This is a genomic window from Pseudomonas sp. PVC-5-1 (assembly GCF_057444345.1).
Genome location: NZ_CM172024.1, coordinates 4,283,104 through 4,396,309 on the forward strand (window position 1 = coordinate 4,283,104; position 113,206 = coordinate 4,396,309).

The 113,206-nt window shown below is 63.3% G+C and carries 105 protein-coding genes, 4 tRNA genes and 2 pseudogenes (2 of these 111 running past the window's edge); 46 read left to right on the plus strand and 65 right to left on the minus strand.

The genetic code is table 11. The features are described 5' to 3' along the window. From AC2T3R_RS19580 to AC2T3R_RS19590, 3 genes are all read right to left on the minus strand, one after another. On the minus strand, positions 1-2,158 hold the 5' portion of the coding sequence (locus AC2T3R_RS19580) for an amino acid adenylation domain-containing protein (protein ID WP_486744139.1). The gene continues 4,307 nt to the left of window position 1, outside the view; only the first 2,158 of its 6,465 coding nucleotides appear in the window; it begins with the start codon at positions 2,156-2,158; the stop codon falls past the left edge of the window. Between the two features lie 349 nt (positions 2,159-2,507). Then, a complete protein-coding gene (locus tag AC2T3R_RS19585; protein ID WP_015271332.1) occupies positions 2,508-2,768 on the minus strand; it encodes a DUF3077 domain-containing protein in 261 nt (86 codons plus the stop codon). Positions 2,769-3,415: 647 nt separating this feature from the next. Then, a complete protein-coding gene (locus tag AC2T3R_RS19590; protein ID WP_486744140.1) occupies positions 3,416-4,399 on the minus strand; it encodes a TauD/TfdA family dioxygenase in 984 nt (327 codons plus the stop codon). Between the two features lie 181 nt (positions 4,400-4,580). Here AC2T3R_RS19590 and azu point away from each other — a divergent pair, with 181 nt between their 5' ends. The 3 genes from azu to AC2T3R_RS19605 all read left to right on the plus strand — a co-directional run bounded on the left by azu (position 4,581) and on the right by AC2T3R_RS19605 (position 8,030). Continuing rightward, entirely contained in the window at positions 4,581-5,030 is a 450-nt protein-coding gene (gene azu / locus AC2T3R_RS19595; RefSeq protein WP_486744142.1) for an azurin, read from the plus strand. A gap of 34 nt (positions 5,031-5,064) precedes the next feature. Next, positions 5,065-6,717 carry a cyclic peptide export ABC transporter gene (locus AC2T3R_RS19600; RefSeq protein WP_486744143.1) on the plus strand — a complete coding sequence of 551 codons (1,653 nt, stop codon included), beginning with the start codon at positions 5,065-5,067 and terminating at the stop codon, positions 6,715-6,717. Between the two features lie 155 nt (positions 6,718-6,872). Then, entirely contained in the window at positions 6,873-8,030 is a 1,158-nt protein-coding gene (locus AC2T3R_RS19605) for an ATP-binding protein (RefSeq protein WP_102083962.1), read from the plus strand. Positions 8,031-8,163: 133 nt separating this feature from the next. Here AC2T3R_RS19605 and AC2T3R_RS19610 read toward each other — a convergent pair whose 3' ends face one another. Further along, entirely contained in the window at positions 8,164-9,099 is a 936-nt protein-coding gene (locus AC2T3R_RS19610) for an aspartyl/asparaginyl beta-hydroxylase domain-containing protein (RefSeq protein ID WP_013973745.1), read from the minus strand. A gap of 173 nt (positions 9,100-9,272) precedes the next feature. Continuing rightward, entirely contained in the window at positions 9,273-10,247 is a 975-nt protein-coding gene (gene cysK / locus AC2T3R_RS19615) for a cysteine synthase A (RefSeq protein ID WP_013973746.1), read from the minus strand. A 134-nt stretch (positions 10,248-10,381) separates the two neighbouring features. Between cysK and AC2T3R_RS19620 the strand changes: the two genes are divergently transcribed. From AC2T3R_RS19620 to AC2T3R_RS19630, 3 genes are all read left to right on the plus strand, one after another. Next, positions 10,382-11,455 carry a DUF748 domain-containing protein gene (locus AC2T3R_RS19620; protein WP_013973747.1) on the plus strand — a complete coding sequence of 358 codons (1,074 nt, stop codon included), beginning with the start codon at positions 10,382-10,384 and terminating at the stop codon, positions 11,453-11,455. 228 nt (positions 11,456-11,683) lie between these two features. After that, positions 11,684-12,529, plus strand: coding sequence for an AAA family ATPase (locus AC2T3R_RS19625; protein ID WP_013973748.1), 846 nt, complete (start codon positions 11,684-11,686; stop codon positions 12,527-12,529). A gap of 13 nt (positions 12,530-12,542) precedes the next feature. Next, entirely contained in the window at positions 12,543-13,721 is a 1,179-nt protein-coding gene (locus AC2T3R_RS19630) for a vWA domain-containing protein (protein ID WP_013973749.1), read from the plus strand. A 114-nt stretch (positions 13,722-13,835) separates the two neighbouring features. Here AC2T3R_RS19630 and AC2T3R_RS19635 read toward each other — a convergent pair whose 3' ends face one another. From AC2T3R_RS19635 to AC2T3R_RS19650, 4 genes are read right to left on the minus strand one after another with little or no spacing between them, the layout of a single operon-like run. Next, positions 13,836-14,753: a 5-oxoprolinase subunit C family protein gene (locus AC2T3R_RS19635; protein ID WP_486744145.1), complete on the minus strand. Its 918-nt coding sequence runs from the start codon at positions 14,751-14,753 to the stop codon at positions 13,836-13,838. Next, a complete protein-coding gene (gene pxpB, locus AC2T3R_RS19640; protein ID WP_486744146.1) occupies positions 14,750-15,436 on the minus strand; it encodes a 5-oxoprolinase subunit PxpB in 687 nt (228 codons plus the stop codon). The genes AC2T3R_RS19635 and pxpB overlap by 4 nt, the downstream gene beginning before the upstream one ends. Next, positions 15,433-16,212 (minus strand): 5-oxoprolinase subunit PxpA, encoded by a 780-nt coding sequence (locus AC2T3R_RS19645; protein ID WP_423770898.1) that lies wholly within the window; start codon positions 16,210-16,212, stop codon positions 15,433-15,435. Before AC2T3R_RS19645 ends, pxpB begins: the two co-directional genes overlap by 4 nt. A 9-nt stretch (positions 16,213-16,221) precedes the next feature. Then, entirely contained in the window at positions 16,222-17,508 is a 1,287-nt protein-coding gene (locus tag AC2T3R_RS19650) for an MFS transporter (RefSeq protein WP_486744147.1), read from the minus strand. A 128-nt stretch (positions 17,509-17,636) separates the two neighbouring features. On the opposite strand from AC2T3R_RS19650, the gene AC2T3R_RS19655 reads away from it, so the two are divergent. Beyond that, positions 17,637-18,548, plus strand: a complete 912-nt coding sequence (locus AC2T3R_RS19655; RefSeq protein ID WP_054573767.1) for a LysR family transcriptional regulator — start codon at positions 17,637-17,639, stop codon at positions 18,546-18,548. Positions 18,549-18,682: 134 nt separating this feature from the next. On the opposite strand, the gene AC2T3R_RS19660 is transcribed toward AC2T3R_RS19655, so the two are convergent. The 3 genes from AC2T3R_RS19660 to AC2T3R_RS19670 are packed head-to-tail and all read right to left on the minus strand — an operon-like array spanning position 18,683 to position 20,508. Then, positions 18,683-19,204 carry a DUF2937 family protein gene (locus AC2T3R_RS19660; RefSeq protein ID WP_003259551.1) on the minus strand — a complete coding sequence of 174 codons (522 nt, stop codon included), beginning with the start codon at positions 19,202-19,204 and terminating at the stop codon, positions 18,683-18,685. A gap of 9 nt (positions 19,205-19,213) precedes the next feature. Continuing rightward, entirely contained in the window at positions 19,214-19,987 is a 774-nt protein-coding gene (locus AC2T3R_RS19665; protein WP_013973756.1) for a class II glutamine amidotransferase, read from the minus strand. Between the two features lie 14 nt (positions 19,988-20,001). Next, positions 20,002-20,508, minus strand: coding sequence for a hypothetical protein (locus tag AC2T3R_RS19670; protein ID WP_015271345.1), 507 nt, complete (start codon positions 20,506-20,508; stop codon positions 20,002-20,004). Positions 20,509-20,708: 200 nt separating this feature from the next. On the opposite strand from AC2T3R_RS19670, the gene AC2T3R_RS19675 reads away from it, so the two are divergent. Then, a complete protein-coding gene (locus AC2T3R_RS19675; RefSeq protein WP_486744149.1) occupies positions 20,709-22,751 on the plus strand; it encodes a S9 family peptidase in 2,043 nt (680 codons plus the stop codon). Between the two features lie 194 nt (positions 22,752-22,945). Here AC2T3R_RS19675 and AC2T3R_RS19680 read toward each other — a convergent pair whose 3' ends face one another. Next, on the minus strand, positions 22,946-23,224 hold the full coding sequence (locus tag AC2T3R_RS19680; RefSeq protein ID WP_015271347.1) for a hypothetical protein: 279 nt from the start codon (positions 23,222-23,224) through the stop codon (positions 22,946-22,948). Positions 23,225-23,355: 131 nt separating this feature from the next. Between AC2T3R_RS19680 and AC2T3R_RS19685 the strand changes: the two genes are divergently transcribed. The 3 genes from AC2T3R_RS19685 to AC2T3R_RS19695 all read left to right on the plus strand — a co-directional run bounded on the left by AC2T3R_RS19685 (position 23,356) and on the right by AC2T3R_RS19695 (position 24,675). Then, complete coding sequence (locus AC2T3R_RS19685) at positions 23,356-23,727, plus strand: YajD family HNH nuclease (protein ID WP_003259546.1); 372 nt, start codon at positions 23,356-23,358, stop codon at positions 23,725-23,727. A 73-nt stretch (positions 23,728-23,800) separates the two neighbouring features. After that, on the plus strand, positions 23,801-24,271 hold the full coding sequence (locus AC2T3R_RS19690) for an RNA methyltransferase (protein WP_015271348.1): 471 nt from the start codon (positions 23,801-23,803) through the stop codon (positions 24,269-24,271). A gap of 62 nt (positions 24,272-24,333) precedes the next feature. Further along, on the plus strand, positions 24,334-24,675 hold the full coding sequence (locus AC2T3R_RS19695) for a YgaP family membrane protein (RefSeq protein WP_410953502.1): 342 nt from the start codon (positions 24,334-24,336) through the stop codon (positions 24,673-24,675). A gap of 163 nt (positions 24,676-24,838) precedes the next feature. On the opposite strand, the gene AC2T3R_RS19700 is transcribed toward AC2T3R_RS19695, so the two are convergent. Both AC2T3R_RS19700 and AC2T3R_RS19705 read right to left on the minus strand, forming a co-directional pair. Then, positions 24,839-26,047, minus strand: a complete 1,209-nt coding sequence (locus AC2T3R_RS19700) for a hypothetical protein (RefSeq protein ID WP_410953501.1) — start codon at positions 26,045-26,047, stop codon at positions 24,839-24,841. A gap of 41 nt (positions 26,048-26,088) precedes the next feature. Then, positions 26,089-26,538, minus strand: coding sequence for a YcgN family cysteine cluster protein (locus AC2T3R_RS19705; protein ID WP_015271351.1), 450 nt, complete (start codon positions 26,536-26,538; stop codon positions 26,089-26,091). Positions 26,539-26,682: 144 nt separating this feature from the next. Between AC2T3R_RS19705 and AC2T3R_RS19710 the strand changes: the two genes are divergently transcribed. Then, complete coding sequence (locus tag AC2T3R_RS19710) at positions 26,683-27,276, plus strand: nitroreductase family protein (protein WP_039613991.1); 594 nt, start codon at positions 26,683-26,685, stop codon at positions 27,274-27,276. 131 nt (positions 27,277-27,407) lie between these two features. Here the strand turns inward: AC2T3R_RS19710 and AC2T3R_RS19715 are convergent, their stop codons facing one another. From AC2T3R_RS19715 to AC2T3R_RS19735, 5 genes are all read right to left on the minus strand, one after another. Continuing rightward, the gene (locus AC2T3R_RS19715) at positions 27,408-28,340 is read right to left on the minus strand and encodes a D-2-hydroxyacid dehydrogenase (protein WP_486744150.1); all 933 of its coding nucleotides are present in this window, start codon (positions 28,338-28,340) and stop codon (positions 27,408-27,410) included. A 2-nt stretch (positions 28,341-28,342) separates the two neighbouring features. Continuing rightward, positions 28,343-28,636 (minus strand): YcgL domain-containing protein, encoded by a 294-nt coding sequence (locus AC2T3R_RS19720; RefSeq protein WP_015271354.1) that lies wholly within the window; start codon positions 28,634-28,636, stop codon positions 28,343-28,345. After that, positions 28,633-29,766 (minus strand): ribonuclease D, encoded by a 1,134-nt coding sequence (gene rnd, locus AC2T3R_RS19725; protein WP_486744152.1) that lies wholly within the window; start codon positions 29,764-29,766, stop codon positions 28,633-28,635. The genes AC2T3R_RS19720 and rnd overlap by 4 nt, the downstream gene beginning before the upstream one ends. A 275-nt stretch (positions 29,767-30,041) precedes the next feature. Next, the gene (locus AC2T3R_RS19730; protein ID WP_486744153.1) at positions 30,042-31,679 is read right to left on the minus strand and encodes a phosphoethanolamine transferase; all 1,638 of its coding nucleotides are present in this window, start codon (positions 31,677-31,679) and stop codon (positions 30,042-30,044) included. A 165-nt stretch (positions 31,680-31,844) separates the two neighbouring features. Continuing rightward, on the minus strand, positions 31,845-32,210 hold the full coding sequence (locus tag AC2T3R_RS19735) for a 5-carboxymethyl-2-hydroxymuconate Delta-isomerase (RefSeq protein ID WP_085665276.1): 366 nt from the start codon (positions 32,208-32,210) through the stop codon (positions 31,845-31,847). A gap of 117 nt (positions 32,211-32,327) precedes the next feature. Between AC2T3R_RS19735 and AC2T3R_RS19740 the strand changes: the two genes are divergently transcribed. After that, positions 32,328-32,567: an HP1242/YdcH family protein gene (locus tag AC2T3R_RS19740; protein ID WP_054573758.1), complete on the plus strand. Its 240-nt coding sequence runs from the start codon at positions 32,328-32,330 to the stop codon at positions 32,565-32,567. Between the two features lie 146 nt (positions 32,568-32,713). Here the strand turns inward: AC2T3R_RS19740 and AC2T3R_RS19745 are convergent, their stop codons facing one another. Then, the gene (locus AC2T3R_RS19745) at positions 32,714-33,898 is read right to left on the minus strand and encodes a trans-sulfuration enzyme family protein (protein ID WP_486744154.1); all 1,185 of its coding nucleotides are present in this window, start codon (positions 33,896-33,898) and stop codon (positions 32,714-32,716) included. A 92-nt stretch (positions 33,899-33,990) separates the two neighbouring features. Here AC2T3R_RS19745 and AC2T3R_RS19750 point away from each other — a divergent pair, with 92 nt between their 5' ends. Next, positions 33,991-34,452, plus strand: coding sequence for an Lrp/AsnC family transcriptional regulator (locus AC2T3R_RS19750; protein ID WP_015271359.1), 462 nt, complete (start codon positions 33,991-33,993; stop codon positions 34,450-34,452). A gap of 117 nt (positions 34,453-34,569) precedes the next feature. Here AC2T3R_RS19750 and AC2T3R_RS19755 read toward each other — a convergent pair whose 3' ends face one another. Next, a complete protein-coding gene (locus AC2T3R_RS19755; protein ID WP_486744155.1) occupies positions 34,570-36,900 on the minus strand; it encodes an FdhF/YdeP family oxidoreductase in 2,331 nt (776 codons plus the stop codon). 349 nt (positions 36,901-37,249) lie between these two features. Between AC2T3R_RS19755 and moaA the strand changes: the two genes are divergently transcribed. Both moaA and AC2T3R_RS19765 read left to right on the plus strand, forming a co-directional pair. Further along, positions 37,250-38,254: a GTP 3',8-cyclase MoaA gene (gene moaA / locus AC2T3R_RS19760; RefSeq protein WP_039613983.1), complete on the plus strand. Its 1,005-nt coding sequence runs from the start codon at positions 37,250-37,252 to the stop codon at positions 38,252-38,254. A gap of 20 nt (positions 38,255-38,274) precedes the next feature. Beyond that, complete coding sequence (locus AC2T3R_RS19765) at positions 38,275-39,174, plus strand: bestrophin family protein (protein WP_015271362.1); 900 nt, start codon at positions 38,275-38,277, stop codon at positions 39,172-39,174. 130 nt (positions 39,175-39,304) lie between these two features. Here the strand turns inward: AC2T3R_RS19765 and moaB are convergent, their stop codons facing one another. Next, entirely contained in the window at positions 39,305-39,844 is a 540-nt protein-coding gene (moaB, locus tag AC2T3R_RS19770; RefSeq protein ID WP_003259533.1) for a molybdenum cofactor biosynthesis protein B, read from the minus strand. A 140-nt stretch (positions 39,845-39,984) separates the two neighbouring features. Here moaB and AC2T3R_RS19775 point away from each other — a divergent pair, with 140 nt between their 5' ends. Beyond that, entirely contained in the window at positions 39,985-40,872 is an 888-nt protein-coding gene (locus AC2T3R_RS19775) for a LysR family transcriptional regulator (protein ID WP_397461886.1), read from the plus strand. Here the strand turns inward: AC2T3R_RS19775 and AC2T3R_RS19780 are convergent. Then, positions 40,860-41,642, minus strand: coding sequence for a PAS domain-containing protein (locus AC2T3R_RS19780; protein WP_486744156.1), 783 nt, complete (start codon positions 41,640-41,642; stop codon positions 40,860-40,862). The genes AC2T3R_RS19775 and AC2T3R_RS19780 overlap by 13 nt on opposite strands. A 378-nt stretch (positions 41,643-42,020) precedes the next feature. Between AC2T3R_RS19780 and AC2T3R_RS19785 the strand changes: the two genes are divergently transcribed. The 5 genes from AC2T3R_RS19785 to AC2T3R_RS19805 all read left to right on the plus strand — a co-directional run bounded on the left by AC2T3R_RS19785 (position 42,021) and on the right by AC2T3R_RS19805 (position 48,685). Further along, positions 42,021-43,637: an APC family permease gene (locus AC2T3R_RS19785; protein ID WP_015271365.1), complete on the plus strand. Its 1,617-nt coding sequence runs from the start codon at positions 42,021-42,023 to the stop codon at positions 43,635-43,637. Positions 43,638-43,785: 148 nt separating this feature from the next. Further along, positions 43,786-44,712 carry a 4-hydroxyproline epimerase gene (locus AC2T3R_RS19790; RefSeq protein ID WP_486744157.1) on the plus strand — a complete coding sequence of 309 codons (927 nt, stop codon included), beginning with the start codon at positions 43,786-43,788 and terminating at the stop codon, positions 44,710-44,712. A gap of 45 nt (positions 44,713-44,757) precedes the next feature. Then, positions 44,758-45,705 (plus strand): dihydrodipicolinate synthase family protein, encoded by a 948-nt coding sequence (locus AC2T3R_RS19795; RefSeq protein WP_486744158.1) that lies wholly within the window; start codon positions 44,758-44,760, stop codon positions 45,703-45,705. A gap of 152 nt (positions 45,706-45,857) precedes the next feature. Continuing rightward, positions 45,858-47,435, plus strand: a complete 1,578-nt coding sequence (locus tag AC2T3R_RS19800; RefSeq protein ID WP_410953307.1) for an aldehyde dehydrogenase (NADP(+)) — start codon at positions 45,858-45,860, stop codon at positions 47,433-47,435. A gap of 2 nt (positions 47,436-47,437) precedes the next feature. After that, positions 47,438-48,685, plus strand: a complete 1,248-nt coding sequence (locus AC2T3R_RS19805; protein WP_486744159.1) for an NAD(P)/FAD-dependent oxidoreductase — start codon at positions 47,438-47,440, stop codon at positions 48,683-48,685. Positions 48,686-48,818: 133 nt separating this feature from the next. On the opposite strand, the gene xenA is transcribed toward AC2T3R_RS19805, so the two are convergent. After that, complete coding sequence (gene xenA, locus AC2T3R_RS19810) at positions 48,819-49,910, minus strand: xenobiotic reductase XenA (RefSeq protein WP_015271369.1); 1,092 nt, start codon at positions 49,908-49,910, stop codon at positions 48,819-48,821. Between the two features lie 50 nt (positions 49,911-49,960). On the opposite strand from xenA, the gene AC2T3R_RS19815 reads away from it, so the two are divergent. Further along, entirely contained in the window at positions 49,961-50,296 is a 336-nt protein-coding gene (locus tag AC2T3R_RS19815) for an ArsR/SmtB family transcription factor (protein WP_085590625.1), read from the plus strand. Between the two features lie 120 nt (positions 50,297-50,416). Here the strand turns inward: AC2T3R_RS19815 and AC2T3R_RS19820 are convergent, their stop codons facing one another. From AC2T3R_RS19820 to mqo, 3 genes are all read right to left on the minus strand, one after another. Next, a complete protein-coding gene (locus AC2T3R_RS19820; RefSeq protein WP_486744160.1) occupies positions 50,417-51,034 on the minus strand; it encodes a helix-turn-helix transcriptional regulator in 618 nt (205 codons plus the stop codon). Continuing rightward, positions 51,034-51,678, minus strand: a complete 645-nt coding sequence (locus tag AC2T3R_RS19825) for a hypothetical protein (RefSeq protein ID WP_410953304.1) — start codon at positions 51,676-51,678, stop codon at positions 51,034-51,036. Before AC2T3R_RS19825 ends, AC2T3R_RS19820 begins: the two co-directional genes overlap by 1 nt. A gap of 261 nt (positions 51,679-51,939) precedes the next feature. Then, positions 51,940-53,577, minus strand: coding sequence for a malate dehydrogenase (quinone) (mqo, locus tag AC2T3R_RS19830; RefSeq protein ID WP_486744161.1), 1,638 nt, complete (start codon positions 53,575-53,577; stop codon positions 51,940-51,942). A gap of 404 nt (positions 53,578-53,981) precedes the next feature. Between mqo and AC2T3R_RS19835 the strand changes: the two genes are divergently transcribed. Then, complete coding sequence (locus AC2T3R_RS19835) at positions 53,982-55,034, plus strand: proline racemase family protein (protein ID WP_410953303.1); 1,053 nt, start codon at positions 53,982-53,984, stop codon at positions 55,032-55,034. A gap of 152 nt (positions 55,035-55,186) precedes the next feature. On the opposite strand, the gene AC2T3R_RS19840 is transcribed toward AC2T3R_RS19835, so the two are convergent. Beyond that, positions 55,187-55,378: a YhfL family protein gene (locus tag AC2T3R_RS19840; RefSeq protein ID WP_003254720.1), complete on the minus strand. Its 192-nt coding sequence runs from the start codon at positions 55,376-55,378 to the stop codon at positions 55,187-55,189. A gap of 220 nt (positions 55,379-55,598) precedes the next feature. Here AC2T3R_RS19840 and AC2T3R_RS19845 point away from each other — a divergent pair. From AC2T3R_RS19845 to AC2T3R_RS19855, 3 genes and pseudogenes are all read left to right on the plus strand, one after another. Then, a pseudogene (locus AC2T3R_RS19845) lies at positions 55,599-57,053 on the plus strand (TrkH family potassium uptake protein). Positions 57,054-57,214: 161 nt separating this feature from the next. Then, positions 57,215-58,576: a Na+/H+ antiporter NhaA gene (gene nhaA, locus AC2T3R_RS19850; RefSeq protein ID WP_410953302.1), complete on the plus strand. Its 1,362-nt coding sequence runs from the start codon at positions 57,215-57,217 to the stop codon at positions 58,574-58,576. Between the two features lie 38 nt (positions 58,577-58,614). Continuing rightward, positions 58,615-58,695: pseudogene (locus AC2T3R_RS19855) on the plus strand (chloride channel protein); the annotation flags it as partial. Between the two features lie 167 nt (positions 58,696-58,862). Here the strand turns inward: AC2T3R_RS19855 and AC2T3R_RS19860 are convergent. From AC2T3R_RS19860 to dapA, 5 genes are all read right to left on the minus strand, one after another. Continuing rightward, a tRNA-Ser gene (locus tag AC2T3R_RS19860) sits at positions 58,863-58,952 on the minus strand. Positions 58,953-59,042: 90 nt separating this feature from the next. Beyond that, complete coding sequence (purC, locus tag AC2T3R_RS19865) at positions 59,043-59,753, minus strand: phosphoribosylaminoimidazolesuccinocarboxamide synthase (RefSeq protein ID WP_004375217.1); 711 nt, start codon at positions 59,751-59,753, stop codon at positions 59,043-59,045. A gap of 30 nt (positions 59,754-59,783) precedes the next feature. Continuing rightward, positions 59,784-60,542, minus strand: coding sequence for an MBL fold metallo-hydrolase (locus AC2T3R_RS19870; RefSeq protein ID WP_015271459.1), 759 nt, complete (start codon positions 60,540-60,542; stop codon positions 59,784-59,786). Continuing rightward, positions 60,543-61,664 carry an NlpB/DapX family lipoprotein gene (gene bamC / locus AC2T3R_RS19875; RefSeq protein WP_004375223.1) on the minus strand — a complete coding sequence of 374 codons (1,122 nt, stop codon included), beginning with the start codon at positions 61,662-61,664 and terminating at the stop codon, positions 60,543-60,545. 15 nt (positions 61,665-61,679) lie between these two features. After that, positions 61,680-62,567: a 4-hydroxy-tetrahydrodipicolinate synthase gene (gene dapA, locus AC2T3R_RS19880; protein ID WP_486744162.1), complete on the minus strand. Its 888-nt coding sequence runs from the start codon at positions 62,565-62,567 to the stop codon at positions 61,680-61,682. A gap of 259 nt (positions 62,568-62,826) precedes the next feature. Between dapA and AC2T3R_RS19885 the strand changes: the two genes are divergently transcribed. Further along, entirely contained in the window at positions 62,827-63,387 is a 561-nt protein-coding gene (locus AC2T3R_RS19885) for a glycine cleavage system transcriptional repressor (protein WP_013973793.1), read from the plus strand. 11 nt (positions 63,388-63,398) lie between these two features. Next, positions 63,399-63,872 (plus strand): peroxiredoxin, encoded by a 474-nt coding sequence (locus tag AC2T3R_RS19890; RefSeq protein WP_004375231.1) that lies wholly within the window; start codon positions 63,399-63,401, stop codon positions 63,870-63,872. Positions 63,873-63,986: 114 nt separating this feature from the next. Here AC2T3R_RS19890 and AC2T3R_RS19895 read toward each other — a convergent pair whose 3' ends face one another. Together AC2T3R_RS19895 and AC2T3R_RS19900 are read right to left on the minus strand one after the other, a co-directional pair. After that, positions 63,987-65,057, minus strand: a complete 1,071-nt coding sequence (locus tag AC2T3R_RS19895; RefSeq protein WP_015271461.1) for an AI-2E family transporter — start codon at positions 65,055-65,057, stop codon at positions 63,987-63,989. 19 nt (positions 65,058-65,076) lie between these two features. Then, positions 65,077-65,316, minus strand: a complete 240-nt coding sequence (locus tag AC2T3R_RS19900; RefSeq protein WP_004375233.1) for a sulfurtransferase TusA family protein — start codon at positions 65,314-65,316, stop codon at positions 65,077-65,079. A gap of 122 nt (positions 65,317-65,438) precedes the next feature. Between AC2T3R_RS19900 and AC2T3R_RS19905 the strand changes: the two genes are divergently transcribed. After that, positions 65,439-66,875, plus strand: a complete 1,437-nt coding sequence (locus AC2T3R_RS19905) for a M48 family metalloprotease (protein ID WP_013973796.1) — start codon at positions 65,439-65,441, stop codon at positions 66,873-66,875. 108 nt (positions 66,876-66,983) lie between these two features. Here the strand turns inward: AC2T3R_RS19905 and nadA are convergent, their stop codons facing one another. Next, positions 66,984-68,042, minus strand: a complete 1,059-nt coding sequence (nadA, locus tag AC2T3R_RS19910; protein WP_003254747.1) for a quinolinate synthase NadA — start codon at positions 68,040-68,042, stop codon at positions 66,984-66,986. Between the two features lie 297 nt (positions 68,043-68,339). Further along, complete coding sequence (locus AC2T3R_RS19915; protein ID WP_486744163.1) at positions 68,340-69,848, minus strand: YdgA family protein; 1,509 nt, start codon at positions 69,846-69,848, stop codon at positions 68,340-68,342. 444 nt (positions 69,849-70,292) lie between these two features. Here AC2T3R_RS19915 and AC2T3R_RS19920 point away from each other — a divergent pair, with 444 nt between their 5' ends. From AC2T3R_RS19920 to AC2T3R_RS19930, 3 genes are all read left to right on the plus strand, one after another. Beyond that, entirely contained in the window at positions 70,293-71,645 is a 1,353-nt protein-coding gene (locus tag AC2T3R_RS19920) for an APC family permease (protein WP_013973798.1), read from the plus strand. A 66-nt stretch (positions 71,646-71,711) separates the two neighbouring features. Further along, positions 71,712-73,775, plus strand: coding sequence for a methyl-accepting chemotaxis protein McpU (mcpU, locus tag AC2T3R_RS19925; RefSeq protein ID WP_486744164.1), 2,064 nt, complete (start codon positions 71,712-71,714; stop codon positions 73,773-73,775). A gap of 155 nt (positions 73,776-73,930) precedes the next feature. Then, positions 73,931-74,890, plus strand: coding sequence for a cation diffusion facilitator family transporter (locus AC2T3R_RS19930; protein ID WP_015271466.1), 960 nt, complete (start codon positions 73,931-73,933; stop codon positions 74,888-74,890). A 177-nt stretch (positions 74,891-75,067) separates the two neighbouring features. On the opposite strand, the gene AC2T3R_RS19935 is transcribed toward AC2T3R_RS19930, so the two are convergent. The 18 genes from AC2T3R_RS19935 to AC2T3R_RS20020 all read right to left on the minus strand — a co-directional run bounded on the left by AC2T3R_RS19935 (position 75,068) and on the right by AC2T3R_RS20020 (position 88,794). Further along, positions 75,068-75,143, minus strand: a tRNA-Lys gene (locus tag AC2T3R_RS19935). Between the two features lie 60 nt (positions 75,144-75,203). After that, positions 75,204-75,878, minus strand: a complete 675-nt coding sequence (gene queC, locus AC2T3R_RS19940) for a 7-cyano-7-deazaguanine synthase QueC (RefSeq protein ID WP_486744165.1) — start codon at positions 75,876-75,878, stop codon at positions 75,204-75,206. Positions 75,879-75,895: 17 nt separating this feature from the next. Beyond that, positions 75,896-76,543 carry a 7-carboxy-7-deazaguanine synthase QueE gene (gene queE / locus AC2T3R_RS19945; protein WP_015271468.1) on the minus strand — a complete coding sequence of 216 codons (648 nt, stop codon included), beginning with the start codon at positions 76,541-76,543 and terminating at the stop codon, positions 75,896-75,898. A 160-nt stretch (positions 76,544-76,703) separates the two neighbouring features. Further along, on the minus strand, positions 76,704-77,510 hold the full coding sequence (gene ybgF / locus AC2T3R_RS19950; RefSeq protein WP_023662947.1) for a tol-pal system protein YbgF: 807 nt from the start codon (positions 77,508-77,510) through the stop codon (positions 76,704-76,706). A gap of 6 nt (positions 77,511-77,516) precedes the next feature. Next, on the minus strand, positions 77,517-78,017 hold the full coding sequence (pal, locus tag AC2T3R_RS19955) for a peptidoglycan-associated lipoprotein Pal (protein ID WP_003254755.1): 501 nt from the start codon (positions 78,015-78,017) through the stop codon (positions 77,517-77,519). Positions 78,018-78,070: 53 nt separating this feature from the next. After that, the gene (tolB, locus tag AC2T3R_RS19960) at positions 78,071-79,342 is read right to left on the minus strand and encodes a Tol-Pal system beta propeller repeat protein TolB (protein WP_038408273.1); all 1,272 of its coding nucleotides are present in this window, start codon (positions 79,340-79,342) and stop codon (positions 78,071-78,073) included. Between the two features lie 26 nt (positions 79,343-79,368). Next, a complete protein-coding gene (tolA, locus tag AC2T3R_RS19965; protein ID WP_013973804.1) occupies positions 79,369-80,475 on the minus strand; it encodes a cell envelope integrity protein TolA in 1,107 nt (368 codons plus the stop codon). After that, positions 80,475-80,927 (minus strand): protein TolR, encoded by a 453-nt coding sequence (gene tolR / locus AC2T3R_RS19970; protein WP_003254760.1) that lies wholly within the window; start codon positions 80,925-80,927, stop codon positions 80,475-80,477. Before tolR ends, tolA begins: the two co-directional genes overlap by 1 nt. A gap of 14 nt (positions 80,928-80,941) precedes the next feature. Then, positions 80,942-81,637 (minus strand): protein TolQ, encoded by a 696-nt coding sequence (gene tolQ, locus AC2T3R_RS19975; RefSeq protein WP_015271471.1) that lies wholly within the window; start codon positions 81,635-81,637, stop codon positions 80,942-80,944. Positions 81,638-81,639: 2 nt separating this feature from the next. Further along, positions 81,640-82,092, minus strand: coding sequence for a tol-pal system-associated acyl-CoA thioesterase (ybgC, locus tag AC2T3R_RS19980; protein WP_023662944.1), 453 nt, complete (start codon positions 82,090-82,092; stop codon positions 81,640-81,642). 125 nt (positions 82,093-82,217) lie between these two features. Further along, the gene (gene ruvB, locus AC2T3R_RS19985; protein ID WP_004375289.1) at positions 82,218-83,264 is read right to left on the minus strand and encodes a Holliday junction branch migration DNA helicase RuvB; all 1,047 of its coding nucleotides are present in this window, start codon (positions 83,262-83,264) and stop codon (positions 82,218-82,220) included. Next, positions 83,261-83,878: a Holliday junction branch migration protein RuvA gene (gene ruvA, locus AC2T3R_RS19990; RefSeq protein WP_015271473.1), complete on the minus strand. Its 618-nt coding sequence runs from the start codon at positions 83,876-83,878 to the stop codon at positions 83,261-83,263. Before ruvA ends, ruvB begins: the two co-directional genes overlap by 4 nt. Before the next feature lie 109 nt (positions 83,879-83,987). Beyond that, positions 83,988-84,512 (minus strand): crossover junction endodeoxyribonuclease RuvC, encoded by a 525-nt coding sequence (ruvC, locus tag AC2T3R_RS19995; RefSeq protein WP_004375291.1) that lies wholly within the window; start codon positions 84,510-84,512, stop codon positions 83,988-83,990. Between the two features lie 193 nt (positions 84,513-84,705). Beyond that, positions 84,706-85,452: a YebC/PmpR family DNA-binding transcriptional regulator gene (locus AC2T3R_RS20000; RefSeq protein WP_013973810.1), complete on the minus strand. Its 747-nt coding sequence runs from the start codon at positions 85,450-85,452 to the stop codon at positions 84,706-84,708. A 114-nt stretch (positions 85,453-85,566) separates the two neighbouring features. Next, complete coding sequence (gene aspS / locus AC2T3R_RS20005) at positions 85,567-87,342, minus strand: aspartate--tRNA ligase (protein ID WP_023661313.1); 1,776 nt, start codon at positions 87,340-87,342, stop codon at positions 85,567-85,569. Positions 87,343-87,437: 95 nt separating this feature from the next. Then, positions 87,438-87,659 carry an FmdB family zinc ribbon protein gene (locus AC2T3R_RS20010; protein WP_003254776.1) on the minus strand — a complete coding sequence of 74 codons (222 nt, stop codon included), beginning with the start codon at positions 87,657-87,659 and terminating at the stop codon, positions 87,438-87,440. A gap of 92 nt (positions 87,660-87,751) precedes the next feature. After that, positions 87,752-88,081 (minus strand): ribbon-helix-helix domain-containing protein, encoded by a 330-nt coding sequence (locus tag AC2T3R_RS20015; protein ID WP_015271475.1) that lies wholly within the window; start codon positions 88,079-88,081, stop codon positions 87,752-87,754. 239 nt (positions 88,082-88,320) lie between these two features. Beyond that, entirely contained in the window at positions 88,321-88,794 is a 474-nt protein-coding gene (locus AC2T3R_RS20020; protein ID WP_013973814.1) for a Dps family protein, read from the minus strand. A gap of 280 nt (positions 88,795-89,074) precedes the next feature. On the opposite strand from AC2T3R_RS20020, the gene AC2T3R_RS20025 reads away from it, so the two are divergent. Further along, positions 89,075-89,668 carry a cold shock domain-containing protein membrane protein gene (locus AC2T3R_RS20025; protein WP_397461873.1) on the plus strand — a complete coding sequence of 198 codons (594 nt, stop codon included), beginning with the start codon at positions 89,075-89,077 and terminating at the stop codon, positions 89,666-89,668. Between the two features lie 94 nt (positions 89,669-89,762). On the opposite strand, the gene AC2T3R_RS20030 is transcribed toward AC2T3R_RS20025, so the two are convergent. Both AC2T3R_RS20030 and AC2T3R_RS20035 read right to left on the minus strand, forming a co-directional pair. Next, on the minus strand, positions 89,763-89,969 hold the full coding sequence (locus AC2T3R_RS20030) for a SlyX family protein (protein ID WP_015271477.1): 207 nt from the start codon (positions 89,967-89,969) through the stop codon (positions 89,763-89,765). A 1-nt stretch (position 89,970) separates the two neighbouring features. Continuing rightward, positions 89,971-90,390: an HIT family protein gene (locus tag AC2T3R_RS20035; RefSeq protein ID WP_410953299.1), complete on the minus strand. Its 420-nt coding sequence runs from the start codon at positions 90,388-90,390 to the stop codon at positions 89,971-89,973. A gap of 690 nt (positions 90,391-91,080) precedes the next feature. Here AC2T3R_RS20035 and AC2T3R_RS20040 point away from each other — a divergent pair. The 3 genes from AC2T3R_RS20040 to AC2T3R_RS20050 all read left to right on the plus strand — a co-directional run bounded on the left by AC2T3R_RS20040 (position 91,081) and on the right by AC2T3R_RS20050 (position 95,199). Beyond that, positions 91,081-92,349 (plus strand): OprD family porin, encoded by a 1,269-nt coding sequence (locus AC2T3R_RS20040; RefSeq protein WP_013973818.1) that lies wholly within the window; start codon positions 91,081-91,083, stop codon positions 92,347-92,349. 160 nt (positions 92,350-92,509) lie between these two features. Beyond that, a complete protein-coding gene (locus AC2T3R_RS20045) occupies positions 92,510-94,225 on the plus strand; it encodes a proline--tRNA ligase (RefSeq protein ID WP_013973819.1) in 1,716 nt (571 codons plus the stop codon). Positions 94,226-94,245: 20 nt separating this feature from the next. Continuing rightward, positions 94,246-95,199: a hypothetical protein gene (locus AC2T3R_RS20050; protein ID WP_023661807.1), complete on the plus strand. Its 954-nt coding sequence runs from the start codon at positions 94,246-94,248 to the stop codon at positions 95,197-95,199. 160 nt (positions 95,200-95,359) lie between these two features. Here the strand turns inward: AC2T3R_RS20050 and dinB are convergent, their stop codons facing one another. Beyond that, entirely contained in the window at positions 95,360-96,418 is a 1,059-nt protein-coding gene (gene dinB / locus AC2T3R_RS20055) for a DNA polymerase IV (RefSeq protein ID WP_161551482.1), read from the minus strand. Between the two features lie 219 nt (positions 96,419-96,637). On the opposite strand from dinB, the gene AC2T3R_RS20060 reads away from it, so the two are divergent. The 4 genes from AC2T3R_RS20060 to AC2T3R_RS20075 all read left to right on the plus strand — a co-directional run bounded on the left by AC2T3R_RS20060 (position 96,638) and on the right by AC2T3R_RS20075 (position 101,120). After that, positions 96,638-96,714 (plus strand) — tRNA-Met (locus AC2T3R_RS20060). Positions 96,715-96,848: 134 nt separating this feature from the next. Beyond that, a tRNA-Met gene (locus AC2T3R_RS20065) sits at positions 96,849-96,925 on the plus strand. Positions 96,926-97,185: 260 nt separating this feature from the next. Continuing rightward, positions 97,186-99,828 carry a bifunctional lysylphosphatidylglycerol flippase/synthetase MprF gene (mprF, locus tag AC2T3R_RS20070; RefSeq protein ID WP_024087592.1) on the plus strand — a complete coding sequence of 881 codons (2,643 nt, stop codon included), beginning with the start codon at positions 97,186-97,188 and terminating at the stop codon, positions 99,826-99,828. Next, positions 99,828-101,120: a virulence factor family protein gene (locus AC2T3R_RS20075; RefSeq protein WP_015271483.1), complete on the plus strand. Its 1,293-nt coding sequence runs from the start codon at positions 99,828-99,830 to the stop codon at positions 101,118-101,120. Before mprF ends, AC2T3R_RS20075 begins: the two co-directional genes overlap by 1 nt. 369 nt (positions 101,121-101,489) lie before the next feature. Here the strand turns inward: AC2T3R_RS20075 and AC2T3R_RS20080 are convergent, their stop codons facing one another. Then, positions 101,490-103,400, minus strand: coding sequence for a potassium transporter Kup (locus AC2T3R_RS20080; protein ID WP_236223220.1), 1,911 nt, complete (start codon positions 103,398-103,400; stop codon positions 101,490-101,492). A gap of 235 nt (positions 103,401-103,635) precedes the next feature. Between AC2T3R_RS20080 and rimO the strand changes: the two genes are divergently transcribed. Next, the gene (gene rimO, locus AC2T3R_RS20085; protein WP_013973825.1) at positions 103,636-104,967 is read left to right on the plus strand and encodes a 30S ribosomal protein S12 methylthiotransferase RimO; all 1,332 of its coding nucleotides are present in this window, start codon (positions 103,636-103,638) and stop codon (positions 104,965-104,967) included. A 71-nt stretch (positions 104,968-105,038) separates the two neighbouring features. On the opposite strand, the gene AC2T3R_RS20090 is transcribed toward rimO, so the two are convergent. From AC2T3R_RS20090 to AC2T3R_RS20105, 4 genes are all read right to left on the minus strand, one after another. Continuing rightward, positions 105,039-105,788 carry a hypothetical protein gene (locus AC2T3R_RS20090; RefSeq protein WP_247846448.1) on the minus strand — a complete coding sequence of 250 codons (750 nt, stop codon included), beginning with the start codon at positions 105,786-105,788 and terminating at the stop codon, positions 105,039-105,041. Positions 105,789-105,843: 55 nt separating this feature from the next. Next, positions 105,844-107,535 (minus strand): DUF5666 domain-containing protein, encoded by a 1,692-nt coding sequence (locus AC2T3R_RS20095; protein WP_486744166.1) that lies wholly within the window; start codon positions 107,533-107,535, stop codon positions 105,844-105,846. After that, a complete protein-coding gene (locus AC2T3R_RS20100) occupies positions 107,532-108,377 on the minus strand; it encodes a DUF6502 family protein (RefSeq protein ID WP_486744167.1) in 846 nt (281 codons plus the stop codon). The genes AC2T3R_RS20095 and AC2T3R_RS20100 overlap by 4 nt, the downstream gene beginning before the upstream one ends. Positions 108,378-108,574: 197 nt before the next feature. Then, the gene (locus AC2T3R_RS20105) at positions 108,575-109,303 is read right to left on the minus strand and encodes a hypothetical protein (RefSeq protein WP_486744168.1); all 729 of its coding nucleotides are present in this window, start codon (positions 109,301-109,303) and stop codon (positions 108,575-108,577) included. A 197-nt stretch (positions 109,304-109,500) separates the two neighbouring features. On the opposite strand from AC2T3R_RS20105, the gene AC2T3R_RS20110 reads away from it, so the two are divergent. From AC2T3R_RS20110 to tsaA, 4 genes are all read left to right on the plus strand, one after another. Beyond that, entirely contained in the window at positions 109,501-109,953 is a 453-nt protein-coding gene (locus AC2T3R_RS20110) for a GNAT family N-acetyltransferase (protein ID WP_039613957.1), read from the plus strand. A gap of 77 nt (positions 109,954-110,030) precedes the next feature. Further along, entirely contained in the window at positions 110,031-110,741 is a 711-nt protein-coding gene (locus tag AC2T3R_RS20115; protein ID WP_085721545.1) for an rRNA pseudouridine synthase, read from the plus strand. A gap of 48 nt (positions 110,742-110,789) precedes the next feature. After that, positions 110,790-111,251: a YehS family protein gene (locus tag AC2T3R_RS20120; RefSeq protein WP_013973832.1), complete on the plus strand. Its 462-nt coding sequence runs from the start codon at positions 110,790-110,792 to the stop codon at positions 111,249-111,251. A gap of 6 nt (positions 111,252-111,257) precedes the next feature. Continuing rightward, positions 111,258-111,950, plus strand: a complete 693-nt coding sequence (tsaA, locus tag AC2T3R_RS20125) for a tRNA (N6-threonylcarbamoyladenosine(37)-N6)-methyltransferase TrmO (protein ID WP_486744169.1) — start codon at positions 111,258-111,260, stop codon at positions 111,948-111,950. A gap of 179 nt (positions 111,951-112,129) precedes the next feature. Here the strand turns inward: tsaA and AC2T3R_RS20130 are convergent, their stop codons facing one another. Continuing rightward, positions 112,130-113,206, minus strand: the 3' portion of a protein-coding gene (locus AC2T3R_RS20130; RefSeq protein ID WP_013973834.1) for a dicarboxylate/amino acid:cation symporter. It continues 246 nt past the right edge of the window; only the last 1,077 of its 1,323 coding nucleotides appear in the window; its start codon lies off the right edge, out of view; it ends in the stop codon at positions 112,130-112,132.

Below are 113,206 nucleotides of genomic sequence, written 5' to 3' on the forward strand. Positions count from 1 at the left end.
CATCCAGCACCTGCTCGCGTAGCAGCAAATGCAGGGTATGGCCGCCGCACAAGGCACCGAACAGCATGGTGTGGCCGAGGTCGGCAGCCGGGGTCGAGACCTGGGCCATGCTGCGGATACGCTCGAGCGGCAGGCGCGCGGCGATGCCTTCGACGTAGTTGGCCAGGGCGCCGTGGCTGATCGCCACGCCCTTGGGCTGGCCGGTGGTGCCGGAGGTATAGATCACGTAGGCCAGGTTGGCCGGCGCCGGGGCGATGCGGGCGGCGCTGCCGTTGCCGGTTTGCGCCCAGTCCAGGCGCTGCACGCCCTCGGGCAGTTCGGCCTGCCAGTTACCGGGCGCCAGTACCAGGCGCGTGCCGCTGTCGGCAAGCATGTAGGCCAAGCGTTCGGCCGGCTGCTCGGGCTCCAGTGGCAGGTAGGCGCCACCGGCCTTGAGCACGCCGAGGATACTGGCGAGCATGCCGACACTGCGGTCGGCCAGCACGCCGACCAGTGTGTCCGGCCCTGCTCCGGCTTCCACCAGCCGGCCTGCAATGGCTTCGGCGCGGGCATCGAGTTCGGCGAAGCTGGCCTGCTCGCCCGCAGCCATCACCGCCGTGCGCTCGGGGTGGCGGCTGGCGGCGGCGGCAAAGCGCTGGTGAACCAGCAGCGTTGCGTCAGCCTGCGCAGGCGCGCCAATGGCAGGGGCCAGGCCTGGCAATTGCAACTCGCCAACTGCGCCAGCCGCTTCGTCGGCCAATGCCTGCACCAGGGCTAGCCACTGCTCGCCAAGGGCTTCGACGGTGGCCGTATCGAACACGTCGGTCGCATAGGTGAACGCTGCATGCAGCTGCCCCGCTCGCTCATGGGTATCCAGCGCCAGGTCGAAGCGGGCGCTGTGCTTTGCCAGCACGACTGGCGCCAGGCTCAGGCCGGAGCGGGTCTCGATGGCTTGCACATCCGCCACCTGCGCCTGGTGGTTGAACAGCACACGGAACAGCGGGCTCTCGCTGCTGCGCGGCAGGTCCAGGGCTTCGACCAGTTGCTCGAACGGCAGGTCCTGGTGGCTTTGAGCGCCTAGGGCGGTTTCGCGCACGCGCTGGAGCAGGCCGGTGATGTCCAGCAGTGGGTCGATTTCGGTGTGCAATACCTGGGTATTGATGAAGCAGCCGATCAGCCCTTGGCTTTCGGCGCGGTTGCGGTTGGCGATGGGCACGCCGACACGGATCGCCGACTGGCCGCTGTAGCGCTGCAGTAGCAGCTTGAAGGCGGCCAGCAGGACCATGAACAGGGTGACGTTATGCTTGCGTGCCAGACCGCGCAGCCGTTCGACGACATCTGCGGCGATGGGGAACTCGTGACGCGCGCCACGATAGCTGGGGCGGCCCTCGCGGCTGCGGTCCAATGGCAGCTCCAGCGGCGAATGGTCATCGCCCAGGCGCGCCTGCCAGTAGGCCAGCTGGCGCTCCTGCTCACCGGCCTGGAGCCAGCTGCGCTGCCACAGGGCGTAGTCGCGGTACTGGATCGGCAGCGGTTCCAGGTGGGCTTCGCTGCCGGCCACGGCGGCGTCGTACAGGTGCATGAATTCGTCGATCAGCACGTTCATCGACCAGCCGTCGGCGACGATGTGGTGCAGGGTAAGCAGCAGGATGTGCTCCTGTGCCGCCAGTTGCAGCAGGCGCACCCGCAACAGCGGGCCGCTGGCCAGGTCGAAGGGGGCCAAGGCTTCGGCTTCGGCGATGGTTTCGACGGCGGCCTGACGGGCGCACTCGTCCAGGCCGGCCAGGGCATCCTGGTGCAGCTGCAACGGGGCGGCGCTGGCCTCGACCTGCTGGCGCACGTCATCGCCGTCGGCGACGAAGCGGGTGCGCAGGGTTTCGTGGCGGGCCACCAGGGCATCGAAGGCGTGCTGCAGGGCGGCCAGGTTCAGCGAGCCATTCAGGCGCACGGCCATGGGCAGGTTGTACGCCGCGCCTTGCGGGTCGAGCTGCCAGAGGAACCACATGCGCCGCTGGGCGTACGACAGCTGGTCACGCTCGGCCACCTCCACCCCGGGCGCAATCGGCAGCACGGAAAAATCCATGCCCTCGCCCTGCAGCGCCTTGAGGAACAGGCGGCGCTTGTCGGGGCTGAGTTCGATGAAGCGGCGGGCGAGCTTGAGCGTTTGGTCGGCATTCATGTCGAGCGGTGTCCTGGCAGTCGAGCGGTAACTGTCAGACGAAGGTGTGGTGGGTTGATTTAGTGGAGGATTCCTGGGCTCGGGGAGTCGCCTTGTCGGACCTCTTCGCGGGTAAACCCGCTCCCACAGGGTCATCACCGACCTCAGTGTCAGTACAGTACCTGTGGGAGCGGGATTACCCGCGAAGCAGGCAGCGCGATGGATGGCACGGGCTGCGCCCGTGTTCGCGGGCACGCCCGCTCCCACAGGAGTTGTGCATACCCTGCGGCATTCTGCTTAACCTCAGGCATGCACAATCCCTGTAGGAGCGGCTTTAGCCGCGAAAGGGCCAGCCCAGCCAATACAAGGATCAGCGCAGCAAACCCAACTCGGCATCATCCAGCAGCGCCTTGGCCATGGCTGCAAAGTAATGCGAAGCCCAGAGCATCTGCTGATCGCCGTCCATCAAACCGGTCAGTGACAAGTCGCGTGCATAGCCCATCAACTCCGAGGCTTGCTCCCGGGCGCTGCGGCAGGGGATGCCCTCAGCGATACGGAACAGCGGATGGGTTTGGCCTTCGCCTTGGTAGAAGTAGGTGACACCGGGGGTGGTTTTGGTTTCGTCGGTCATTGTTTTTCCTGAATGCTCGGTGACCGCCTCTTCCGTTTCCACAGGAAGGGTGGCGGCTGTACACGGGGTGGAAACCCGAGTGCATTCAAGGAAAACTCGGTAGGCACGAGGCCTCCCGGGTACAGCCGCCATGAACGACATAACCTGAAATGCTTGCTGCAGGTTTCCACACCCGATCGCTGAACCGTCAGCGACGGGCAAAGCCTAGAGTGCGGGATTTGCAGGAACAATCAGACGCGTGTCGACAGAGGTTGTAGGGTATTTCGCAGGAGGTGGAGTTGCCAGTCCCGAGGCGTAGGAAGAGTCTGGGATTGTTGTAGGTTGCTGGGGGCATGTCTTGAGAATGCGTCAGGGCTGACAGGTGTTCGCCATGACAGGTTCAGCGCCTATGAGATCGAGCGCCGCCCGCGCGGCGCTTCGCAGCACAAGGCTGCTCCTACATCTGTTTCGGGCCAGTTATTCCTGCGATACAAGCACGCGGCCCCTTGGCGTTCACCTCGATATCGTGTCAGAAAAACAAGGCGGTCGCGTGCACTGGCACAGGCGTTACTGGCCCGAAACAGATGTAGGAGCAGCCTTGTGCTGCGAAGCGCCGCGCGGGCGGCGCTCGATCTCACAGGCGCTGCAAAACCCAAGGCATGCACCTGTCAGCCCAACACCTCGCTATACCCCTGCGCCATCGCCACCACCACCTTGCGCTTGCCGGTAAACGGCGACCGCGCATGCGCCGCAAGCATGTTGTCCAGCATCAGCACATCATTCTCCAGCCAAGGAAAGCTGATGGTGCATTCGTCCAGCACCCCGCGCACTTCATCGAGCAGCGAATCCTCGATGGTCGTACCGTCGCCGTAGTACACGTTACGCGGCAGGTCCTCTTCCTCGACGATGTCCATCAACGACTCGCGCACTTCTGGCTGCAGGTTCGACACATGGAACAGGTGCGCCTGGTTGAACCACACATCCTCCCCGGTCACCGGGTGGCGCGCCACCACCTGGCAGCGCTGGCGGGTGCGCAATTCGCCGTCATCCTTCCAGATGCACTCGATGGCATGCGCCCGGCAATAGGCCTCGACCTGGCGCGGATCTTCAGTGTTGAACACCTGCGACCATTCCACATCAAGGCCGTTGCCGTAGTTACGCACGTACATCAGCCCCTTCTCCACCAGCCGCTCACGAATGCGCGCCGGCATGCGCCGGTACACCTCGCGGCTGTCGGCAATCGGCGTCTCGCCACCGGTCTCGGCGGGGATCACGCTGTAGAACCAGATCTTCATCGGCCATTCCAGGGTATAGGCCTGCTCGTTGTGCAGGGGGATGCTCTGGTGCGCCGGGTATTCGGTGGAGGTGTACACGCCCTTGGTCACGTTGCTGCGCGGGGTGGAGCCAAACTCGTAGTTGAGCAGCGGGTGACCGAAAGAAGCAGCGAACTGGCGGAAAGCTTCGGCGCCCCCCACCTCGAAGCCGCGAAACAGGATGCCGCCAGCCTGCAGCAGGTGCCGGTCCACCAGCGGCTGCAACTCGGCAAAGGCTTCCAGCAGGTCGATGCCCGGCTCCGGCGCGTGCACCAGCAGCGGCAGGTTGCCGCGCGCGGCGTCCAGGGGTTCGATCGCAAAGCTCAGCAGTTCACTCATGTCCGGTCACCTCAGGCCAGGGCCGCATAGGCGGCGAAATCGGGATGTGCGCCATGTCGGCGCCTGACTGAATGAACGAGCGGGCGATGGGGAAATTCACCTGGGCCGCACACACAGGTAAAGCCGGCGCGCGCCGGTTCGTCTGAACGATGTGCACCCTTCTATCGCCCAGGAACCGTACATGACTCGCCAGCTTCTGCTCCTCGCCCTGCTCGCCGTGGCCCCTGCCGCCTGGTCGGCGCAGCCATGCGCCGTGGAAATTCATGGCACCGACCAGATGACCTTCGACAAGGCCGCCATCACCGTGCCCAAGGCCTGCGCCGTGTTCACCGTCACGCTCACCCACCCTGGCGACATGCCGAAGAACGTGATGGGCCACAACTGGGTGCTGAGTACCCAGGCCGACATGCAAGGCGTGCTCGACGACGGCCAGAAAGCCGGCGAGGCACTGGACTACGTGAAGCCCGGCGACACCCGGGTGATCGCCCACACCCGCCTGATCGGCGGCGGTGAAACAGACAGCGTCAGCCTCGACACCCGATCGCTGAAGGCAGGTACCGCGTACAGCTTCTACTGCTCGTTCCCGTTCCACAGCACCTTGATGAAAGGCTCCCTGACCCTCGGCAGCTGACCCGGCCCCCACCTCACCAGCGAGATCACGCTTCATGAAAACCTCCTCCCCCGGGGCCATCCGCGAATTGCTGGGCCTGCTGAAACCCTACCGCCCGGCGGTAATCGTCTCGGTGCTGCTGGGCATGCTCGGCGGCCTGGCCGTGACCGCCCTGCTGGCCACCGTCAACCAGGGCCTGCATGCCGCTGGCGGCATGAGCCAGGGCGTGATCCTGGCCTTCGCCGGCCTGTGCGTGCTGGCCCTGGTCAGCAGCGTGGCGGCCGACAGCGGCACCAACTACGTTGGGCAGAAAGTCATCGCCAGGCTGCGCAAGGACCTCGGCGCCAAGGTGCTGTCGGCGCCGATCGAGCAGATCGAGCGCTACCGCACCCACCGCCTGATCCCGGTGCTGACCCGCGACGTCGACACCATCAGCGACTTTGCCTTCGCCTTCGCCCCGCTGGCCATCTCGCTTACTACCGTGACTGGCTGCATGGCCTACCTGGCCTGGCTGTCGTGGCCGATCTTCCTCATCACCCTGGCGGCCATCGGCATTGGCAGTGGCATTCAATACGTGGCCAGGCAAAAAGGGGTGGCCGGCTTCAACGCCGCCCGCGATGCCGAAGACAACCTGCAGAAGCACTACTCGGCCATCGCCGAGGGCGCCAAGGAGCTGCGCATCGACCGCCGCCGCCGCCATGCCATGCTGACCCGCAACATCCAGGGCACCGCCGACTTCATCGCCAACACCCATATCCGCGCCATCAACATCTTCGTCGCGGCCAAGAGCCTGGGGTCGATGCTGTTCTTCGTGGTCATCGGCCTGACCCTGGCCCTGCAATCGCTATGGCCGAGCAACGACCCGGCGGTGATGAGCGGCTTCGTGCTGGTGCTGCTGTACATGAAAGGCCCGCTGGAAACCTTGATCGGCAACCTGCCTATCCTTGGCCGCGCCCAGGTGGCGTTCCGCCGCATTGCCGACCTGTCCGAGCGCTTCTCCTCGCCCGAGCCGCACCTGCTGCTGGAGCCGCCAGTCAAGCGCCCTGCCCCGGCCAGCGCGCATCTGGAGCTGCACAACGTCGAGTACGCCTACCCGCCAGTGGACGGCAACGAGCCGTTCCGCGTGGGGCCGGTGAACCTGAGCATCGAACCGGGCGAGATCCTGTTCATCGTCGGTGAGAACGGCTGCGGCAAGACTTCGCTGATCAAGCTGCTGCTCGGCCTATACACCCCGCAACGCGGCGAAGTGCGCCTGAACGGCAAGGCTGTCGGCCCGGAGGGGCTGGATGACTATCGCCAGCTGTTCACCACGGTGTTCGCCGACTACTACCTGTTCGACGACCTGCCCGAGCATGAACACAGCCTGTCCAGCGATGCCACGCGCTACCTGGAGCGGCTGGAGATCGCCCACAAGGTGAGCGTGCGCGATGGTGCCTTTACCACCACCGACCTGTCGACCGGCCAGCGCAAGCGCCTGGCACTGGTCAATGCCTGGCTGGACGGGCGACCGGTGCTGGTGTTCGACGAATGGGCGGCGGACCAGGACCCGACCTTCCGCCGGGTGTTCTACACCGAGCTGCTGCCGGACCTGAAGCGTTTGGGCAAGACCATCATCGTGATTTCGCATGATGACCGGTATTTCGATACGGCGGACAAGGTGGTGCACCTTAGCCGGGGGAAAGTGGTGAAGGCGTTGGAGCCGGCTTGAAGCAGCAAAGGGGGGCTGCGCGCCCCCTCATCAAACACGATCTATAATCGCTCTATAGTCTGTCTATAATTCCCTATAAACACCGCCCCTGTCAGATCTATAATGCCTCTATAATCAATCTATAATCGACTATAAATTGAAACGGAGGGGCCGAGATGCCTGAAACTGTCTATCACCGTCCGGCGCTTGCATCCCGCCTGTCGAAATTGATCCTGCAAGTCGCCGTGGGCAGCGCAGCAAGCTCTGGTGTGTTTCTCGCTGCGCCACGACGTACCGGGAAATCCACCTTTGCCCGCGAAGACCTGCGCCCGGCCCTCGAAACAGCCGGGGCCATTGTGCTGTATGCCGATCTGTGGAAAGACCTGACCAAAGATCCCGGGCAAGTCATCGTAGAAGCGGTGCGTGAGGCGGTCGGGCGTAACGAAGGCTTCATCACGCGGCTGGCAAAGTCATCTGGCATGGAGAAGGTCACTGTCGGCGGCCTGAATTTCAGCGTGGACAAGATCGGGCTGGGGCAAGATGTCGACCTTACCACCGCCCTGGCGGCGCTCTCCGATGAGTCCCGCAAGATCATCGTGCTGATCATCGACGAAGCACAGCATGCAATCACGACCGAGCAAGGAATAGCGGCGCTGTTCGCCCTCAAGGCAGCCAGAGACGAACTCAACAGTTCGAAGCACCATGGCTTGCGCATCGTCTGCACCGGTTCAAACCGGGACAAGCTGGCCATGCTGCGCAACAGCAAGGACCAGGCGTTCTTCGGCGCCTCCATGGTGCAGTTCCCGACCCTGGACCAGGACTTCATCGACTGGCTGTGCGCCAATATCGACCTGCCATGCGCACTCGATTCAACGGAGGTGTTTCAGCTCTTCAAGGAAAGCGGCTATCGCCCAGAGCTATTGGGTGCGGCCGCGGATGAAATCCGCTTCGACTTCGGCATTGAACCCGAGGCCATTCCGGCACGCTTCAGAGAGCTTGTTCAGGCACAAGCCAATGACTTGAACGCAAACCTGAAAAAGGTGATCCACAGCCTCACGCCTATCCAGGCTGCGGTTCTACGTGTCATGTGCGCAAAGGGGAACGACTACGCGCCGTTCGAGGCCCCGACCCTGGCACTTTACGCCAAAGCGATGGAACAGGCTGGCGTGGATGCGAGCGAAGTGAAGGCCGAGGTACCGGGGGTGCAGCAAGCGCTCATCGCCTTGCAGGACAAGAACCTGGTGTGGAAAGCATCGCGGGGGGTGTACGCGGTAGATGAACAGGTGATAGTCGATATCGTGCGAGCGGACGGTTTGCTGGAAGGTCTTGCCTGAGTGGTTTTCTGAGAGGATGCCGGGGGCGCTTTGCGCCCCTATCGCGACACAAGGCTTCTACAGGAGTACGCAATCACCTGTAGCAGCGGCCTTGTGTCGCGATGGGCTGCAAGGCAGCCCCAACAGGTAGAAATCAGAACAACCAGTGATACAACAGGTACACCACCACCGCCGCCAGCACCGGCCGCAGCACGCGGTAGGCCTTGGGGTTGGCGCGCTTGAACTGCTTGACCTGGCTACTGATCCGGTTGCTGAAGCGCTTGCTCCAGGCGTAGGCCTGGTTGATCCCGCCAACGCGCTCGTCATCAGTATTCTGCGGCGCGGTGGCACGGCCGAGGAAGGCGCTGACCTTGCGGTTGATGCGAGTCATCAGCGGGCTGCTCAGCGGGCGTTCGATGTCGCAGAACAGGATCACCCGGGTAACGTCGGTCTCGTTCTTGACCCAGTGCACGTAGGTTTCATCGAACATCACGTCCTCGCCGTCACGCCAGGCATATTCCTCGCCATCGACGTAGATGCGGCAAGCATCGGAGTTGGGGGTGGACAGGCCCAGGTGGTAGCGCAGGGAGCCGGCGAACGGGTCGCGGTGCGGGTTCAGGTGGCTGCCGCCGGGCAGCAGGGCGAACATCGCACCCTTGACGTTGGGGATGCTGCTGACCAGCTCGACGGTGCGCGGGCACAGGGTTTCGGCAGAAGGCAACGGTTTGTCGTACCACTTCAGGTAAAAGCGCTTCCAGCCTTTCTTGAAGAACGAACCGAAGCCGGCGTCGTTATCCTTCTCCGCGGCGCGGATGTAGCCCTCGTCGAACAGGCGCATGGCCTCTTCGCGGATTTCCTGCCAGTTGTCCTTCAGCACGTCCAGCTCGGGGAAGCGCTGGCGGTCCAGGTAGGGCTTGGACGGTACGCCGGAGAACAGGTACATCAGGCTGTTATAAGGGGCGAACAGCGCCGAATGGTTGACGAACTGGCGCAACACCGGCAAGCGAGCCTTGCCGCGCAGGTGCACGAACAGCACGCTGCCAAAAAACACCAGCAAGACACCCGCCTTGGCTGCAAAGGAAAAGGTCATGCTTTCACTCCTTGAGGAAGAAACAGGGCTGCGCGCCCTGCTCTCCGATAAATCATCCTGCCATCATAAACTGATGCCGCCAGGGTAAAAACAGCCCGGGCAGCAACTCAATCATGAAGATTTTGCAATAAACCAAGCCGCCGAACGTTGCGCGGGATCAGCGGCAAGGCCGATTACTGCTGGTTTTCCTGCTCGCTGAACATGTCGCTGAACAGCATGCTCGACAGGTAGCGCTCGCCGGAGTCCGGCAAAATTACGACGATGGTCTTACCCTGCATTTCCGGCTTTTCGGCCAGGCGCACGGCCGCCGCCATCGCCGCACCACAGGAAATGCCACAGAGGATGCCCTCTTCCTGCATCAGGCGGATGGCCATGGCCTTGGACTCTTCGTCAGTCACCGTTTCCACCTGGTCAACGATCGACAGGTCGAGGTTCTTCGGCACGAAGCCGGCGCCGATGCCCTGGATCTTGTGCGGGCTGGGCTTGAGCTCTTCGCCGGCCAGGGTCTGGCTGATCAGCGGCGAGGCCACTGGCTCCACCGCCACCGACAGGATCGCCTTGCCCTGCGTATGCTTGATGTAGCGCGAAACACCGGTGATGGTGCCGCCAGTGCCGACCCCTGCCACCAGCACGTCGACCGCGCCGTCGGTGTCGTTCCAGATTTCCGGGCCGGTGGTTTTTTCGTGGATCGCCGGGTTGGCCGGGTTTTCGAACTGGCCCGGCAGGAAGTACTGGGCCGGGTCGGAGGCGACGATTTCATTGGCCTTCTCGATGGCGCCCTTCATGCCCTTGGCCGGGTCGGTCAGCACCAGCTCGGCGCCCAGAGCCTTCAGCACCTTGCGGCGCTCCAGGCTCATGGATGCGGGCATGGTCAGCATCAGCTTGTAGCCACGGGCTGCGGCGACGAAGGCCAGGCCGATGCCGGTGTTGCCCGAGGTCGGTTCGACGATGGTCATGCCCGGCTTGAGCTTGCCGCTGCTTTCGGCGTCCCAGACCATGTTCGCGCCGATGCGGCATTTGACCGAATAGCCCGGGTTACGCCCTTCGATCTTGGCCAGGATGGTCACGCCGCGCGGGGCAATGCGGTTGATCTGCACCAGCGGCGTGTTACCGATGGAGTGGGCGTTGTCTGCAAAGATACGGCTCATGGCAGGGGTCCTTGGCATGAAAAAAAGCAGGGAAAGACCTCAAGGGTAAGCCCGGGCCGGTGGCCCGTAAAGCCTGTTCGAACTCACGCGGACTCGTTGCGGTCAACCGCATATCCTGCGTTGGAGACACTTCGATGAGAGCCCGTTATCGCTGGCCGCTGATCGGCCTGGCCAGCCTGATCGTGCTGTTGCTGGCGCTGCACCTGGCCCTGCCCTATCTGGTGCGCGACTACCTCAATGACAAACTGGCCGACATGGGCGACTACCGTGGCCAGGTGGCCGATGTGGACCTGGCCTGGTGGCGCGGCGCGTACCAGATCAACGGGCTGAAGATCGTCAAGACCACCGGCAAGGTGCCGGTACCGTTTCTCGATGCACCGCTGATCGACCTGTCGGTGAGCTGGCACGCCCTTTGGTACGACCGCGCAGTGGTTGCCGAAGTAATATTCGACCGGCCGGAACTCAACTTCGTCGATGGCGGCAACAAACAGAACTCGCAGACCGGTCAGGGCACCGACTGGCGCCAGCAACTGGAAAAACTGCTGCCGATCACCCTGAACGAGGTTCGCATCGACAACGGCGTGCTGACTTTCCGCAACTTCAACTCCAAACCACCAGTCAACCTCAAGGCCACTCAGCTCGATGCCAGTATTCGCAACCTCACCAACATTCGTGACGAAAAGGGCCGACGTGATGCCAGCTTCGATGGCACGGCGCTGATCGTAGGCGATGCCAAGGTGGAAAGTCGCGCCACCTTCGACCCGTTCAGCGATTTCGACGACTTCGAGTTCCGCCTGCGCGCCACGGGTATCGAGCTGCGCAAGCTCAATGACTTCGCCAGCGCCTACGGCAAGTTCGATTTCAATGCCGGGCACGGCGATGTGGTGATAGAGGCCGAGGCGACCAACGGGCGATTGAACGGGTATATCAAGCCACTGTTGCGGGATGTGGATGTGTTCGACTGGCAGCAGGATGTGCAGGAGAAGGACAAAGGCTTCTTCCGCTCGGTCTGGGAAGCGCTGGTAGGTGCAACCGAGACAGTATTGAAGAACCAGCCGAAGAACCAGTTCGCGACCCGGGTAGAGCTCAGCGGCAGCGTGCACAAACAGGATATCAGCGCCTTCGAGGCGTTTCTGCAAATACTGCGCAACGGGTTCATCGAGGCGTTCAATGCGCGGTATGAGCGTGATGCGCCGGATTCCGACTAGGATCGAGTGACGGGGCATTCAGGGACTGAATACCTGGTCTGCGTTTCCAGTCGGCGAACCCCGCGTTATAGTCGGTGACAAATCAAAATATGTGCTGCCTGTTCCGGCCCTATCGCCGGCAAGCCAGCTCCCACAGGATCCCCACAGTTCTCAAGACCTGTGCTGTACCTGTGGGAGCTGGCTTGCCGGCGATAGGGCCAGAGCAAGCTACCCTCAGAGGACAGACCCATGAAGTTCGAAGGCACCCGCGACTACGTCGCCACAGACGACCTGAAACTGGCGGTAAACGCGGCCATCACCCTCGAACGCCCCTTGCTGGTCAAGGGCGAACCCGGCACCGGCAAGACCATGCTTGCCGAGCAGTTGGCGGCCTCGTTCGGTGCGCGCCTGATCACCTGGCACATCAAGTCCACCACCAAGGCCCACCAGGGCCTCTACGAGTACGACGCGGTCAGCCGCCTGCGGGACTCGCAGCTGGGCGTGGACAAGGTCCACGATGTGCGCAATTACCTGAAAAAGGGCAAGTTGTGGGAGGCCTTCGAGGCCGAGGAACGGGTCATTCTGCTGATCGACGAAATCGACAAGGCCGACATCGAGTTCCCCAACGACCTGCTGCAAGAGCTCGACAAGATGGAGTTCTACGTCTACGAAATCGACGAGACCATCAAGGCCAGACAGCGCCCGATCATCATCATCACCTCCAACAACGAAAAGGAGCTGCCAGACGCCTTCCTGCGCCGCTGCTTCTTCCACTACATCGCCTTCCCCGACCGCACTACCCTGCAGCAGATCGTCGACGTGCACTACCCGAACATCAGCCAGTCGCTGGTCAGCGAGGCGCTGGACGTGTTCTTCGACGTGCGCAAGGTACCAGGCCTGAAGAAAAAGCCGTCCACCTCCGAACTGGTCGATTGGCTCAAGCTGCTGATGGCCGACAACATCGGTGAAGCGGTGCTGCGCGAACGCGACCCGACCAAGGCCATTCCACCGCTGGCCGGCGCGCTGGTGAAGAACGAGCAGGACGTACAACTGCTCGAGCGCCTGGCCTTCATGAGCCGGCGCGGCAACCGCTGACGGGAGCCGGGCCATGCTGCTCAACCTGTTCAATGAAATGCGCGCGGCCAAGGTGCCGGTGTCGGTACGCGAACTGCTCGACCTGCACCAGGCCCTGCAAAAGCGCGTGGTGTTCGCCGACATGGACGAGTTCTACTACCTCGCCCGCGCCATCCTGGTGAAGGACGAGCGCCACTTCGACAAGTTCGACCGCGCCTTCGCCGCCTACTTCAAGGGCCTGGAGAACCTGGACCGGCACATCGAAGCGTTGATCCCCGAAGACTGGCTGCGCAAGGAATTCGAGCGTTCGCTGACCGACGAGGAACGCGCGCAGATCCAGTCGCTGGGTGGCCTGGACAAGCTGATCGAGGAGTTCAAGAAGCGCCTCGAAGAGCAGAAGGAGCGTCACGCCGGCGGCAATAAGTGGATCGGCACCGGCGGCACCAGCCCGTTCGGCTCCGGTGGCTTCAACCCCGAGGGCATCCGCGTGGGCGAGGCCGGCAAGCGCCAGGGCAAGGCGGTGAAGGTGTGGGACCAGCGCGAATACAAGAACCTGGACGACCAGGTGGAGCTGGGCACGCGCAACATCAAGCTGGCCTTGCGCCGGCTGCGCAAGTTCGCCCGTGAAGGCGCCGCCGAAGAGCTGGACATCGACGGCACCATCGACCACACCGCGCGGGATGCCGGGCTGCTGAACATCCAGATGCGCCCCGAGCGGCGCAACACGGTGAAGCTGCTGTTGCTGTTCGACATCGGTGGCTCGATGGACGCCCACGTCAAGGTCTGCGAAGAACTGTTCTCGGCGTGCAAGACCGAGTTCAAGCACCTGGAGTACTACTACTTCCACAACTTCGTGTACGAGTCGGTGTGGAAAAACAACCTGCGCCGCACCTCGGAGCGCTATTCCACCTTCGACCTGCTGCACAAATACGGCGATGACTACAAGGTTGTGTTCGTTGGCGATGCGGCCATGGCGCCCTACGAGATTACCCAGCCGGGTGGCAGCGTGGAGCACTGGAACGAAGAAGCCGGTTATGTGTGGATGCAGCGTTTCATGGAGAAATTCAGGAAGATCATCTGGATCAACCCGTACCCGAAGCAGGCCTGGGACTACACCGCATCGACCCACCTGGTGCGGGACTTGATCGAAGACAAGATGTACCCGCTGACCTTGCAGGGGTTGGAGGAAGGGATGCGTTACCTGTCCAAGTGATTTTGCCAGTGCCGGCTCTTTCGCGGGTAAACCCGCTCCTACAGGTCCCGCACAGGCCTCCCGGCTTGCGCCGTACCTGTAGGAGCGGGTTTACCCGCGAAGAGGCCGGCAGCCTTATCGCCAACGGTCCAGGTAAGCCTGCTGCTCCCGCCACGCCTCATCCTGCACCACCGCCCGGAACCGCACCACCGCGCCCGGCATGCACTGCGCCAGTTGCGCCAGCGCCAGCGGCGTCAATGCCCCCAGCCGCGGATAACCGCCAATGGTCTGCCGGTCATTGAGCAACACGATCGGTTGCCCATCCGGCGGCACCTGCACCGCCCCCAGCGGAATCCCCTCGGAAATCATCGGCGCGCCCTGGTAGACCAGCTGCGGCCCCAGCAGGCGGATGCCCATGCGGTCGGCACGGCTGTCCAGCGTCCACTCGCGGTTGAACGCCTCGAACAGGCTGGTACCGCTGAAGTCACCGATCTGTGCGCCGATCACCAGGTCAAGCACAGGCTTTTGTGCGCACTGTGGCCGCAGCGCTGCCGGTACCTCACGCAAGGTCGCTGAAGCGCTGGAAAATGCCAGCAGCTGGCCTTTGCCTAGCGCAGAGCCCTGGCCATCGATACCGCCCAGTTCTTCCCGCACGACCGTGGCACGGCTGCCCAGCACATCCTCGCCCAGGAAGCCGCCAGGTGCTGCCAGGTACGCCCGCACGCCCTGCTTCGGTTGTTTCAGGGTCAACCGCTGCCCCTTGGCCAATGCAAAGCTGCGCCAGGGCGCCAGCGGCTGATCATCGACCCGCGCATCCAGGTCGGCACCGGCCAGGGCCAGCACACAATCCTGCTCTGCGACCACACAGAAACCACCTAGCGCCACCTCGACCACCGGCGCCGCCAACGGGTTGCCCAGCAGCCAGTTGGCCCAGTGCATCGCCACCCAGTCCAGCGCCCCGCCCTGGGTCACGCCCAGGTGGCGTACGCCGAAGCGCCCGGCATCCTGCAACTGGCACAGCGGCGTACTGGACTCGATCTTCAACTGCTTCATGCTTGTGCCTCCACATCACCGCCCAACGCCACGAACTCGCTGCGCGAAACCGGCACGAAGCGCACCCGGTCACCGGGTTGCAACAGGCTGTAGCCCTCGCGTTCACGGTCGAACAGGCGCACCGGGGTACGCCCGATCAGGTTCCAGCCACCCGGCGATACCGCTGGATAGGCCGCCGTCTGGCGCTCGGCAATGCCGACGCTGCCGGCCGCCACGCGCTTGCGCGGGGTGCTAAGGCGCGGGCTGGCCAGGCGTTCGTCCACCAGGCCCATGAAGCCGAAACCGGGGGCGAAACCCAGGGCGAACACCGGGTACTCGCGCTCGCTGTGCAAGCGGACCACCTCTGCTTCACTCAAGCCACTGCGGGCCGCCATCACCGGCAGCTCCGGGCCGACACTGGCGTCGTACCACACCGGGATCTCATGGCGGCGGCCACCGCTGCCCGTGTCTGGCTGCAAGCCCTCCAGCGCACGGATGATCAGTGCCCTCGCCTCACCCGGTGGCAGGTCGAACTGCACCATCAGCGTGGTGTAGGACGGCACCAGGTCCAGCAAGTGCTTGCCGAACGCCGCGTGCAAGCGCTGGCTGGCGGCAAGCATCCACGGCATGTTGCCCTCGTCGATACCATCGAACAGGCGCACCATCAGGCTGTCGATGGCCACGACTTCAATACGGGGTTTCATCGCGACTCCAGGGCATCGAGAGCCTGGCGAATCTGCCGCACAGCCGCCACCGAACTGTCGTTGTCACCGTGCACGCACAGGGTGCTGGCCGCCAGCCTCAACGCACTGCCATCGTCCGCCACCAGCGTGTCGCCACGGGCCAGGCGCACGGCCTGCTCCACCACCAGCGCCGGGTCGTGGTGCACCGCACCGGGCAGGCGCCGCGACACCAGGTGCCCGCTGGCGGTGTAGGCGCGGTCGGCAAATGCTTCGAACCACAGCGGCACGCCAATTTCATCGCCCAGGGCCTGGGCGGCGCGGTTGTCGGCAGTAGCCATCAGCATCAGCGGCAGGCCGCCGCCATAGGCCGCCACAGCCTCCAGTACGGTACGCAGCTTGAGCGGGTCGGCCATCATGTCGTTGTACAGCGCGCCATGGGGTTTCACGTAGGCCACACGGCCGCCCAACACTTTGCAGATGCCGTCCAGCGCACCGATCTGGTAATGCAGCAGGTCGCGGATTTCCTCCGGGCTGCAGGCCATGGAGCGGCGGCCGAAGCCGACCAGGTCCGGGTAGGCCGGGTGCGCGCCGATGGTCACCCCGTGCTCCAGTGCCAGGGCCACGGTCCGGCGCATGATGCCGGGGTCACCGGCGTGGTAACCGCAGGCAATGTTGGCGCAATCGATGTAGGGCATGACCTCGGCATCCAGGCCCATGCGCCAGCTGCCAAAGCTCTCGCCCATGTCGCAATTGAGTAGCAGGCGTTCCACTGCACGGCCTCCGTTGTCGTTGTTCATATGCCTACCTTAACGCGCCTGCAGCTGTTTGCCGCGGGTTTCCGGCAGGCTCAGCGCCGCCACGATCACCACCCCGTAGGACACGGCGGAGAACACGCCGATACCCAGGCCCAGCGGTACTTTCTGGCCGAGCACGCCGATCAGCAGCGGGAACAGTGCCGCGATGACCTTGCCGATGTTGTAGCAGAAGCCCTGCCCCGAACCACGGATACGCGTGGGGAACAGTTCGGTGAGGAACGCGCCCATGCCGCTGAAGATACCCGAGGCGAAGAAGCCCAGCGGGAAGCCCAGCCACAGCATCACGCCGTCGCTGACCTGCATTTGCGTGTACAGCAGCACGATGACGAACGAGCCCACGGCGAACAGGATGAAGTTCTTCTTGCGACCCAGCAGGTCGGACAGGTACGCACTGACCACATAGCCGACGTAGGAGCCGACGATCACCATGGCCAGGTAGCCACCGGTGCCCACCACGCTCAGGCCGCGCTCGTTCTTGAGGAAGGTCGGCAGCCACGAGGTAATGGCGTAGTAGCCGCCCAGCGCGCCGGTGGTCAGCAGGGACGCACGCACGGTGGTCCAGAGCATGCCCGGGGCAAAGATCTCGTAGAACTGCGCAGGTGCCTCGGCGTTTTCCACCGCCTTGGCCTCGCGGTATACCTCGGGGTCCTTGACCAGGCGGCGGACGAAGATCACGAAGATCGCCGGTACCAGGCCCAGCAGGAACAGCGCGCGCCAGGCCTGCTCGGCCGGCAGCCAGGAGAACAGCAGCGCGTAGAGGATGGCGGTGAGGCCCCAGCCAAGGGCCCAGCCGGACTGCACCATGCCCACCGCCTTGCCACGGTCCTGGGCGCGGATCACCTCGCCGATCAGCACCGCGCCGGCGGTCCACTCACCGCCAAAGCCGAAGCCCATCAGGGTACGGGCGATCAGCAGCTGTTCGTAGTTCTGGGCGAAGCCGCAGAGGAAGGTGAAGAAGGCAAACCACACCACCGTCAGTTGCAGGGTGCGCACGCGGCCAATGCGGTCGGAGAGAATGCCGGCCACCCAGCCACCCACGGCCGAGGCGATCAAGGTGCTGGTGTGGATCAACCCGGCTTCGGTGGTGGTGATGCCCCACAGCATGATCAGCGTGGGGATGACGAAGCTGAGCATCTGCGTGTCCATGCCGTCCAGGCCATAGCCGATCTTGCAGCTCCAGAACGTCCGGCGCTGCTGTGAGTCGATGTCGCGATACCAGGCGAAAGGCCCGGACGAAGATGGGGAACTGACCTGCTGCTGCACGCCGGTGGGGTTCATGCTTGCCTCGGCTTGTTGGTATTGTTTTATGGGCGACAATGAGTCGCGGCCTGGCTGCCATTGTTCAGAGGCCGCGCCATTTGCGTCCAACGAGAAAAACCGCCGGTCTGGAACAAGAAAAACTGATCATGAACCTTCGCTTCCTCGAAACCTTCGTCTGGGTCGCCCGGCTCAAGAGCTTCCGCCTGACCGCGGAAAAGCTGTTCACTACCCAGGCCTCGGTTTCCAGCCGCATCGCCGCGTTGGAGGCCGACCTGGGCGTGAAGCTGCTGCTGCGCGACTCACGTGGCGTCAGCCTGACCCCGGAAGGCGGCAAGGTGCTGGAATATGCCGAGCGCATGCTGGAAACCGCCAAGGCCATGAAGCAGTCGCTGGACAGCGACCGGGCCAAGGTCGGGCGCATCCGTATCGGGGTGATGGACACGGTGATCCACACCTGGATGAGCGCACTGGTAGCGGAGCTGACCGAGCGTTACCCGCAGGTGGAGATCGAACTGGTGGCCGACACTGCGCTGAACCTTCGCGAGCAATTGCAGAAGGGCTTTCTCGACGTGATCCTGCAGACCGACCTGCTGCGCGAGCAATCGATCCGCAGCCTGGACCTGGCGCGCTACCCCATGGGTTGGGTGGTGGCCGCCGGCTCGCACCAGCACCGCGACTATGCCTCGCTGGCCGAGCTTGGGCGGGAACGCATCATCACCTTCTCGAAGAACTCGCGGCCGCACCAGGAAGTGCTGAGCCTGCTGCAGGGCGCGGGGGCCGAAACGCCACGGCTGAACTGCGTGAACTCGGTGGCGGCGATTACCCGGCTGTTGCGTGACGGTTTTGGCATTGGTGCGTTGCCGCCGGCGCTGGTGGATGCCGAGTTGAGCCGGGGTGAGCTGGTATTGCTGCAAGGGCTGCAACCGCCGCCGAGCCTGGAGCTGGTAGTGGCCTGGCAGACCGGGGTGGCGTTGGTGGATGAAGTGGTCGGGGTTTGCCGGCAGGTGCTGGAGCGGTATGCGCGGGATGTGGGTGGGCAGCGGATTGTGTTGGTCTGACTGATTGGCTTTGTCTGTGCTGGCCTCTTCGCGGGCTTGCCCGCTCCCACAGGTACTGCATGGCTCTCAAGGCCTGTGATGATCATGTGGGAGCGGGCAAGCCCGCGAAAGGGCCGGCACAGGCACTGCAAAAATCAGCGCCAGCTCTCTTTCACCGCCCCACGCCGCCCGCCCAGGATCACCCAGCCAATCGCCAGCAGCAGGCTCTCGACCACGAAGGCCAGCACAAACCCTGCACCAAGCCCCCAGCCAACCGCCTCGGGCACCAGCAGGATCTGGTAGCTGTAGCCATTGAGGGTTTCTTCGCGCAACTGCGGGTCGGCCTGCACCAGCACGTGCCAGGTACGTTGCGCCCATGGCGCTTGCAGCGCCTGCCATTCGTTTTCCAGCAGTTCGTTGCGGATCATCAGGCTTTCGATGCTGTTGGCATCACTGTTGAACACTGGGTCGTCGCTGCTGCGGTAATGCCGCAGCAGCGCCTGCAGGTCGCCATTGAAGAAGCGTTCGGCGGTCTGCCGGAAGCCGTCGAGCGCCTCGCGTGATTCGAACAGGTGCGCCTCGACCCGCTGGCTGTAGTCCTTCACCAGCCCCGGGACCTGGATACCGGCCAGCAGGCCGAAGGTGAACAACAGCAACCGCAGGTAACTTCTGAACATGCCGCGTCCTTAGCTCTGGCCGTGCGCCACGCACTCGCCGTGCCGCCACAGGGCCCACTGACCCGGCTCGTAACGCTGCCAGGTCTCGTTCTCGGTCAAGGCCTCGGTGGCGATCACCGTGACCACGTCGTTAGGGGTGGTTTCGGTGTGAAAATCGACGATCAGGTCGACGTCCTTCAACCGCGCCGCACCAAAAGGTGCCCGGCGGGTAATGTGCACCAGCTTGGTCGAACAGAAGCAGAACAGCCAGTCGCCGTCGCTGAGCATGCAGTTGAACACGCCCTGGCCGCGGTAGCCGGCACAGGCTTCGACCAGCACCGGCAGCAGCTGTTCCACCGGAACGGGCTCGGGGAAGGCGCTGCGAATGCGGTTGAGCAGGTCGCAGAAGGCCGCCTCGCTGTCGGTATCGCCCACCGGCCGGTAGAAACTGGCCTGGCCCTTGAAGTCGCCCAGCTGGCCATTGTGCGCGAAGCACCAGTTGCGGCCCCACATCTCTCGCACGAACGGGTGGGTGTTGGACAGGCATACCTTGCCGACGTTGGCCTGGCGTATGTGGCCAATGACCACTTCGCTCTTGATCGGGTAACGCTGCACCAGGTTGGCCACTTCCGACTCGCTGCTGGCAGCCGGGTCCTGGAAAAGGCGCAGGCCACGGCCTTCGTAGAAGCCGATGCCCCAGCCGTCACGGTGCGGGCCGGTACGACCGCCGCGCTGCATCAGGCCGGTGAAGCTGAAGACGATATCGGTGGGGACGTTGGCACTCATGCCCAGCAGTTCGCACATAGGCGTGTCTCCGCTTACAGACGGGGCTCGACCCGGCCGCTGCCGCGGGAGACGGCTGGGGCGACAGGGGGTGGCGCATCACGGTAACGGTCGCGGCGCTCTGCTGCCAGCGGGGCCTGGGCGCCGAGCTGGTCATCTTCGGCAGCCTGGCGCTGGGCAGCAGCCTCGGCCTGCGCGCGGCGCTCGCGGGCGCGTTTCTCCAGCGGAAAGCGCAGCAGCACGAAGAGGAAATACAGGGAAAACGCGCCCATGCCGTACATGGCGAAGTCGGAAACCGCGCGCCAGGCGTTGTTGCCGACCTTGAAGGCGACGTCGAGGGCGGTGATGGCAATCGCCGGGGCGAAGCTGTCCTTGACCGGGTCGACGATGGTCGGGGTCAGCAGCAGCACCGCCAGCACCACCCGCAGCGGTTCGCGCAGCCAGCGCCACATCCAGCCGGTGAGCTTGAAGCCCACCATCAGGCAGCCCAGGGCGGCAACGGCGTAAAGGCCCCAGGCGAGGGTGTAGTCGTTCTCGGTCATGGTGTTCGTGCAAGCCAGGCAAAGAGATGCCTATGATAAACACTTTTCCGGGCGCAGACAGTGTTTGCCTGTGCCGGCCTCTTCGCGGGCTTGCCCGCACCCACAGGTTCACCACAGATCTTGAAAGCTGTGCGGTCCCTGTGAGAGCGGGCAAGCCCGCGAAGAGGCCGGCACAGGCAACCCCAATCAAGAGATCCTCAATGCCAACCAAGCCCCAACCCCCGATTGCCCGCCAGGCCCAGGCCACCGACCCGTATGCCTGGCTGCAACAGCGTGACACCCCCGAGGTGCTTGCCTACCTGCAGGCCGAAAACGCCTACCAGGAAGCCTGCCTGGCCGACCAGGCGCCGCTGCGCGAACAACTGTTCGAAGAGATCAAGGGCCGCATCCTGGAAACCGACCTGTCGCTGCCGGCGCCCTGGGGCCCCTACCTGTACTACACCCGTACCACCGCGGGCGACGAGTACCCGCGCCACTACCGCTGCCCGCGCCCGGCCGACGACTCCAACACGGTCGATGAAAGCCAGGAGCAACTGCTGCTCGACCCCAACGCCCTGGCCAATGGCGGTTTCCTGTCCCTCGGCGCGTTCAACGTCAGCCCCGACCACCGCCTGCTGGCCTACAGCCTGGACACCAGTGGCGACGAAATCTTCACCCTGTACGTGAAGGACCTGGCCAGTGGCAGCGTCACCTCCCTGCCCTTCGACGACTGCGACGGCAGCCTGACCTGGGCCAACGACAGCCAGACGCTGTTCTTCGCCGAACTGGACGAGACCCACCGCCCGTGGCGCCTGCGTCGCCACACCCTGGGCAACGACGGCGCGCAGACCGTGTTCGAGGAGCCCGACGGGCGCTTCTTCCTGCACTGCTACCGCACCAGCTCCGAACGCCAGCTGGTGCTGCTGCTCAACAGCAAGACCACCAGCGAAGCCTGGGTGCTGGATGCAGAGACACCGCAGGCTCCGTTCACCTGCCTGGCGCCACGCGTAGAGGGCCACGAGTACTTCCCCGACCACGGCCAGCTCGACGGCCAGTGGCGCTGGTTCATCCGCACCAACCAGGACGGCATCAACTTCGCCCTGTACCACGCCCCAGTCGCACCGGTGCCCAGCCGTGAGCAATGGCAGGTACTGGTAGCGCACCGCGACGCGATCATGCTCGAAGGCCTCAGCCTGAATGCCGGCGCGCTGACCCTGAGCCTGCGCGAAGGCGGCCTGCCGATCATCGAGGTACGCCCGCAGGGCCTGGCACCCTACCGCGTCGAACTGCCCGACGCGGCCTACAGCCTGTACGTGCAGGACAGCCTGGAATTCGCCAGCCCACGCTTGCGCCTGCGCTACGAAGCACTCAACCGCCCAGCCCAGGTACGCCAGCTGGAGCTGGCCAGCGGTGCCCAGGCGGTGCTCAAGCAAACCCCGGTGCTGGGGCCGTTCGATGCCGACGACTATGTCAGCGAGCGCCTGTGGGCTACCGCAGCGGACGGCACCCGGGTGCCGATCAGCCTGGTGCGCCGCCGCCAGGACCTGGGCCAGACCGTGCCGCTGTACCTGTATGGCTACGGCGCCTATGGCGAAAGCCTCGACCCGTGGTTCTCGCACGCGCGCCTGAGCCTGCTGGAGCGCGGCGTGGCCTTTGCCATCGCTCATGTGCGTGGTGGTGGCGAACTGGGCGAAGCCTGGTACCGCGCCGGCAAGCAGGAGCACAAGCACAACACCTTCAGCGATTTCATCGCCTGTGCCGAGCACCTGGTCGCCGAGGGTGTCACGGCTGCCGACCGCCTGGCCATCAGTGGCGGCAGCGCCGGTGGCCTGCTGATGGGCGCTGTGCTCAACCTGCGCCCCGAGCTGTTCCGCTGTGCGATTGCCGAAGTACCGTTCGTCGACGTGCTCAACACCATGCTCGACCCCGAGCTGCCGCTGACCGTGACCGAGTACGACGAATGGGGTAACCCTGAGGAGCCGGAGGTGTATGAGCGGATCAAGGCCTATGCACCGTACGAGAACGTGAAGGAACAGGCCTACCCGGCGATGCTGGTGGTGGCGGGCTACAACGACAGCCGCGTGCAGTACTGGGAAGCGGCCAAGTGGGTGGCGCGGCTGCGCACGCGAAAGACCGACGATAACCTGCTGCTGCTCAAGACCGAGATGGGGGCTGGGCATGGCGGGATGAGCGGGCGGTATCAGGGGCTCAAGGATGTGGCCTTGGAATATGCGTTCGTGTTTGGTGAGCTAGGTCTGGCTTGAGAGAGCCGGGGGCGCTTTGCGCCCCTTTCGCGACACAAGGCCGCTCCCACAGGGATCGCGCATGTCCTGAATCCTGCGCGATCCCTGTAGGAGCGGGTTTACCCGCGAACACGGGCGAAGCCCGTGCCATCCACCGCGGCGTCTGCTTCGCGGGTAAACCCGCTCCCACAGAAAACCGGGGCAGCCGGCTGAATTCAATCATCCTGCACCGCCGGCTTCGGCGGGTCCTGGCGCAACCCCGGCAATGGCTGGTCCTTCGGTGGCCCGGGCACCGGCATCGGCGGTAACAGTGGCGCCCCCGGCTGGCTGTCATAGGCCTTGGGCGGCGTACTCGGGGTAATCTGCGGATATGGCGTAGGCGTAGGCGTACCCGGTGCACCGGGCACCGGCGTGCTCAACCGGGGTGGCGTGCTGGCAGCTTCGGCCATGGGCAGGCCGGCCAACAACAGCACAACGAGGATCGCGCGAAACATCAGCAACCTCCTGTCGGGAACCTTCCTACAGGCTACGCCTAAATCAAAGCTTTCGCCTGTCCGCCTGCCCCGCAAGCGCGCTAGACTCAGCGCATAACCGTCATTTGCCTGATCAGAACAAAGGAAACACCATGAGCTCCACCTCTTCCGCCGCCGCCACCGCGCGCCTGGACCGCATCCTGGCCGATGCCAAGCGCGACAAGGAAATGGGCTACCGCGACAAGGCCCTGAAAATGTACCCGCACGTCTGCGGCCGCTGCGCCCGCGAGTTCTCCGGCAAGCGCCTGAGCGAGCTGACCGTGCACCACCGCGACCACAACCACGACAACAACCCGCAGGACGGCTCCAACTGGGAGCTGCTGTGCCTGTACTGCCACGACAACGAGCACTCGCGCTATACCGACCAGCAGTACTTCAGCGAAGGCTCCACCAGCACCCCGAGCATCGCCAAGGCCACCCACAACCCGTTCGCCGGGCTGGCGGGCATGCTGAAGAAAGACTGACCATCGATTCACCACCCCGTTGCTACCGGGCAGCCCGTATAATCGCGCTTTTTTTCGCGAAGGGCCCCGGTACGTGGCAAACAAACGATACAGCTGCATCGGCCTGTTCAACCCCAAGTCAGCAGAAAACGTCGGCTCGGTGATGCGCGCCGCGGGTTGCTACGGCGTCAATTCGGTGTTCTACACCGGCAAACGCTACGAGCGTGCGCGTGACTTCGTCACCGACACCAAGCGCGTGCACTACGACATCCCGCTGATCGGCATCGATGACCTGCAGCGCATCATCCCGCTGGGCTGCACGCCGGTGGCCGTGGAGTTGGTGGAGGGCGCGCGGCCATTGCCGGAATACACCCACCCGGACCGGGCCATCTACATCTTCGGGCCGGAAGACGGCAGCCTCAGTGCCGATGTGCGGGCATGGTGCGAAGAGACCATCTACATTCCGACCGAGGGCTGCATGAACCTCGCAGCGACGGTGAATGTGGTGCTGTATGACCGCATGGCCAAGGGGCTGAATACCCGTTCGGGGCCCAGGTTCAAATAGCCGACTGAACGATGGCGGCGGCCGACAGGTCACCTGCATACACTTCAGACGGAGACCTTGCCATGCTTGATATCCATTCGGCAGCGACATCGCAAGACAAGAACGTTCATGGCCTGGAGCGCGCCAGTTCGCTGGCTGGCGGCGCGTTGATGGTCAGCAAGGGGCTGCGCCACGGCGGCCTGGTCGGGTTGTTGCAGATCGCAGTTGGCGGCCTGGCACTGGCTCGGGGCTTCAGCGGGCATTGTGCGACCAAGGCCTGGTGGCAGCGGCACCGCCAGGAGTATCACCGCTTGCGTTCGGACATCGAGCGCAGTGCTGCGGAACTGAAGGCGTTGAAGGCCAGTGCCGAGGCGGCGACGCGCGGGGTGACGGTAACCGGGAAGGATCCGTTGGCTGGCAGTTGAGTTTTGCACTGCCTGTGCCGGCCCTTTCGCGGGCACGCCCGCTCCCACAGGGACCTCATGGCTGTCGGAACATCACTGGCCTGTGCCGACCTCTTCGAAACTTGCGCGGCACCTGTGGGAGCGGGCGTGCCCGCGAAAGGGTCAGCACTGGCAATAGAGAGGCCTAGCGCAACGCCTTGCTCTGCAACACCTCTGAGCGCCGCCCCAGCACGTTCTCGCTGATCTGCACGAAGTCTTCGGTGCTGACGCTGGGCAGGCGCATCAACCCGCGTGCCACATCGTCCAGCGAGCGTTTGGCCTGAGTGTGGATGCGGATTTCCTTGTCCAGCGCTTGCAACAGCATCACCCCGCGCGCCACCTGCGCCGGGGTGGCATGCTCGCCCTTGAGCCGGGTGACCTTGGCGCCCTGCTTACTCAGGCGCGCTTGCCAAGCCTCGTAACGGTCGTCACTCACCCCGCCCGAGCGGCGCAGCAACTCGCTGGCATAGTAGTCGTTCAGGCTTTCCACCAGCCAGTCACTGCCATCACGCCCATGGATCTGCGCAAACAGTTGCACCACTTCGCGCAGCAACGGGCTGCTGCCATTCTCGCTGACCATCGGCCGGGCACTGTGCAGGTACAACGAGCCCTGCGCGGCAGTCGCCCCACGCCACATGCCGTCGCGAGCGCCGACCAACAGTAGCTTCGGCGGGTTGCGCGGGAAAACCGCCTGCAATTGCGGCCAGACAAAGGTCAGCATGGTCAGGTTGTCCATGCGCCGCATACCCTGCCCCACCGGTGCGGCCACGGTGACCTCGGTTTCGCCCAGGCGGGCGCGGCGGCTGCCCAGGTCGCCGGCGAGCATCCAGCCTGTGGGGCGGTCGAACAGGCGCGAAACGTTGTCGATGCGGAACTTGTCCTTGCCGATGCGCGGCCAGGAGGTCTCAATGCTCTTCCAGCCATCCGGCAGGTCGAACGCCAGCCGCGCCACCAGTTCGGTGCCATCCTGCTGGTCGAGGCGCGCAGGCGGCACCAGCTGGTCGCCGAGGAACAGCGCCCAATGCGGGGTGATGCGCGATGAATAGGCGCCGCTGCCGCGTTTCTGGTCCAGCTGCACGCGGTAGCTGAGGCTGGTCTTGCCGGCCGCCGGTTGCCACACGCCGCGCTGGCCCTGCAACTGCCATTGGCCATCAGCCTGGAAGCCGCTGTAGGCCCCAGCCTTGCCCAGGTCGAAATTCAGACTGCGCACGGCACTGCCTTCGGCCAAGGTTAGGCGGACCTCCGCCTGGCCGCTGGCTGGCAACAGGCGCACCTGATAGTCGAGGTCGACCTTTTTCGCCCAGGCCGGCGAACTGGCCATCAGGCCCAACAGCAACAACAGCTGGCAACGCATACAGAAACTCCTTGTTTCCCCGTGGCAGCGGGCCGCGCCGGTCAGCTGGCGCGGAAGATCAGGTGGTCTTCCCAGTCGTCTTCGTGCACATCGTGTTCACTGAGCATGCGCCCCGACTGGGAAATGCGCTGTTCATGGACCTGCTGGCGATCACCGCAGACCAGGTGGTGCCAGGCCGGCAGGTCCTTGCCCTCACTGACCAGGCGGTAGCCGCAGGTACTCGGCAGCCACTTGAACTGGTCGGCCTTGCCCGGGGTGAGCTGTATGCAGTCAGGTACCTGGGCGAAGCGGTTGGGGTAATCGCTGCACTGACAGGTGTGAAGATCCAGCAGTTTGCAGGCGATGCGCGTGTAATAGACGCTGTTGTCGTCCTCGTCCTCGAGCTTTTGCAGGCAGCACAGGCCGCAACCATCACACAGCGACTCCCACTCTTGCGGGCTGAGTTGCTCGAGGGTCTTGCGCTGCCAGAACGGCGCGTTTTCAGCGATCATGACACGGGTTTCCTGCATTCATCTTGGGGCCACGGCGCGCGGCGGCGCCAGTCTAGAGCCTGGCCTTCGGCAAAGCCAGACCGCTTGTCAGTCGCGACGCGACGCAGTAGCGTGCGCGTTTACCGCCCTTTTGCAGGAGCCGCCATGAGCGCCACCCCCCGCATTGCCGATTACGCCATCAACGAGCAGTTCATCAACCGCTGGTCGCCACGTGCCTTCACCGCCGAGCCGATCAGCGAGGAAACCTTGCTGAGCTTCCTCGAAGCTGCACGCTGGGCGCCGTCGGCGAACAACTCGCAACCTTGGCGCTTCCTCTATGCCCGCCGTGACACGCCGAACTGGGAGCGTTACCTGAACCTGCTGGTGCCGGCCAACCGCAGCTGGGCGCAACAGGCATCGGCGTTGGTGCTGGTGATTTCCAAGACCACCTACGCCGCCCCGGGCGCCACGGAAGAAAAGCCGGCGCTGTGGCACACCTTCGACACCGGCTCCGCCTGGGGGCACCTGGCCCTGCAAGCCAGCATCAGCGGCTGGCATACCCATGGCATGGCCGGTTTCGACCAGGAGCTGGCGCGTCAGGAGTTGAAGGTTCCTGAAGGCTACGTGCTGCATGCCATGGTGGCAATCGGCAAGCTGGGCGATAAGGCCAGCCTGAACGAAGCGCTGCAGGCGCGTGAAGTCCCGAGCCCGCGCAAGCCACTGAGCGAGCTGGCTGCCGAGGGTGATTTCAGCCTGTAAGCCTTGCATTGGCTGTACTGGCCTTTTCGCGGGCTCGCCCGCTCCCACAGGTACAACACACCCTTCGAGGGCGGCGCAATACCTGTGGGAGCGGGCAAGCCCGCGAAGAGGCCGGTACAGGCATTACAAAATCAATAGCCCCGGGCGAAGTCCACTTCACCTCGCAACCCCTGCCCCGCCGCATACGCCCGCACATTCTCGACAAACAACCGCACCATCGCCGCCGGCGAGGTGGGTGCCGAGCTGTGCCCGGTCAGCAGCAAGCCCCACGCCGTCCAGAACGGGTGTTGCCTGGGCAACGGCTCCTGCCGGCAGACATCGATCACCGCCCCTGCCAGGTGCCCTTCCTTCAGTGCCTCGACCAGGTCAGCGTCGACCACCGCAGCGCCGCGCCCTGCATTGATGAACAGCGCCGTGGGCTGGAAGCGCTTGAACAGTGCCGCATCATACAGGTCGTGGGTTGCCGGGGTATCCGGCAGCAGGTTGAGTACGTAATCGACCTGACCCACCAGGCGCGGCAGGTCGGCCAGCGCCGCTACCTCGACGAACGGCGCCTGCTCGCGGGCGCTGCTGGCAACGCCATACAGCACCACGCCAAACGCCTGCAGGAACTCGGCCACCCGCTGGCCAATGTCGCCAGTGCCGACGATCAGCACCTTGCGCCCTTCCAGGGTCCGCCCCGGGCGGTCGTCCCAACGACGCTCGACCTGGCTGACCAGCCGCGACAGCACCTCGCGCTCATGGCCGAGCATGTAGGTGAGCATGTACTCGGCCATCACCTGGCCAAAGATGCCCACGGCGCGGGTCAGGCGATAGTCGCGCGGCAGGCCCTCGGCCAGCAGCGGGGTGATACCGGCCCAGGTGGACTGGATCCAGCCCGGCTTGTGGCCTTGGCGCAACAGGCTTGCCAGCAGGTCCGGCTGGCCCAGCCACACCGGGCACTGTGGCGCCTGGCGTGCCAGTTCGGCGGAGTCGCCGCTGGTCAGGACTTCCAGCTCAGGCGCGGCTGCGCGCAAAATCTCGGCGTATCGAGCATGATCATGCTCAGCAATCAGTACTCGCATGATCAGGCAGGGTCGTTACGGCGCAGCAACTCTTCGGGCAGGTGCTCGATGTAGTCGTCTTCCGGCGGCGGCATCTGCAGGTGATAACCCTGGTTGTCGAGGTTTTCCAGCACCTTGGCGATGTCCTCGCGGGCCAGCTTGCGCTCGGGAGTCAGCACCAGGTCGAAGGCGTGCACGGGGGTGCCGAAGAACGGCAGCAGGCCTTCGGGCACGCGCTCCAGGCCGTCGGCCTTGAGCACGTACAGGTACATTTCGTTCTTGCGGGGGCTCTTGTAGATAGAGCAAATGCGTTTCATCGGGTCTCTCCGGCGCCTGCGAGGCTGTCCAGCAGGGCCTGGCCCATACGCTCACGGCGCCAGCCGCGCAGCGAATCGGGCAATTGATAGGGGCCATTGGGGTAGCCACTCTTGAGCAGCGCTTCCAGGGCTTTCTTGCGCAGCATCAGCTCGGGGGCAATGCCCAGGCGCTCACCTTCGGCCTGGCCGATGGCACGCAGCTGCTTGAGGATGCCGCTGGCCTCGATCGGCAAAGGCTCGGGCAAGGCCTGTGGCCATTGCTCGGCTGGCAGGCTGGCGGCACGCTTGATCAGCTGGATGAGGAACTCACCGTCCTGACGAATGGTGCGCGGATGCATCTCGTCGATCTTGGCCAGCGCCGACAGGTTGCTCGGCTGGCTCTTGGCCATAGGCCACAGCGAGTGCTCCTTGAGGATGCGATTGCGCGGTACGTCGCGGTTGCGCGCTTCACGCTCGCGCCAGGCACACAGCTCACGCAGCACTGCCAGTTGCTGGGGGGCCAGCTTCCAGGCCAGCTTGACGTCGCGGTACAGGCTTTCGGGCTCGACTTCGCGGCGCAATGCGGCCACCAGCTCGGCGCCGTCCTCCAGCACCCAGGCGTACTTGTCGTCACTCAGGCGCGGGCGCAACACGGTGAACAGCTCGGCCAAGTGCACGGCATCCTCGGCGGCATAGCTGACCTGGGTTTCCGAGAGCGGGCGCTGCAGCCAGTCGGAGCGGGTTTCGCCCTTGGGCAAGTCAATACCCAGCACATCCTGCACCAGGCGCGAATAACCCATGGAGAACCCCAGGTTCAGATAACCGGCCGCCAGTTGGGTGTCGAACAGCGGCTGTGGCAGCTTGCCGGTCAGGCGCAGCAACACTTCGAGGTCTTCGCTGCAGGCGTGCAGCACCTTGACCACGCCACTGTCATCCAGCAGTTCGGCCAGGGGTTGCCAGTTGCCGATCAGCAACGGGTCGATCAGGAAGGCACGCTGGCCATCGCCGATCTGGATCAGCCCGGCTTTCGGGTAGAAGGTGTCGACCCGCATGAATTCGGTATCGACGGCGACAAAGGGCAGCTGGTGCCAGTCGCGGCAGTGTTCGGCCAGGCTCTGGTCGTCACGGATCCAGTGTATTTCGATGGCCACGAGGCTCTCCCACTAACATTGGCGCGCAGTATATACGGCGCGGGCACTGCTGGTGAAACCCGGGCCATCCTTGATATCGATCAGCGGTGCTGTTGTGCGTGTTCAGGCAGCAGCAACTCTCGTGCGCAAAATCCGCAAGCTTCGCGATCCCTGTGGGAGCGGGCATGCCCGCGAACACCGGCGAAGCCCGTGCCATCCACCGCGTCGCCTGCTTCGCGGGCATGCCCGCTCCCACAAAGACCGCGCAAGCTAGCGGTTTTTGAATGCGCTTTGCCTCACCGCTTGGCCGCCAGCCATGGCCGGCAGCTGGCGAACATGTCCAGCGATTGCTGGTAGACCTCGGTACGCACCTGCAACAGGCCGAGCATCGAGTGGAACAGGTTGTCCTGCGACAGCGGCGCATCGCTGAGCTTGGCCAGGCAGTCGGTGTCGACGCCGAAGTCCTCCTTGTAGCTGTCGGAGAACCAGGTCAGCAGCGGCACGTGCTTCTGCTGCTCGGGGGCGATAGCGTAAGGCGTGCCGTGCAGGAACAGGTTGTACTCACCCAGCGACTCGCCATGGTCGGACAGGTAGATCATCGCCGTGTCGACCTTGTCCTGCTTGCTGCGCAGGGTGTCGATCAGCGAGGCCAGCACCTTGTCGGTGTAGGCCAGGGTGTTGTCGTAGCCGTTGACGATTTCCTGCTCGCTGCACTGGTCCAGCGCGTTGCTCTGGCATACCGGGGCAAAACGCTGGTCGGCACCGGGGTAACGCTTGAAGTATTCAGGCCCGTGGCTGCCCATCTGGTGCAGCACCAGCACGGTGTCCTTGTCGAGGTTGTCGATCAGCTCACCCAGGCCCTGCAGCAGGATCTGGTCATGGCATTCACCATCAGCGCACAACTGCGGGTCCTGGAGTTTGCTGACATCGATGAACTGCACGCGGTCGCAGGTGCCCTTGCAGCCCGACTGGTTGTCACGCCACTGCACCGCCAGGCCGGTACGCTGGAGGATGTCCAGCAACCCTTCGCGGTTCTTCGCCACGCGGGCATCGTAGTCCTTGCGCTTCATGCCAGAGAACATGCACGGCACCGAAACGGCGGTTTCCGTGCCGCAGGAGTGCACATCGGAGAACGCCAGCAGGCCCTGTTCCCTGGCAAGGTTCGGTGTGGTATCGCGGTTGTAGCCAAGCACGCCGAAGTGGTCTGCCCGCGCACTTTCGCCCACCACCAGCACGGTCAGCGACTTGCGTTCGTGCTTTTGCCAGGCGGCATCACGCTTGGCATCTTCGCCATAATGCTGGAAGGGCCGCGATGCGGTACCGACGCGCTCGCTGACATAACCGATGGAGGCACCCACGATATTGCTGGGGGTGAGCATCAGGCGCAGTTCGTGGTGGTTGCGAAACAGCGACGACAGGCCCTGGTAGTTGACCAGTGCCACCGAGCCCAGGGCCACCACGCAGGCACCGCCAACCACCAGCTTGCCGAGCAGTTCACGGTGCCAGGCGCGATAGGCGATCGGCGCCTTCCACAACAGCACCGAAGGCACTACACCGAGGCCCAGGATATACAAGGCAAACTTCAACGAAAGCAGGTCACGCACTTCCGCCACGTTGGTTTCCGCGATATTGCGGAACATGCCCGCGTCAATAAGTACGCCGTACTGGTTCATGAAGTAAGCCACGCCCGCGCCGCTCATGAACAACACGACAAGTATTGGCTTCAATATATAACGGAAGGCGAACAACGTGAGGATCAGGTTGAACGCGAACAGCATCAGCACGGCAAACGCCAGGCTCAGCCAAAGCCCCGGCAAACCGGGCGGCACGACCTGTTCGAGATGCTGCCAGAGGAAGACATTGAAGCCTATCAGCAGGTAAAGACTGGCCAGCAGCGTGACCCATTCAGTCCGCAGGGATTTGAAGTTGAGCATCAGTGTTCGCAATCAAGAGTGATTATCAGCCCGAGGGCCTGCGCGGCACCGGGGAAACTTGGCTGAACTCTAGAAAGCGTGCCATCAATATTTTGTGAAAAAGACGCCAACAAATTCGTGAGCAGGCGCCTTTTCTACATTAAAAGAAGTTCATTCAGCGCTTGTTCAGCCTGGCAGGCGTGCCTTGGCATACGGCTCGCGGTCGATGTCCAGCACTTCCACGCACAGCTGGATATCAAGCCCGGGTTGCTCGGGGATGGCGTCACGCAACACGTCGAGCAGGCTGGTGGACAATTGCGTCTTGACCTCGGGCGAGCGCCCGCTGAGGATGGCCAGGCGCACATGGGCAAAGGCACGCTCGCCGGGCGCAGTGCCCACCCGATAGTGCTTGAAGGCTTCGGCGCGGCTTTTGATATCGGCCTCGTCGGCGAACTGGCCACTGCCGACCAGGGCATGGTTCAGGCGCAGCAGCAGGACGTCGACATTCAGCTCACGCAGGTTGTCGCTGTATTCGAGGTTCAGGTGAGGCATGGCGCAGGTTCCGGGTCACGGGGGAGATGCGACAGCCTACCCCAGTCCCCTACCTGCGCAAAGACGACTATCCTCAAAGGTCAGAACCATCCGCCAACCCCCGACAGAGGTGAAGAAATGCCAGTTCCGCATGATCTGCTCGCTGACCTGCACGTTACCGCTGATGCATTCCAGGCGCTCATGGACAAGGACCAGACGCTGCACTCACTGCACAAGGAATACAACGCAAAAGACAAAGAGGTGGTCGCTGCCGAAGGCAACGGCACCAACGACGAAACCGTCAACCGCCTGCGCAAGGAGCGCTTGCTGATCAAGGACAAGATCGAACGGATCATTCATCCGCCCAAATCCAGATAGATACCACAGGCCTGCACGGCCCCCTGTAGGAGCGGCCTTGTGTCGCGATGGGCTGCGCAGCAGCCCCGAAAATCTCGACAGAGACATAGATTCTGGGGCTGCTGCGCAGCCCATCGCGACACAAGGCCGCTCCTACAACCGCATCATCACGAGCCAGCAGCCGCAGCCTTCAACGCCCCATCCAGGTCCTCGACCAGGTCGCGGTAATCCTCGATCCCCACCGACAACCGCAGCAGGTTCTCGCTGATCCCCATCACGCCCTTCTGCTCCGGGCTCAGCGAGCAGTGCGACATGCTCCAGGAGTGGTTGATCATGCTTTCCACCCCGCCCAGCGAGTCGGCCAGCACGAAGATCTGCAGCGCCTCCACCAGGCGGTTTAGCGCAGCCCGGTCGCCCTTGACCTTCATCGCCACCACCGCCCCGCCACTGCGCATCTGCCGTTTGCACAACTCATGTTGCGAGTGGCTTTCCAGCCCTGGGTAATACACCTGCTCGATCTGCGCGTGGCTTTCGAGGAAGCGTGCCACCTGCAGGGCATTGGCACACTGGCGCTCCATGCGCACATCCAGGGTCTTCAGACCGCGCAGGGCCAGATAGCAGTCGAACGGCCCCTGCACCGCGCCAATCGCCATGCTGATGCGGCGCAGGCGCGCCAACAGCGCATCATTGGCAGCTACCACCACGCCACCGGTGAGGTCGGAGTGGCCGCCGATGTACTTGCTGGCCGAGTGCATCACCAGGTCCACGCCCAGGGTGATCGGGCGCTGGTTCCACGGCGAGCAGAAGGTGTTGTCGATACAGGTGAGGATGCCCCGCGCCTTGGCCAGGTCGCACACCGCCTTGATGTCGACCAGGTGCAGCAACGGGTTGGTCGGCGATTCGATCCAGATCAGCTGGGTTTCCGGCTTGATGGCGGCGGCCACCGCCTCGAGGTCGTTGAGGTCGACGTAGGTGGTGGTCAGGCCCGAGGTGCGGCTGCGGTAGTCTTCCATGATGCGGAAGGTACCGCCGTACACGCCGTTCATCACCACGACGTGGGCATCCTTGGGCAGCAGCTCCAGCACGGTGGCGGTGGCGTTCACGCCCGAGGCGCAGGCGACCGCGCCAACGCCCTCTTCCAGGGCGGCGACACAGGTCTCATAGGCATGCCGGGTGGGGTTGCCGACACGGCTGTAGGAGTATTCCGGTTTGTCGTCCAGGCTGCGCTTGGTGAACGAGCTGGCGGTGACGATCGCCGGGAAAATAGCGTTATCGGCGACGCTGAACTGCTCACCGGCGTGAATGGTACGGGTGGCGAAATTGCGCAGCTTGTCGGACATGGTCAGGCCCATTGGCAGAGTGAAAGCTGCAACTATCGCACAACCCAAATCTTCTGGCCTTGGGGTAATCTGTGAAATATTTTTCTCCACGGCCCACGCGCGATATGGACAGCTTCGACCAGCACATTCTCACCCTGCTTCAGCGCGACGCCTCGATCTCGCTCAAGGACCTGGCCGAGGCCGTCAACCTCTCCACCACGCCGTGCTGGAAGCGGGTCAAGCGCCTGGAGGAAGACGGCTACATTGTCGGCCGTGTCGCCCTGCTCGACCCGGAACGGCTGGGGTTGGGGCTGACGGTGTTCGTCCAGCTCAAGACCCAGCGCCACGACAGCGCCTGGCTGGAGCAGTTTGCCGCGACCGTGACCGGGTTCGAGGAAGTGATGGAGTTCTACCGCATGTCGGGGGACTGGGATTACATGCTGCGGGTGGTGGTGGGGGATATTGCGGCGTATGACCGGTTTTACAAAAAGCTGATCACCAGTACTGATGGGCTGTCGAACATCACTTCCAGTTTTGCCATGGAGCAGATGAAATACACCACGGCTTACCCGGTGAACCGTTCCTGATCGGTGCTGGATTCTTCGCGGGCTTGCCCGCTCCCACAGGAGTACCACAGGTGCTGAAAACTGTGGGGTCCCTGTGGGAGCGGGCAAGCCCGCGAAGAGGCCAGCACAGGCAACCGATCAATCCGCGGCAAGCACCGCCGCAATCCGGTTCCCCGCCTTGGCTTTCTCGACCTTGATCGCCACGAACTTCGAGGTCGGGGTATAGGTCCCCTCGCCATAGCTTTCCAGCGGCACCAGCGGGTTGGTCTCCGGGTAATAGGCCGCCGCCTGCCCTTCGGGCACGTCATACGCCACCAGGCGGAAGCCCGACACGCGCCGCTCCACGCCATCCTCCCACAGCGACACCAGGTCCACATGCTCGCCCGGCTCGAAGCCCATCCGACGGATGTCCACCTCGTTGACGAACACCACTTCACGCAGGCCGAACACCCCGCGATAACGGTCGTCCAGGCCATACAGGGTGGTGTTGTACTGATCATGCGAACGCAGGGTCTGCAGGATCAGGTCGGGCTTGTCACCGCGCGCCAGCACCTTGGCATTTACCAGTTGCTCCGGCAGCCGGTGCGGGCTGAAGCGCGCCTTGCCTGTGGCCGTGCGCCAGGTACGGTCGGCGGCATTGTTGCCCAGGTGGAAGCCGCCCGGGTGCTGCAGGCGCTCGTTGAAAGCGGCAAAGCCGGGGATCACATCGGCAATCATGCTGCGGATGCGGCCGTAGTCGGCAACAGCGTATTCCCAGTCGATCGGCTGCTTGCCCAGGGTCGCCTGGGCCATGCCGGCGATGATCCACGGCTCCGAGCGCAGGTGCGGCGAGCGCGGGCGCAGCTGGCCGTGGGAGATGTGCACCATGCTGAAGGTGTCCTCCACGGTCACGCCTTGCGGCCCGCTGGCCTGCATGTCGATTTCGGTACGGCCCAGGCACGGCAGGATCAACGCATCGCGGCCGGTGACCAGGTGCGAGCGGTTGAGCTTGGTGGAAATCTGCACGGTCAGCGCGCAGTTGCGCATGGCCGCATGGGTGCGCGGCGTATCCGGCGTGGCCTGGGCAAAGTTGCCGCCCAGGCCGATGAACACCTTGGCCCGCCCCTCTTCCATGGCCTTGATCGCCAGCACGGCGTTGTGCCCGTGGGCACGCGGCACGCGGAACCGGAAGCGTTTTTCGATGGCATCGAGCAGCGCCGACCCGGGCTTCTCGTCGATGCCCATGGTGCGGTCGCCCTGCACGTTGCTGTGGCCACGCACCGGTGACAGGCCGGCGCCGGGCTTGCCGACGTTGCCGCGCAGCAGCTGCAGGTTGACGATTTCCTGAACGGTCGGCACCGAGTGGCGATGCTGGGTGACGCCCATGGCCCAGCACATGATCACCCGTTCGGCCTTGCGGTACATGCGCGCGGCCAGTTCGATCTCGGCCTGGGTCAGGCCCGATTGCTCGACGATGTGCGCCCAGGGCGTGGCATCCACGGTTTCCAGGTATGCGTCGATGCCACTGGTGTGCTCGGCGATGAAGGCATGGTCGAACACCGCCGGTTCACCATTGGCCTGGGCTTCGCGTTCCCACTGCAGCAGGTACTTGGCAATGCCGCGCATCACTGCCATGTCGCCGCCCAGGGCCGGGCGGAAGTAGGCCGTGTTGGTTGGTTCGGAGCCATTGCTGAGCATCTCGAACGGGTGCTGCGGGTGCTGGAAGCGCTCCAGGCCGCGCTCCTTGAGCGGGTTGAAGCAGACCACCTGGGCACCACGCTTCACCGCTTCACGCAGCGGCTCGAGCATGCGCGGGTGGTTGGTGCCGGGGTTCTGGCCGATGACGAAGATAGCGTCGGCCAGCTCCAGGTCGTGGAACACCACGGTGCCCTTGCCCACGCCGAGGGTTTCCGACATGCCCACGCCGCTGGCTTCATGGCACATGTTCGAGCAGTCGGGGAAGTTGTTGGTGCCGTAGGCGCGGACGAACAGCTGGTAGAGGAACGCCGCCTCGTTGCTGGCCCGGCCCGAGGTGTAGAACTCGGCCTGGTCGGGCGATTCGAGTGCGCGCAAGTGTTGCGCAACCAGCGCAAAGGCTTCTTCCCAGCTGGTTTCGACATAGTGGTCGGTGGCCGCGTCGTAGCGCATCGGGTGAGTCAGGCGGCCCTGGTACTCCAGCCAGTAGTCGGTCTGCTCGGCCAGGGCGCTGACGCTGTACCTGGCGAAGAATGCCGGGTCCACCGAGCGGCCGGTGGCTTCCCAGTTGACTGCCTTGGCGCCGTTCTCGCAGAACTTGACCATGTCGTTTTCCGGCGACTCGCCCCAGGCGCAGCCGGGGCAGTCGAAGCCGCCGTTCTGGTTGGTCTTGAGCATGGCCCGCAGGTTCTTGAAGGCATTGTCGCTGCCCAGCCAGCTCTTGGTCACGCTCTTGAGCGCCCCCCAGCCGGCGGCGGCGCCTTTGTAGTCCCTGATATGTTGGTCCTGGCTCATGCGGTGAATCCTCACGCTTCGATGCTTTTTTTCAGCCTATGGAGCGTGGGGTAGAGCCGTCCAATCGAAAGATCTTACGGGGTGATAGGCGGTTTCGATCATGGGCCGGAAATGGTGTTAGCCCGTTCGCGGGCGCGCCCGCTCCCACAGGTTCAGTGCAGTTCCCGAGAGCAGCGATAACCCTGTGGGAGCGGGCATGCACGCGAACGGTGCGACGCGGTCAACATTTTGAAATGCGTGACCTGCAGCCATGATAGAGACCATCGATCAATCGGTCGGACAAAGCAATTTGACGGCCCTGCGCCCAAGTTATAGCTTGGATCGAGTCCCTACCCATTCGAGCGCGAACGTGGAACAGAACAGCCGGGCCCTGATCGACGGCTTCAACCGGAAAATCGACTACCTGCGGATGTCGGTCACCGACCGCTGCGACTTCCGTTGCGTGTACTGCATGGCCGAAGACATGCAGTTCCTGCCGCGCCAGCAAATCCTCAGCCTCGAGGAACTGCTCCAGGTGGCCGAGCGCTTCGTCGCCCTTGGTACCCGCAAGATCCGCCTGACCGGCGGCGAGCCGCTGGTGCGCCAGGGCATCGTCGACCTGTGCGGGCGGATCGCCGCCCTGCCCGGCCTGCGCGAGTTGTGCCTGACCAGCAACGGCTCGCAACTCGGGCGCCTGGCCCAGCCGCTGTTCGACGCAGGTGTCACGCGCCTGAACATCAGCCTCGACAGCCTGGACGCCGAGCGCTTCAAGCAACTGACCCGCACCGGCGACCTGCACCAGGTGATCGCCGGCATCGACGCCGCCCGCCAGGCCGGTTTCAAGCGCACCAAGCTCAACTGCGTAGTCCTCAAAGGCCGCAACGACCACGAACTGGTCGACCTGGTGCGCTTTGCCATCGACCGCGAACTGGACATCACCTTCATCGAAGAAATGCCCTTGGGCGTGATCAGCGAACATGAACGCGGCGAGTCGTTCTGCTCCAGTGACGAAGTACGTGCGCTGCTGGCCGAGCAGTTCACATTGGTCGAATCGACCGAGTCGTCCCAGGGCCCCGCCCGCTACTGGCGCCTGGCCGAAGCCGCCAACACTCGGGTCGGCTTCATTTCGCCACACAGCCACAACTTCTGCGCCACCTGCAACCGCGTGCGACTCACCGTCGAAGGCCGCCTGCTGCTGTGCCTGGGCAATGAACACTCGGTGGACCTGAAGCAGGTGCTGCGCGCCCACCCCGGCAACCCCGAACGCCTGGAAAAGGCCATTCGTGATTCCTTGCACCTCAAGCCCTACCGCCATCATTTCGAAGTCGGTGGCGACGTGCAGATCCTGCGTTTCATGAACATGACCGGCGGCTAGGCAGCCGTCTCTGGATTTACATGATCGTCCACCCCACCCCCGATGTGCTGCGTGTGCTGTTCACCCTCAAGGGTTCGATCGTCAAGCGCATCGCCCTGCGTTGCCTGACGATCACCCTGCTGGCCGCGCTGATCGTGTTGGTCGAGCGGCATTTCCCGGCGTTTTTCTACCCGGTCAGCGCCACCCCGTTCACCTTGCTGGGCCTGTCACTGTCGATTTTCATGAGTTTTCGCAACAACGCCTGCTATGACCGCTGGTGGGAGGGGCGCAAGGCCTGGGGCAAGCTGATCATCGAAACCCGTTCGTTCGTGCGCGAAAGCCTGGTGATTACCGACGAAACCCTGCGTGCCGAACTGTTGCGCAGCCTGTGCGGCTTTGCCCATGCACTGAATGCTCGGCTGCGCAGCGAGGACGAACTGGCCGCCGCCCGGCCCTGGCTGGCCCGGCCCGATGCAATCAGCCCGCACAACGTGTGCGACGCCATCCTGCGCGAAATCGGCGGGCACTGCTCGCGGCTGGCAACACAGCAGCAGATCAGTGACTGGCGCTACAGCCTGCTGGAGCAGCGGCTGGTGGGGCTGACCGAAGTGCAGGCTACCTGCGAGCGGATCAAGGGCACGCCGTTGCCGTTCCCCTACACGCTGTTGCTGCACCGCACCATCTACATCTTCTGCCTGTTGCTGCCGTTTGCCCTGGCCGAGCCGCTGGGCTGGCTGGCGCCGCTGTTCACCACCATCGTGGGGTACACGTTCTTCGGGCTGGATGCGATTGGCAACGAACTGGAAGACCCGTTTGGGCGCGATGAGAACGACCTGCCGACCGATGCCATGGTGCGGACAGTGGAGCGCGATGTGCTGGCGGGGTTGGGGGAACAACAGCTACCGCCGGTGTTGTTGCCGGTGGACCATGTATTGAGCTGAGCGATTGTTGTTGCCTGTCCTGGCCTCTTCGCGGGCTTGCCCGCTCCCACAGGGTCACCACTGCCCTCAAGACCTGTGGAGTACCTGTGGGAGCAGGCAAGCCCGCGAAGAGGCCAGGACAGACGAAAGATCAGCCCCGGCTTGCACAGGCCTCGATCGGCTTCAGGTGCTTGACGAAGTTGCACGGCCGGTGCCGCGCATCCAGCTGCTCCGCCAGGATGCCCTCCCACGCCGTACGGCAGGCCCCGGTGGAGCCCGGCAGGCAGCACACCAACGTGCGGTTGGACAGCCCGGCCAGCGCCCGGCTCTGCACGGTCGAGGTGCCGATATCGAGAATCGACAGGGCCCGGAACAGTTCGCCAAAGCCATCGATGCGCTTGTCCAGCAGGCACTCGACCGCTTCCGGCGTGCTGTCACGCCCGGTAAAACCGGTACCGCCGGTGATCAGCACCACCTGCACCTGTTCGTCGGCAATCCAGGTGGCGACCTGGGCGCGGATCTTGTAAAGGTCGTCCTTGAGCAACGCCCGCGCCACCAGGCGGTGGCCGATCTCAACCGAGCGGCTGGCCAGCAGCTCACCGGAAGTGTCGTTGTCGTAGGTACGGGTATCGCTGACTGTCAGCACGGCGATGTTGAGCGGTACGAAGACCGCATCGGGTTGGACGCGCACGGTGGGGCTCCTCGAGTGGCATTGCCGCCACGCTAGAGGCATGGCCCGGGGGCGTCCAATCGATATGGCGTACCGACTCATCAATGACATCTATCGCAGACGTGGGTTAAGGTCTGCATAACCCGATACCAGGCACCTCCATGGACATCAAGCAGCTCAAATTCCTCATCGCCCTCGACCAGACCCGCCACTTCGGCCAGGCGGCGGCGCTATGCCATATCACCCAGCCGACGCTGTCCATGCGCCTGCGCAACCTGGAGGACGAACTGGACCTGGTGTTGGTCAAACGCGGCCAGCGCTTCGAAGGCTTCACCGAAGCGGGCGAGCGAATCCTGGCCTGGGCCCGTACCCTGCTCGCCGCGCACGATGGCTTGCAGGCCGAAGCCGCCAGTTGCCGCGGCCAGGTGGTCGGCAGCCTGCGCCTGGGCACGGTGCCGCTGGCCAGCTTCAACCCCATGCACCTGCTGCTGCCGCTGCGTGAAAAATACCCCGAACTGCACTTCCAGATCAGCTCGCTAAGCTCGGAACAGGTCATCGACGGGCTCAGCCGCAACCAGCTCGACCTGGGCATCTGCTACCTGGACCAGGTCAACACCAGCTTCTTTGAAGTGATCGAACTTGGCACCACCACCATGGGCCTGCTGCACGATACCCGGCACTTCCAGTTCACCAGCGACACCCTGCGCTGGGACGAGCTGGGCGACATTCCGCTCGGCCTGCTGAGCAAGGGCATGCACTACCGCCAGTCGCTGGACCTGAGCTTCCGCAGCCGTGGCCTGGAGCCGAATGCGGTACTGGAAAGCGACTCGAGCTTCCAGCTGATCCAGGCCATCAACACCGGCATGTGCTGTGCGGTCATGCCACTGGACTGCGGGCTGGAAGACCTGAGCGAGCACCTGCGCATCCTGCCGGTGGCCGACGCCGCTATCCACAGCCCGGTCGGCCTGCTGCTGCGCCGCAGCGAACCGCGTTCGGCAATTGCCGAGCAGTGCTTCGATGAGGCGCGGGCGCTGTTTCAGGCCAACTGAGCGCTGGTTGCCTGGCGGTACTGCCGCGGGGTGAAGCCGGTCAGTTGCTTGAACTGGCGGCTGAAGGCGCTGTGGTCGGTATAGCCGCAGCACATCGCCACTTCAGTGATCGGCAGTTCCGAATGCAGCAAACGATGGGCGTGCTCCAGGCGTGCCTTGTGGATCATCTGCCGTGGCGTGAGGTGGAACACCCGCTTGCAGTAGCGCTCCAGCTGGGCCACGGAAATGCCGGCGATACGGGTCAGCTCGCCCATGCTGATCGGCTGGTGGAAATGCCGACGGATATGCTCGTCCACCGCCGCCAGGCGCTGGTAGGCGGGGTGGCTGTCGGCGGCTGACTGCAAGTCGACCGAGATGCCGACCAGGCCGATGATCTCGCCGGACTGGTTGTACAGCGGGCGCTTGTGGGTCAGGCACCAGCCAGGCTCGCGGCTGCCGTAAAGATGCAGCTCCAGCTGGTCTTCCAGCACCAAACCCTCCTTGAGAACGCGACGGTCCTGCTCGGTGTAGCCGGGGCCCAGCTGTGCCGGGAACACTTCGGCACTGGTCTTGCCCAGCAGCGGTTGCAGTCGCTTGAGGCCACAGCGCTGGACCAGGGTGTTGTTGGCCAGCACATAGCGGGCGGCCGGGTCCTTGATGAAGATCGCGGCGTTGGGGATGGCGTCGAGGATCGGCAGCAGCAGGGACACACCGGCGAGCAGGGCCTCGAGGTTGGCGGGGCGGTGCTGGTCGAGGGACTGGTACAGGGTTGCCAGGGGAGTGTCGGTCATCTGCTCTCTCTCGGTTTGCTGTGCCGGCCTCTTCGCGGGTGAACCCGCTCCTACAGGTACTGCGCAGCCCTCAAAGCTGCGGAGATACCTGTAGGAGCGGGTTCACCCGCGAAGAGGCCGGCACAGCAAGTAAATGTCTACAACCCTTATGCGTTAAGGCTTACAGCCTATCCCCCACCCTTCCCTCCTACCACTGCTTTTTCGAAACTGTGCCGATTTCGTCATCCCCCCTGCAGAAAACCATCAAGAACCGCCGCCCCGATCGGTCCACTCTATGCCCCACGCAAGCCGCCCCAAGTCCTACAAGAGCGCGGCCCAAAAAGCCGCATCTCGTGACATCAGACCTGCCTATCCAATAACCAACAAAAAGGCGAACCCATGTCAGGCAAATTCAAAAAACAGTTGTCATTGCTGGACCTCACCTTCATCGGCCTAGGCGCCATCTTCGGCTCCGGCTGGCTGTTCGCCGCCAGCCACGTCTCGGCCATCGCCGGCCCGGCCGGCATCCTGTCCTGGTTCCTTGGCGGCTTCGCCGTACTGTTGCTGGGCATCGTCTATTGCGAACTGGGCGCTGCCCTGCCGCGTGCCGGGGGCGTGGTGCGCTACCCGGTGTACTCCCACGGCCCGCTGCTGGGCTACTTGATGGGCTTTATCACCCTGATCGCCTTTTCCAGCCTGATCGCCATCGAAGTGGTCGCTTCGCGTCAATACGCCGCCGCCTGGTTCCCCGGGCTGACCAAGGCCGGCTCCAGCGACCCGACCGTGCTCGGCTGGCTGGTGCAGTTCGCCCTGCTGGGGCTGTTCTTCTTCCTCAACTACCGCAGCGTGAAAACCTTCGCCAAGGCCAACAACCTGGTCAGTGTGTTCAAGTTCATCGTGCCGCTGCTGGTGATCGGCGTGCTGTTCACCTTCTTCAAACCGGAAAACTTCGAGGTCCAGGGCTTTGCCCCGTTCGGCCTGTCCGGCGTTGAAATGGCGGTATCGGCCGGTGGCATCATCTTCGCCTACCTGGGCCTGACGCCGATCATTTCGGTGGCCAGCGAGGTGAAGAACCCGCAACGCACCATCCCCATCGCGCTGATCCTCTCGGTACTGCTGTCCACCGCGATCTACGCCCTGCTGCAACTGGCCTTCCTCGGCAGCGTGCCGACCGAAATGCTGAGCAACGGCTGGGCCGCGGTGACCAAGGAACTGGCCCTGCCCTACCGCGACATCGCCCTGGCTTTGGGTGTGGGCTGGCTGGCCTATCTGGTGGTGGCCGACGCGGTGATCTCGCCCAGCGGCTGCGGCAACATCTACATGAACGCCACCCCGCGCGTGGTCTATGGCTGGGCGCAGACCGGCACCTTCTTCAAGTACTTCACCCGTATCGACGCCGAGTCCGGCATCCCGCGCCCGGCGCTGTGGCTGACCTTTGGCCTGTCGGTGTTCTGGACCCTGCCGTTCCCGTCCTGGGAAGCGCTGATCAACGTGGTTTCCGCCGCCCTGGTACTGAGCTACGCCGTGGCCCCGGTCACTGTCGCCGCCCTGCGCCGCAACGCCCCCGACATGCCGCGCCCGTTCCGGGTCAAGGGCATGGGCGTGCTCGGCCCGCTGTCATTCATCATCGCCGCGCTGATCGTGTACTGGTCGGGCTGGAAGACCGTGTCGTGGCTGCTGGCCCTGCAGATCGTGATGTTCGTGCTTTACCTGCTGTGCGGCCGCTTCGTGCCGACCCAGCACCTGTCGCTGGCCCAGCAAGTGCGCTCGTCGGCATGGCTGATCGGCTTCTACGCGGTGACCATCCTGCTGTCGTGGCTGGGCAGCTTCGGCGGCCTGGGGGTGCTCGGCCACCCGTTCGACACCGTGGTCGTGGCCGCTTGTGCGCTGGGCATCTACTACTGGGGCGCGGCCACCGGCGTGCCTGCCCACCTGGTGCGCCTGGAAGGTGAGGACGAAAGCGAAGCCAGCCATGAACCTCTGGTAGGCCAGCGCCCGGCTGCACTGGCTCCGTAACGGCTACTGGCCCTATCGCCGGCAAGCCGGCTCCCACAGGGGCCGCGCTGCCCAAGAGGCCGATGCAATACCTGTGGGAGCTGGCTTGCCGGCGATGAGGCCCGCACAAACAGCACAAGACTTGGCTGATCAAAGAATGGACAAGCTCATGAAACAGATTCACGTCATCGACTCGCACACCGGCGGGGAACCGACCCGCCTGGTGATGAAAGGCTTCCCGCAACTGCATGGCCGCAACATGGCCGAGCAGCGCGACGAGCTGCGCGAGCTGCACGACCAGTGGCGCCGCGCCTGCCTGCTGGAGCCTCGCGGCAACGATGTGCTGGTCGGTGCACTGTACTGCCCACCGGTATCGGCCGACGCCACGTGCGGGGTGATCTTCTTCAACAATGCTGGCTACCTGAACATGTGCGGGCACGGCACCATCGGCCTGGTCGCCTCGCTGCAGCACCTGGGTCTGATCGCACCGGGCGTACACAAGATCGATACCCCGGTCGGCCAGGTCAGCGCCACCCTGCATGAAGACGGCGCCATAACCGTCGGCAACGTGCCGTCCTACCGCTACCGCCAGCAGGTGCTGGTGGACATGCCCGGCCATGGTCCGGTGCGCGGCGACATCGCCTGGGGTGGCAACTGGTTTTTCCTCGTCTCCGAACACGGCCAGCGCATCGAGCTGGGCAACCGCGAGGCGCTGACCGAATACACCTGGGCGATGCTCAAGGCCCTCGAAGCCCAGGGCATCACCGGTGAAAACGGTGCCCCCATCGACCACGTCGAACTGTTCGCCGACGACGCCAACGCCGACAGCCGCAACTTCGTGATGTGTCCCGGCAAGGCCTACGACCGCTCGCCCTGCGGCACGGGCACCAGCGCCAAGCTGGCCTGCCTGGCCGCCGACGGCAAGCTCGACGAAGGCCAGACCTGGGTACAGGCCAGTATCACCGGCAGCCAGTTCCAGGGCCGCTACGAGCGCGACGGCGAACGCATTCGCCCGTTCATCACCGGCCGCGCCTACATGACCGCCGACAGCACCCTGCTGATCGACGAACAGGACCCGTTCGCCTGGGGCATCTGACCCCGGCTTTTTCCAAAAAAACGAATATCGCGAGGAGTGACAACAATGACCAACAACATCTTCACCGGCACCATGCCCGCCCTGATGACCCCCTGCACCGCCGAGCGCAAGCCGGACTTCAACGCCCTGGTGCGCAAGGGCCGCGAACTGATCGAGGCCGGTATGAGCGCCGTGGTGTACTGCGGCTCGATGGGCGACTGGCCGCTGCTGACCGAAGCAGAGCGCCAGGAAGGCGTGGCGCGCCTGGTGGCCGCCGGCATCCCGACCATCGTCGGCACCGGCGCGGTGAACACCCGTGAAGCAGTATCCCACGCCGCCCACGCGGCCAAGGTTGGTGCCGCCGGCCTGATGGTCATCCCCCGCGTGCTCAGCCGCGGCGCCTCGCTGATTGCCCAGAAGCACCACTTCTCGGCCATCCTGGCAGCCGCACCGAAGCTGCCGGCGGTGATCTACAACAGCCCCTACTATGGCTTCGCCACCCGCGCCGACCTGTTCTTCGAACTGCGCAGCGAGTTCCCCAACCTGATCGGCTTCAAGGAGTTCGGCGGTGGCGCCGACCTGCGCTACGCCGCCGAGCACATCACCTCCAAGGATGACGACGTGACCCTGATGGTCGGCGTCGACACCCAGGTGGTACATGGCTTCGTCAACTGCAACGCCACCGGCGCCATCACCGGCATCGGCAACGCCCTGCCGCGTGAGGTGCTGCACCTGGTGAGCCTGAGCAAGCAGGCGGCCAAGGGTGATGCCAAGGCCCGCCGCCTGGCGCGTGAACTGGAGGCGGCGCTGGCGGTGCTGTCGTCGTTCGATGAAGGCTGCGACCTGGTGCTCTACTACAAGCACCTGATGGTGCTGAACGGTGACAGCGAATACAGCCTGCACTTCAACGAGACCGACGTGCTGACCGACGCCCAGCGCAACTATGCCGAGCAGCAGTACGCGCTGTTCCGCAGCTGGTACGCCAGCTGGTCGGCTGAGCAGAACATCGCCTAAGCAGCCACTGCTTTCTCTGTGGGAGCGGGCATGCCCGCGAAGCAGGCGACTCGGTGCCTGGCACCGGCTTTGCCGGTGTTCGCGGGCTCGCCCGCTCCCACAGGGTAAGTAGTACACCCTTGCAACTGCATGTAATTTCCAAAGGAGGCTCCATGACCCTCACAGGCAACCTGCTGATCGGCCAGACGCCGGTAACCGGCAGCCGCGAAGCCATCCGTGGCATCGACCCGGCCACCGGCCAGACACTGGAACCGGCCTACCTCGGCGGCACCGGCGAACACGTGGCCCAGGCCTGCGCCCTGGCCTGGGCGGCGTTCGATGCCTACCGCGAAACCTCGCTCGAGCAACGGGCACAATTCCTCGAAACCATCGCCACGCAGATCGAAGCGCTGGGTGATGCCCTGATCGATCGCGCCGTGGCCGAAAGCGGCCTGCCAAAGGCGCGCATCCAGGGCGAACGTGGCCGCACCTGCACCCAGTTGCGCACCTTCGCCCGTGTGGTGCGGGCTGGCGAATGGCTGGACGTGCGGGTCGACAATGCCCTGCCTGAGCGCCAGCCCCTGCCGCGTGCCGACCTGCGCCAGCGCCAGGTGGCCCTGGGGCCAGTGGCGGTATTCGGCGCCAGCAATTTCCCTTTGGCCTTCTCGGTGGCCGGTGGCGACACCGCCTCGGCCCTGGCCGCCGGTTGCCCGGTGGTGGTCAAGGCCCACGGCGCCCACCCGGGCACCAGCGAACTGGTCGGCCAGGCAGTGGCAAAGGCCGTGAAGCAGTGCGGCTTGCCGGCCGGTGTGTTTTCGCTGTTGTACGGCTCCGGTCGTGAAGTGGGCATTGCGCTGGTCAGCGACCCGCACATCAAGGCCGTTGGCTTTACCGGCTCGCGCAGCGGTGGCATTGCGCTGTGCCAGGCGGCCCAGGCCCGCCGCGAGCCAATCCCCGTGTACGCCGAAATGAGCTCGATCAACCCGGTGTTCCTGTTCGACACCGCCCTGCAGACCCGCGCCGAGGCACTGGCACAAGGCTTCGTCGCCTCGCTGACCCAGGGTGCCGGCCAGTTCTGCACCAACCCCGGCCTGGTGATTGCCCGTCAAGGGCCGGCGTTGCAGCGTTTCATCGACGCCGCCAGCGAACACGTGCGCAAGGCTGCGGCGCAGACCATGCTCACCCCGGGCATCTTTAGTGCCTACCAGGCCGGTGTCGGCGCCCTGGCCGCAAACGCCAATGCCCAAGCCGCCGCCAGTGGCCAGGCCGGGCAAGGCCCCAACCAGTGCCAGGCGCAGCTGTTCGTGACCCAGGCCGAAGCGTTCCTCGCCGACCCGGCGTTGCAGGCCGAAGTCTTCGGCGCGGCGTCGCTGGTGGTGGCCTGCGCCAACGATGAGCAAGTGCGCCAGGTGGCCGAGCATCTGGAAGGCCAACTGACCGCCACCCTGCAACTGGACGATGCCGACATCGACAGCGCCCGCGCCCTGCTGCCGACCCTTGAGCGCAAGGCTGGCCGCATCCTGGTCAATGGCTGGCCGACCGGTGTAGAGGTATGCGACGCGATGGTCCACGGCGGGCCGTTCCCGGCCACCTCCGATGCCCGCACCACTTCGGTGGGCACGGCGGCGATCCTGCGCTTCCTGCGCCCGGTGTGCTACCAGGACTTCCCCGATGCCCTGCTGCCGCAGGCACTGAAACACGGCAACCCGCTGCAACTGCGGCGCCTGCTCGACGGTAAACGGGAAGGCTGAGCATGGTCGAAACCGCTGAAACCGATATCGCCGTGGTCGGCGCCGGCATTGTCGGCGTCGCCTGTGCCCTGCAACTAGCCCGCCAGGGCCGCCGGGTAACCCTGGTGGACCGCCAGGCACCCGGCCAGGGCGCGTCCTACGGCAACGCCGGGCACCTGGCCACCGAGCAGGTATTCCCGATTGCCGACCTGTCGATTCTCAAACGCCTGCCGCGCATGCTGCTGGACCCGATGGGCCCGCTGCGCCTGGACTGGAAGTACCTGCCCAAGGCCATGCCGTGGTTCACCCGCCTGCTGCTCAACCTGCGCCCGGGCCCGTTTCAGCGCAGCGTGGCCGGCATCCGCACGTTGAACGAAGGCAGCCTGGGTGCCTGGCAGCGGCTGCTGGGTTCGATCGGGCGCAGCGAGCTGTTCCAGGAAGATGGCTCGTTGCTGGTGTTCGAGCGGCCGGAGTCGCGCCAGGCCCTGGAGGCCTTGCGCGCACGCATGCAACAGCAGGCGGTGGCGGTGGACTTCTGGTCGGGCGACACCGTGCGCGAGGCGGCGCCGCAACTGAGCCCGTCGTTGCAGGGTGGGCTGTTCTTCCCGCGTACCGGGCACTTCATCGACCCCTACCGGGTGGTGTGCGAACTGTTCGAAGCGGCCAAGGCCAATGGCGTGCGTTTTGTCCAGGCACAAGTCGATGGCGGGCGGCTGCACAGCGGCGGGGTCAGCCTGGCCAGCGATCAGGGCACGCTCGATGCCCGCCAGGTGCTGATCAGTTGTGGTGCGCATTCCGCGCGGTTGACCGCCACACTGACCGGCAAGCAGGTGCCGCTGGACACCGAGCGCGGCTACCACCTGATGTTGCCTGGCGAGCATCAGCGTTTGCCGTTTGCAGTCACATCGCTGGAGCGCAAGTTCATCATGACGCCCATGGCCGAGGGCCTGCGCCTGGCCGGCACGGTGGAGTTCGCCGGGCTGGACGCGCCGCCGAGCATGCAGCGGGCTTGGCAGTTGCACCGGCTGAGCAAAGGGTTGTTCAGGAGGGACCTGAGTGTTGAGGGAGCGACGCCTTGGATGGGCTTCCGGCCTTCGTTGCCAGATTCGTTACCGGTGATCGACCGGGTGTGTGATGGACGGGTTTTGTTGGCATTCGGGCATCAGCACCTGGGTTTGACCCAGGCGGCGGTGACAGCGGAATGGGTGGGGCGGTTGGCCGAGCGGGCCGGTGGACCGGAGATGGGGGCTTACCGGTTGGATCGGTTCTAGATTCGGGGGCCGCCTTGCGGCCCATTCGCCGGCAAGCCAGCTCCCACCTCGATCGCATAGACCTCAAGCCCTGTGCGGTACCTGTGGGAGCTGGCTTGCCGGCGATTGGGCTGCAAAGCAGCCCCTTCATGCCTCAGCGATAACGCTCGAGCCAGTGCGCATACGGTGCAGGCAAGGTCCAGGAGGCTTTCTCCACCCCCAACTCCTTGGCCGCAAAGTAAGCCCAGTGCGGGTCTGCCAGGTGCGCACGCCCTACCGATACCAGGTCCAGCTGATTGGCTTGCAGCGCTGCTTCCGCCAGTTGCGGCGTACCAAAACCCCACGCCGAGGTCACCGGCAGCTTCGCCTCACGGCGCACGCGCTCGGCAATCGGCCCCATGAACGCCGGGCCCCACGGGATATTGGTGTCGGGAATGGTGAAGCCGACACTCACGCTCAGCAGGTCGAGGCCGCCAGCCTTGAAACGGCGCGCCAGTTCGATCGACTCTTCCAGCGTCTGCTCATCCCGGCCGTCGTACTCCAGCACACCAAAACGCGCGGTCAGGGGCAGGTTCTCTGGCCATACCTCACGTACCGCTGCCAAAGTTTCCAGCAGGAAGCGGCTGCGGTTGTCGAAGCTGCCACCGTAGGCGTCGGTACGCTTGTTGGAGTGTTCGGAGAAGAAGCTCTGGCCCAGGTAGCCATGGGCAAAGTGCAGTTCGATCCACTCGAAACCGGCATCGCGCGCACGGCGGGCGGCATCGACGAAGTCCTGTTTGACCCGGGCAATGTCGTCCAGGGTCATCTCGCGCGGCACTTGTGGCAGGTGCGCGCCGAAGGCGATGGCGGACGGGGCAATGGTTTCCCAGCCGCGGGCGTCGTCGGCGGCAATGTGGTCGTCACCTTCCCACGGGCGGTTGGCGCTGGCCTTGCGCCCAGCGTGGGCAATCTGGATACCTGGCACGGAACCGGCGGCCTTGATTGCCTGCACCACCGGCACGAAAGCCTGGGCGTGGGCATCGCTCCAGATGCCGGCGCAACCGGGGGTGATGCGCCCTTCCGGTGCCACGGCAGTGGCCTCCACCACCAGCAAGCCGGCACCGCCACGGGCCAGGCCGGCCAGGTGCACGTGGTGCCAGTCGTTGATCATGCCGTCCTCGGCCATGTATTGGCACATCGGTGGAATGGCAATGCGGTTGCGCAGGGTGACGTCCTTGAGGGTATACGGTTCGAACAAAGCGGACATGGGCAAGCTCCCGGGCTATCTGATTACGATAGTTCGATCATAATCGAACTATGGCAATTAATGATAGCCCCGTTATCATGACGACCATGCGAGCCTATCAACATCCCAATTCTGAAGACCTCACCCTGGAACGCCTGCTCTATGCCCTGAGCGACCCGGTGCGTCTGGGTATCGTGCGCCACCTGGCGGGCGTGGCCGAAGCCAGCTGTGGCGAGCTGGACGGCGGCCGGCCGAAGTCGAGCATGTCCCACCATTTTCGCGTGCTGCGTGATGCGGGGTTGGTGCATACCCGCAATGTGGGGACTACCCATATGAATTCGTTGCGTAGCGAGATGCTGGGGGAGCGGTTTCCCGGGCTGCTGGACTGCATTCTGCGGCAGAGCTGATTTTTCCTGCCCCGGCCCTATCGCCGGCAAGCCAGCTCCCACAGGTACTCCACAGGTCTCAGGAACTGTGGAGTACCTGTGGGAGCTGGCTTGCCGGCGATAGGGCTAGAACAGGCAACATCAGTTCTCTTTCTTGCCCAGGGCAAACCGGCATACCTGCCCTCCCCTGAGCATGCACTCCTCATGGCTCACCTCGGCCCCACCCAAGGCCCCGATCAGCGCCAGGTCCAGCTCACACACCACCGGGTGCGCCTTGGCCAGGTGATGGAACACGCAATTGTGCGCAACGATCTGCGGCTCGCCCCCCGAGCGGAAGAACACCTGTGCCTCGTACCCGGCATTGTTCATGTGCTCGACGATGCGTGCCTCATCCACCACTTGGTGCTCCAGGTCCGCCGCCAGCTTGCGCCCCAGCTGGCGCATCAGCGCCAGCAACGCCTCCTGCCCCAGCAAGCCGGCCACTTCCGCAATCAGCAGGTTGGCCAGCAACGGGTACTGCCGCGGGAACAGTTCGCGGGCCTGTTCGGTCAGCTCGTGCAGCTGCTCCGGGCGGCGCCCGGTGGGCCGGGTAGCGCCACGCTTGACCAGGCCGTCGCGCTCCAGTGCTGCCAGGTGCTGGCGCACCGCCGTGCGGGTGATTTCCAGGGCCTGCGCCAGGTCGTCGATGCTCATGCCGGCCGGCTGGAGCAGCAACGCATGGAGCAGGTCCTGTTGGGTACGGCCCAGGCCTTCGAGCATCAGAATTTGTCCGGGAACTGTTTGACCAACGCCGCAGCCAGAGCATCGGACAGGGTCAGAATATGCTCGCGCATCATCGCCCAGGTGCGCGCCTCGCCTACATAGTCAGCGGCCGCCAACTGGTCGATCTGGGCCACGTGGTGCCCGCCGTGGGCGCTGAGCAGCGTCAGCAGGGTCGGCTCGGGCAGGTTCGGGTTGGCCTTGGCCAGAAACGCGGCGATGGCCTTGGCATTGCTGGTCAGCTCGTTGACCGCGGCTTGCTGGCCTTTTTTGTCCTTGGCCACGGTGGCGTCGCTGTAGTGCTTGATGGCGCCCCAGTGGCCGGCCAGCAGCTTCAGCAACTGATCGGCGGCAGGCTGGCCGTACAGCGGGGCAAAACTGTTGGCGATCCTGGTGGCGTCGGTGACCACTTCCTTGGCAGCGACTTCGGCCTCCTTGGCATTGCCGGCTTGATTGGCCACGGCATAGTTGCGCACCCAGAAGATGTGCTCGACCCACAGGTCGCGCAGGGCCATGCGTGTGGTCATAGCAGCAGATTCGGCAGGTTTGGCGGCAGGGGTTTCGCTGGAGTAGGAGTAGCTTTGGCTCCATGCCGGCTGGGCGCACAGGGCGAGCAGCAGTAAGGCGGCAATCTTGATGTTCATGACGGCACCCTCCTGGAGGGGGATCGACTGACAAGATTAATTTAAGCATCAAAATATGTTTTTATTAGGTTCAGCCCAGATTTCAGATCAGTGGTTCTCCTGTACCGGCCTCTTCGCGGGCTTGCCCGCTCCCACAGGTACACCACAGCTTTCGAGAACTGTGATGTACCTGTGGGAGCGGGCAAGCCCGCGAAAGGGCCGGTACAGGCAACAAAAAAGCCACGAGGTCTCCCCCGTGGCTTCTGTCACAACAATGGCCGATTACAGTGCCATGTCATTCTCAGGCTTGCTTTCAACCGGCTGGCTAGGTGCAACCGTAGTGCCGACGCTCTCGTCGATTACCGGTGGTTTCTCCAGCTGCAGCACTTCAGCGGTGTAGTTCCACTCTTTCTGGGTGGCCGCCGCCGAGTCGTTCAGCTTGGTGCCGTAGCTTGGCACGATCTGCTTGATCTTGGCCTGCCACTCTGGGGTAGCGACCTTCTCCTTGAACACGGTTTCCAGCACGTTCAGCATGATCGGTGCAGCAGTCGAAGCACCTGGCGATGCACCCAGCAGGCCGGCAATGGTGCGGTCTTGCGAAGCGACCACCTCGGTGCCCAGCTTCAGCACGCCACCCTTCTCGGCATCACGCTTGATGATCTGCACGCGCTGACCGGCCTGCCACAGGCGCCAGTCTTCCTTCTTGGCGTTCGGGAAGTAGGTACGCAGGGCTTCGAAGCGGTCGTCGTCAGACAGCATCAGCTGGCCAGCGAGGTATTCCACCAGCGGGTACTGCTCGATGCCGACCTTGGTCATCGGCCACACGTTGTGGGTGGTGGTGCTGCTCAGCAGGTCCAGGTACGAGCCGTTCTTCAGGAACTTGGTCGAGAAGGTGGCGAATGGGCCGAACAGGATCACGCGCTTGCCATCCAGCACGCGGGTGTCCAGGTGCGGAACCGACATGGGTGGCGCGCCGGTCGAGGCGATGCCGTAGGCCTTGGCCATGTGCTGCATGGCAACAGTCGGGTTCTCGGTCACCAGGAACGAGCCACCCACCGGGAAGCCTGCGTATTCCTTGGCTTCAGGAATGCCCGACTTCTGCAGCAGCTTCAGCGCGCCGCCACCGGCACCGATGAACAGGAACTTGGCGTCGGTAGCCGATTCGCTACCGTCCTTCAGGTTCTTGTACTCAACGTGCCACGAGCCGTCCTTGTTGCGGGTGATGTCCTGCACTTCGCTGGACAGCTTCAGGTCGAAGTTTTCCTGGGTTTTCAGGTGGCCGACGAACTGGCGGGTGATCTCGCCGAAGTTGACGTCGGTGCCGATTGGCGTCCAGGTCACGGCCAGCTTCTGGTTCGGGTCGCGGCCTTCCATCATCAGCGGGACCCACTTGGCGATCTGCGCGTGGTCCTCGGAGTACTGCATCGGGCGGAACAGCGGGCTGGCCTGCAGCGCGTCATAACGCTTTTTCAGGAACTTGATGTTGTCATCGCCCCACACGAAGCTCATGTGCGGCGTGGTGTTGATGAACGAGTGCGGGTTCTTCAGCACGCCCTGGCGGACCTGCCACGACCAGAACTGGCGGGAGATCTGGAAGGCCTCGTTGATTTCGATGGCCTTGGCGATGTTGACGTTGCCGTCCTTGTCTTCCGGGGTGTAGTTCAGCTCGGCCAGCGCGGAGTGGCCGGTACCGGCGTTGTTCCAGCCGTTGGAGCTTTCTTCGGCCACGCCATCCAGTCGTTCGACCATTTCCATCGACCAGCTTGGCTCCAGCTCGTGCAGCCACACGGCCAGGGTCGAGCTCATGATGCCGCCGCCGACCAGCAGCACATCTACTTTCTTGGTTTCTGCGGCGTGCGCTTGCATGACGCTTGCAGCGACAGCCAGACCCAGCAAGGTCTTGCCAGCTTTCTTGAACATTGATCGATTCCAGTCAGGAGAACAGAGGGCGGGCCTGTGGCTGGCCCAGGTAAAGCATGTTCTGCAGCGCAGGCTTGTTGTTGATCATTGTTCAGCAGCCAGAGAACCAGAAAACGACTCGGCCTTTTGTCGAATTGACCGACAAGACTGAATCGTTTTTCCGATTGTAACTTAAATGCCAGCACAAACAAATTGCCGGCCCGGGAGTCAAGGTGGCGGGTTGTCTCAGGCCTGTGCGCCCGTGTGGGAGCGGGCTTGCCCGCGAAAGGGCCGGCACAGGCCTGCGCAAATGCCATTCAAAAAACCGGTCACCCGATCGGATTTATTCGACTTACAGCCCCGCCCCACCGCTTTATCCTGCGCCCCAGACCCCGCCTCAATCCGATCAGAACAGGGCCGCCCATATGTCATTCAAACGCACCATCCACGCCGTCGACACCCACGCCGGCATCCCCATGCGCGTCATCACAGGCGGCGTACCGCACATCCCCGGTGACAGCGTACACGCCAAGATGAAATGGCTCGAAACCAACGACGATCAGTTGCGCAAGCTGATGCTGCGTGAACCGCGCGGCTATCCGGCGCACTGCTGCAACATCATCGTCCCGCCAAGCCACCCCGAGGCCGACGCCGGCTACATCATCATGGAGCAGATCGAGTACCCGGTGATGTCCGGCAGCAATACCATCTCGGTGGCCACCGTGCTTTTGGAGATGGGCATGCTGCCGATGCAGGAGCCGCTCACCGAGCTGGTGCTGGAGGCCCCGGCCGGGCTGATCGGTATCAAGGCCCGATGCGAGGGCGGCAAGGTCAAGGCCGTCACCTTCCAGAACGTACCGGCGTTCGCCGCACACTTGGATGCCGAAATCGACGTACCGCACTTGGGCAAGGTGCGCGTGGACGTGGGCTGGGGCGGCATGTTCTATGTGATCGCCGACGTGCGCCAGTTCAAAGGCCTGCAACTGATCCCGCAGCACGGCGCCGAAATCGCCCGGGTATCGTCGATGATCCGCCAGGCGGCTATCGAGCAACTGCCGGTGGCACACCCCGACTACCCGGGCATCGGCATTACCATCTCGCAGCTGTCCGGCCCCAGCGAAGACCCCAACGCCGACTGGAAGAACGCGGTGACCATGACCTGCGGCGAGTTCTCGTGGGACGACCCGGCCACCTGGACCGGGGCGCTGGACCGCTCCCCGTGCGGTACCGGCACCTCGGCGAAGATGGCCACCCTGCACGCCAAGGGCGAGCTGCCATTGCACCAGGACTTCCGCCATCAGGGCCTGCTCGGCAACATCTACACCGGCCGCCTGATCGATGAAACCAGCATCGGCGGCAACGAGGCCGTGGTACCAACCATCACCGGCAAAAGCTGGATCTACGGCCTGAACACCTTCGTGCTCGACCACGACGACCCGTTCCCCGAAGGGTTTACCATCGGTGATATCTGGGCCTGAGCCCAGGCAGCGTTCAATGCACTGGTATCCGCGAGCCGGGCCTTCTGGCAAGAACTGCATCTGAAGTGGCCACAAACAAAAACCCCCGGCCATGTACATGACCGGGGGCCTTGGATCACGCCGCAAGCGTCGCGATCAGGGTACCGCCAAGATTACTGCTGCTGAGGCAGTTTATCGATCGGGCCGCAGCCACCGATGATCTTGGAGATGGAAACCGAAGGGTGGAACAGGTAGTCGTAGGTGCAGTTTTTTGGCTGGTTGTAAACCTGGCCAGTGCAACCCGACAGCAGGGCAACACCCGAAACGACAGCAACGGCTACAGTAGCCTTGAACAGCTTTTTCATACTAAGTCCTTTAAATGAATCATCTTCGGCCATCGTCTGATGGCGGCGGGATGATACAGAACCCTGGCATTGGATCCAAGCCGCAAGGTGCACTGGCTAGTTGCACCTGTGCAACAATCGAGTGGCTCTGTATGAACTGTCCTAAGACATTACGGCTTTTTTACTCGACATTGCTGTACGGCAGGCAATACTGCCGGCATTGTCCGCACGAGCTCAACTAATGCCGCTTCCAGCGTTGCGCTTCATAGCCTTCATTATTGGTGTATTCCTGATCACCTTGGCCGTCAGCATGGTAATCCCGATGCTGACACTGCTGCTGTACGACCGCAGCGATGATCTCGGCGCTTTCGTCTAGTCAAGCCTTATCGTGCTCTGCGCAGGCCTGGTCATGGTGGCCCGAGGCGCTCCCGGCGCACCGCAACTGCGCGCCAGGGACATGTACCTGCTTACAACGGCAAGCTGGGTCATCGTTTGCGCATTTGCGGCCTTGCCGATGGTGTTCATCCGGCACATCAGTTACACGGACGCGTTCTTCGAAACCATGTCAGGGATCACTACCACCGGCTCGACGGTACTGACCGGGCTGGACAATGCATCGCCTGGGTTGCTGATATGGCGGTCTTTGCTGCACTGGCTGGGAGGCATCGGCTTTATCGGCATGGCTGTCGCGATCCTGCCCCTGCTGCGCGTAGGTGGCATGCGCCTGTTCCAGACCGAATCTTCGGATTGGTCAGACAAAGTGACACCCCGCTCGCATGTTGCGGCCAAGATGATCCTGATCATCTATGTGGGCCTGACAGTCTTGGGAACATGGGCGTTGTGGGCTGCCGGCATGACCCCGTTCGAAGCCATCAATCATTCGATGGCACTGATTTCAACCGGTGGTTTCTCTACCTCCGATGCCTCGCTGGGCCACTGGGTGCAGCCTGCGGTGCATTGGGTAGCCGTTGTCATCATGATCCTCGGCAGCCTCCCTTTCACCCTGTATGTGGCCACGCTGCGTGGCCATCGGCGCATCCTGCTCGATGACCATCAAGTCCGCGGTTTCATTGGCTTTCTCGTCTTCATCTGACTCACGGTCGGAACCTGGCTCTGCTTGCACAGCGATCTGTCATGGTGGGATGCGTTCCGTATCGTGGCGGTCAACGTCACCTCCGTGGTGACCACCACGGGCATTGCCGTGGGCGACTACACGCTCTGGGGCAGCTTCGCCATCATGCTGTTCTTTTACCTGACGTTCGTCGGTGGCTGCTCGGGGTCTACCGCTGGAGGCCTGAAGATATTCCGTTTCCAGGTGGCCGCGGCCTTGCTTGTCAGCAGCCTGAAACAGTTGATCCATCCAAGGGCAACAATCTCGAAGAAATACAATGGGCACCCGATCGATGAAGAGATCGTGCGCTCACTGCTGACGTTTTCGTTCTTCTTCTCAGTCACCATCGCGGTCATCGCCCTTGGCCTCTCGCTGCTAGGGCTCGACTGGACAACGGCATTGAGCGGGGCCGCTACCGCCGTGTGCAACGTCGGCCCGGGGCTGGGAACGCTTATCGGTCCTGCAGGTAATTTCGCCTCGTTATCGGACGCTGCCAAATGGCTGCTGACTGTCGGCATGCTGCTTGGACGGCTCGAAATCCTGACCGTACTGGTACTCGTCTCTCCAGCTTTCTGGCGATTCTAGGCCAGAGGTTACCCGCCCATCTTCGCGCTCATTCACGGTCACGTCATAGCTTTGAGTAGCGGTTGTTCGGTAGACTACCGAACGGGTGCCAGCTGCACGGTGCAGTGGGGCAGGTTAAAGAACAGCGCAGGTCGGGCCGCCATGCGGGAGTACTTGCGCCTATGCAAAAAAAGGAATTGTCTCGCGCCCAGGAATTGGCCGAGCGTGCCTTCGCCAACCTTGAACGCTTTCTGCACATTGAAGCGGTCAGCGGCATCGTTCTACTGGTTGCAGCTATTGCTGCGCTTATCTGGGCCAACTCCCCGGCCGCCGAAAGCTACGACGCCCTTTGGCACACACCGTTGACGATCGGCGTGGGTTCGCTGATCTATTCACAGTCGCTGCATTTCTGGATCAATGATGGCTTGATGACCATCTTCTTCCTTGTCGTGGGCATGGAGATCCGTCGCGAGATCCACGAGGGCGCACTGTCCAGCCTTCGGCAGGCCATGCTGCCCATGGCAGCCGCCATTGGCGGTGTAGCCGTACCCGCGCTCTTCTACCTGGGTTTTGGTCACGCTGCGGCGGAACAACAAGGCTGGGCCGTACCGACGGCTACGGATATCGCCTTTGCGGTAGGTGTACTGGCGCTGCTCGGCAAGTCGATCCCGTCCAACGTCCGCGTGTTTCTGCTGGCCCTGGCCATCATCGATGACATCATCGCAGTACTGATCATCGCGTTCTTCTACTCGGGCGGCCTCGATTACAGCGGTTTCGGCGTTGCGCTGATCGGCCTGCTGATGGTGATCGGGCTGCAGAAGATCGGAGTGGGTTCGGCCTACGCGTACATCATTCCCGGCTTTGTCACCTGGCTGGGCATCCTGTTGACCGGAGCCCACCCCACCCTCGCAGGCGTTGTGCTGGGCCTGATGACGCCAGTGGTCGCAATGCCGATGCGCGAGCGACCACTGGATGCAATCAGCCGATTCACCGGAGAGCTGCTGGGGCGCGCCAGGGCGCCCGAGCGCGATGTCAGCGACCTCATGAACCCGTTGAAGCACCTGCGCCTGGCCCAGCGCGAACTGGTGCCGCCAGTGGTGCGCATGCAAGGCACCCTGCACCCTTGGGTAGCCTTCGGCATCATGCCGGTGTTTGCCTTGGCCAATGCCGGGGTAAATCTTTCGGGTGTCGATTTGTCAGCCGAGGCCCCGCAGTGGGTGATGATCGCCGTCGCTGTCGCTCTGGTAGTTGGCAAACCCTTGGGCATCGTCAGCGTCAGTTGGCTGATGGTCCGCTTGGGCTGGTGCGCGCTTCCCGCCGAGGTGAGCTGGCGCAGCATCACCTTGGTCGGGCTGCTGGCCGGCATCGGTTTCACCATGTCGATCTTCATTGCCAATCTCGCCTTCGTCGATCCTGGCGCGCTGGGGGCGGCGAAACTTGGCGTGCTTTCGGCATCGGTGATTGCAGCATTGCTTGGCCTGGCCTGGGGTGCATACAGCATCCGTAAAGCATCTGCCATGACCAAAGCAAGTTCGATGACCTAGAAAATCTGACTGGCGACCCACTTCTATCACGCAAGTGGGGTTCGATACTTGCCGGGGGCGCAGCGGGCATTGCGGCGGCCTTAAACGCGCCTCTGGCCGGTATGGTGTTTGCCATTGAGTAACCAAGCCGCACGTTCGAGCAACGCCGGTGCTCTTTGCCGAAAGCTGTGCCGGACACGGCCTCGCATGTTAAATTTCTGCCCTGAATTTGCCCTAACCCAATGGCCAGAAACGACAAAGCCCCCGAAAACTTTAACGTTTTCGGGGGCTTCGCTTACTTCGCGTATGGCGGAGAGATAGGGATTTGAACCCTAGGTACTGTTGCCAGTACAACGGATTTCGAATCCGTCCCGTTCGACCACTCCGGCATCTCTCCAATGCCGCGCATCATACCAGCGTTCTTTTAAAACGCAAACCTTTTTTTAAAAAAATCGCGTGGTATCAGGCGCTTGCGTGAACGCACCGCTTACAGCGGCACGCCCAGGCGCTTGGCAACTTCTTCGTAGGCTTCGATAACGTCGCCCAGGCCCTGACGGAAGCGGTCCTTGTCCATCTTCTTGCGGGTCTCTTTGTCCCACAGGCGGCAGCCGTCCGGGCTGAACTCGTCGCCCAGCACGATCTGGCCATGGAATACGCCGAATTCCAGCTTGAAGTCGACCAGCAGCAGGCCGGCGTCATCAAACAGCTTGCTCAGCACTTCGTTGACTTTCAGCGACAGCTTTTTCATTTCGGCCAGCTGCTCGGCAGTGCCCCAGCCAAACGCGACAACGTGGGATTCGTTGATGAAGGGGTCGCCCTTCTCGTCGTTCTTCAGGAACAGTTCGAAGGTGGACGGCTCCAGCTTGATGCCCTCCTCCACGCCCAGGCGCTTGACCAGGCTGCCGGCGGCGTAGTTGCGCACCACGCACTCGACCGGGATCATGTCCAGCTTCTTCACCAGGCACTCGTTGTCGCCCAGCAGCTTGTCGAACTGGGTCGGCACACCGGCTTCTTCCAGTTTCTGCATGATGAAGGCGTTGAACTTGTTGTTCACCATGCCTTTGCGGTCGAGCTGTTCGATGCGCTTGCCGTCGAACGCCGAAGTGTCGTTACGGAACAGCAGGATCAAGCGGTCGGCGTCGTCGGTCTTGTAAACCGATTTGGCCTTGCCGCGGTAGAGTTCGTCGCGTTTTTCCATGATTGGGCTCCGCTTGCTTGAGGTGTTGGGCTAGGCGATTTCACGCCAGTCGAGCCCGTGTTCCTGATTCGCCACCTGGAGCCAGTCCGGGTCGCACCCAAGGGTGTCGACGAAGCACTGGCGAGCCAAGTGTGGCAGGTTGTTCTTGCTGCTGAGGTGGGCCAGCACCAGGTGTTGCAGGTTGCTCCAGCCCAACTCGTGTACCAGGCGCGCGGCCTGGTGATTGTTCAAATGTCCTTGCATGCCACCCACCCGCTGCTTCAGGAAGGCCGGGTAGTGACCGCGTGCCAGCAGGTCGCGGCAGTGGTTGGCCTCGATCAGCAGCGCATCCAGGCCCTGGTAACGCTCCAGCAGCAGCGCGTCGTACGAGCCCAGGTCGGTCAGCATGCCGAAGCGCCGCTGGCCGTCGCTGACCACGTACTGCAGCGGCTCGTAGGCGTCGTGCTCGACCCGCGCCGCGGTCACTTCCAGGCTGCCGATACGCAGGCTTTGGCCACAAGCGAGAAAACCGGCCACCTCCACCGGCTTGCGCATGCCGCGCAAGGTCCCCTGGCTGAGGTAGACCGGTACATTGTAGCGCCGTGACAGCAAGCCGACCCCATGCACGTGGTCGGCATGTTCGTGGGTGACCAGTACCGCACTGAGCTGTGCCGCCGACACGCCGAGCAGCGCCAGGCGCCGCTCGGTCTCGCGCAGGGAGAACCCGCAATCGACCAGGATGAACGTGTCACCACTGGCGATCAGCGTGCCGTTTCCCTGGCTGCCGCTTCCGAGTACCGCGAAGCGCACTTAGCCCAGGTGGTCCTGAATGGCGCTCAGCACGCGGCGGGCGACATCGGCCGGGGCCACAGTGTTGATGTTCTTCTCGACCGTGACCTGCACGCTCTCACCCACCTTGCTCAGGCGAACCTGGTAGCGCTCGGCACGGGCTTCACGCTCTTCCTTGGTCGGTTCGCTGCCGAACATGCGGCCGAAGAAGCCAGGCTGGTTCTGCTTGTCTTCAGGCTTTTCAGACAGGTTGATGTAGTACAGGCCAAGGCTGCGGTTGATGTCCTCGACACGCCACTCGCCCCCCTGCTCCAGGGCACGACCCACGCTGGACCACGCGCGGTCCAGGTCGGCGCCCAGGTACAGCACCGGGTTGCCGCTGCCGTCTTCGCTCAGGCTGACGCGGCTTGGCGCATCGAAATCGCGCGCGGCCAGCAGCGATACCGAACCGCCCTTCTCGGCGCTGCGGTTCATGCTGGCAAGCATTTCGTCGACCAGCAGGGCATCGGCACCGGTGTTGCTGGAGGTGGACGGGAAATCGGGCTCGGCAGTGCTGCCGGCCGGGCGCTCGACGCTGACCACATACACCTCGGAGGTGTTGCGCTGCACGCCAGGCTCCATGCGCACACGCACGCGCACTTCACTGTCAGCGCTGCTGGCAGTGCTGGCCAGGCGCTGGCCGAGCGATGCCGACAGTTCGTCGAAACGCTGCCAGGTGGTGTTGAATTCGCCGGTCTGCGGACGCTCTTCGGCGATGCGGAAGCCGTTGTCCTCGAAGAACTGGCGAGCCACCGGCCATACTTCGGCCGGCGAATGCTGGGCCAGCACCCAACGGCTGCTGCCGCTGCGCTGCAGGCTGTAGTCGGTAACCTGGGCGGCGCCACCGGTCATCGGTTGCGGGCGAGGCACCTCGAATTCGCCGGTGGCGCTGTCGTCGGCGACGTTGCGTGGGATCGGCAGCAGCGGGTCAAGGCGCTTGACGTTGCTGGCGTCCGGCGGCAGCTGCATCGGCGCAGTCGGGCGCGCTTGCAGGTAATCGCTGCCGCGGTCGCGGAAATAGCCATCCTCGCCCCACAGCCAGCCACACCCACTGGTGCTGGAAATGATCAGGGCAAGGGCGGAAAGACCAGCCAGTCGCTTCATGCGGTGTACTTCCTCTTAAACCAGTACGCCGGACTGGCGCAAGGCAGTACGGACTTTTTCGTGGCAGCCTTCGCTCAGCCAGGTCAGCGGCAGGCGAATGCCTTTGTGCATCAGGCCCATTTCGACGAGCGCCCATTTCACCGGGATCGGATTGGACTCGCAGAACAGGTCCTTGTGCAGCGGCATGAGTTTTTCGTTGATTGCGCGGGCCTTCTCGGCATTGCCCGCAAGGGCGGCCTCGCACAGGTCGGCCATTTCGCGCGGGGCGACGTTGGCGGTGACGGAGATGTTGCCTTTGCCGCCCATCAGGATCAGCTCGACGGCGGTCGGGTCGTCGCCGGACATGACGATGAAGTCTTTGTCGACGCCATCGAGGATGGCCTTGGCGCGTACCAGGTCGCCGGTGGCTTCCTTGATGCCGATGATGTTCTTGACCTTCGACAGGCGGATCACGGTATCGGCCTGCATGTCGCAGGAGGTGCGGCCGGGTACGTTGTAGAGAATCTGCGGGATGTCGACGGCTTCGGCGATGTGCTTGAAGTGCTGGTACAGGCCTTCTTGCGTCGGCTTGTTGTAATACGGTACCACCAGCAGGCAGGCGTCGGCGCCGGCATTCTTGGCGTTCTGGGTCAGGTGCACGGCTTCGGCAGTGGAGTTGGCACCGGTGCCGGCGATGACCGGGATGCGGCGGCTGCTGCGCTTGACGCGCTCAACCACGTGCTTGATGACCAGGATGTGTTCTTCGACATCCAGCGTGGCGGACTCACCGGTGGTGCCGACAGCGACGATCGCATGGGTGCCGTTTTCCAGGTGGAAGTCTACAAGTTTGTCGAGGCTGTCCCAGTCAAGACGCCCTTGTGCATCCATGGGAGTGACCAATGCCACCATACTGCCCGCAATCATGTAACTGCTCCTGCCGGAAAAAGAGAGCGGTAATGGTACTGGGGGCATCGGCCTTGCACAAGCGAAGCAGGCGGGCGGAGCATTCCCCTCGGCGCCTTATTTCGCTACCCTTGATGCTTTGATCGGTGCAGCGCGGCCCGCCGGGCCGTCGACCTTGCTCCCCGCCAGCGTCCACGACCTCGCATGCGAGCCCCGGGCCCTGCCGACAGGAGGCTTTCGCCCGTCCTGTGCCGACCGCTCATCGCTTTAGGAATGCTGCATGTCCACCCCCACCGTCCGCGAACAATTCCTTGTCATCAGTGCCCTGGGCCCGAACCCCATGGAACTGGCCAACGTCCTCAGCCGCGCTGCGTTCGAGAACCGCTGCGCGGTGGTCACCTCGCGCCTGAGCCGCCACGGCGAGACCAGCGCCCTGGTACTGCAGGTAGGTGGCAGCTGGGACGCCCTGGCACGCCTCGAAGCCATGCTGCCGGGCCTGGGCAAGAAGCACGGCCTGACCCTGGACGTGGTGCGCAGCGCCGACCAGGAAGTGCGCCCGCAGGCCCTGCCCTACGTCGCCTACGTCAGCGCCGCCTACCGGCCGGACATCATCAACGAGCTGTGCCAGTTCTTCCTCGACCACCGCGTCGAGCTGGAAGCCATGACCTGCGATACCTACCTGGCACCGCAGACCGGCAGCAGCATGCTCAACGCCCAGTTCACCGTGATTCTGCCTGCCGGCACCCAGATCAGCTGGCTGCGTGACCAGTTCCTGGACTTTGCCGATGCCCTGAACCTCGATGCGCTGATCGAGCCATGGCGTCCACAGAACCCAATGTAAGGAAACCAACCATGGCCGTAGCACTCGACCAACCCGTTGCCGACTTCCAGGCCCAGGCCACCAGCGGGCAAACCGTCAGCCTGGCCGAGCTCAAGGGCCGGCAGGTGGTGGTGTACTTCTACCCGAAGGACAGTACCCCGGGCTGCACCACCGAGGGCCAGGGTTTTCGTGACCAGCACGATGCCTTTGCCGCAGCCAACACCGTGGTGTTCGGCGTGTCGCGCGATGGCATCAAGTCGCACGAGAACTTCAAGGCCAAGCAAGGCTTCCCGTTCGAGCTGATCAGCGACAAGGACGAAGCCCTGTGCCAGCTGTTCGATGTGATCAAGCTGAAGAAGCTGTATGGCAAGGAATATATGGGCGTTGACCGCAGCACCTTCCTGATCGACAAGGACGGTGTGCTGCGCCACGAATGGCGCGGGGTGAAGGTGCCAGGGCATGTGGATGCAGTACTGGCTGCTGCCCAGGCCCTGAACAAGGCTTGAGATCGTTGGGGGCGCTTTGCGCCCCTTTCGCGACACAAGGCCGCTCCTACAGGAAATCGCGTATCCCTGTAGGAGCGGCCTTGTGTCGCGATGGGCTGCAAAGCAGCCCCAAAATTACAGCATCGGTGACACACTAGGCTCCTGCCGCGGCCAGGCATCCAGCACGGCCTTGATCAAGGTCGCCAGCGGGATGGCAAAGAAGATCCCCCAGAACCCCCACAACCCGCCAAACAGCAACACCGCGCAAATGATCGCCACCGGGTGCAGGCTCACCGCCTCGGAGAACAGCAGCGGCACCAGCACGTTGCCGTCCAGCGCCTGGATGATCGCGTACACCGTCATCAGGTAGATGAACTGGTCACCCCAGCCCCACTGGAACAGTGCGATCAACGTCACCGGCACGGTCACCACAACCGCGCCCACGTAAGGCACCACCACCGACAGCCCCACCAGCAGCGCCAGCAACGCGGCGTAGTTGAGCCCCAGGCTGATGAAGGCGATGTAGGTGGCAATGCCGCAGATCAGGATCTCGATGCCCTTGCCGCGGATGTAGTTTGCGATCTGCCGGTTCATCTCGCTGCCCACCCGGTTCAGCAGGCTGCGCTGACGTGGCAGGTAGCCGCTGACCCAACGGCCGATCAGTTCGCGGTCCTTGAGAAAGAAAAACACCAGGATCGGCACAAGCACCAGATAGATCATGGCGTTGACCAGCAGCGGCAGGCTCGATAGCGAGAAGGTCAGCGCCCACTGGCCGAACTTGCCGATTTCCCCGCGCACCGACTCGATGGCATGCAGCACCTGCTCGTCCGACACCAGGTGCGGATAGCGCTCGGGCAACAGCAACAGCAGCGACTGCCACTTGCCGAGCATGCCCGGCAGCTCGTTGAACAGGGTGATCAACTGGTGCCAAAGCAGTGGCACCAGCACCAGCATGAACACCGCCAGCGCGCCCATGAACAGGGCGAACACCAGCATCACCGCCAACCGGGTGGGTACCCGCAAGCGCTCCAGGGCATTGACCAGCCCCTGCATCAGAAACGCCAGCACCATGCCCGCCAGCACCGGCGCAAGCATGCCACCCAGGGTGAGTACCGCAGTAAAAGCCAGGAACAACAGGACCGCCAGCACCACCGCTTCCTCATCGGAGAAGTAGCGCTGCATCCAGTCGCGAAGCACTTTGAACATTGACGATCCTTGGAAAGACTCAGGCCTTGCGTAGCCAGTAAGTGTAGGTACCGGCCTCGGCCGTTTCCCGCAGCAGGGTATGACCGGCCAACTGGGCGAAAGTGCGGAAGTCGCGCTGGGAGCCGGCGTCGGTGGCGATTACCTTGAGCACCGCGCCGCTGGCCAGGCGGTTGAGCTCCATCTTGGCCTTCAGCAGCGGCAAAGGGCAATTCAGCCCGCTGGCGTCCAGTTCGGCGTCACAGGTCAGGGTTTCACTCATTGCGGAACTCTCCAAAGGCATTACCAGGCTGTATCTGGATTTGGCCGGCTAGGATAGCGCCACTGGTCGCCAACGTGTGAGCCCGCTACAGTAGGTATCTTTGACCGACGCGAGCTTCATGCATGAATCTACTGCGCCCTACCCTGCTGACGCTGGCCTGCCTATTGGCCCTTCCCGGCCATGCTGACGACCTGCCATCACTGGGTGATGCCAGTTCCGCGATCGTCTCGCCGCAACAGGAGCACCAGCTCGGCCGTGCCTGGCTGAGCCTGCTGCGCGGCCAGGTCAACCAGCTCAACGACCCGCAGCTGAAGGACTACGTCGAGACCAGCGTGTACCGCCTGGCCGAAACCAGCCAGCTGCAGGACCGCCGCCTGGAATTCATCCTCATCGATAGCCGTGAGCTCAACGCCTTTGCCGCCCCGGGCGGCATCGTCGGGGTAAACGGCGGGCTGTTCCTCAACGCCCAGACGGAAGGCGAGTACGCCTCGGTACTGGCCCACGAACTGGCGCACTTGTCGCAGCGCCACTTCGCCCGCGGCGTCGAGGCCCAGCAGCGCATGCAACTGCCGATGATGGCGGCGCTGCTGGCCGGTATCGTGCTGGCGGCCGGTGGCGGCGGTGATGCCGGTATCGGTGTGATCGCCGGCACCCAGGCGGCGGCGATCCAGGAACAGCGGCGCTTCTCGCGGCAGAACGAACAGGAAGCCGACCGTATCGGCATCCAGAACCTGGAAAAGGCCGGCTACGACCCACGCAACATGCCGACCATGTTCGAGCGCCTGGCCCGGCAGTACCGCTACGACGCCAAGCCGCCGGAATTCCTGCTGACTCACCCGGTAACCGAGTCGCGTATCGCCGACACCCGCAACCGTGCCGAGCAGGCCCCCAAGGGCGGCGTCGAGGACAGCATGCGCTACCAGCTGATCCGTGCCCGGGTGGCGCTGACCTACGAAGGCACCCCGGGGCTGGCGGCCAAACGCTTCCGCGCCCAGCTGGACGAAGACCCCAAGCTGGACGCCGCGCGTTACGGCCTGGCCCTGGCGCAGATCAAGGGCGGCCAGCTGAACGAGGCGCGTGAACTGCTCAAGCCGCTGCTGGCCAAGGCGCCCAACGACATTACCTACAACCTGGCGCAGATCGACCTGGACATCACCAACAACCGCCTGGCCGACGCGCAGCAGCGTGCTGAACGCATGCAGGGGTTGTACCCGGGCAACTACCCGCTGAAGCAGGTGCGTGCCGATCTGCTGGTGAAACTGAACAAGCCCGCCGAGGCGGAAAAGGTGCTGAACGAACTGGTGAAGAGCCGGCCGGATGACCCGGACGTGTGGTACGACATGGCCGAAGTGCGGGGCCTTTCGGGCAATACCATTGGCTTGCACCGGGCGCGGGCCGAGTACTTCACCCTGGTGGGCGATTTCGACCAGGCCATCCAGCAGCTGGATTACGCCAAGCGCCGGTCGGGCGGGAACTTCCCGCTGGCAGCACAGATTGACCAGCGCCAGCGCGAGATCATGGAGCAGAAGCGCATGGTTCAGGAAATGATGGGGCGTTGAGGGCCATTCGCGGGCACGCCCGCTCCCACAGGTACTGCACCGCTTGTAAGGGCGGTGCAGTACCTGAGGGAGCGGGCGTGCCCGCGAAGAAAGCGACTCGGTCTGGCGTCAGGCGTTACCGGACAACTTCAGGCGCGCTGCCTGGGTAAAGTCCAGCATCCGGTTCAACGGCTTGATCGCCTTCGGCACCAGCGCCGGATCGACAAAGATCTCGTTCGTGCCATTACGCAGGCAATCCAGTACACGCTCCAGGGTGTTCATCGCCATCCACGGGCAGTGCGCGCAGCTGCGGCACGCCGCGCCGTTACCGGCGGTGGGGGCTTCGACGAACTCCTTGTCCGGGCACAGCTGCTGCATCTTGTAGAAGATGCCGCGGTCGGTGGCAACGATGAAGGTCTTGTTCGGCAGGGTCTGGGCAGCCTTGATCAGCTGGCTGGTGGAGCCCACCGCGTCGGCCAGCTCGATCACCGCTTCAGGCGACTCGGGGTGCACCAGAATCGCCGCATCCGGGTACAGCGCCTTCATGTCGGCCAACTGCCGTGACTTGAACTCTTCGTGAACGATGCAGGCACCGTCCCACAGCAGCATGTCGGCACCGGTTTGCTTCTGGATGTAACGCCCCAAGTGCTGGTCCGGGCCCCAGATGATGGTTTCGCCGTTGTCCATCAGGCTTTCGACGATTTCCAGCGCGCAGCTCGAGGTCACCACCCAGTCGGCACGGGCCTTCACGGCTGCGGAAGTGTTGGCGTAGACCACCACGGTGCGCTCGGGGTGCTGGTCACAGAAGGCCGAGAACTCTTCCACCGGGCAGCCCAGATCGAGCGAACAGGTGGCCTCCAGGGTGGGCATCAGCACGCGCTTTTCCGGGGTTAGGATTTTCGCCGTCTCGCCCATGAAGCGCACACCGGCAACGATCACGGTTTCGGCCGGGTGGTTCTTGCCGAAACGGGCCATTTCCAGCGAGTCGGACACGCAACCGCCGGTTTCTTCGGCCAGCGCCTGGATGACCGGGTCACAGTAATAGTGGGCGACCAGCACGGCGTTCTGGGCCTTGAGCTCGGCAGCGATGGCCGCACGGTATTCGGCCTCCTGCTCGGCTGTCAGCGGGTTTGGCTGCTTGGCGTCGAGGTGGGCCTGAACCAACAGGCGTTCGGAAATCTGGGTCATGATCGCTGGACCTGCAGGCGCGTGCGCGCGTCAAATCGAGTGTATCACCCGGCCCTGACAGATCGGCTAAGGGTGCCGGACGGCCCAAAGGCCGCCACGGCCCTCTGCGGGCGCGGATTATTATCGGAGGCCGAAGGCTACAGACAATCCAGCGAATTCTAAAGTGGTTTTTGTGTTGCCTGTGCTGGCCCTATCGCCGGCAAGCCAGCTCCCACAGGATCACTACTGCCAGCAACATTTGTGCAATCCCTGTGGGAGCCGGCTTGCCGGCGATAGGGCCGGTACAGGCTTAGCCGATCAGCCCTGCGGCGACAGGGCCGCCAGCTGCGCCGCCATGAGCATGGCGAACTCTTCCACGGTCATCTTCTTGCCGTTGAAGTCGACCATGCCGTCGGCATAGTGCAGGCTGCTCACCACATCATTGCCCTGCACAGTGGCCATGCCGCTCTGCAGCGCCATCATGCCGACCATTTCCCCGGCCTGGCTCGATTGCATGGCAATGACCTGGGCGTCGGTCTGGCCATCCAGCAGTGCCTGCAAGGTTGCCAGGTCACCGATCATCGGCTTGGACAACGACAGCTTGCTCTTCACCTCGGTGATAAGTTGCTTGCTCAACTGGTCAGGCGGCAGGTCGAAGCTGGCCGGGGCGGCGAAGCCCATCGACAGGTCGAAGCGGCTTTCACCATTGGCAGTCCTGAACGACAGGTTTTCCACCGCCACCCGGGGCTTGGCAGCCAGCAGTTTCTGCAGCTCGCCCTGGAACCTGGCCTTCTCCTCATCGTCCATCTGGATTTCCGGCACCGGCTGGCCAGCGGCAGCTGCGGCCTCGAATTCCGGCAGGTGCGCCTGGTACCACGTCGACAACGCCTGTAGCGCCGGCGCGTTGACCGACGTGATGCTCACCGCCATCTGCGCCTTGCCCACCGCACGGCCATCCCAGGTGATATCCCCGACCTTGTACTCCACGCGGCCACCCACGGTATCCGGGCCCTCAAGGGTTTGCAGGGCGTTCTGCTCCAGCCCCTTGACCACCAGCACCTGCTGTTTCGGCCCCAGGGTGACCTTGGTTTCGGCCAGTGCCAGGTCGACGTTGCCAACGTAGATGGCCTCGTGCGCGGTGGCCGCCAGTTGGCCGCCGACCTTCAGCCCATTGAGCTCGAAGGTGGCAGGCGGCTGGTCATCGCGTACCAGTTTCATCACGAACCGATCGGCCTGGCCGTGGAAGCTCGAGGCCTTGCCTTCCTGGTCACCACTGACTTGCAGTTGCATGCCCGAGAAGTCGAGGCTGTTGCCATCCGCTTCGTCGAGCTTGACCGGGGCCAGGTGCACCTGGCTGACCACATTGCCGTCGTAGCCCAGGCTGGTCTGTGCGCTGACCGGGGCCTGCTCGCCCGCTGCGGCGAACCACGGCGCGGTGGCGTCGTCCTTCTGCAGCGTGCTGTTGCTGACTGCCAGCACCGGCATCAGCTTCAGTGCCTTTACCCGCGACCAGGGGAACGGGCCGTGCTCGATCTGGTCGGTCACGCCAACGTCGAAATTCACCACTTCGCCTTCGCCCAGGTTGATATCGCGGGCCTTGAGCCGGTACTGGGCGGTACTGCTGAAGAAATGCTGCTCCAGCGACACCCGTTCGATGCTCATGCTGCCACCGGTGCTCACCAGGGCCTTCTTGAGTTCCGCGTTGCTGCGGACCAGGGCGTTGTCCAGCTCCGCAGGCAGCTGCTTGCCGGTGTACCAGGCGCCAGCGGTGGTTGCGACGGCGATGGCGATAGCCAGGCCGGAAAGGATGCCAACTGATTTCTTCATGAATAGAACCGATTGCTGTCCATATGGGCTTCGTAGGCGGCCAAGGGCCACACAGGACGCCAAGAGTACCACTGCCGCCCAGCCCTGGCGCTGGCCAGGCTCGAGAAATCCGGTTTTTGGGAAACGCCTGACAGACCTGCCAAGGGAGACCGGCATTCGTTAATTTTTGCGAACACCAAAATTGATCACAACCGCAAAAAAACGCGCAAAAACCGAACAAAACCCCACTTTAATCGATAAATATTTCAATCCAGCAACATCTTGTCATGTTTAACTTGACACCAAGCTACCCATCGTTTTTTATTTTCACCACTTTGCGCGCTCCCCGCGCCCCCGCTGCTCCAACAATAAAGGTGAACAACATGGAGCCCACCCGCTCGCCCTTGCCGCATGCGCAGTACACCGTGCCCGCCGTTTACGCCCAGCCGCAGGAGCCATGCCAGCATGCAGCCTGACCACAGCGCTTCCGGCAACGGCCAACTCCGTAAAACCCTGCGTCTCTGGCACGTGATCATCATCGGTCTGGCCTACCTGACCCCGATGACCGTGTTCGACACCTTCGGCATCGTTTCCGGTATAACTGCCGGCCACGTACCCAGCGCCTACATCCTGGCACTGGCCGGGATCCTGTTCACCGCCGTGAGCTACGGCACCCTGGTAAGGCGCTTCCCGCAGTCGGGCTCGGCCTATACCTACACCCAGCGCGCGATCAACCCGCACGTCGGCTTCCTGGTCGGCTGGTCGTCGTTGCTGGACTACCTGCTGCTGCCAATGGTCAATGCGTTGCTGGCCAAGCTGTACCTTTCGGCCATGTTCCCGGAAGTACCGGAGTGGATGTGGGTGGCCGGCTTCGTAACCCTGATCAGCCTGATCAACATGCGCAGCGTTAACCTGGTGGCGCACTTCAACCTGCTGTTCGTGGCCGTGCAGGTGGCGATCATCGCCGTGTTCATCTACCTGTGCGTGCGCGGCCTGGACCAGGGTGAAGGGCTAGGTACCGCCTGGAGCCTGCTGCCGTTCGCCGACAATCAGACCCAGCTCAGCGCCCTGGCCGCCGGTGCGACCATCCTGTGCTTCTCGTTCCTCGGCTTCGACGCGGTGACCTGCCTGTCCGAAGAAACCCGCGACCCGGGCAAGACCATCCCTCGCGCGATCTTCCTCACCGCCCTGATTGGCGGCCTGGTGTTCATCACCGTGTCGTACTTCATCCAGGCCTACTTCCCGACCATGTCCCGCTTCCACGACCAGGAAGCGGCACTGCCGGAAATCGCCCTGTACGTCGGCGGCAAGCTGTTCCAGTCGATCTTCATCGCCTGCACCGTGATCAACACCATCGCCTCGGGCCTGGCCTCGCAGACCAGCGTGTCGCGCCTGCTGTACGTGATGGGCCGCGACAATGTGATCCCGGCCAGCCTGTTCGCCCGCCTGCACTCGCGTTACAAGACGCCAGTGCTGAATATTGCGGTGGTGGGGCTGATTTCACTGTCGGCGATCTTCTTCGACCTGGTTACCGCCACCTCGATCATCAACTTCGGTGCGCTGGTCGCGTTCAGCTTCGTCAACCTGTCGGTGATCAACCACTGCTATCTGCGTGAAGGCAGGCGCCAGGGACTTGCCAACCAGCTGACGTACCTGGTGGCTCCGACCATCGGCTTCTGCATCATCGTCTCGCTGTGGCTGGACCTGAACGCACACTCGCTGCTGTTCGGTGGCGTCTGGGCACTGCTCGGCCTGCTGTACCTGGCCTGGCTGACCAAAGCCTTCAGGGACTCCCCACCCAACTACATCGCTGAATGACCCATGCTGCCGACAACGCCCGCGCCTGATCGCGGGCGTTGCATTTGATCGAAAAGGAAAGCCCTCATGCCGCTGCGTCGCCTCTCCATCCAGTGGAAGATCACCCTGCTCGCCGGCCTGTGCCTGCTGGCCATTGTCGCCCTGCTGGTAACCACATCGCTGGCCCAGGCGCGGCGCAGCGCGGCATTGGTCAACCAGGCCAATACCGAAATGCTCGACAGCAGCGCACGCCTGCGCCTGCAGGCCCATGCCGAAACCCAGGCCCTGCGCATCCAGCGCTATTTCATGGACGCCTACCAGTACGGCAATGGCTTTGCCCGCCTGGTGCAGGTGCTCAAGGCCCGTGGCGGCAACGACCTGCGCGCCGAACTGACGCGCCAGGCCCGCGCCAGCCTGGCCGGCAACCCGGATGTGATCGGCCTGTACCTGGTGTTCCAGCCCAACGCCCTGGACCCGGACAGCCAGTACCTCGGCCAGGATGCAATGGGCAGCAACGAGAGCGGGCGCTTCTCGCTGTACTGGTCACAACCCCGCCCCGGCACCCTGGAGCTTGAAGCCATGCCGGAATCGATGCTCGGTGACGCCAGCATCGGCAGCAACGGCGTGGCGAAGAACCGCTGGCTGACCTGCCCGCAGGATACCGCCAGAACCTGCATGCTCGAGCCATACCTCGACGAGGTGAATGGCCGCCAGGTACTGATGACCAGCATCGCACTGCCGCTGCTGGAGCACGGCAAGGTGGTCGGCGTGGTCGGTCTGGACATCGGCCTGGCCAACCTGCAGCAGTTGAGCGTGGACGGCCGCCGGGAGCTGTTCGACGGCCAGGGCCAGGTCAGTATCGCTAGCGCGGCCGGCCTGCTGGCCGGCAACAGCCGCGACGACAGCAAGCTCGGCGAGCCCATGGACAAGGTGGTAGCCGACGGCCTGCTGCGTGTTGCCCACCCGTTCACGCCAATCCCTGATGCCGCCCCCTGGCAGGTATTGCTGGAACTGCCGGAAAGCGTGCTGCAGGCGCCAGCCGTCGCCCTCAACCAGCGCCTGGATGCGCACAACCACAGCGCCAACCTCACCAGCCTGCTGGTTGGCCTGGGCGCTGCGGTAGTCGGTTTGCTGCTGGTGTGGCTGACCGCACGCGGGGTGACCCGGCCAATCCTGGCCGTGGCCGCGCGCCTGGAAGACATCGCCAGCGGCGAAGGCGACCTTACCCGCCGCCTGGAGTATGCCCGCCAGGACGAACTGGGCCAGCTTACCGGTTGGTTCAACCGCTTTCTCGACAAGCTGCAGCCAGTCATAGCCCAGGTCAAAGGCTCACTGCAGGAAGCCCGCGGCACCGCCGACCAGTCGGCAGCCATCGCCAGCCAGACCAGCACCGGCATGCAGCAACAGCACCGCGAAATCGAACAGGTGGCCACCGCCGCCAATGAAATGAGCGCCACCGCCCTGGATGTCGCCCATAACGCCTCGCAGGCGGCCCAGGCCGCACGCGCTGCCGACCAAGCCAGCCGCGAGGGCCTGCAGCTGATCGACAGCACCCGGCAGGGCATCGACCGCCTGGCCGCTGGCATGAACACCGCCATGGACGAGGCGCGCGCGCTGGAAGGCCGCAGCGGGCAGATCGGATCGGTGCTGGAAGTGATCCGCACCATTGCCGAGCAAACCAACCTGCTGGCGCTCAACGCCGCCATCGAAGCCGCCCGTGCAGGCGAAGCCGGGCGTGGTTTTGCCGTGGTGGCAGATGAAGTGCGTGGTCTGGCCCAGCGTACCCAGTTGTCGGTGGAGGAAATTCGCCAGGTCATCGAAGGCTTGCAGCAAGGCACCCAGGATGTGGTGGGCGCGATGCAGGAAGGCCAGCGCCAGGCCCAGGACAGCGCCGCGCGGATGGAACAGGCGCTGCCGGCGCTACAACGTATTGGCGAGGCAGTGGCAGTGATCAGCGACATGAACCTGCAGATTGCCTCGGCGGCTGAAGAGCAGAGCGCAGTAGCCGAAGAGGTGAACCGCAATGTGGCTGGCATTCGCGATGTGACCGAATCGCTGGCAGGCCAGGCCGATGAGTCAGCGCGGATCAGCCAGGCCCTGAACCGGCTGGCCAACCAGCAGCAGGCGCTGATGGAGCAGTTCCGCGTCTAACCTGTCAGGGCCAGTGCGCCTTCTTCGCGGGCATGCCCGCTCCCACAGGAAATGCCCAGCCCTTCGGGGTGGCGCCATACCCTGTGGGAGCGGGCGAGCCCGCGAAGAGGCCCCAACAGGCAATACAGCATTATTGATTTTATCGAGCACAACCTATGCAAAACCCAACTCGCCCCACCTTCTTCGACATCAGCAGCGAACAGGGCCTGTTACGCACCTCGATCGCCGTCACCCTGTTCATCGCCGTCATCGGCATCGCCTTCGGCCTGGCCTCCGGCTCGTTCTCCATCGTGTTCGACGGCGTCTATTCGCTGGTCGATGCCAGCATGAGCGGGCTGTCGCTGGTGGTGGTCAGGCTGATTACCGCCCATACCACCAGCGTGCAGATGTCACGCAAGTTGCGCGAGCGCTTCACCATGGGCTTCTGGCACCTGGAGCCGATGGTGCTGGCGCTCAACGGCATCCTGCTCAGCGGCGTGGCCATCTATGCGCTGATCAACGCCGTCAGCAGCCTGCTGCAAGGCGGGCGCCACCTGGAGTTCGGCATCGCCATGGTCTACGCGGTGCTGACCGTGATCGCCTGCGTGACCATCGCTGTTGTCGAGGCCCGCGCCAACCGCAAGCTGGGCTCGGACTTCGTGCGCATGGACGTCAAGGGCTGGGTGATGTCGGCCAGCATCACCGCCGCGCTGCTGATCGCCTTCTGCTTTGGCTATGCGGTGCAAGGCACATCGCTGGAGTGGGTATCGCCGTATATCGACCCGGCGGTGCTGGCGCTGGTCTGCCTGGTGATCGTGCCGTTGCCGATGTCGGTGGTGCGCCAGGCCCTTTCGGAAATTTTCCTGGTAACCCCTGGCGACCTCAAGCTGCACGTGGATGAAGTCGCCAAGGCCTTCGTCGCACGCCATGGGTTGCAGTCGTACCGCGCCTATGTGGCCAAGGTCGGGCGCTCGCGGGAGATCGAACTGTATTTCATCGTGCCGAAGGCCATGGCCGCGAAGACCATCGATGAATGGGATGCGTGGCGCAACGAGATCGGTGATGCCGTGGGTGGTGAAGGGCCGGACCGCTGGCTGACGGTGGTGTTTACCGGGGATCCGGAGTGGGCTGAGTAAGCTGGGGGCGCTTTGCGCCCCTTTCGCCGGCAAGCCAGCTCCCACCTCGACCGCATTAGCCCCAAGTCATGCGCAAGCCCTGTGGGAGCTGGCTTGCCTGCGATGAGGCCAGTACAAGCAGCCGAAAACGAAAAAGCCCGCCACCGTTACCGGTAGCGGGCTTTGACGTACTGCATATGGTGGGTCGTGTAGGATTCGAACCTACGACCAATTGGTTAAAAGCCAACTGCTCTACCAACTGAGCTAACGACCCGTCGGATGGCGCGTATAATACTGATTTCTAACGGGAAATCAACACCCCATCAAACTTTTTTCAAAAATACCGCGTCGGATCTTCGACTCCGGCGGCCTTGAAGCCGTCGGCACGCAGGCGGCAGCTGTCGCATTTACCGCAGGCACGGCCGTCATCATCGGCCTGGTAGCAGGAAACGGTCAGGCTGTAGTCCACGCCGCGAGCCATGCCGGCCTGCACGATCTGCGCCTTGCTCATGTTCTGCAGCGGCGCCTGGATGCGGAAGCCCTGCCCTTCGACGCCAGCCTTGGTCGCCAGGTTGGCCATGCGCTCGAAGGCTTCGACGAACTCGGGGCGGCAATCGGGGTAGCCGGAGTAATCCACGGCATTCACACCAATGAAGATGTCACGGGCTTCCAGCACCTCTGCCCAGCCCAGGGCCAAGGACAGGAACACAGTGTTGCGCGCCGGCACGTAGGTGACCGGGATGCCTTCACCCGGGGTTTCCGGTACGTCGATGCTGCTGTCGGTCAATGCCGAGCCACCGATGCCGTCAAGGTTCAGGCCAATCACCCTGTGCTCGACCACGCCCAAGTCACGGGCAACGCGGGCGGCGGCGTTCAGTTCGGCGCGGTGGCGCTGGCCGTAGTCGAAACTCATGGTGTAGCAGCTGTAGCCTTCGGCCTTGGCCATGGCGACCACGGTGGCCGAGTCCAGGCCGCCGGACAACAGGATTACTGCGCGTTTGTCGGTCATGTGTGCTTGCTCCTCAATCAACGTCCGGGTTCGTCGTTCCACAGCAGCTTGTGCAGCTGCAGCTGGAAGCGTACGGGCAGGTTGTCGGCGACGATCCAGTCCGCCAGCTCGCTGGCGTTCACCTGGTGGTGGCTGGGCGAGAACAACACCTCGCCGGCACGCTCGGCCAGGTTGTACTGGATCAGCTTGGAGACCGCCCAGTCATAGTCCTCACGGGAACAGATGACGAACTTGACCTGGTCGTTGCGGGTCAGCTGCTCGATGTTCTCGTAGCGGTTACGGTGCGACTCTTCGGAGCCTGGGGTCTTCAGGTCGACCACGCGGCTGACGCGGGTGTCGGTGCCGGCAATATCCAGCGCGCCGCTGGTTTCCAGCGACACCTCGTAACCGGCGTCACACAGGCGCTGCAACAGCGGCAAGGCGTTGGGCTGGGCCAATGGCTCGCCGCCGGTGACGCAAACGTAGCGCGGCTTGAAGCCGGCGACCTGCTCAAGGATCGAATCGAGGGTGCGAACGGTGCCGCCACTGAAGGCATAGGCACTGTCACAGTACTGGCAGCGCAGGGGGCAACCGGTGAGGCGCACGAATACCGTGGGCAACCCAGCCGTTCGCGTTTCACCCTGCAAAGAGTAAAAGACTTCGGTGATGCGTAATGTGTCTTGCATGCTCGCCACGGGCGTGACAGCTAAACAGGCTGCCCGCCTCCGTCAGGCACTGTCGCGGACTCGACATAGCGTTATCCGCAGCAGCGTGTTTACGAAAAAAGGGCATTGATTCTAACGAAAAAACCCGCGACAAGCGCGGGTTTCTTTCAAGCGGTACTGTTTAGAGCTTCTGCAGGTCACGCTGGGCCAGTTGCGCGGCCGAGGTGCCGGGGTACTGGGTGATGACCTGCTGCAGGATACCCTTGACCTTGTCGGTGTGGCCCATGCGGCGCTCGACGTCGGCCAGCTTGTACAGCGAATCCGGCACCTTGCTGTGCTTCGGATACTTCTGGCTGACCTGGGCGAAGGCCTGGCTGGCAGCCGGCAGGTCGCCCTTGGCCAGGTTCACTTCACCCAGCCAGTACTGGGCATTGCCGGCGTATTGGCTGTTGGGGTACTTGCGCAGGAAGGCGTTGAACGCCTGGCTGGCCTTGTTGAAGTCTTTCTGCTTGATCAGGTCGAAAGCGGCATCGTAGTAGAGCTTTTCTTTCGCCGGATCACCGGGCTCGCTACTGGCGGCCGGTTGTTGCGCAGCAGCACCTGCTGCTGCATCGGGGGCGGCATTGGATGCACCACCACCGGAGGAATTGTCAGGGGTCGCGGCAGGCGCGGCGCCACTGTTGATGCGACGGTCCAGGTCCTGGTAACGCTCCAGGTTTTCCTGCTTCATGCGCGACACATCGTTCTGCAGCTCTTCGATGATGCCTTGCTGGCGGGAAAGCTGATCCTGCATCTGTTGCAGCTGCATGAACAGCTGGCCCTGTGCAGAGGCAGGGGCCGAAGCCCCTGACCCGGCATAGGCGCCGCTCGTGCCATAACCCGCAGGCGGATAGCTGCCTGCGTTGTCATCAACTACAGGGACCTCAGCCCAGGCCGCAAGCGGCAGGCTGAGTGCGAGGACGGTTACTACACGGCGGCCCATACGCATAAGAACTTACTTACGCAGTTCTACGCGACGGTTCTGAGCCCAGGACTGCTCGTCGTTGCCAGTGGCAACCGGACGCTCTTCACCGTAGGAGACCAGTTCCAGCTGAGCAGGGGAAACGCCCTGCAGAACCAGGTAACGCTGAACGGCCTTGGCACGACGCTCACCCAGAGCCATGTTGTACTCGCGGGTGCCGCGCTCGTCGGTGTTGCCTTCCAGGACAACGCGGTTGCCGTTGGCTTTCAGGTCCTTGGCGTGAACGTCCAGGGCGCGCATGGCTTCTGGCTTCAGGTCCGAGCTGTCGTATTCGAAGTAGAAGGTGGTGATTGCGCGCAGGGCAGCTTCTTCGCTCAGGGAGCCGTCAACAGCGCCAGTGTTGGCACCGTAGCCAGCGTTCGGATCTACAGCAGCGCCTTCGCCTGCGTTGTCACCGCCCTTCGAGGAGCAACCTACAGCTACGGCCATGGCCAGAGCCAGCGCAGCAAATTTACCAAACTTCAGCATTTCCATCGTGAAACTCCTAATGAAACCCCAGTGTGTTAAGCAAAAGTATTACGCCGCAATCAGTTCAGGTAAGGGGACCAGGACGGTTCTCTGACTTCGCCTTGAGCGGTAGGAAGTGGGAGCCTCACGCGGCCATTAAGCGACACGAGCATCAAGACTCCCCGGCCCTGCTGGCGGGTGGCGTAGATTAGCATGGTGCCGTTTGGCGCAACAGTGGGAGACTCATCAAGACTCGTTTCAGAGAGAATCTTTACACTTCCGCGTTGCAAATCCTGGGCCGCAACTTTGAAGTTGGTGAAGCCCTGCTGGCGATGGATCATCACCAGGGTCTTTTCGTCCGCCGACAGTTTCGGGTTGGCGTTGTAGTTACCCACGAAAGTTACACGCTCGGCACCACCGCCACCGACCGACTGCTTGTAGATCTGCGGCTTGCCGCCACGGTCGGAGGTGAAGTACAGGGTGTTGCCATCCTTGCCCCAGAACGGCTCGGTGTTGATGCCCGGGCCAGCGGTGACACGGCTGATCTGGCGCGAAGCCACGTTCATCACGTAGATGTCCGGGTTGCCGTCCTTCGACAGCACGAACGCCAGGCGCGTGCCATCCGGCGACCAGGCTGGCGCACCGTTCAGGCCTTCGAAGTTGGTGACCTGCTCGCGGCGACCGGTATCGATGTGCTGGACGAAGATGCGCGGACGCTTCTGCTCGAACGAGACATAGGCGATGCGCTTGCCATCCGGTGCAAAGCGTGGCGACAGGATCGGCTCGCGCGATTGCAGCAGGGTGACCGCACGTGCACCGTCATAGTCCGAACGCTGCAGGGTATAGCGGGTGTTGTTGGTGGAGAAGCGCTCGGCCGTCACGTACAGCATGCGGGTGGAGAACGCACCCTTGATGCCGGTGAGCTTCTCGAACGACTGGTCGGCAATGTAGTGGGCCATGTCGCGCAGCTGGTCGACGCTGCCCGCCACGCTACCGGTCAGCACTTGCTGCTCGGTGGCGACGTTGAACAGCGCGTATTGCACCTGCAGGCGACCGCCCGACGGCACGATGCTGCCAACCATCACGTACTGCGCACCCAGCGCTTTCCAGTCACGGAAGATCACTTCGCTGGCCTGGGACGGCTGGCTGATCATGTTCTGCCGCGGAATCGGCGAGTAGTAGCCGGAGTTGCGCAGGTCGTTGCCGATGATGTCGGCCATGTCTTCCGGCAGCACGCTGCCGCCCTGCAGACCGAACGGCACTACCGCGATGGGCGTGGCCCGGTCGCTGCCGCTGGTGACCAGGATGTTCTTTTCCTCTGCCACGGCCATGCCTGCCACGCAGCACAGCATGACCAGCAGTCCTCTCAGACGTTTAATCACAACGCTAGATCCTCAGGTGTAAATGTCATCTTGAACGAACGATATTGGTTGAAATCGCTCGGCTTCATACCCTGCATCTCGGTCAGACGACCGATGTTCTTCACTGCTGCCACCGCCGAGCTGTCGTACGGGCCGTCACCACTGGACCGGGCCACGCTGACGCTGGTGATGGTACCGTCCGGCAACATGTTGATCTGCAGGACCACCGTCATGCCCTTGCGCGCGGAAGGCGGACGAGCCCAGCCCTCGGCCGCGCGCATGCGGATCAGGTCGTCGAAGTCGCCGGCCACCTGGTCACCCTGCTCGTCGGCCAGCGCCTGCTGCCGTTCGGTGGTGTCGGACAACAGCTCGGCCAGGGCCTGGGCTTTCTTGTCTTCCGCCGCCTTGCGGGCCGCTTCCTGTGCCTTTTTCTTCTGGGCATCTGCAGCGGCCTTTTTCTTGGCCTCTTCAGCTGCCTTCTTCTTCGCTTCCTCGGCTACCGCTTTCTTCTTGGCGTCCTCGGCTGCTTTCTTCTTGGCCTCTTCGGCCGCCTTTTTCTTGGCGTCCTCGGCGGCTTGTTTCTTCGCCTCTTCAGCGGCCTCTTTCTTGGCCTCTTCTTCGGCTTTTTTCTTTTCTTCCTCGGCCTTCTTCTTGGCGATGTCGGCCTGCTGCTTCTCGGCAGCCTTCTTCGCCTCTTCGGCCTTCTTGGCTTCGGCGGCTTTCTTGGCCTCGGCGGCCTTGGCGGCCTCGGCAGCTGCCTCGGCTTTCTTGGCTTCGGCGGCCTCGCGGGCCTCCTCGGCCTTTTGAGCAGCGTCGGCTTTCTTTTGTTCCGCGGCCTTCACGGCCTCCTGCTCGACCTTCTTCTGTTCCAGCTGCTCGACTTCGGTCTGGCGCGAAGCGGTTTTCTTCGCTTCCCCGGCAATCTTCTGATTGGTCTGGGTAGTCGCCTGGCTCTTGGACTTGAGCTGGTACAGGGTAGCCTGGACGATCGGCTTGGATGGCGGCAGCTCAGGCGTCATGGCAAAACTGACGAACAGCAGGGCGAACACCAGCACATGCAGGCCGATGGCCCAGATACTGGGCCAGAAGTAGCTTTCCGAGGCGGATGGCTCTCGCTGTTGCATCAGGGCGCCTCGGTAATCAGGCCAACGTTACCGACACCGGCCTTCTGCAACCCGCCCATGGCACCCATGACCGCGCCATAGTCGACAGCCTTGTCGCCACGAATGAACACCTGGGTCTGCTTGCCCTGGTCACGGCCGGCGGCAATGATCTTGGTCACCGCGTCGGTCATGGCTGGCAAGGTCATGGCCTTGTCCATCTGCTTGTCGGTATCGACTTCGCTGCCGAGGTTCCAGTAGTAGGTCTTGTCGGCCTTGATGGAGATGGTGAGGATCTGGACGTTGTTGTCCTGCGGCAAGGCTTCACTGGAAACCTTGGGCAGGTCTACCTTGACGCCCTGGTTGAGCATGGGCGCCGTCACCATGAAGATGACCAGCAGTACCAGCATCACGTCGATGTAGGGCACCACGTTCATCTCGGCGACGGGCTTGCGTTTGTGGCGAACTCGGGCCATGGGCTTCTACCTGATTACTCTTCGCTGGTGTGCACTTTGCGGTGCAGGATCGCCTGGAACTCGTCGGCGAAGGTGTAGTAACGGCCGATCAGCACTTCGCTGCGCGCCGAGAAGCGGTTGTAGGCGATGACCGCCGGAATTGCCGCGAACAGGCCGATGGCGGTGGCGATCAGCGCTTCGGCAATACCCGGGGCGACCGTGGCCAGGGTGGCCTGCTGGGCGCTGGCCAGGCCGCGGAAGGAGTTCATGATGCCCCATACGGTACCGAACAGGCCGATGTACGGGCTGGTCGAACCGACGGTGGCCAGGAACGGCAGGCTCTGCTCGAGTTTTTCTTCCTCGCGCGAGATGGCTACGCGCATGGCACGGGCAACGCCCTCCATGACCGCGTCCGGGTCAACGCCAGGCTGCTGGCGCAGGCGCGAGAATTCCTTGAAGCCGGCACGGAAGACCTGCTCGACACCGGAATCCGGGTCTGGGTTGCTGCCTGCCTGACGGTACAGCTTGGACAGGTCGATGCCCGACCAGAAGCGCTCCTCGAAGGCATCCAGCGCACGACGACCGGCGCGCAGCATGGTGCTGCGCTGGAAGATCATGACCCATGAGGTGACCGAGGCGGCCACCAGGGTCAGCATTACCAGCTGTACCAGCACACTGGCATTGCTGACCAGACTCCACATGGAGGTATGGTCGACGACGTTAGCTTCCACGCTTATTCTCCTGCATTCGATTGAGTACCCGAGCCGTCCGCCACAAAGGCGTCACGCAGCTCCGGGGGTATGGCTCGGGGTTTGAAAGTGTCGGCGCGCACGGCGGCCACCAGGAACTGCCCTTCGCAGAGCAGCGTTTCATCCTTTTCCCGCCAGACCTGCTGCACGAAGCGCAGGCTGGCGCGATTGAGTTCAAGTACTTGCGCGGTCACCCGAAGCTCGTCGTCCAGCCGCGCCGGCGCGTGATAGCGCGCTTCGCTGGAGTGGACCACGAACAGCAGGTTGTCTTTGGCCAGCTGCGCCTGGGAAAAGCCCAGGTGCCGCAGCCGCTCGGTACGCGCGCGCTCCATGAATTTCAGGTAATTGACGTAATACACCACGCCACCGGCATCGGTATCTTCGTAATAGACTCGACAACGGTGTGCGAACGGTTCCAGGCCATTTTGCGCGCGCATACTCTAGTGCTTACTCCTCAGCTTGCCAATCCGCTGTGGCAACTGTTTTTTCTTCATTAATGTCTTATTGCCAGCGCACCCTCGGCATGCCAGCGGTAGGACCACGAAAAGCCGTTTTCGATCTGTCACTCATCGCCCGTTTCGGAAAAATCCCCACCCTCCCCCAGGCGCCCGGGCACGTTCAGGCCGAAGTGCAGGTAGGCATGTCGGGTGACCACGCGGCCGCGCGGCGTGCGCATGATGTAGCCTTGCTGGATCAGGTACGGCTCGAGCACGTCCTCGATGGTATGGCGCTCTTCACTGATGGCTGCCGCCAGGTTGTCCACGCCGACCGGGCCACCGTCGAACTTCTCGATCATGGTCAGCAGCAGGCGGCGGTCGGAGTGGTCAAAACCACGCTCGTCGACGTCCAGCAGGTTGAGCGCCATGTCGGCCACGGCCTTGGTGATCTGGCCCTTGCCGCGCACTTCGGCGTAGTCGCGCACGCGGCGCAGCAGGCGGTTGGCGATACGTGGCGTGCCACGGGCCCGGCGGGCGATCTCGTAGGCACCCTGGTCTTCGATGGCCAGGCCAAGGATGCCGGCCGAACGGCTGACGATGGTGGCCAGGTCCTTGTCGCTGTAGAACTCCAGGCGCTGGACGATACCGAAGCGGTCCCGCAGCGGGTTGGTGAGCATGCCGGCACGGGTGGTGGCACCGACCAGGGTGAACGGCGGCAGGTCCAGCTTGATCGAACGGGCCGCAGGGCCTTCGCCGATCATGATGTCGAGCTGGAAGTCCTCCATCGCCGGGTACAGCACCTCTTCGACGACCGGTGACAACCGGTGGATCTCGTCGATGAACAGCACGTCGTGCGGTTCGAGGTTGGTCAGCATCGCCGCGAGGTCGCCCGGGCGCTCGAGAATGGGCCCCGAAGTGCTCTTGACCGACACACCCATTTCCTGGGCGATGATGTTGGCCAGGGTGGTCTTGCCCAGGCCGGGCGGACCGAAGATCAGCGTGTGGTCGAGCGACTCGCTACGGCCACGGGCGGCCTGGATGAACAGCGCCATCTGCTCGCGCACCACTGGCTGGCCGATGTACTCGTCCAGCCGCAGCGGGCGAATCGCACGGTCCTGGACTTCTTCACGGTCGCGGCCACTGGCGGCGATCAGGCGGTCGGCTTCGATCACTTGGTAATCATCCCTTTCAGGCTGCGACGAATCAGTTCCTCACTGCTCAGGCCGGCCTTGTCCTTGATCGCGGCGATTGCCTTGCTGGCTTCCTGCGGCTTGTAGCCCAGCGAAACCAGGGCGCTGACGGCATCGGCTTCTGCTGTGGATGCGCTGGCGACCGGCAGCGGCCCGTCGGAGACCAGGGTAAACATGGCCGGGGATGTTTCCCAAGCCTTGAAGCGGTCCTTGAGCTCGACCAGCAGGCGTTCGGCGGTCTTCTTGCCGACACCGGGCACGCGCACCAGGGCCGAAGTATCCTGGGCCTGCACGCAGCGCACCAGTTCGTCCACTTCCAGCCCGGACATGAGCGCCAGGGCCAGCTTCGGCCCTACGCCGTTCAGGCGGATGAGCTCGCGGAACAGCTCGCGCTCACGCTTTTCGGCAAAACCGTAGAGCAGGTGAGCATCCTCGCGCACCACCAGGTGGGTGTGCACGGTTACGGGTTCGCCCACCTTGGGCAGACGGTACAGCGTGGTCATGGGAACTTCCAGTTCGTAACCTACGCCGTTGACGTCGATAATCAGGTGCGGCGGCTGTTTTTCCGCCAGGGTGCCGCGCAAACGTCCAATCACGTTCCGATCCTTCCTCTCGGGGAGCCGGTCAAAGACCGCTCAACCCTATCAGCAAATGCAGCGGGTGAACGCATCACCCGAACAAAATGTGTATCAGCGCATGAAGCGCCTACAGACGCAAGCGCCCGCCGCGCCGCCGTGCCGTGGCCAGGCCATGCGGCACCAGGCTGGAACGGGTGTGGGCGTGGCACAGGGCGATAGCCAGGGCGTCGGAGGCGTCGATCTGCGGCTTCTGCGTCAGTTTCAGCAGGTGCATGACCATCATCATCACCTGCTCCTTGTTCGCCCCCCCGGTACCGGCTACCGCCTGCTTGACCTGGGTGGCGCTGTACTCGGCGATTTCCAGGCCGGCTTCGGCGGCTGCGACGATGGCCGCGCCACGGGCCTGGCCGAGCTTGAGCGCCGAGTCGGCGTTACGGGCCATGAACACCCGCTCGATGCCCATGGTTACCGGGCCGTGCTGGGCGATGATTTCACCCACGCCACGAAAAACGATCTGCAACCGTTCGTGCAGCTCGCCGCTGCCGGTGCGAATGCAGCCCGACGCCACGTACTCGCAACCACGGGCGGTCTGGCGTACCACGCCATAGCCGGTGATGCGCGAGCCGGGGTCGATACCAAGAATCAGAGTCATAGTGCCCGTCGTACAAAGCTCATGTTTTAACACCATTGGGGCCGCTGCGCGGCCCAACGCCGGCAAGCCAGCTCCCACAGGTACAGTGCAAGACTTGAGGGTGGCACTGTACCTGTGGGAGCTGGCTTGCCGGCGATGGGCTGCACAGCAGCCCCAATAAAGCTACCTGCCTGGCCCGAATGCTCAGGACACGTTAGCCGAGGTTTTCCATGATCTCATCGGAAATCTGGGCATTGGAGTAGACGTTCTGCACGTCATCCAGGTCTTCGAGCATGTCGATCAGCTTGAGTACTTTCTCGGCACCGTCCTGGTCGAGTTCGGCGCTGGTGGTCGGCTGCATGACGATTTCAGCGTCAGCGGCCTTGAAGCCAGCCTCTTCCAGGGCATTGCGCACGGCGTAGAAGCTGTTGAACGAGGTGAACACGTCGAACGAGCCATCGTCGTTGGCCACCACGTCGTCGGCATCGGCTTCCATCGCCGCTTCCATCAGCGCGTCTTCTTCCACGCCCGGAGCAAAGCTGATCTGCCCCTTGCGCTCGAACAGGTAGGCCACCGAACCGTCGGTGCCCAGGTTGCCACCACACTTGGTGAAGGCATGACGCACGGCGGCGGCAGTACGGTTGCGGTTGTCGGTCATGGCCTCGACCATGATCGCCACGCCCCCCGGACCGTAACCTTCGTAACTGAGCTCTTCGACGTTGTCGCTTTCGTTGGTGCCGGCACCACGGGCCACGGCACGATCGATGATGTCGCGGCTCATGTTGGCACCCAGGGCCTTGTCCAGCGCCAAACGCAGGCGCGGGTTGGATGCCGGGTCAGCACCACCCTGCTTGGCAGCGACCGTCAGTTCGCGGATCCACTTGGTGAAGATCTTGCCTCTCTTGGCATCCTGGCGCTCTTTGCGGTGCTTGATGTTCGCCCACTTGGAATGACCAGCCATAACGACTCCGAATCCTTTGAATCACAAACAGCCCCGCCCCTGTAGGGGGCGGGACGGGAAATTGCCTGCGCCGGAACGCAAAGGCGCATCCATGTGGATGCGCCCGGGGACTGCTTACTCGACCTTTGTCTGTTCGCGCAGTCGGATGTGCAGCTCGCGCAGGGCCTTGGCGTCGACCAGGCCAGGGGCCTGGGTCATGACGCACGCGGCGCTCTGGGTTTTCGGGAAGGCGATCACTTCACGAATCGACTGGGCACCGGTCATCAGCATGACCAGGCGATCCAGGCCGAAGGCCAGACCACCGTGAGGCGGTGCACCGAACTTCAGGGCGTCGAGCAGGAAGCCGAACTTCTCTTCCTGTTCTGCCGCTTCGATGCCCAGCAGGCGGAACACAGCCTGTTGCATCTCTTTACGGTGGATACGGATCGAACCGCCACCCAGCTCGGTACCGTTCAGGACCATGTCGTAGGCACGGGACAGGGCCACGGCCGGGTTGGCCTCGAGCTCTTCCGGGGTGCACTTCGGCGCGGTGAACGGGTGGTGCAGCGCGGTGAAGCTGCCGTCCTCGTTCTCTTCGAACATCGGGAAGTCGACCACCCACATCGGTGCCCACTCGCAAGTCAGCAGCTCGAAGTCGTGGCCCAGGCGGATACGCAGCGCGCCCAGGGCTTCGCTGACCACCTTGAACTTGTCGGCACCGAAGAACACGATGTCACCGTCAACGGCGCCAACGCGGTCGAGGATGGTGTTGAGGTTGGCCTCGGGGATGTTCTTGACAATCGGCGACTGCAGGCCTTCGACACCCTTGGCGCGCTCGTTGACCTTGATGTAGGCCAGGCCCTTGGCACCGTAGATACCGACGAACTTGGTGTACTCGTCGATCTTGCTGCGCGGCATGCTGGCGCCGCCAGGCAGACGCAGGGCGGTAACGCGGCACTTCGGATCGTTGGCCGGGCCGGCGAACACCTTGAAGTCGACATCCTTGAGCTGGTCGGCAACGTCGACCAGTTCCAGCGGGATACGCAGGTCCGGTTTGTCGGAGCCGTAGCGGCGCATGGCTTCTTCGAAGGTCATGTGCGGGAATTCGCCGAATTCCAGGTCCAGCACTTCCTTGAACAGCTTGCGGATCATGCTTTCGGTCAGGCCCATGATCTCGCTTTCATCGAGGAAGCTGGTCTCGATGTCGATCTGGGTGAATTCCGGCTGGCGGTCGGCACGCAGGTCTTCGTCACGGAAGCACTTGGCGATCTGGTAGTAGCGATCGAAGCCGGCAACCATCAGCAACTGCTTGAACAGCTGCGGCGACTGCGGCAGGGCAAAGAAGCTGCCGGCATGAGTACGGCTAGGCACCAGGTAGTCACGCGCGCCTTCCGGGGTGGCACGGGTCAGGATCGGCGTCTCGACGTCAAGGAAGCCGTTTTCGTCGAGGAAGCGACGGATGCTGCTGGTGATACGCGAACGCAGGCGCAGCTTGTCGGCCATTTCCGGGCGACGCAGGTCGATGAAACGGTAGCGCAGGCGGGTTTCTTCGCCGACGTCGGAGTATTCGTTCAGCGGGAACGGTGGGGTTTCCGCTTCGTTGAGCACGTTCAGCTGGTAGCCGAGGATCTCGATGGCGCCGGAAGCCATGTTGGCATTCACCGCACCTTCAGGGCGCTTGCGGACCTTGCCGGTGATCTGCACGACGTATTCGCTGCGCACGCGGTCGGCAGCGGCGAAGGTTTCGGCGCGATCCGGGTCGAACACGACCTGGGCCATGCCTTCGCGGTCACGGATGTCGAGGAAGATCACCCCGCCGTGGTCGCGGCGACGATGGACCCAGCCGCAAAGGGTGACTTCCTGGCCGTCCAGGCTCTCGTTCAGTTGGCCGCAATAATGGCTGCGCATCATGATGGTGGTTTCGCTTCTCGTGATTCGTGTATTCGGTGGAGGCCTTGGCCGCCCGGAGAGGGCTAATACTGCAAGACCCGGTCACAGCATTCAACTCAGTCGGCCTTGTCGCCGCCTGCCAGATTCTTTTTCGCCCCGGTCTTGAAGTCGGTTTCGTACCAACCGTTACCGCTCAGGCGGAAGCCTGGCACCGACAGCAGCTTCTTCAGCGCCGGCGCCTGGCAGGCCGGGCAATCGGTCAGCGGCGCGGCGCTGATCTTCTGCAGCACTTCCATGCGGTGCTCGCAGGATGCACATTGATAGTCATAAAGGGGCATGGGTGTCTCTCGTCAACCACAACGCTGGCTGCCGGGGCAGCAAAAAGCGGGATTATATATGGTTAACAAGCACTGCGCAGCCCGCCAGGCGATCAGCGCACACTTGGCGGGTCCAGCAGCCAGGCGACGCAGATCACCCGGATCAGCCCGCTGAAGTTGCGCACCCCGCCTTGTCGCAGGTGCACCTCACGATCCACATAGGACAGGACCGCACTGACCGAGCAGCGGTTGGCCGCTGCGATGCGCTCCAGGATACCCCAGTAGACGGCCTCCAGCCGCAGGCAGGTGGAAAAGCCGTTGAGCCGCACCGAGCGTGACACCGGCTGGGTCTGCAACATGTCGAAATCCGCCTTGAACGGATCGATGCACTGTTTACCCGGCCAACGCCCCTGGCCAGCCACACGCTTGCTTGCTTGCGTCATGCGCCACACTTCCTCGTCACAGGTACCAGGTGGCCTATGAAGCGCTGTTGGGCGAGCTTAAAGCAGCGGCAAAATCTTCCTGCACAAAATTGCGCAGGACCTGTAGGAGCGGCCTTGTGTCGCGATGGGCTGCGAAGCAGCCCCAGGGTTTGAGTGCAATTGCACAAATTGCTGGGGCTGCTTCGCAGCCCATCGCGACACAAGGCCGCTCCTACAAGGGCCGATACAGCGTTGGGTATCTACTTGCCGTCGAGCAGCACCCGCAGCATCCAGGCGGTCTTCTCGTGCACCTGCATGCGCTGGGTCAGCAGGTCGGCGGTCGGCTCGTCACTGACCTTGTCCACCACCGGGAAGATGCTGCGCGCGGTACGCACCACGGCTTCCTGGCCCTGCACCAGCTGGCGGATCATCTCGTCGGCATGCGGCACCCCTTCCTCCTCCTTGATCGAGGAGTGCCGCGCATAAAATGCATAGGACCCCGGTGCCGGGAAGCCCAGGGCGCGGATGCGCTCGGCAATCGAGTCGACCGCCAGCGCCAGTTCGTTGTACTGCTCTTCGAACATCAGGTGCAGGGTGCGGAACGACGGACCGGTGACGTTCCAGTGGAAGTTATGGGTTTTCAGATACAACACATAGGTATCCGACAACAGGCGGGACAGCCCATCGACGATGGACTTGCGATCTTCTTCACTGATACCGATATCAATTGCCATGAAGTTCCCCTTTCCATAAGGCGTGAGACCCAAGCGGGTGCCGACCACTGTAGCAACACTTGGTCTGCGCCGCATGTGACATGGCGCAACACATCGCCCCTCGGGGACAGCGGTTTGAGTAGCCTGCGGCTTTACTGTTAAATAGGCATGGTGCCACCCGTGCGGATTGCCATTTGCCGGGTGCATAGGCTGGCCTGCCGCGTGTTCGCGCTCTACACCTCATGCGCACCGTGCTGCCAGCTCTTCCTGTGATCGGCCTTATCAACTGTGAGCCAACCCCATGTTCAAGATCGTCCATCTGGTGACGGGCGTGGCAGCCTTGCTGCTATCGCTCATGCCCAGCCTGAAAACCGATGCGTTACCCTTCCTGCAACAACCCGACGCGGTCTATCTCGCCCTGCTCGGCCTGCTCAACCTGGTGCTGGCCCCGGTCGTGCCACTGTACTACCGCGGCGCGCGGCAGCAGTTGCAGCACCTGGCCTGTGCCCTGCTGGTGGTGGCCGTGGTGCTGCAGACCCTGACACTGCTGGCCCGCCCGGAAATGGGCAACCTGGCCGCACTGGTCTGCGCAGCGCTGGCCGTGGCCGTGCACCTGGCCGTGGGCTTTGCCCGCAGCCCCCGCAAGGCACGCACCAGCCAGCACGCGGCGCAGGATGGTGGCAGTCGTGATACCGGCACCGTGAAATGGTTCAACACGTCCAAAGGCTTCGGCTTCATCTCCCGCGACTCGGGCGATGATATCTTCGTGCACTTTCGCGCCATTCGTGGCGAAGGCCACCGCATCCTGGTGGAAGGCCAGCGCGTGGAGTTTTCCGTGATGCACCGCGACAAGGGCCTGCAGGCCGAGGATGTGGTTGCGGTAACCCGCCGCTGATCCCGTTTGCAGAAACCATCCCTTGTGGGAGCGAGCATGCCGCACCCACAAGGTTTGTGTGCATCCAGCGGAATATGTGTAGCAGGTTCAGGTATCAATAATGAGGCGGCGGTGCCTCGTCCCCTTCGCTGCCATACTGGCCAACCATCTCTTCGTAACGTTTGATCAGCTCGGCCATCTGCAACTGCAGCCGCTCGATCACCCGGCCCTGCTCGACCACCACGTCATTCAATGCCTGGATGGTGTCATCCTGAAACGCCAGGCGGGTTTCCAGTTCGACCACTCGTGATTCAAGCGGCATGTCAGGCCTCCTGGTAACCGGCGAGCTGCAGCCCGCGCAGGCGCTGGCGGATGGCTTGCACCTGGTCGTCGGTGTACGCCGTCGCCGGGCACTTGCCCCACACCGGTGCCGGCCAGGCCGCGTCGTCGCGCTGGCGCACGATCACGTGCATGTGCAACTGACTGACCACATTACCCAACGTAGCCACGTTCATCTTGTCGGCGCTGTAGCTGGCTTTCAGCGCTTCGGCCAGGCCGGTGGTTTCCTGCCACAACTGCTGCTGCTCCGCAGCATCGAGCTCGAACAGCTCGCTGATGCCGGCGCGCTTGGGCACCAGTATGAACCATGGATAGTTGGCATCCTTGCTCAGCAGCAACTGGCACAGCGCAAACTCCCCCAGCACCAGCGAATCCTGCTGCAAACGCGAATCGAGGACGAACACGGCAAATCTCCTTCAGGCAGAACCAACCCGCTTCACGCGGAAAACAGGCCTGCAAGGATACCCTGCACGTTCCCGGTAACACAGCGCTACTTTTCGCACCAAAATGAGGCCACCGATACCCCTCGCACCACACTTGTCACCCCGCGGGTGACGCTGCATGAACAAGTTGCGGTAACACATTGACTTTCATGACAGCTTTTCAAATTTTAACGATTCTTGACCGTGCTACCGCATCAGGCGCCTCCCGCCCCGTGTTTACGGCACTTTCCGACCCCCGGTAGCAGGTTTTGTGAAAATTTCATGAAGCGTTGTGAATTTTGAGCACGCTTGTTGCATTCCTTTCACGCCAAGTCGGCACGACATCTGCATCGGCGGGTGAACGCGACAAATAACAACAGCGACAGTGGTTACCAGGGAGTTTCCCAACCGGAATCGGTAGTTACAGATTCTTTACGGTGAAAGAAGCAGCGCTGGTGTTGACGGCCCTTAAACCGGGGCGTGATTTGCGACATGGAACTACCTAGAAGCGACATGGTGAAAAAGTTCCGAAAAGGATGCTTATACCCATATCGCCAAGAACAGTCAGCGTGCTATACATTTTCGCCGACATAACAAGAAAGAGCTGCCCCATATAACTAGAACACTTGGACGCAGCGGTACTCTTCCTAAAAACCAAAGGAGCAAATCACGATGCGCGTGATGAAGTGGAGCATGATCGCCCTGGCCGTTGCGGCAGGGACCTCGCAGTTGGCATTGGCCTCTTCCCAGGACGAGTCCAAAGGTTTCATCGAAGACAGCAAGCTGAACGTCAAGACCCGCATGCTGTACTTCAGCCGTGACTTCCGTAACAACCCAGCCGGCACCCAGAGCCGTCGTGAAGAAACCGGCCTGGGCTTCCTCGGCACCTTCGAGTCCGGCTTCACCCAGGGCACCGTTGGTGTGGGTGTCGATGCCATCGGCATGCTCGGCCTGAAACTGGACAGCGGCAAGGGCCGCGCCGGTACCGGCCTGTTCCCTACCGGCTCTGACGGCCGTTCGCAGGATGACTACTCCAAAGCCGGCGGCGCGGTTAAATTCCGCATCTCCGACACCGTGCTGAAAGTGGGTGACCAGTTCACCGCTCTGCCGGTCTTCGCCACCGACGACAGCCGCCTGCTGCCGGAAATTGCCCAAGGCACCCTGATCACCAGCAACGAGATCGAGGGCCTGACCCTGCACGCTGGTCATTTCACCAGCCTGACCGCCCAGGAGCAAACCAACCGCGACAGCTTCGGCCTGAAGGAAGCCAACGTGGTAGGTGGTACCTACGCCTTCACCGACAACCTCAGCACCAGCCTGTACTACTCGAAGGTTGAAGACTACTGGCGCAAATACTACGCCAACGTCAACTGGGCACTGCCGATCTCGGACAAACAAGGCCTGGTGTTCGACTTCAACATCTATGACACCAAGAGCGAAGGCTCGGCCGAGTACCGCGCATTCGATGGCGACAAGCTGGACAACCGCGCGTTCAGCCTGTCGGGCGCCTACAACATTGGCGCTCACACCTTCACCCTGGCCTACCAGAAAGTCACCGGTGACGGCGACTACGGCTATGGCATCGACGGTGGCGGCACCATCTTCCTGGCCAACTCCGTGGCCCGTTCCGACTTCAACGCCGAAGACGAGAAGTCCTGGCAGGCTCGCTACGACCTGAACTTCGCCGAATACGGCATCCCGGGCCTGACCTTCATGACCCGTTATGTACGCGGTACCGACGCCAACGTCGCCGGCACCAGCAACGGCAAGGAATGGGAACGCGACGTCGACATCAAGTACGTGCTGCAAAGCGGCCCGGCAAAAGACTTGAGCTTCCGCGTGCGTCAAGCCACCTATCGCTCTTCCGATGGCGTCTACTACGATTCCCCATCGATCGACGAACTGCGCCTGATCGTGGAGTACCCGCTGAGCATCCTGTAAGCCTGGCTTGCAGTGCCCCGCACTTGAAAAAGCCCGGCGATCACGCCGGGCTTTTTCTTGGCTGACAAGCGTCACGCCCTGGGGCATCCTGTACGCCTTCGTTTCGCCCCCGTACAATGCGGGGTCATTTCAATGTCTTAGGCAATCGACACGGCTCACCATGCGCACCAGTCAATATTTGCTCGCCACCCAGAAAGAAACCCCTGCCGACGCAGTGGTCATCAGCCATCAGCTCATGCTGCGTGCCGGCATGATCCGCAAACTGGCCTCTGGCCTGTACACCTGGCTGCCGATGGGCTTGCGGGTGATGCGCAAGGTCGAGGCCGTGGTGCGTGAGGAAATGAACGCCGCCGGCGCCCTGGAAGTGCTGATGCCCAGCATCCAGCCCGCCGAACTGTGGCAGGAATCCGGCCGCTGGGAACAGTATGGCCCCGAGCTGCTGCGCCTGAAGGATCGCCACCAGCGCGACTTCTGCGTCGGCCCGACCCACGAGGAAGTGATCACCGACCTGGCCCGCAACGAGCTGTCCAGCTATAAACAGCTGCCGCTCAACATGTACCAGATCCAGACCAAGTTCCGTGACGAGATCCGCCCGCGCTTCGGCCTGATGCGCGGTCGCGAGTTCATCATGAAGGACGCCTACTCGTTCCATGCCGACCAGGCTTCCCTGCAGGAAACCTACGACCGCATGCACCAGGCGTATAGCAACGTGTTCACCCGCCTGGGCCTGGACTTCCGCCCGGTTCAGGCCGACACCGGCTCCATCGGTGGCAGCTATTCGCACGAGTTCCACGTACTGGCCGAGTCCGGCGAAGACGACGTGATCTTCAGCGACAGCTCCGACTACGCCGCCAACATCGAGAAGGCAGAGGCCATCCCGCGTGAAACCGTGCGCCCCGCCCCTACCGAGGAGCTGCGCCTGGTCGACACGCCGAACGCCAAGACCATCGCCCAGCTGGTGGAAAACTTCGGCCTGCCGATCGAGAAAACCGTCAAGACCCTGATCGTGCGCGGCGCCGAAGAAGGCAAGCTGGTAGCACTGATCGTGCGTGGCGACCATGAGCTCAACGAAATCAAGGCGGCCAAGCTGGAACAGGTTGCCGACCCGCTGGTCATGGCCACCGACGCCGAACTGCGCGAGGCCATTGGTGCCGGCGCCGGCTCGCTCGGCCCGCTGAATCTGCCGCTGGAAATCGTCATTGACCGCTCGGTTGCCCTGATGAGCGACTTCGGCATTGGCGCCAACATCGACGACAAGCACTACTTCGGCGTGAACTGGGAGCGCGACCTGCCGGTTCCACAGGTCGCCGACCTGCGTAACGTGGTCGAAGGCGACCCGAGCCCGGACGGCCAGGGTACCCTGGTGATCAAGCGCGGCATCGAAGTGGGCCACATCTTCCAGCTCGGCACCAAGTACAGCGAGGCGCTGAAGTGCCAGGTGCTGGGCGAGAACGGCAAGCCGGTAACCCTGTCCATGGGCTGCTACGGCATCGGTGTGTCCCGCGTGGTCGCAGCTGCCATCGAGCAGAGCTACGACGAAAAGGGCATCATCTGGAACGACGCCCTGGCCCCGTTCCAGATCGCTCTGGTACCGCTGCGCTACGAAACCGAGGTGGTTCGCGAGGCGACCGACAAGCTGTATGCCGAGCTGACCGCTGCCGGCTACGAAGTGCTGCTGGACGACCGTGACAAGAAGACCAGCCCAGGCATCAAGTTTGCCGACATGGAGCTGATCGGCATCCCGCACCGCATCGTCGTCAGCGATCGCGGCCTGGCCGAAGGCAACCTGGAATACAAGCACCGCACCGAGCAGGACGCCCAGTCGTTGCCGCTCGATGAAGTGCTGACCTTCTTGCAGGCCCGCGTTCGCCGCTGATAACCAATGCACGAGTGATCATGTTCAAGCGAAGTACCTTTCCCCTGGGGGGCGCCGCACTGTGCGGCGCCCTGCTCGTCAGCGGCTGCGCCAACCAGATGTCCCAGCGCAGCGACCACGAGGAGCGCGTCGAGCGCAAACTGCTCGAGCACACCCTGCAGATCGATGTCGGCGAGCCGAAGGTGATGGAGCTTCCGCAACGACGTGTGCGCGTGCATGAGCAGAAGCGCTTCGAAGTCACCGAATTCGAAGTCACCCGCAGCTATGACCGCTATACGCCTTACCAGCCCTGGCGGGAGATCTACGAGATCCCGCTGGGTGCGGTGGCCGTGGTGGCAGGCGTGGGTGCCAACGTGGTCAATGTCTTCGCCCTGGGCAACCTCCCGGAAAGCATCACCCACGACTGGCTCAGCTACGGCGTGGACGGGCTCAACCCGTTCATGAACGTGCCGTCCAACGGCCGTGCCCAGCAGAACCTGGCCGGGATCAGCGAAGTGCAGAAAGGCAAGCGCGAGGAATCTACCAGCGTGCCCTGGAGCGAGCGCCTGGTCGAGGTCAAGGCCGGCAAGATGACCCACGAGCTGACCACCGACAGGAACGGCGTGCTGCGCCTGAACCTGCTCGACAGCCCGTTCTCCGAGCAGAACCTCAACCACATCGGTACCCTGCACCTGCAGGTGCTGGACGAGGACAACGCGGTACGTGGCGATGCCAGCCTGCTGGTCAGCGCCACCCTGCGCAACAAACTGCTCGAGGCCCATGAACTGATCTTCGATGACCTCGAAGATGACGATGTCGGCCAATGGGTTCACCGGGTCAAGCGCTTGTCCGAACTCGGCCTGGAAGAAGAAGCCAGTGAAATGGAACAGAGCCTGATCGAACTGACCCGCAACGATCCGGAGTTGCAGCAGGAGTTTCTGCAGTCGCTGACCAAGGCCACTGGCCGGTTGGTGGCCGACCCGGGCGCGCAGTAACCCGCATCACGCAATACCTTGTAGGAGCGGCCTTGTGTCGCGATGGGCTGCGAAGCAGCCCCATGATTTCAGCCTTGATGCATGAATTGCCGGGGCTGCTTCGCAGCCCATCGCGACACAAGGCCGCTCCTACAGGGACCGCGTTAAATTGGCGGGCCAATTATTGAGGCGGGAACAGCTCCAGCTGCTCATGCGCCCCGCGCAAGTCGCGCAACCTCACGCCTACCCCCAGCAAGCGCACCGGCTTGCCACCACGGGCAAACGCCTGCCCCAGCAATTGGCGATAACTCTCCAGGTCCCTGCCCGCCCCCGCCTGCTCCATGGTGGTCTGGCTGAAGTCATGGAACTTGACCTTGACGAAGGGTTTTTCCGGCCGGTAACTGCTGTCCATGCGGGCGATACGCTCGTTCAGGCTCTCCAGAAGTTCGGGCAGCCGTGCCAGGCAACTGGCCAGGTCCGGCAGGTCGGTGTCGTAGGTGTTTTCCACGCTGACCGACTGCCGGCGACTGTCATTGTGCACGGCACGCTCATCGACACCCCGTGCCAGCCCCCACAAACGCTCGCCAAAGCTGCCGAACTCGCGCACCAGCGCCAGACGCGACCATTCGCGCAGCTCCAGGCAGGTTTCGATACCCAACCGCGCCAGCTTGTCTGCCGTTACCTTGCCCACCCCGTGTAACCTGGCCACCGGCAGGGCGGCAACGAATGCCTCCACTTCGCCCGGGGTAATCACGAACAGGCCATTGGGCTTGCGCCAGTCACTGGCGATCTTGGCCAGGAACTTGTTTGGCGCCACACCGGCCGAGACAGTGATATGCAGGGTGCGGGCGACACGGCGGCGGATATCCTCGGCAATGCGCGTGGCGCTGCCCGAGTACCACTGGCTGTCACTTACATCCAGGTAGGCCTCGTCCAGCGACAGCGGCTCGATCAGTTCGGTGTAGTCACGGAAGATCGTGTGGATTTCCCGCGAGGCTTCACGGTAGGCCTCGAAGCGCGGCTTGACGATCAGCAGGTCCGGGCACAGCTTCAGCGCGTGCCGCGACGACATGGCCGAACGCACGCCGTAGGCACGCGCTTCATAGTTGCAGGTGGCGATCACCCCACGGCGGTCGGCCGAGCCCCCCACCGCCATGGGCCGCCCGGCCAGGCGCGGGTCGTCACGCATTTCGATCGCGGCATAGAAGCAATCGCAGTCGACGTGGATGATCTTGCGCAAGGACATGGATGACCGTCAGCACTGTAAATTCATACAGATAGTATCGCATGCGCCCTCGGGTATGCAGCCTGTGCGCGACATTGCTCGATAATCGGCCTGAAAGCCCCGTCGCGCCTGAGCTGCGAGCCATATACAGACGCTAAGAGTTTGAACAAGAAAGGTTTTTTCAGAAAAAAGCTTGACACCCGCGGGTAAATCCGTAGAATTCGATCTCACAGGCGCGGGATGGAGCAGCCTGGTAGCTCGTCGGGCTCATAACCCGAAGGTCGTCGGTTCAAATCCGGCTCCCGCAACCAGATTCGAGAAAAGGCCACTGTTAACACAGTGGCCTTTTTCTTTTGCGTCAAATAATGCGCTGATAGAAATTTCAAAAAAATCAACGACTAGCGCTTGACACCCTTTCTGGAAACTGTAGAATGCGCACCACTGACGCGGGATGGAGCAGCCTGGTAGCTCGTCGGGCTCATAACCCGAAGGTCGTCGGTTCAAATCCGGCTCCCGCAACCATATTCGTCAGAACAAACCCCGCCTGTGTAACAGCAGCGCGGGGTTTGTTGCTTCTCCCCTCCTGCTTTTCGCCCCCCCAAATTTTCCCGTCCTACAGCCAACCCGCAGGCTTGAGAGGTCGTGCCCAGGATGAACTATCTTTAACCCTGCCAGACCGCTGAAAACGCTCGAGGCCGGAGTAACATTGGATACGTTTTTCTAAGGGACTTTCACTTGGCCATACCTTTCCCTCACCTCGCGCTGCACGCCCGGGGAAATCCATGACTTCCCACAATCCCGAATCCCCGGTGCCGCTTGCCACAAAGCTGCCTGGCGCCGTACAACGTCTGCCCTTGCTGGAACGCATGAGCCGTTACCGCCAGCCCATCGGCCTGGTAGTGACCCTGGTGTTGTTCACCATGGCCTTGGTCGCCTGTCGCCACCTGTTGAGCGAGTTGGACATCTATGCCTTGCACGATGCCATGCTCAGCGTGCCGACCCAGTCTTTACTTGGCGCCTTGCTGGCAACCGTGCTCGGTTTCGTGATCCTGCTCGGTTACGAGTGGTCGGCCAGCCGCTATGCCGGCGTGAAACTGCCCGCGAGCAGCCTGGTGCTGGGCGGCTTCAGCGCCTTTGCCATAGGTAACGCCATCGGCCTGTCGATGCTTTCGGGCGGTTCGGTGCGCTATCGCCTGTATGCACGCCAAGGGGTTGGCGCAGGTGAAGTTGCACGGATGACCGTTTTTGCCAGCCTGTCACTGGGCTGCGCGCTACCGCCTCTGGCCGCCTTGGCGACCTTGAGCGACCTGCCGGCGGCCTCGGCCGCACTGGGTTTGGCGCCTGGCTTGCTGGCAGGTATCGCCACAGCCGTGCTGCTGGTGTGCAGCGTGCTGGTTTTCGGTCTATACCGCCGACGCCTGGCTGAACAACCATTGGCCAACAACCTGCTGGTACAACTGGGCCGCCGCACGCTGCGCCTGCCCGGCGCACGCCTGGCGGCCCTGCAATTGCTGATCACCGCACTGGATGTCGCCGCTGCCGCCACCGTGCTGTATCTGCTACTGCCCGAAGCACCGCCATTCGGTGCCTTTATCCTGGTGTACCTGCTGGCCTTGGCCGCAGGTGTGCTCAGCCACGTACCGGGCGGCGTCGGGGTATTCGAAGCCATACTACTGGCGGCTTTTGCCGACCAACTTGGCGCGGCGCCGCTGGCAGCGGCACTGCTGCTGTATCGGCTGATCTACGTGGTGCTGCCGCTGCTGCTGGCCTGCGCGCTGCTGCTGGCCAACGAGGCCCGGCGCCTGCTGTTCGCGCAACAGGCTATCAAGGCCGCTTCCGGGCTGGCTGCACCGATCCTTTCGATCCTGGTATTCCTGTCCGGGGTGGTGCTGCTGTTCTCCGGTGCCACGCCCGAAATCGACACCCGCCTGGAGCACATGGGTTTCCTGGTTCCGCACCGCCTGATCGATGCTTCGCATTTTGGCGCCAGCCTGATCGGCGTGCTGTGCCTGCTGCTGGCACAAGGCCTGCGCCGGCGCCTGTCCGCCGCCTGGCTACTGACCACCGTGCTGTTGTTGGTCGGTGCCCTGCTGTCGCTGCTCAAGGGCTTCGATTGGGAAGAGGCCTGCTTGCTGACCCTCACTGCCGCTCTGCTCGCCCTATTCCGCCGCTCCTTCTACCGCCCCAGCCGCCTGCTCGAATTGCCATTCTCGCCGGTGTTTCTGGTAGCCAGCGCCTGTGTGGTCGGCGCATCGGTTTGGTTGTTGCTGTTCGCCTATCAGGATGTTCCCTACAGCCATCAGTTGTGGTGGCAGTTCACCCTCGATGCCGATGCCCCGCGTGGCCTGCGCGCCGCCATGGGCAGCGCCTTGCTGCTGGCGGCCGTGGCCCTGACCTGGCTGCTGCGTACCGCACCGCCGGTGATCCACTTGCCAGACGAAGAAGAGCTGCTGCGTGCCAACCGCATTCTGCTGGCATCCGACCAGCCAGATGGCGGCCTGGCGCTGACCGGTGACAAGGCGCTGCTGTTCCACCCTGGCAACAACGCCTTCCTCATGTACGCCCGTCGCGGTCGCAGCTTGGTGGCCCTGTACGACCCGATCGGCCCGGCCCAGGAGCGCGCCGAGATGATCTGGCAGTTCCGCGACCTGTGCGACCTGCACCATGCCCGCCCGGTGTTCTATCAGGTGCGCGCCGAGAACCTGCCGTTCTACATGGACATCGGCCTGACCGCGCTGAAGCTGGGTGAAGAAGCCCGGGTCGACTTGCGCCGTTTCGATCTCGAAGCCAAGGGCAAGGAAATGAAGGACCTGCGCTACACCTGGAACCGTGGCGGCCGTGACGGCCTGAGCCTGGAAATCCACGAACCCGGGCATGCCCCGCTGGCAGAGCTGAAGGAAATTTCCGACGCCTGGCTTGGCGGCAAGAACGTGCGCGAGAAAGGCTTCTCGCTGGGGCGCTTCAGCCCTGAATACCTGCAGCATTTTCGCATTGCCCTGATCCGCTTCCAAGGCCGCCCGGTGGCTTTCGCCAACCTGCTGGAAACCCATGGCAAGGAACTGGCCAGCCTTGACCTGATGCGTGCGCACCCCGAGGCCCCGAAGCTGACCATGGAATTCATGATGATCGGCCTGATCTTGCACTACAAAAGCCATGACTACGCCCGCTTCAGCCTGGGCATGGTGCCGCTTTCCGGTCTGCAGCCGCGGCGTGGCGCGCCCTTGACCCAGCGCCTGGGCTCGATGGTGTTCCGCCGTGGCGAGCAGTTGTACAACTTCCAGGGGCTTCGACGCTTCAAGGACAAGTTCCAACCGGACTGGGAACCCCGTTACATGGCCGTGCCGGCCGGGCTCGACCCGCTGGTGGCACTGGCTGACACCGCCGCCCTGATCGCAGGCGGCCTGACTGGATTGGTGAAACGTTGATGACCCGACGCTTTTGGCTGTACCTGCTGGTTCCCCTGCTGTTGGCCGCCCTGGGAGGCGCGCTGGCGTTCTGGCTATGGACGCGCCCGGCTCCCGAGGCACGCCTGGAACAACTGAGCATCAATGACACACGCATCACCCGTGTGACCCCAGCCGTGCACCCCAAGGCCCGGGTGGCCATCGGCGTACCCCAGGACCAGGCGCTGACCGACAGGCAGCTGCTGGACCTGGCCCAGGCTGGCGAAGCGCAACTGGTGCAGGTGATCCTGCCGCCCAATGACTGCAGCAAACAACAACAGGCCCTGGACCAGGCCTTGGGCCAGTTACCGGAGAAGCCGACCCTGGTTGCCGGTATCGGCCCTGGCGCCGCCCAGGCCTGGCGCTGGCTGGCCAGCCAGAACAACGACAAGGCGCGGGCGATTTCCGTGGGCTTCAGCCTGGAACAGCCGGGCTGCCAGACAGCGCTGCCGAAGTCGGCCGCCCACGGCCACTGGAACGTCGCCTGGAACGACAACCCGGATGACGCCAGCGCCGCCTTCGTGCGCGACCAGGCCAATGCCGAAACCAGCATCAGTGACTACGACATCCACCTGCCACAAGTGCTCAAGGCCCAACTGACCCAGGCCCTGGTCGGCCACGACGGCAACGCCCTGGCCATTCCGGTAGTCGAGGTGCCAGCCGGGCAGACCACCGACACGGTCACCCTGTTCCTTTCCGGTGATGGCGGCTGGCGAGACCTGGACCGCGACGTGGCCGGGGAAATGGCCAAGCTTGGTTACCCGGTGGTCGGCATCGACACACTGCGCTACTACTGGCAACACAAGACCCCGGAACAAAGCGCCGCCGACCTGTCCGAGCTGATGCAGCACTACAGACAGAAGTGGGGCACCAAGCGCTTCGTGCTGACCGGTTATTCGTTCGGTGCCGACGTCCTGCCGGCGATCTACAACCGCCTGCCGGCCGAGGACCAGCAGCGTATCGACGCGGTGATGCTGCTGGCCTTTGCACGCAGCGGCAGCTTCGAGATCGAAGTCGAGGGCTGGCTGGGCAAGGAAGGCCAGGAAGCGCCAACCGGGCCGGAAATGGCCAAACTGCCGGCGTCCAAGGTGGTGTGTGTGTATGGCGTGGAAGAAACCGACGAGAGCGGTTGCACCGACAAGACTGCGGTGGGTGAACGCCTGAAGCTGCCGGGGGGGCACCACTTCGACGAAAACTACCCGGCACTGGCCAAGCGCCTGATCGGTGAGATCGAGACGCGCCAGGGCAAGTCGAGTGTGGCTGAGCAGAACTGATAGGACCTTGCGGCCCATTCGCGGGTAAACCCGCTCTCATCGAACTGCACATAACTCATTGAATTAGCGGGGCCCCTGTGGGAGCGGCTTTAGCCGCGAACACCGGCGCAGCCGGTGCCATGCACCGCGTTGGATTCTTCGCGGCTAAAGCCGCTCCCACAGGGTACGCGGTTTGCTTGCAATTTCAGTTATCTACGCGCCAGCGCAGCCCAAAAGGCTGAGCCATCTCCCACAGGTCCAGCGCAAGCCTTGAAAGCTATGCGGCCCATGTGGGAGCGGGCATGCCCGCGAACACCGGCGAAGCCGGTGCCCTACACCGAGTTCCCGGCTTCGCGGGCACGCCCGCTCCCACATGGGGCGAGTTGAGCCTCAGATCTCGACCTGGGTACCCAGCTCGATCACCCGGTTCAGTGGCAGGTTGAAGAAGCGCAAGTTGCCGTTGGCATTCTTCAGCAGGAACGCGAACAGGTTGCCCCGCCAGCGCGACATCCCCTCCAGCCGTGAGGCGATCACGGTCTCGCGGCTGAGGAAGAAGGTGGTGCGCATCGGGCTGAAGTCAAGGTCTTCCAGGTGGCACAGCTTCAACGCCGCCGGCACGTCCGGTTCGTCCATGAAGCCGAAGTGCAGCAACACGCGGAAGAACCCATCGCCATAGGCCTCCACTTCAAAGCGCTCCTGTTCCGGCACGCGTGGCCGGTCCTCGCTGACCACCGTCAACAGCACCACCTGGCTGTGCAGCACCTGGTTATGCAGCATGTTGTGCAACAGCGCATGGGGCACCGCATCGGAGCGTGCCGTGAGGAACACCGCCGTGCCTTCGACCCGGTGCGGAGGCTGAATGCGGATACTGCTGATGAACAGCTGCAGCGGCAGCGCGCCTTCGTCGATGCGCTCCATCAGGATCTGCTTGCCACGCTTCCAGGTGCTCATCAACAGGAACAGCACAGCGCCGGCCAGGACCGGGAAGGCCCCGCCCTGGATGATCTTCGGCACGTTGGCGGCAAAGAACAGCCCATCCACCAACAGGAAACCCATCAGGATCGGCACCGCCAGCACCGGTGGCCACTTCCATAGCAGCAGCATCACCGCCGCAACCAGGATGGTGGTCATCAGCATGGTACCGGTCACAGCCACCCCGTATGCCGCCGCCAGGGCACCGGATGACTCGAAACCGAGCACCAGCAGTACCACGCCGACCATCAGTGTCCAGTTGATCGCACCGATATAGATCTGCCCCTGTTCATCGCTGGAAGTGTGCTGGATCTGCATGCGTGGGATGTAGCCCAGCTGGATGGCCTGGCGGGTCAGGGAGAACGCCCCCGAGATCACCGCCTGCGAAGCGATCACCGTGGCCATGGTAGCCAGGCCGACCATCGGCAGCAGTGCCCAGCCCGGCGCCAGCAGGTAGAACGGGTTACGTGCTGCATCCGGGTCCTGCAGCAGCAACGCGCCCTGGCCAAAGTAGTTGAGCACCAGCGCCGGCAGCACCAGGGCAAACCAGGCCCGAGCGATCGGCTTGCGGCCAAAGTGGCCCATGTCGGCGTACAGCGCCTCGGCACCGGTCAGCGCCAGGACCACCGCGCCGAGAATGGCAACGCCCATGCCGGGGTGAACCACGAAGAAGTTGACCGCCCAGGCCGGGTTGAAAGCCTTGAGCACTTCCGGGCTCTGCGATATGCCGTACACGCCCAGCGAGCCCAGCGCCAGGAACCAGGTGACCATGATCGGGCCGAACAGCTTGCCGATCTTCTCGGTGCCGTGCTTCTGCACCAGGAACAGCGCCACCAGGATCACCAGCGAAATCGGTACAACCCAGTGATCGATACCATCAAACGCCAGGCCCATGCCTTCCACCGCCGACAGCACCGACACCGCCGGCGTGATCATGCTGTCGCCATAGAACAGCGAAGCGCCGATCAACCCGCACACCACCATCAACGTACGCAACCTCGGGTAGGCCGCCGTGGCCCGCCGCGCCAGCGCGGTCAGCGCCATGGTGCCGCCCTCGCCCTGGTTGTCGGCGCGCAGGATGAACATCACGTACTTGAACGACACTACCCATAGCAGCGACCACAGGATCAGCGACAAGATCCCCAGCACGCCGTCATGGTTGACCGGCACTCCGTACCCGCCGCTGAAGACCTCCTTGAGGGTATACAACGGGCTGGTGCCGATATCGCCATAAACCACCCCGACCGCCGCCACGAGCAGGCTCAACGACCGCGTCGCCCCCTGCTTCCCCTCGTGCCCGCCCTCGGCGTGACTGCTTGCCTGAACCATCGACCACTCCCGCAGACGGCCTTGCAAGGCCAGTAAAATTCCCGATGCGCCAGGTGATACTGATACCCCCGGCGCAATGGCGCGAAGCATAGCGCAGCGTTCGTCGCATTTCTGCTGGTCAAGCGACCCTGCGCTCGCTAGAATTGCGCACTTTTTGATCAGAGGCGCCAAAAGCGTCCGTCAAGATCGCCCCCGATTCCGGCCGGGCGACCTGCATTCAATACCGAGGTTAGTCATGTCCACCACGCCCGCCACCCCCAAGGTAGGTTTCGTAAGCCTGGGTTGCCCAAAAGCCCTGGTCGATTCCGAGCGCATCCTGACCCAGCTGCGCATGGAAGGCTATGAAGTCGTGCCCACCTACGAGGACGCCGACGTAGTGGTGGTCAACACCTGCGGCTTCATCGACAGCGCCAAGGCCGAGTCGTTGGAAGTGATCGGCGAAGCGATCAAGGAAAACGGCAAGGTCATCGTCACCGGCTGCATGGGTGTCGAGGAAGGCAGCATCCGTGACGTGCACCCGAGCGTGCTGTCGGTCACCGGCCCGCAGCAGTACGAGCAGGTGGTCAACGCCGTGCACGAAGTGGTGCCACCACGCCAGGACCACAACCCGCTGATCGACCTGGTGCCGCCGCAGGGCGTCAAGCTGACCCCGCGCCACTATGCGTACCTGAAGATTTCCGAAGGCTGCAACCACAGCTGCAGCTTCTGCATCATCCCGTCGATGCGCGGCAAACTGGTCAGCCGCCCGGTCGGCGAAGTGCTGAGCGAGGCCGAGCGCCTGGTCAAGGCCGGGGTCAAGGAGATCCTGGTGATTTCCCAGGACACCAGCGCCTACGGCGTCGACGTCAAGTACAAGACCGACTTCTGGAACGGCCGCCCGGTCAAGACCCGCATGCTCGAGCTGTGCGAAGCCCTGAGCAGCCTGGGTGCCTGGGTACGTCTGCACTACGTGTACCCGTACCCGAACGTCGACGACGTGATCCCGCTGATGGCCGCCGGCAAGATCCTGCCGTACCTGGATATCCCGTTCCAGCACGCCAGCCCGAAAGTGCTCAAGGCCATGAAGCGCCCGGCCTTTGAAGACCGCACCCTGGCACGTATCAAGAACTGGCGCGAGCAGTGCCCGGAGCTGGTGATTCGCTCCACCTTCATCGTCGGCTTCCCGGGCGAGACCGAGGAAGACTTCCAGTACCTGCTGGACTGGCTGACCGAAGCCCAGCTGGACCGCGTGGGCTGCTTCCAGTACTCGCCGGTGGAAGGCGCCCCGGCCAACGACCTGGGCCTGGAAGAAGTGCCGGACGACGTCAAGCAGGACCGCTGGGACCGCTTCATGGCCCACCAGCAGGCCATCAGCGCCGCCCGCCTGCAACTGCGTATCGGCAAGGAAATCGACGTGTTGATCGATGAAGTGGAAGAGCAAGGTTCGGTTGGCCGCAGCTTCTTCGATGCCCCGGAAATCGACGGCAGCGTGTTCATCGATGGCGACCACGGCTTCAAGCCGGGTGACAAGGTACGTTGCCGCGTGGTGGATGCCGACGAATACGACATGTGGGCTGAACCCATCTAACGCAGCAGCAAACTGAAAAGCCCCTGCCCCGCCATTCCCCACAAGGAACTCCCGGGCCAGGGGCTTTTTCGTCAGAACGCGTGAAAAAGCATCAGGCCGCCCTCTGCATCCGGGCTGGCATCCGAGAAGCCTTTGACTGCATAGAGTTGCACTTTCCACTGCTGGTTGAGCTTGTGTGTCAGGAACAGGGTAAGTTCCTTGATCTGCGCGCCCGTCGAGACGACTTTCTGCCGCCAGTCGTAGGAGGCACCCGCCGAAGTACCTGCACCCACGGGCATGGCGAAGCCGAGACTGGCAAATATCGGGTCGTCGAAATCACTGTCGGGCGGGTCGCCGAACTTCTTCCAGCCCAAGGTCGCGAAACCGGTCACCGGGCCAAAGGCCTTGGCGATGTCGACCTGGCCGGTGTAGTCGTATTCACCGGTGCCCAGGCACTGGTCTTCATCGGCAGTGGGGAATTTGACCTTGCCGATCAGGTCCAGCATCAGGCCACCGTCACTGCCGTCGAGCAGGGCGTAACCGGCGCTGGCAACCGTGTCTCCCAGCCCGCTTTCCACATCCCGGCAGCCACCGGGCAAGGGGTCACCATTCGGGCCCACTTCAGGGTTGGTGATGCGCAGCCAGGGCACAGTGACCTTGTAGGTCATTGGGCCGGTTTCATACTTGCCGACCACGGGAATGTACCAGATTTCCGAGGTTGTACCCGTGCCATAGTCGCCACTTGAATAGTCCATACCTATGGCGGCGCTGAAGGTATCGCCCAGGACCGACGCGCTGGCGCATGACAGCAAGCAGGCGAAAAGAGGGAGCGTGGGTCTCATCTGCACCTCGGTATCCCGGACGGGAAGGGTGATCGCACTTACCCAGCCTAGTTGCCTAATGCCCGGATCGCTCTGGATGCTCCACTTTTTCGGCTTTCTCTACTGTCTCGGGTCTTTCGACCTTCTCTACTTTCTCGACCTTCTCAACTTTTTCTACCTTCTCGACTTTCTCAGGCTTTTCGATCTTCTCGACCTTCTCGACCTTCTCAGGCTTTTCGATCTTCTCGACCTTTTCGGGCTTCTCGGCTTTCTCGATCTTCTCTACTTTTTCTACTTTCTCTACCTTTTCAACCTTCTCTGCTTTTTCAATTTTTTCCACCTTTTCGAGCTCGACCTTCTCTACCCGGTCAGAGCTTCCGCTATTGCTGCTCTCGGGTCGCTCCATGGTGTCGACATGTTCCGACTTTCCGGACTTGTCCACGCGTTCAGTACCGTCCCGACCACTGGAATCGTCAACACCGCCGTGCCCGCTGTGGTCATCATTGCTTTCAATGCGATCACTGGTCGCATCGCGTCCGCCATGCCCGCTATTGCTGGAACCTTCAGCGTCACGGGTGCCGTGCCCGCTGCCACGCCCCGAATGCCCTCTGTCCGGGTTGTCGGCACGGTCGTCATCGAACTCCACGCGGGTTGCCCGCAGCTCGTGCTTGCCATTGAACACCCCGCTCACCCGCACACGTTGATCGAGCGCCAATGCCGCGGGCTGCTTGCCGACGATCACGGTGCCCTGCCCCAGCGTCACCTTGATGCCTGCCACCACCAGTTGTTGAGCGTGCCTGCGCTGTACCAGCCCCTCGATCACCGCCGTCTGCACACGGCCAGCAAAAGGCAGGCTCGGGTCTGGGCGGGTTTGCGCCACTTCCAACTGGCGTCCGGTCCACTGCCCACGCACCAGCACTTCCCTCGCAGGTGCCACACGGGTTCCCAGCTTCAGCCCCTGGAGGCTGCCGGCACGGTCTACCGCACCGATGGCACTGGCTTCCCTGAGCCCCGGCGCCCGCTCGATACGGCTGGCTACCACTTCACCCCTGGCATCGCGCAGGCCACTGACCCTGACCGGCTCGCCCGGGCGCAACCCTTCAGCCACCCGCGCCCCTGCAGCAAGCCGCACGGGTTGGCCCATGACCCGCAGGGGGGCCGATGCATTGGGCAGTGCCGTCAGCGGCCCTTCGTAAACGTTGAGGATCGAGATGCGCCCTGCTTGCAGGCCGCGTTTGCCGGCAAATGCCTCAACCGCGACAACCTGGCCGATTGCCAGGTGAGCGCTACTAACAGGCGCACCGTTTTCACTCACCGGTACGTCCTTGCCAAAGTGCACTTCCAGGCCATTGACGCAGATCGAGGCGAACCCGGTAATGGTGCCGACGATGCCCGTGCCACCGGTACCGCCCGGGCGCAGGATCGGTGCGCCGGTACCGCCTGCCCCGCCGTGATCGATGAAGGTGCCGTCCACACCGTCGGCCACCGCACCGGTCCCGCCCGTGCCGCCGGGACGCTGCGGCAGCGGCGCACCGGTGCCACCCACTCCGCCGTTTTCGCTGCGTACACCGGTACCACCGACACCGCCCGTCCTGGCCCCGGTACCACCAATACCGCCCGGAAACTGCAAACCCGCCGCCCCCGCCATACCCACTTCGTCACGGCTGACACATACCGGTGCTGCGGCCACCTCGGCAGGCGCCACCAGGTTCAGCCCGAAACCCAGGACCAGTGTGACGACACTGAGGCAGCGCGCGAGGGAAGTCATGGGTCGGGGGTCTTCGACAAATCGGGGTCGGTAGTTTCAGTGTAGAAATAAAGCCCTACCGTGATGCGCTGACGTTGCTCGGCGCTGGGCACATCGGCATCTTCCAGGTCTGATGCAAGCCGGCTGAAGGCAAGCAGCATCTGCATGCCGTCCTTGTCCACCGCTGCACGCAAATGGTCGACGCTGGCCGGGCTCAAGGCGTCGTAGTGCACACTGCGTTCCAAGAACGGCTGGCCGTCCCCACTCAGGTTGTGCACTGCTGCGCAGGCATGGTCATGCAGGTTGTGGCCAAAATACGCGGCCTTTTCGTCGAAGCCCTTCTGCGGCACGAATGCCTGGGCTTCCAGGTGGACACAGTCCTGCTCGTCGAGCCGGACGATACCCAGGCGCAACCACTCATCCAGCACCACCCGCCCGCGGATGTCGGTGCTGATCTTCGCCACCAGCGCATCGAAGGAACGATCGCCGCCAACGCTCGCCAGACGCGGCAACGGCAGCGCCTGGCCAGGCTCCGAGCAGAACGGCTTGCCAGTGGTCCACATATTGACCAACTGTGCACCTAACGTAATGTTTGCCGGCAGCGCGGCGAGCGATGTGCCCCCCTCGCTACGCAAACGCCGGACATCCTTGCGATGCACGCCCGTGAGCAGGCTGATGCGGCTGTCGGTCGGCACTGTACCGTCCAGGCGAAACTCGCGATGGGCCACATCGACGAACACTTCCTTGAGCAGGTCGGCGAACATCGTGTAGGTGACCCCTTTGCGCAGCATCAGGCGCACCAGAGGACGCATGACACGCCGCAGTGCGCTTAACATCGAAGGGGGGATGGTAGGCGATTGCATTGAGCGCATTCCTTGACAGATGAACCCAGTATACGACGCGGGAAAAGATCCCACACCAACTGTGACCATATCCCTGACGAGATGAGGGATAGTCGTCGGCGCTCATTGCATTCGCGTTCAGTGGGGCTGCCGTGTATCCGAACCTGGCCTCATACAGGCCCGCTCCGTGGGCGCTGCATGAGACCGTTCAGAGCCAGTCAGCTCCTGCTGTTGTCATCACCCGGTTCGCCTGCGGCATGCTCACCGCGGTCATCACCCGGTTCGCCACCCAGATGGTCACCACGATCATCACCAGGTTCACCACCAACGTGATTGCCGTGGTCATCGCCAGGCTCACCGCCAACATGATTGCCATGATCGTCCCCGGGCTCACCGCCAACGTGATTGCCATGATCGTCACCGGGCTCACCGCCAACGTGATTACCGTGATCGTCCCCAGGCTCACCGCCAACGTGATTGCCATGATCATCACCCGCTTCAGCGTGGTTGCCGCTGCGCCCAGAGTTCGAGGAACCGTCATGGCCGCGCCCACTGTTGCCGGCATGGCCACCTCCATCCCCGCCAGCGCCGTGGCCGCCGCCTTCACCGCCATGGCCACCACCGCCACCACCGTGACCACCTCCGCCGCCACCATGGCCACCACCGCCACCACCGTGACCACCGCCGCCACCACCATGGCCACCACCGCCGCCACCGTGACCACCGCCGCCACCACCATGGCCACCACCGCCACCACCACCGTGACCACCGCCACCACCATGGCCACCACCGCCGCCCCCACCGTGGCCACCGCCGCCCCCACCATCCTTGGCGTAGGCGCTGGAGCCATTGGATATCGAGTCTGGGATCAGAACGATGGAAGTCGACAGCACGCCAGCAACGGCAACCGTCAATAGCGCCTTTTTGAACAGCACATGTATTTGCATATTTCGTCTCCAGGTCGTCGCCATGAGAAACGCCAAATCAAGCCGGGAATCTGTTCAGTTCTTGCTTTTCATTGTGTGGGAATTTTTCCCACAGAAAAGTAATAGACCGCCAAACCCCGAGGTTCAAGCAGCGCACGGAGAAGCCGACCGGTGGTTGGCCTGCTATGTTTGCCTTATCGTCATGGAGGAACACCGGCATGCATTCGGTACTGACGCTGCAAACCCCGCGCTTGAGTGACTACGGCGAACTGGTACAGGTGTGGGAGGACTCTGTACGCGCCACCCACGACTTCCTGCCGGATTGCTACATCGTCTTGCTGCGCGACCAGGTGCTGCGTCGCTACCTCGATGCAGTGATGCTGATCTGCTGCAAGGACCGCCAGCGCATCTGCGGCTTCGCCGGGGTCGCCAACGGGCGCGTGGACATGCTGTTCGTCGCACCGGACTACCGTGGCAAAGGGGTTGGCAAGCGCCTGCTGCACTATGCAATCGACGAACTGAATGCCGAGCGCCTGGACGTCAATGAACAGAACCCGCAAGCCCTGGGCTTCTACCTGCATGAGGGCTTCGAGGTGATCGGCCGTTCGGAAACCGACGGCCTGGGGCAACCCTACCCGCTGCTGCACATGCGCCTGCGCAAAACGGCGTAAATGACACAGATTCCCAGCCCCTCTGCCGCGCGGGCAGGTACAATGCAGGTCTTTCCCTGCCTTTGCGAATTACCGTCATGTCCGAACCCGTCCGCCTGTCCAAACGCCTTATCGAGCAGCTTGGCTGCTCCCGCCGCGAGGCCGAGTTGTATATCGAAGGCGGCTGGGTCACGGTCGATGGCATGGTGGTCGAGCAACCGCAGTTCAAGGTCGAGCAGCAGCGCGTCGAACTGCTGCCGGGTGCCCGTGCCGAAACGCTGGAACCAGTAACCCTGCTGCTGAACCAGGCGGCCAACGTGGACAGCGAAACCGCCCGCGCCAGCATGAACATGGGCAACCTCAGCGAAGCCCACCGCGAAGGCGTGCGCGCACTGCACGGGCATTTTGCCCGGCAGGCCTGCGTGGCGCCGCTGGAGCGCGGTGCCAGTGGCCTGCAGGTATTCACCCAGGACTGGCGGGTAACCCGCAAGATCGAAGCCGACCTGCGCCGCCTGGAACAGGAATTCATCGTTGAAGTGCGCGGCGAGACCACACCCCAGGCGCTGGAACGCCTGGCGCGCGGTGCCACCCGCAATGACCGCGAGCTGCCTAAAGCCAAGGCCAGCTGGCAGAACGAGACCCACCTGCGCATGGCCCTGAAAAACCCGCAGCCCGGGCAGATCGCCGAGTTGTGCGCCTACCTGCGCCTGGAGCTGGTAGGCATGCGCCGCATTCGCCTGGGCGGCGTGTCGATGGGCAAGCTGCCCCTGGGCCAGTGGCGCTACCTGGCCACTACCGAACGTTTCTAAGCAATACGCCGCGCCACAGGTGCGGCACCTGAACAGGATTCTGCAACAATGAACCACAACGACGTCCTGCGCAGCCTGCGCTACATGCTCAAGGTGAATGACGCCAAGATGGCCGAAATCATCGGACTATCCGGCCTCGACGTGCATCCCCTGGTGCTGGCCACCTACCTGAAGAAGGAAGACGAGGAAGGCTTCGTGCGTTGCCCGGAACGAGTCATGGCGCACTTTCTCGACGGCCTGGTGATCCACCGCCGCGGCAAGGATGACAGCCGCCCACCGCAGCCGATCGAGCTGCCGGTGACCAACAACCTCATCCTCAAGAAGCTGCGGGTGGCCTTCGAGCTCAAGGAAGACGACCTGCATGCCATCCTCAAGTCGGTCAACTTCCCGGTCAGCAAGCCCGAGCTCAGCGCACTGTTCCGCAAGGCCGGCCATGACAACTACCGCCCGTGCGGCGACCAGTTGCTGCGCAACTTCCTCAAGGGCCTGACCCTGCGCGTGCGCGGCTGATTGGCCATGCAGCATTCGGTTACCCCGGTCGGCATCATCCGCTCCTGTTTCAAGGAAAAGTTCGCCATCCCGCGCCAGCCGCAACTGGCGCCCGCCGCACGCGGTGTGCTCGAGCTGCTGCCGCCGTTCGACCAGGGCGATGCGGTCGAGGGGCTGGAACAGGTCAGCCATGTCTGGCTGCTGTTCCTGTTCCACCAGGCACTGGAAGACAAACCCCGCCTGAAGGTGCGACCACCGCGCTTGGGTGGCAACAAGAGCATGGGTGTGTTCGCCACCCGCGCCACCCACCGGCCCAATGGTATCGGCCAGTCGGTGGTACGCCTGGAAGGCGTGGAGCCAGGGCGCCTGCTGTTGTCTGGCATCGACCTGCTCGACGGTACGCCGGTGCTTGACATCAAGCCGTATGTGCCTTACGCCGATAGCATCGCTGGCGCCAGCAACCAGATGGCCAGCCAAGCGCCTGCCGCGATCGCCGTGCAGTGGGGCGACAACGCCCTGCCCCAGGCCCGCGAACATGCACTGCGCCAGGGTGAACCGCTGGTGGAGCTGATCGAGCAGTGCCTGGCGCAGGACCCACGGCCGGCCTACCAGGTGCCACCGGCCGAGCGGGTGTATGGGGTGAAGTTCTGGGATGTGCAGGTAAGGTGGCATTACCCGCAGCCGGACGTGATCCGGGTGCTGGAGGTGGTGAAAGATTGAGGATCACAGGCCCGGCCCTATCGCCGGCAAGCCAGCTCCCACAGGGACCTCACAATGCTCACGCCTGTGGTGGCCCTGTGGGAGCTGGCTTGCCGGCGATAGGGCCGGGCCTGAAAGCACAATAATCACCCACAAAAAAGGCGACCCTGAGGTCGCCTTTTCTTTTCACCATCCCGCGATCAACGAGCCGGGCCTTCAGCCACGCCCAGGTCGTCGGTCGGACGGGTATCGACCAGCGGCGCACCACCGGAGGCCAGCTCCGATGCCAGCTTGTCGTTGTCCATTTCCTTCACCCACTTGGCCACGACCACGGTGGCAACGGCGTTGCCAACCAGGTTGGTCAGCGCGCGGGCTTCGGACATGAAGCGGTCGATGCCGAGGATCAGCGCCAGGCCGGCAACCGGCAGGTGGCCAACGGCCGACAGGGTGGCGGCCAGGACGATGAAGCCCGAACCGGTAACACCGGCAGCACCTTTGGAAGCCACCAACAGCACCAGCAGCAAGGTGATCTGGTGAGTGATGTCCATGGTGGTGTCAGTGGCCTGGGCGATGAACACCGCAGCCATGGTCAGGTAGATCGAGGTGCCATCGAGGTTGAACGAGTAACCGGTCGGGATAACCAGGCCAACCACCGACTTCTTCGCACCCAGGCGCTCCATCTTGGCCAGCATGCGTGGCAGGGCCGACTCCGAGGAGGAAGTGCCCAGCACGATCAGCAGTTCTTCACGGATATAGCGGATCAGCTTGAGGACACTGAAGCCGTGGGCGCGGCAGATACCGCCCAGCACCACCAGCACGAACAGCAGGCAGGTGATGTAGAAGCAGGCCATCAGGTAGCCCAGTTGCACCAGCGAGCCAACGCCGTACTGGCCGATGGTGAAGGCCATTGCACCGAAGGCACCGACCGGGGCCAGTTTCATGATCATGTTGATGATGTTGAACATGACATGGGCGAAGCGGTCGATCATGTCCAGCACCGGCTTGCCATAGCTGCCCAGGCGGTGCAGGGCGAAGCCGAACAGCACGGAGAACATCAGCACTTGCAGGATGTCGCCGTTGGCGAAGGCGCCGACCACGGTGTTCGGGATGACGTTGAGCAGGAAGCCGACAGTGGTCTGCTGCGCGCCGGCGGCGGCGTAGGCAGCCACGCTGCTGGCGTTCAAGGTGCTGACATCGATGTGCATGCCAGCGCCCGGCTTGACCACGTTGACAACGACGAGGCCGATGATCAGGGCGACCGTGGAGACGATTTCGAA

Coding starts and splice junctions, on each gene's coding strand:
- AC2T3R_RS19735 (WP_085665276.1), bottom strand. CDS start 32,210: ATGCCTCACCTGAACCTCGAATACAGCGACAACCTGCGTGAGCTGAAT.
- AC2T3R_RS19585 (WP_015271332.1), bottom strand. CDS start 2,768: ATGACCGACGAAACCAAAACCACCCCCGGTGTCACCTACTTCTACCAA.
- AC2T3R_RS19835 (WP_410953303.1), top strand. CDS start 53,982: ATGTCATTCAAACGCACCATCCACGCCGTCGACACCCACGCCGGCATC.
- pal (WP_003254755.1), bottom strand. CDS start 78,017: ATGGAAATGCTGAAGTTTGGTAAATTTGCTGCGCTGGCTCTGGCCATG.
- AC2T3R_RS19625 (WP_013973748.1), top strand. CDS start 11,684: ATGAAGTTCGAAGGCACCCGCGACTACGTCGCCACAGACGACCTGAAA.
- AC2T3R_RS19675 (WP_486744149.1), top strand. CDS start 20,709: ATGCCAACCAAGCCCCAACCCCCGATTGCCCGCCAGGCCCAGGCCACC.
- xenA (WP_015271369.1), bottom strand. CDS start 49,910: ATGTCCGCTTTGTTCGAACCGTATACCCTCAAGGACGTCACCCTGCGC.
- AC2T3R_RS20090 (WP_247846448.1), bottom strand. CDS start 105,788: ATGAGACCCACGCTCCCTCTTTTCGCCTGCTTGCTGTCATGCGCCAGC.
- AC2T3R_RS20095 (WP_486744166.1), bottom strand. CDS start 107,535: ATGACTTCCCTCGCGCGCTGCCTCAGTGTCGTCACACTGGTCCTGGGT.
- AC2T3R_RS19785 (WP_015271365.1), top strand. CDS start 42,021: ATGTCAGGCAAATTCAAAAAACAGTTGTCATTGCTGGACCTCACCTTC.
- AC2T3R_RS19740 (WP_054573758.1), top strand. CDS start 32,328: ATGCCAGTTCCGCATGATCTGCTCGCTGACCTGCACGTTACCGCTGAT.
- AC2T3R_RS20120 (WP_013973832.1), top strand. CDS start 110,790: ATGAACCACAACGACGTCCTGCGCAGCCTGCGCTACATGCTCAAGGTG.
- AC2T3R_RS20110 (WP_039613957.1), top strand. CDS start 109,501: ATGCATTCGGTACTGACGCTGCAAACCCCGCGCTTGAGTGACTACGGC.
- AC2T3R_RS20015 (WP_015271475.1), bottom strand. CDS start 88,081: ATGACGCAAGCAAGCAAGCGTGTGGCTGGCCAGGGGCGTTGGCCGGGT.
- mcpU (WP_486744164.1), top strand. CDS start 71,712: ATGCCGCTGCGTCGCCTCTCCATCCAGTGGAAGATCACCCTGCTCGCC.
- tolA (WP_013973804.1), bottom strand. CDS start 80,475: ATGCAACAGCGAGAGCCATCCGCCTCGGAAAGCTACTTCTGGCCCAGT.
- AC2T3R_RS19780 (WP_486744156.1), bottom strand. CDS start 41,642: ATGACCGACACTCCCCTGGCAACCCTGTACCAGTCCCTCGACCAGCAC.
- AC2T3R_RS19705 (WP_015271351.1), bottom strand. CDS start 26,538: ATGATCGCTGAAAACGCGCCGTTCTGGCAGCGCAAGACCCTCGAGCAA.
- AC2T3R_RS19655 (WP_054573767.1), top strand. CDS start 17,637: ATGAACCTTCGCTTCCTCGAAACCTTCGTCTGGGTCGCCCGGCTCAAG.
- AC2T3R_RS19665 (WP_013973756.1), bottom strand. CDS start 19,987: ATGTGCGAACTGCTGGGCATGAGTGCCAACGTCCCCACCGATATCGTC.
- ybgF (WP_023662947.1), bottom strand. CDS start 77,510: ATGCGTATGGGCCGCCGTGTAGTAACCGTCCTCGCACTCAGCCTGCCG.
- queE (WP_015271468.1), bottom strand. CDS start 76,543: ATGCAAGACACATTACGCATCACCGAAGTCTTTTACTCTTTGCAGGGT.
- AC2T3R_RS19750 (WP_015271359.1), top strand. CDS start 33,991: ATGGACAGCTTCGACCAGCACATTCTCACCCTGCTTCAGCGCGACGCC.
- AC2T3R_RS20080 (WP_236223220.1), bottom strand. CDS start 103,400: ATGGTTCAGGCAAGCAGTCACGCCGAGGGCGGGCACGAGGGGAAGCAG.
- AC2T3R_RS19920 (WP_013973798.1), top strand. CDS start 70,293: ATGCAGCCTGACCACAGCGCTTCCGGCAACGGCCAACTCCGTAAAACC.
- AC2T3R_RS19805 (WP_486744159.1), top strand. CDS start 47,438: ATGGTCGAAACCGCTGAAACCGATATCGCCGTGGTCGGCGCCGGCATT.
- AC2T3R_RS19885 (WP_013973793.1), top strand. CDS start 62,827: ATGTCCACCCCCACCGTCCGCGAACAATTCCTTGTCATCAGTGCCCTG.
- AC2T3R_RS20010 (WP_003254776.1), bottom strand. CDS start 87,659: ATGCCCCTTTATGACTATCAATGTGCATCCTGCGAGCACCGCATGGAA.
- AC2T3R_RS20030 (WP_015271477.1), bottom strand. CDS start 89,969: ATGCCGCTTGAATCACGAGTGGTCGAACTGGAAACCCGCCTGGCGTTT.
- AC2T3R_RS19620 (WP_013973747.1), top strand. CDS start 10,382: ATGAGAGCCCGTTATCGCTGGCCGCTGATCGGCCTGGCCAGCCTGATC.
- bamC (WP_004375223.1), bottom strand. CDS start 61,664: ATGAAGCGACTGGCTGGTCTTTCCGCCCTTGCCCTGATCATTTCCAGC.
- AC2T3R_RS19635 (WP_486744145.1), bottom strand. CDS start 14,753: ATGAAGCAGTTGAAGATCGAGTCCAGTACGCCGCTGTGCCAGTTGCAG.
- nhaA (WP_410953302.1), top strand. CDS start 57,215: ATGCAAAAAAAGGAATTGTCTCGCGCCCAGGAATTGGCCGAGCGTGCC.
- nadA (WP_003254747.1), bottom strand. CDS start 68,042: ATGACCCAGATTTCCGAACGCCTGTTGGTTCAGGCCCACCTCGACGCC.
- AC2T3R_RS19800 (WP_410953307.1), top strand. CDS start 45,858: ATGACCCTCACAGGCAACCTGCTGATCGGCCAGACGCCGGTAACCGGC.
- AC2T3R_RS19930 (WP_015271466.1), top strand. CDS start 73,931: ATGCAAAACCCAACTCGCCCCACCTTCTTCGACATCAGCAGCGAACAG.
- azu (WP_486744142.1), top strand. CDS start 4,581: ATGACTCGCCAGCTTCTGCTCCTCGCCCTGCTCGCCGTGGCCCCTGCC.
- AC2T3R_RS20045 (WP_013973819.1), top strand. CDS start 92,510: ATGCGCACCAGTCAATATTTGCTCGCCACCCAGAAAGAAACCCCTGCC.
- AC2T3R_RS19825 (WP_410953304.1), bottom strand. CDS start 51,678: ATGAACATCAAGATTGCCGCCTTACTGCTGCTCGCCCTGTGCGCCCAG.
- aspS (WP_023661313.1), bottom strand. CDS start 87,342: ATGATGCGCAGCCATTATTGCGGCCAACTGAACGAGAGCCTGGACGGC.
- AC2T3R_RS19680 (WP_015271347.1), bottom strand. CDS start 23,224: ATGTTTCGCGCGATCCTCGTTGTGCTGTTGTTGGCCGGCCTGCCCATG.
- AC2T3R_RS19605 (WP_102083962.1), top strand. CDS start 6,873: ATGCCTGAAACTGTCTATCACCGTCCGGCGCTTGCATCCCGCCTGTCG.
- AC2T3R_RS19630 (WP_013973749.1), top strand. CDS start 12,543: ATGCTGCTCAACCTGTTCAATGAAATGCGCGCGGCCAAGGTGCCGGTG.
- AC2T3R_RS19745 (WP_486744154.1), bottom strand. CDS start 33,898: ATGGGCCTGACCATGTCCGACAAGCTGCGCAATTTCGCCACCCGTACC.
- tolB (WP_038408273.1), bottom strand. CDS start 79,342: ATGCTGTGCTGCGTGGCAGGCATGGCCGTGGCAGAGGAAAAGAACATC.
- AC2T3R_RS19700 (WP_410953501.1), bottom strand. CDS start 26,047: ATGCGTTGCCAGCTGTTGTTGCTGTTGGGCCTGATGGCCAGTTCGCCG.
- purC (WP_004375217.1), bottom strand. CDS start 59,753: ATGGAAAAACGCGACGAACTCTACCGCGGCAAGGCCAAATCGGTTTAC.
- AC2T3R_RS20100 (WP_486744167.1), bottom strand. CDS start 108,377: ATGCAATCGCCTACCATCCCCCCTTCGATGTTAAGCGCACTGCGGCGT.
- AC2T3R_RS20025 (WP_397461873.1), top strand. CDS start 89,075: ATGTTCAAGATCGTCCATCTGGTGACGGGCGTGGCAGCCTTGCTGCTA.
- AC2T3R_RS19715 (WP_486744150.1), bottom strand. CDS start 28,340: ATGCGAGTACTGATTGCTGAGCATGATCATGCTCGATACGCCGAGATT.
- AC2T3R_RS20020 (WP_013973814.1), bottom strand. CDS start 88,794: ATGGCAATTGATATCGGTATCAGTGAAGAAGATCGCAAGTCCATCGTC.
- mqo (WP_486744161.1), bottom strand. CDS start 53,577: ATGTTCAAGAAAGCTGGCAAGACCTTGCTGGGTCTGGCTGTCGCTGCA.
- dapA (WP_486744162.1), bottom strand. CDS start 62,567: ATGATTGCGGGCAGTATGGTGGCATTGGTCACTCCCATGGATGCACAA.
- ruvC (WP_004375291.1), bottom strand. CDS start 84,512: ATGACTCTGATTCTTGGTATCGACCCCGGCTCGCGCATCACCGGCTAT.
- AC2T3R_RS19820 (WP_486744160.1), bottom strand. CDS start 51,034: ATGCTCGAAGGCCTGGGCCGTACCCAACAGGACCTGCTCCATGCGTTG.
- AC2T3R_RS19730 (WP_486744153.1), bottom strand. CDS start 31,679: ATGCTCAACTTCAAATCCCTGCGGACTGAATGGGTCACGCTGCTGGCC.
- AC2T3R_RS19650 (WP_486744147.1), bottom strand. CDS start 17,508: ATGAACCCCACCGGCGTGCAGCAGCAGGTCAGTTCCCCATCTTCGTCC.
- AC2T3R_RS19710 (WP_039613991.1), top strand. CDS start 26,683: ATGAGCGCCACCCCCCGCATTGCCGATTACGCCATCAACGAGCAGTTC.
- rimO (WP_013973825.1), top strand. CDS start 103,636: ATGTCCACCACGCCCGCCACCCCCAAGGTAGGTTTCGTAAGCCTGGGT.
- AC2T3R_RS20050 (WP_023661807.1), top strand. CDS start 94,246: ATGTTCAAGCGAAGTACCTTTCCCCTGGGGGGCGCCGCACTGTGCGGC.
- pxpB (WP_486744146.1), bottom strand. CDS start 15,436: ATGAAACCCCGTATTGAAGTCGTGGCCATCGACAGCCTGATGGTGCGC.
- AC2T3R_RS19765 (WP_015271362.1), top strand. CDS start 38,275: ATGATCGTCCACCCCACCCCCGATGTGCTGCGTGTGCTGTTCACCCTC.
- AC2T3R_RS19790 (WP_486744157.1), top strand. CDS start 43,786: ATGAAACAGATTCACGTCATCGACTCGCACACCGGCGGGGAACCGACC.
- AC2T3R_RS20000 (WP_013973810.1), bottom strand. CDS start 85,452: ATGGCTGGTCATTCCAAGTGGGCGAACATCAAGCACCGCAAAGAGCGC.
- AC2T3R_RS19670 (WP_015271345.1), bottom strand. CDS start 20,508: ATGACCGAGAACGACTACACCCTCGCCTGGGGCCTTTACGCCGTTGCC.
- AC2T3R_RS19795 (WP_486744158.1), top strand. CDS start 44,758: ATGACCAACAACATCTTCACCGGCACCATGCCCGCCCTGATGACCCCC.
- AC2T3R_RS20105 (WP_486744168.1), bottom strand. CDS start 109,303: ATGCAAATACATGTGCTGTTCAAAAAGGCGCTATTGACGGTTGCCGTT.
- AC2T3R_RS19900 (WP_004375233.1), bottom strand. CDS start 65,316: ATGAGTGAAACCCTGACCTGTGACGCCGAACTGGACGCCAGCGGGCTG.
- tsaA (WP_486744169.1), top strand. CDS start 111,258: ATGCAGCATTCGGTTACCCCGGTCGGCATCATCCGCTCCTGTTTCAAG.
- queC (WP_486744165.1), bottom strand. CDS start 75,878: ATGACCGACAAACGCGCAGTAATCCTGTTGTCCGGCGGCCTGGACTCG.
- AC2T3R_RS19890 (WP_004375231.1), top strand. CDS start 63,399: ATGGCCGTAGCACTCGACCAACCCGTTGCCGACTTCCAGGCCCAGGCC.
- tolR (WP_003254760.1), bottom strand. CDS start 80,927: ATGGCCCGAGTTCGCCACAAACGCAAGCCCGTCGCCGAGATGAACGTG.
- AC2T3R_RS19775 (WP_397461886.1), top strand. CDS start 39,985: ATGGACATCAAGCAGCTCAAATTCCTCATCGCCCTCGACCAGACCCGC.
- AC2T3R_RS19590 (WP_486744140.1), bottom strand. CDS start 4,399: ATGAGTGAACTGCTGAGCTTTGCGATCGAACCCCTGGACGCCGCGCGC.
- AC2T3R_RS20115 (WP_085721545.1), top strand. CDS start 110,031: ATGTCCGAACCCGTCCGCCTGTCCAAACGCCTTATCGAGCAGCTTGGC.
- AC2T3R_RS19895 (WP_015271461.1), bottom strand. CDS start 65,057: ATGTTCAAAGTGCTTCGCGACTGGATGCAGCGCTACTTCTCCGATGAG.
- AC2T3R_RS19915 (WP_486744163.1), bottom strand. CDS start 69,848: ATGAAGAAATCAGTTGGCATCCTTTCCGGCCTGGCTATCGCCATCGCC.
- AC2T3R_RS19645 (WP_423770898.1), bottom strand. CDS start 16,212: ATGAACAACGACAACGGAGGCCGTGCAGTGGAACGCCTGCTACTCAAT.
- AC2T3R_RS19695 (WP_410953502.1), top strand. CDS start 24,334: ATGCTTGATATCCATTCGGCAGCGACATCGCAAGACAAGAACGTTCAT.
- AC2T3R_RS19600 (WP_486744143.1), top strand. CDS start 5,065: ATGAAAACCTCCTCCCCCGGGGCCATCCGCGAATTGCTGGGCCTGCTG.
- AC2T3R_RS19660 (WP_003259551.1), bottom strand. CDS start 19,204: ATGTTCAGAAGTTACCTGCGGTTGCTGTTGTTCACCTTCGGCCTGCTG.
- cysK (WP_013973746.1), bottom strand. CDS start 10,247: ATGAGCCGTATCTTTGCAGACAACGCCCACTCCATCGGTAACACGCCG.
- ybgC (WP_023662944.1), bottom strand. CDS start 82,092: ATGCGCGCGCAAAATGGCCTGGAACCGTTCGCACACCGTTGTCGAGTC.
- AC2T3R_RS19905 (WP_013973796.1), top strand. CDS start 65,439: ATGAATCTACTGCGCCCTACCCTGCTGACGCTGGCCTGCCTATTGGCC.
- AC2T3R_RS19685 (WP_003259546.1), top strand. CDS start 23,356: ATGAGCTCCACCTCTTCCGCCGCCGCCACCGCGCGCCTGGACCGCATC.
- AC2T3R_RS20040 (WP_013973818.1), top strand. CDS start 91,081: ATGCGCGTGATGAAGTGGAGCATGATCGCCCTGGCCGTTGCGGCAGGG.
- AC2T3R_RS19610 (WP_013973745.1), bottom strand. CDS start 9,099: ATGACCTTTTCCTTTGCAGCCAAGGCGGGTGTCTTGCTGGTGTTTTTT.
- AC2T3R_RS19720 (WP_015271354.1), bottom strand. CDS start 28,636: ATGAAACGCATTTGCTCTATCTACAAGAGCCCCCGCAAGAACGAAATG.
- AC2T3R_RS19840 (WP_003254720.1), bottom strand. CDS start 55,378: ATGAAAAAGCTGTTCAAGGCTACTGTAGCCGTTGCTGTCGTTTCGGGT.
- mprF (WP_024087592.1), top strand. CDS start 97,186: ATGACTTCCCACAATCCCGAATCCCCGGTGCCGCTTGCCACAAAGCTG.
- AC2T3R_RS19755 (WP_486744155.1), bottom strand. CDS start 36,900: ATGAGCCAGGACCAACATATCAGGGACTACAAAGGCGCCGCCGCCGGC.
- AC2T3R_RS20075 (WP_015271483.1), top strand. CDS start 99,828: ATGACCCGACGCTTTTGGCTGTACCTGCTGGTTCCCCTGCTGTTGGCC.
- AC2T3R_RS19815 (WP_085590625.1), top strand. CDS start 49,961: ATGGCAATTAATGATAGCCCCGTTATCATGACGACCATGCGAGCCTAT.